Source organism: Chryseobacterium pennipullorum (assembly GCF_003384725.1).
GTDB classification, from domain to species: Bacteria; Bacteroidota; Bacteroidia; order Flavobacteriales; family Weeksellaceae; genus Chryseobacterium; species Chryseobacterium pennipullorum.
Genome location: NZ_QNVV01000003.1, coordinates 1 through 115,343, shown reverse-complemented (window position 1 = coordinate 115,343; position 115,343 = coordinate 1). Strand labels below are relative to the sequence as shown.

The following is a 115,343-nucleotide window of genomic DNA, read 5'->3' as shown; positions in this document are numbered from 1 at the left end:
TCCAAAGAATTTTCCAACCAGATAGGCAAAAGTATCACTACTCCATATCAGAATAAACAGGAAAAGGACCTCCAGAGAGAATGTATCATTATAACTCGAAAACTTCGGCAGGCCTAAGGCAAAACTGAAGGGAAGAGCCACGTAAATAACTGTAAAAATAAGTTTTCCGCTGTCATAATATAATTCGGTGGGATACTTAAACAGTGTCACTACTGCAATCCCGATCAGCGCAAGCGCCAGAATTTCACTCAGCCTGAAGTCAAAAAAGAAATCGTGATGAAAATATCTTTTGGAAAAAATATAAAATATAAAAATAGCCATTGGAAAAACCACCCACTTTTCGTACCCTTTTCCGAATTTCATGATTTTAACAGACTCCCAAGTACCCACTACAAGCAAAAGGCTCATCAACCCGTAATACAGATACTGCTGTTGAATAATCCCCGGAAAAACACTATTGATAAGCTGTGCTCCCAGTGGAGTTGAGCAGAGAATGATAATGGCTACATAGACCAGGCCTGAAATGGTTCTTTGAATGAGGTTTTTGTCCAAAATTTAAAATTTAGAAGTGGGTGCTTAATCTTCAAGCAGCAATAGAAATAGTTTTGTATTGGAATTGGAAGAACTGTCCATTTTAGACTGGCTCCCACTGATGGAAGTTAGGTTCTTGATATTTCCATTTCTTTTTATTTTTCCCATGGCATCATTCAGGTTATTCACAATCTGAGAAACATTGGCAATGATGATGATCTTATCGGGAAGCCTTGAGGAATGGTAATGAAGGATATTATTATGGGAAAGCATAATCCTTCCATCATATGCGATCAAATATTCACAGGTAATGAATGCAGCATCATTGGACGATTGCAATTCTGAAGTATAGGCAGACTTCACAACATTTAAGAAGTTCTGAAGTTCTTTATCCCAACAGAAAAGGTTGCCAATACCTTCTATCTTGATAATCTGATTTAAAGTTTGTAGAGCTTCCGCTTCATCTGCACAATAATTAAAAAATCCCCCTGAATGCGTAAATAATTGCGCAAACTTATAGTCAAGATCCGCATTTTTCAGCGAATCCCCAAGCTTCTCCAGGCTCTGTTTATCCTCTTCTTCAGGCTGGTTGGTAAGTTTGCTTACAATCCTCTTGAATAAATTCAACTTAATCTATTTTTAGTCAACTTTATACAAAAATAGAAAATAAATTACAATAGCGTTCAAAATATCTCTTTAAATATGAAAAAACCTGACAATTTGAGGTTGTCAGGTTTTTTACCGTTTTATTTTTTTGAGGTATTAAAGCTGCGTCGGGCTTTCAGGAGCCTGTATTTCGCTTTCTTCCTCCTTTTCTTTGATCTGGGGAGCTGTTAGTACTTCTGGCAGATCTTTTTCCGGAATAGTATTGGTAACCGGTTTTTCTGTCAATTCAGGATCCCATGCTCTCTTTCCGAAAATATCTTCCAGGTCTTCACGGAAAATAACTTCTTTCTCCAGGAGTTTATTTGCCAAAGCATCCAGTTTGTCCTTATTTTCGTCAAGGATTCTTACCGCTCTTTCGTATTGATTTTCGATGATCGATTTGATCTCGGCATCAATTTTTGTAGCGGTTTCCTCAGAATAAGGTTTTCCAAAATTATACTCAGACTGGCCGGAGCTGTCATAATAAGAGATGTTTCCGATATTCGGGCTCAATCCATAGATGGTAACCATCGCCTGAGCTCTTTTCGTCACATTTTCAAGGTCAGATAAAGCTCCTGTGGAAATATTGTTGAAGATCACCTGTTCTGCTGCTCTTCCTCCCAATGTTGCACACATTTCATCAAGCATCTGCTCTGTAGTGGTAAGCTGTCTTTCTTCAGGAAGATACCATGCTGCTCCTAATGAACGTCCTCTCGGAACAATCGTTACTTTTAAAAGCGGAGAGGCATGTTCTACCAGCCATGAGATGGTAGCGTGTCCTGCTTCATGATATGCCACTCTTCTTTTTTCAGAAGGCTTGATTGCTTTATTTTTCTTTTCAAGACCACCAATGATCCTATCCACCGCATCAAGGAAATCCTGCTTGGTTACGGAAGTATGATTATTTCTTGCTGCAATCAGGGCTGCTTCGTTACACACATTGGCAATATCGGCTCCACTGAATCCGGGAGTTTGTTTTGCCAGGAACTCTCTGTCTACATTGTCATCAAGTTTGATCTTTTTCAAATGTACATCAAAGATCTGTCTTCTTTCGTGTAGCTCAGGAAGATCCACATAAATGGAACGGTCAAAACGTCCTGCTCTCATTAAAGCTTTATCCAGGATATCGGCTCTGTTGGTCGCAGCCATTACAATAACGTTGGTATCGGTTCCGAAACCATCCATCTCGGTAAGAAGCTGATTCAGGGTGTTTTCTCTTTCGTCGTTTCCGCCTGAGAAATTATTTTTTCCTCTTGCACGTCCGATGGCATCAATCTCATCGATAAAGATGATCGCCGGAGATTTCGCTTTTGCCTGGGCAAAAAGGTCTCTTACCCTTGAAGCTCCTACTCCTACAAACATTTCAACAAAGTCAGATCCTGAAAGGGAGAAGAACGGTACTTTAGCTTCGCCGGCAACAGCTTTTGCCAGCAATGTTTTACCGGTTCCCGGAGGGCCTACCAAAAGAACACCTTTAGGAATTTTACCTCCCAGCTTGGTATATTTTTCAGAGTTTTTCAAGAAGTCCACAACTTCCTGAACTTCTTCTTTGGCACCTTCCAGTCCTGCAACATCCTTGAATGTTACCTGAATTCTTTCTTTTTCGTCAAAAAGCTTGGCTTTTGATTTTCCGATAGAGAAAATCTGTCCGCCATGACCTCCGCCACCGCCCATCTTTCTGAAAAGAAGGAAGTAGAATAATCCCAGAATGGCAATCCAGATCAATGCAGACACCAGAATATCCATGAACGGACTTTTGCCTGCTCCATAGTCTTTTGCTGTTTTTATCGCCGGATTATCAGCTTTTATCTGTTCAAATTTCTGAAGGAAAAGTTGAAGGTCTCCATATTTTACAGAATAGTCTGCTTTAGGAGCCATTTCAAATGCAGAAAGAGGGTTGTTTTCTTTGCCAGATTTGGCAACCGTTGCTGATTTTGCTTCTTTTGTCAGGAAAACATCCGCTTTCTCTATGTCTTTGTATATAATTATATTCTGGACTTTCCCCGCCTGCATTTCTCTAAAGAAACCATCTTCATCAATAGATTTTGCAGCGTCACCTCCTAGGAAATTGGAGCCAAAGAATAGCAAAAGAGCTATGATTGCAATAGGAAAGAACCAGTTGAATCCTTTATTATTCATTTATACTTTTTAAAATTTTATTACTCATTTTCAATTTTGGTAATGACAGCGTCACCCCAAAGCTCTTCGATGTCATAGTACTCCCGTACCTGTTTTTGAAATATATGAACCACCACCGAAACATAATCCACCAATACCCACATCGCGTTCTCAGTACCTTCCACATGCCAAGGTCTTTCCTTAAGTTCGTTTCGTACCTTCTTCTCTACGCTTCCTGCCAATGCAGCCACCTGCGTGTTTGAGTTTCCGCTACAGATTACGAACGTTTCTGCTACTGAGTTTTCAATGTTGGAAAGATCGAAGACCATGATATCTTCACCTTTTACATCCTGGATAGCTTCAACGATTTTATCTAATAATTCTTGTTTTTCTGTTGTTTTATTCATTAAAAAAATACTATAATCTGCAAATTTATTGTTTTTTCTTTACTTTAACCTTACTTTTACCCCCTTAATGTCTTAAAGTTTTCTTAAATGAGCCAACTCTTTTACCTGAAAGAATGTTCTTCTACTAATGACGAAATATCAAAGTTTTTACTTTATGAAAATTCAGATTTTATCGGACTTCATACTTTCAACCAGACCAAAGGCCGCGGACAGTATGGAAATGTATGGACTCAGACTGCCGGAAAAAACCTCGCTTATACGCTGGCAGTGAACACTCAAAACATCCTGTGTTCCGACTTTATATTCAATTATTATACCGCAATTATTATCAGGGATTTCCTTGCCAAAATGGCTGATCATGACGTCAAAATCAAGTGGCCTAATGATATTATCCTTAAAGGTAAAAAAATAGTGGGAATATTAATAGAAAAGAAAAAAATTAATCGAAATAATTATTTTATCATTGGTGCCGGCATCAATGTCCTGCAGGACAAATTTGATGAAATTTCCAGTGCCGGATCACTTCTGACCCAGACTGGGAAAGAATTTAGCCTTGAGGACCTTGCTTTTCAGCTTCAGGAATTTCTGACGGAAAAACTAAGGAATATTCCTTCTGAAGAAGAAATCCTGAACGAATTCAATAAAAATCTGTTCCGGAAAGACGAAATATCGGTCTTTGAAATTGACAAAGAGAGACAAAATGGCATTATCCGGAATGCAGACCCCCAGGGAGAACTATGGGTTGAGCTGGAAAGCGGAATGCGATCTTTCTATCATAAACAGATAAAACTTCTTTACTGATTGGCTCTTTTAAGGTAGAGATATAAAGTAAGTGGCAGGAATACCATATTGGGCAGCCACATCGCCACCGCCGGAGACAAGCTTTTGTTTTCAGAAACTACTTTTAGAGCCTCAAAAGAAAATACGAACAGAAACGCCAATGAAATTCCTATCGCGAGATTAATTCCCAACCCTCCTCTTTTCTTTTGTGAAGCCAAAGACAACGCCAAAAAGGTAAGAATTATGATAGAGACAGGCATGGAGGTCCGCTGGTGCAGCTCGTTAAGATAAGAGTTCAGGTTACTGTTTCCTCTTTCCTTCTCCCTCTGAATAAATTTCACAAGCTCGGGTGTAGTTTTATTCTGCCCCAATAGCTCATTCGGGAAAAGTTCTTCCGGAGAATGTCCATAGTTTTTTCTCAGCTCTGTTCCGTTGCCCAGCTTCTCCGAGTTGTCTTTATTGATGGTCTTTTCTGAATAATTATTTAAAACAAACTGTTTTTTAGCGGCATCCCAGAATACTTCAGTGGCTTTGAGCTCAAACAACATTCTGCGGTCTTTATCAAATTTCTGATATACGAAGCTGGATCCTCTTTTCTCTCTTTTGTTCCAGGATTCAACAAAAATATATTCGGTTTTGCTGAGCTGTGAGGAAGCGGGTGCCGTTCCTAAGATCTTTTCTTTATTGGCCGCATTATAGGTATAGGCTTCCAGCTCATTTTTCTTGATATTGGCCCATGGAAGCACCATATGATTGACTGTAAGAGACAATAAAGCAATCAGAATGGAAGTGTAAAGATAGGGCTTTGCAAACCTGTGAAAACTCGCACCACTACTGATAATGGCTACAATTTCCGTATTGTTTGCCATTCTGGAGGTGAAGTAGATTACGGTAATAAATACCAGGATAGACAGGAATGTTACCACAAGATTTATAATCCAGAAAGGATAAAAATGGAGAAGAAAATAAACCAGATCCAGTTTAGGATCAATAGCCTTTGCATTTTCAATTCTCGGGATCTTCTGCTGAACATCTATCACAAGGACTACTATAGACAGCAGTATGAGCATGAAACTGAATGTTCCAAGATATTTTTTGATGATATATCTGTCTACGATCTTAAGCATAGTCTTTTAAAGTCTTTGTCTTAGAACAGGAACTACAGAGTTTTTCCACTCATAAAAATCCCCTGCAAGGATATGTTCTCTTGCTACTTTTACCAGATCAAGGTAAAACGCAAGGTTATGGATAGAAGCAATTTGTTTTGCCAGATATTCTTTAGACACAAACAAGTGACGAAGATACGCCTTTGAATATTCTCTGTCTACGAAACTGGTTCCGAATTCGTCCAGAGGAGAAAAATCGCGCTTCCACTTTTCATTTTTAAGGTTCATTACCCCCTGCCATGTAAAGAGCATGGCATTTCTGGCATTTCTTGTCGGCATTACACAATCCATCATATCGATTCCCAGGCCGATAGATTCAAGGATATTCCACGGAGTTCCTACGCCCATCAGGTATCTTGGTTTCTCTTTGGGAAGAATGTCTGTTACTTCATCTGTGATTCTGTACATTTCTTCTTCCGGCTCTCCTACAGAAAGCCCTCCAATAGCATTTCCTTCAGCTCCTGCTTCAGAAATCACTTCAGCAGAAATTTTTCTCAAATCAGAATAGGTAGATCCCTGAACGATTGGGAAAAGCCTTTGTTTGTGGCCATACAGCTCAGGATTATCATTCGTCCAGTCAATACATCTTTTCAGCCATCGGTGGGTAAGCTCCATCGACAATTTTGCCTGGTTATACTCACACGGATATGGAGTACATTCGTCGAAGGCCATAAAAATATCGGCTCCGATCTGTCTTTGAATTTCCATTGATCTTTCAGGAGAGAACATGTGATAGCTTCCATCAATATGGGATTTAAATCTGGCCCCTTCTTCTGTCATTTTCCTGTTGCTCGCCAATGAAAACACCTGAAAACCACCAGAATCTGTAAGAATAGGAAGATCCCAGTTCATAAATTTATGTAAACCACCCGCATCCTGCATTGTTTCCATACCGGGACGAAGGTACAGGTGATAGGTATTTCCCAGAATGATCTGGGCTTTGATATCTTCTTTTAATTCTCTCTGATGAACCGTTTTTACACTAGCCACCGTTCCCACAGGCATAAAAATAGGAGTCTGAATCTTTCCGTGGTCTGTGGTAATCTCCCCTGCTCTTGCTTTTCCTTCAGAGGTTTTTTCTATATTAAAAAATTTCATCCGTATACTTTTTTAATTCACTGTCGCCAGTGACTTCTTTTATATTGGAATGGAATATATTTCTGCATCATTATCTCACCAAAGGAGCTATGCTTCCATTCTTCTTCAGTTTATCGTTTATATATTTTTCCGCTTTAGGATCTTTTTTTAGCAGTATTTCTTTTGCATCATTGGCAATACCATCCATCTGATCTTTAATTACGTAATATTTAAAGCTATCAACAAAATCTGCTGGCTTCACATTATGGGATTTTAGAATAAACCGGGTACCTGCCTCCATATTTTTGTTCAGATACATATAGGTGGCTTGTTCATTAATCGTAAAATCGGCAATAATCTCAGCCATAACCTCTTTATCAACAAGGTTTTTAGGCTTATCAATAAAGTCACTGCATGAAAACAGACCTGTTAACACGAAAATAAAGACCAGCCTATTCATCCAATGTATAAAGGCCTGATGGAACTTTGCATATAAATGTTCCCCTGTATGAGAAGAATGAGTCATGCTCTGTTTCATAATCTGTTGATAAGGGATTTCCACTTTAAGTTTAAAACACCAAAAACTGCTTCATGAATGATTCCCCCGTTCATTTTACTTTCTCCGAGGATCCTGTTGGTAAATATAATGGGAACTTCTACAATTCTGAAGCCTTTCTTATACGCTCTGAATTTCATTTCAATCTGAAATCCATAGCCTTTCAGTCTCACATTATCCAAGCCAATCTCTTCCAGCACTTTCCTGGAAAAGCAAACAAATCCTGCTGTGGTATCATGAATCGGAAGACCTAAAACAAATCTTACATATTTTGATGCAAAATAGGACAGCAAAACCCTCCCCATTGGCCAGTTGACCACATTCACCCCTTTTGAATAGCGTGAGCCAATTACCATATCGGCATTCATACAGGCCTCGAAAAGTTTAGGAAGATCATTAGGATTATGCGAAAAATCAGCATCCATCTCAAAAATATAATCATACTTATACTCAATGGCCCATTTAAAACCATGGATATAAGCCTTTCCCAGACCGTCTTTCACGTGTCTTACCGACAAATGCAGGTGATGCGGATGCCTTTTCTGCAAGGCTTTTACTATGTTTGCAGTTCCATCCGGAGAAGAATCGTCAACCACTAAAATATGAAAGTCGTCCTCCAATGCAAAAACCGCGGAAATAATATTTTCAATATTTTCCTTTTCGTTATAGGTTGGGATGATGACGAGTTTTTTCATTTCAGTCTGCAAAGATAGTTTATTTAACCTTTTTATTTTATACAAAATAATCTATAATTTTGCAAAAATATTTCTCACAGAATATGCAGACGAAAGATCACTTTTGTCCAGCAGATCTGAATGATATGCAAAAACCAGTGAGAAATATAGATTAGCTATTCCATTCACAGATCATGGGAAAAGAAAATCCGTGCCAGCCTGTGAGATGGTACTGTTAAATTAAAACTAAAAAAAAATTAAAATTTGCCAGGATCACCGAACTTCGTCAATCATGTAAGAATACCTGAGAATAATGACTGGGTAATTTTTATTCTTGTAGGCTGCATCTTTTTATATGTTTTCATGATGAACATTATAGAAAGGGACGCGAGCCTCAGAGATTTTCTACTTCAAAAATATTTTGACGCGAGTAACAACCTTCCCAGCTGGATCATCACCTCCTGCGTGATGACTCTTACTTTGTCAGTTTTACTCTCTCAGTATATTCCTGTGGTTCCGAAATTCGTTGCCGACCTGCAGCTTTTTGGATATCAGTTGAATAAATTCGGGTATACTTTACTGGCTGTTCTGTTTTTTTATATCACGAGATCCGCATTGGGATTTCTGTTTTATCAAAGTATAGGTGATGGAAAAAAATGGACTATTTTTTACTTTACCTCCACAAAATTTTATTTTATTCTGTCATTTTTGCTAATAATTCTTTGTGTAGCCCATTATTACTTCCCCATAGACAGAAATAAAATGTTTTTATATTATTTCCTGTTCTTTTCTTTTGTGTTCATCTTCAAGGTTTTTTTCTATTTATTTCACAAGAACAAGATTCTTCCGGAGAAATGGTATTATAAATTTTTGTATATTTGCACGCTCCAAATCGCACCATTATTACTGCTTTGGAAGTTGTTATTTTTTTAATAAATGTCAATGATGAGAATAAAGTCTATATTGGTTTCTCAACCAGCGCCTAGTGAGTCTTCTCCATATCTGGATATTGCAAAGAAGGAAAAAATAAAGATTGATTTCCGTCCATTTATCCATGTCGAGGGGGTAGATAATAAAGAGCTCAGAACACAGAAAATAGATCTGACTCAGTATACCGGTATTATTTTTACCAGTAAAAATGCTATTGACCATTACTTCAGACTTGCAGAAGAACTGCGATTTGCGGTTCCGGATACCATGAGATATATCTGTCAGTCGGAAGCAATTGCCAACTATCTTCAGAAACATATTGTATACCGAAAAAGAAAAATCAGCTTTGGTGAAAAAAACTTCTCAGACCTGCTTCCTCTTTTCAAAAAGTTTCCTACTGAAAAATATCTGTTGCCCTCCTCAGATGTCTTAAGCCCGGATACTATAAAAACCATGGATTCTGCCAATGTGGAATGGACAAGAGCAATCATGTACCGTACTGTATGCAGTGATCTTACGGATATCAACATCAAAGATTATGACATGCTGATCTTCTTCAGCCCGCAGGGAATCAAATCTTTACAGCAAAATTTCCCGGAATTCAAGCAGGAAGAAACAAAGATCGGCGTTTTCGGAAACACGACTTTAGCCGCTGCAGAAGAAGCAGGATTAAAAGTAGACTTAATGGCGCCTACGAAGGAAACTCCTTCTATGACAATGGCCCTTGAAAAATACATTAAGGCTCTTCATAAATAGCCTTTAATACATCTGTCAAACGCCAGCTTTTCTTTGGAAAAGCTGGCGTTTTTGCATCTATCATAAGCAGCAGCAGACCACATCCTTTTTGCTGGCTCAAAAATAAATTTATTTTTCATTATTCATTTTAATTTATTTAATACATTTATGTGTTATTATTTACACAATGTTAAAAATTTAAAAAAATTATTATGAAAAAACTATTACTATGTTTGTTATTATTAACAATAACATTAATCAACGCCCAAAACGACGAATGTTCCGGAGCTACGTTGTTAACAGTGGGAACAGATTTTACTTCGGGAGCCATTACATCTACCAATGTAGGCGCAACTACCGACGGGAATCCTCCTGCCTGCAATTCAGATGCAGTAGACAATACCTGGTTTAAAGTCGTAGTCCCTGCGAGTGGAAATCTTAAAATAGAAACCCAGGAACTTACAGGTTCTTCTTTTGATGATTCAGTACTTACCGTTTATAGTGGAGCCTGCGGTACATTAACAGAAATCGCCTGTGATGACGATAGCGGACAAGATTTTTTCTCTCTTGTTACCTTAACCGGACAAGCTCCGGGCACTACTTTATACATCAATGTATGGAAATATGATTCTGATACCGATAGCGGTGAATTTCAGATTTCTGCCTATCAATTTCAGCCGCCAACCAATGATAATTGTTCCCAGGCAATACCATTAACGGCAGGAACTACTTTTGATGCTGCTGTTTCTACGTTCAGTAACGAAGGAACTACTATTGACGGAACCCCTCCTTCCTGTCAGGTGGACGCTGCCGATAATGTTTGGTTTACCGTAGTGGTTCCTCCCAGCGGGAACATCAGTATTGAAACCCGTGAAGCATCCAATTCTTCCTTTACAGACTCGGTACTTACTGTCTACAGCGGAACCTGCGGATCCTTAACAGAAATTGAATGTGACGATGATGATGGCGAAGGAAGCTTTTCCCTAATCAATTTAACCGGGCAGACTCCCGGAGCAACTTTGTACATCAGTGTTTGGAAATATGAATCTGACACAGACAACGGAGAATTCCAGATTGCAGCTTATGATGCGGCATTATCCACTCATGAGGTATCCAACAGCACCCAAAAGATTCAGGTATCTCCAAATCCTTTCACGGACGTGCTGAACATTTCCGATGTATCCAAAGTAGAATCAGCTTCTATCACTGACGCTTTGGGCAGAGTGGTTAAAACCATTGAAAAACCATCTTCCTCTCTTCAGTTGGGAGAATTAAAAACAGGCGTATATTTTGTGACCTTAAAAATGAATGACGGGACTGTGAAAACAATAAAAACAGTAAAAAAATAACACGATTATCAATATTAGGTATAAAGGCTATCAAAAATCTGATAGCCTTTCTTATATTTGAACAAGAATTAACATTGAAATAAAATTCCTGTATAAAAACTCTTTTTAAGGAGAAAAATATACTGGGAAGTACAAATAATTAATTAATCTGATGAGAGCTCCACAGGCAAAAAAAATAGAAAAAACACTTGAAAAACACGGTGACAGAAGAGTTGACAATTACTTCTGGCTTAATGAAAGGGAAAATCCTGAAGTCACCCAATATCTTGAAGAAGAAAATGCTTATGAAGAATTCATCATGAAAGATACCCAGGATCTTCAGGAAGAGCTTTTTGAGGAGATGAAGGCCCGCTACAAGAAAGATGACGAATCGCTTCCCTATTTTTTTAATGAATACTGGTATATTGTGCGGTATGAAGAAGGTAAGGAATACCCTATCTTCTGCAGAAAGCATAAGAGTCTGGACAATCCGGAGGAAATTGTACTTGATGTCAATCTATTAGCAGAAGGTGAAAATTTCTTTGAAGTCGGAAGCGTGGCGGTAAGCCCGGGCAATGAGCTGGCCTCTTTTTCTTCAGACAACGTAGGACGGAGAATCTATACTTTAAACTTCAAAAATTTAAAAACAGGAGAGATCCTTCCGGATACGATTCCGAATACTACCGGAAAGGCAGTATGGGCTAATGACAACGAGCACGTTTTTTATATCAGAAAAGATAAAAGTTTACGGGCGTTCCAGGTGTACAGGCACCAGCTGGGCACTGATTCTTCCCAAGATGTTCTGATCTTCCATGAGGAAGACGAAACCTTTGATGTCAATGTATTTAAAACAAAATCTTTACAGTATATTTTCATTGCCAGTTCAAGCACCATTTCTGATGAACACCGGTTCATTCCTTCTGACAATGTATTTGCAGATTGGACGGTTATCCAGCCAAGGATTGATGATCTGGAATATTCTGTAGAACATTATGAAGATGAGTTCTACATTATCACCAATGCCGACGATGCCTTTAATTTTAAAATCGTAAAAACCAAAATCACTCATTGTGGGATGGAAAACTGGGTGGATGTGATTCCGCACCGTGCTGAAGTTTTACTGGAAGGTTTTGAAATTTTCCGGGATTACCTCGTCCTTGAGGAAAGAGAGAAAGGATTGCTGCAGATCAAAATCATTGATGAAAAAACACAGAAATCCTATTATCTCCCGTTTTCCGATCCTACCTACACAGCATATATAGGGATCAACCTCGAATTTGACACCAAAGTTCTTCGCTATGGCTATACTTCTTTGACACAGCCCGGCTCTACGTATGAGCACAATATGGAAGATAAAACAACCGTCCTTTTGAAGCAACAGGAAGTGTTGGGTGGAAATTTTTTCCCTGAAAATTATATTTCTGAAAGAATATGGGCAGATTCAAGGGACGGAAAAACAAAAGTTCCGATTTCACTGGTCTATCATAAAGACACGAAAAAATCTGCGGATACCCCACTTCTCCTATATGGGTACGGAAGTTACGGACACACCGTAGACGCAAGCTTTTCGAATGTAAGGCTTTCTATCCTGGACAGGGGTTTCATTTATGCGATTGCCCATATCCGTGGTGGAGAATATCTGGGAAGAGAATGGTATGAAGATGGAAAAATGTTGTTTAAGAAAAATACATTCTTTGACTTTATTGATGCCGGAAAGTATCTGATACAGGAAAATTACACTTCTTCAAAGCATCTTTATGCTATGGGCGGCAGTGCCGGAGGACTTTTGGTAGGTGCAGTAGTCAATTATGAACCTCAGTTATTCAATGGGATCGTTGCACAGGTTCCTTTCGTAGATGTGGTCACCACCATGCTGGATGACACCATCCCTTTAACAACCGGGGAATACGATGAATGGGGCAATCCAAATGACGAAGAATACTATCATTATATGAAGGCGTACTCTCCCTATGACAACGTAGAGGCGAAAGACTATCCGCATATGCTCATTACTACCGGATTCCATGATTCCCAGGTACAATATTGGGAGCCGGCAAAATGGACTGCCAAATTACGTGAACTAAAAACAGATCAGAATATTCTGGTTTTCAAAACAGATATGAGCTCGGGTCACGGAGGCGCAAGCGGAAGATTTGAATCTTTGAAAGAAGATGCTCTGGAATATGCATTCCTTCTGAAGATTGATGCTGAATCGTAATGACAAAACATCATATAGTAAACTGACACTGAAAAGTTATTAAAAGAATTTCTTCAACAGGAAAAACGATGGAGCATTAGCTTTATTATTTAATTATCATTGACAAAATTATGATCAACGAATCCGAATATTGGAAAAAAATAGAACAGTTTTTTGAAGACAACTTCCAGACTGAAAAGAATCCTCCCATCGAAACCCTTTTATTTTTGATCGGGTTGCAGGAGCTGGGAAGCGGCCAGCAGAAATACACAAAAGAAGACAAGGTCAACCTTATCCATATTGCAGTCTGCAGGCTGCTTGAACCATTTGGATATTACAAATTCACGCATTATGAAGACGGGTGGCCACAATTTGAAAAGCTGGAAGACCTTCCGGAGCTCAGACCGAATGAGCAGTCGCTTCTTATGAAAAAAGCAATTATTCAGTATTTTCAGGAGGAAAAACTGATTTAATCTGAAGCACACTGACCTGGAGGCTGATACCAGCAAATTACATTACGATCAAATAACAAATTATACAGGGACAAATAAAGCTTGTCCCTGTTTTTTATATTCTGAAGAATGCAATGGAAATATAGAGTATCCCTTTAGACGGTCTGTTAATTACCTTTCAAATTATTCGAGCCCTAGATTTCCTTTCATTTGAAATTCCTGAGTTTATACTTTTGAATCAGACAGAAGCTCATCAAGCTGATTCAGTCCCATTTTAAATCCTTCTTCAAATCCCATATCCAACACCTGCTTCATCACTTCCTGTGACGGATAATGGATATTGACGGTAACTTTTGTTCCCTCTTCCACTCCTGTAAAGCCAATCAGCCATTTTGACTGTGGAGCTCCTTCTGCCACATTTCCTTCTTCATCACAAAAAGCACTGGTCCAGTCTATACTTCTGTGCTCCATAATTTCCCCATACTCAGACCGGGAATAACCTGCTTTTTCTCCGTTGGGACCAATCATGGTATACAACCAGAGTCCGCCTTCTTTAAAATTCTGTTTTAAAGTTTCACATCTCCATGGCTTTGGTCCCCACCATTGGTCAAGTAATTCCGCCTGGGTAAAATGGCTCCAGACTTCTGAGACCTCTGCATCATAAACCTTCATCACATAGGCCGTGTTGGCGTCAAAATCTTTGTTGAAAATGATATTAGATTCCATAAGTATTATTTTTAATAAAGTTAACAATTTAATTGCTGACAGGACTTTTCATATGACAAGTAAAGGATAATTCCTAAATAATTGTTAAAAAACACTCTTTTAAGAAAAATAAAACAATTTTCTGGCTCGTTTTTTGTTTATGTAGTCTTAAAACAATTAATTTTAACATTCATTTTTCCAAAACATATATATTTAAGTAATGAATAATAAATTCATCCCAATAATTTCGGTGTTTATGACGATCTCACTGATTGTCTTTGTTACGCTCCAATTTTATTGGCTGAAAGGCTATTATGGCGTCCTGGAACAGGATTTCTCCAACAAAGTCTATGCTGTTTTGGAAAGTACCTCAAAAAGTATTGAAGAAATTGAGGCGGATAAATATCTGAATCAGGATTATAAAAATTTCAGAAAAAATATTCTTGCCAACAACAAACAGCCTTCTCTGACGACCATTCAGCAGGTGGAAGATTCCGGAACCCAGAGACAGATCATCTATTCCAAGAATATTATTGAGAAAACACAGCTTCCGATTTCAAAAAAGGGAGATTCTATAAAGCTCACCACTCTATATACTGATGAAGCCGCTTATAAAATCAAGAGAGACACGACGAACCGTGAGCTTCTTACCGCCGACATCAATCAGGACATTGAAACCGGTGATTACTCGATGAAAGAGTTTGTAAAAGTGTATGGAAATAATCTTCCCATTACCAAAAGAGTAGACTCTAAATCCCTGGATTCTGTGATTGCGAAAGAACTTAAAATAAGGGGAATCACTGCAAAATTCGGATATGGAGTTATTGACCGAAACAACAAGCTTACCAGCATTGCCAATAAGGCCTATAAAGAGAAAAAAGACAGCAATACGTACAGCTATCCACTTTTCACGGATAAGAAAAATACATTGTACAGCCTTGCGCTGGTTTTCCCAAAAAAAGAATATTCTCTGGCAATGAACAACTGGCCGATGCTTTTAGGAACATTTCTTTCTCTCCTCACCATTCTGGGCATTTATATTATCTCTATTAATTATATGATGCGGCAGAAGAAGCTTGCGGAAGTAAAGACGGATTTCATCAACAATATGTCACATGAATTCAAGACACCGCTGGCTACCATTTCTGTAGCCACAGATTCTCTGGCTAATGATAAGATCGCAACCAATCCGGATAAGGTAAAATATTACTCAGAACTGATCAAACAGGAGAACTTACGGATGAAGAAGCAGGTGGAAAACGTACTGAATATGTCTAAGCTTGAAAGAAATGAGGTAGAGCTGTTCCTTAGAGAAACCAATGTAAGGGAGCTCATCAAAAAAACCACAGAATCATTTAATCTTATTGTACAGCAGAGAAACGGATCCCTGACCCAGAAATTCACGGCAACTCATTATACGTTCAAAATCGATGAGTTCCACATTTCCAATATGCTGGTCAACCTGCTGGACAATGCCAATAAATACTCCCCTGAAGCTCCTGAAATTCATGTAGAAACAAGGAATGAAGGTCATTGGTATGTCATTGAGGTATCCGATAAGGGAATGGGAATGGAAACCCAGAACAAAACTAAAATTTTCGAGAAATTCTTCAGAGAAGAGACCGGAAATATCCATAACGTAAAAGGACAGGGACTGGGCCTATCCTATGTAAAAAAGATTGTAGAACTCCACAAAGGACAGATTATTGTAGACTCTAACAAAGGGAATGGAAGTACGTTTACCATAAAACTTCCTATGAGCTGAAAAAAATAATATATGATTGACAATCATGTATTGTATATCAATAGTAAACCAAATATCAAAATATAAGAAGATAGAGTGAGAAAGTTCATTCTAATTGTTAATTATTAATTAGTAAAATTATGAGCAACAGAATATTATTAGTAGAGGACGATCAGAGTTTTGGGGCGGTGCTTAAAGATTATTTAACGATCAATAATTTTGAAGTAACGCTGGCCACTGACGGAGAGCAGGGATTGAAAGAATTTACAGAAAATGAATTCGACATCTGCATATTTGATGTAATGATGCCTAAAAAGGACGGATTTTCACTGGCTGAAGATGTAAAGAAGATTGACAAGAATACACCGATCATCTTCCTTACTGCAAGAAACATGAGAGAAGACATATTGAAAGGATATCAACTGGGCGCTGATGACTACATCACAAAACCTTTTGATACCGAACTTCTTTTATACAAAATCAAAGCTATTCTTCAGAGAAGCTCAACACTGGAAAATGAAGAGCAGGAACAGTTCAAGATCAGTAACATCTTCTTCGACTCTATGCTGAGACAATTAAAAGTAGGTGATAAAGAATACAAACTATCTCCAAAAGAAAACGAACTTCTGAAGCTCCTTTGTATTCACAGAAATGACTTTATGCCAAGAGACCTTGCCCTGAGAAAGATCTGGAAAAAAGAGAACTACTTTACGGCAAGAAGTATGGACGTATATATTGCCAAGCTTCGTAAATTATTAAAAGATGACGAAGGACTGGAGATCATCAACGTTCACGGTGAAGGATTCAGACTTCTGGTAAAAAATTAATCTGAAAACCGGATTATAAATATAAAATTAGCAAAACAATTCAAAATGTTTTGCTAATTTTGTTTCATACCCAAGGATATGAAGAATACATGTATAGGTTTAATGGCTGTATCCCTATTGGCAGCCTCTTGTAAAAAAGACGAAAGAGCCACCTACTTAAAGGAAGAAGCAAATATTCAGCCCGTAACCGCATTGAATGCAACACCAAGGACCTCCCTGATGGACCAGGCAGGAATACAGTCCAATACCAGCCCTGCCCCTATGGCCAGTGCTCCTGGAATGAATCCTCCGCATGGACAGCCGGGACACCGTTGTGATATTCCGGTAGGACAGCCCCTGAACAGCCAGCCTGCTGCAGCTCCGGTTTCACAAAACATCAATGTAGGAGCAAACAATGCAATTCAGATTGATCCAAATGCTGTTTCTCCAGGAAAAATAGCTATTGATAATGCCGGAAAAGAAATTAAAACTGCCCCCGGTATGAACCCTCCTCACGGGCAGCCGGGACACCGTTGTGATATTCCTGTTGGAAAACCACTGAACAGTAAGCCTGCCCCTGCGCCTCAACCGGTTCAGAATACCGTTCAAACCGCTCCTGCCCCATCCCCTGCACAAAACCTTGCCATGGGAGAAAAACCAAAAGTAAATCCTGCTCACGGAGAGCCATGGCACATTTGCTCTGTAAATGTTGGTGATCCTTTACCATAAATTTTGTATTTTTGCAGATATGAAGCTGTTTCACCTATTGGCAATAGTTTTTTGTTTAGGAATTTTCTTAATTCCTAAGGATAGCTTCTACACTCAATCTATGCAGCAAACCTGTTGTAAAGCAGAGTCAGAAAACAGTGACTGCTGTAAGAATCATTCTTCAGAAAAAGACGGCAAAAGCGATGCTTCAACGTCATGCCATGATGACTGCTGCTCGTCATGCGTTGCCTGCTACACTTTTATTGAAACTCCTTTTTCAAAGAATCTGCGTCTGGAACTGTCTTATTATAAAGCCAATAAGAATCCTCAGTTCCAATATTCAGATCCTTATCTTTCAGACCGTTTAAAGGAAATCTGGCAGCCACCTAAGATAAGTTAATTAAACACAGCCTGTTCATTACAGTTGGTAGTGAACCGTTTTTTTAATTAATCTAAACTTTTAAACAAAATGAAATTATATATTTCCAGGTTGATACTTGGTACATTATTCTTATTTACCCAATTTATATCCGCTCAAAGTCTTTCAAAAAATCAGTTCAAGGTAAAGGGGAACTGCGAAATGTGCAAAACAAGAATTGAAGGTGCAGCCAAAAAAGCAGGTGCCAAAAAGGCGGAATACTCTATTGACCTTCAAACATTAACTTTAGAAACCGACCCAGGTTCGGCAGAAGATATTCTGAAAAAGGTAGCGAAAGCAGGACATGACAATGAGAAATTTAGGGCATCCAAAGAAGTTTATGATGGACTTCCGGGATGCTGTCATTATGAAAGAGATCTGCAAGAGACCGTTTCCCAAACCGTAACCCAGGCGCCTTATTCTAAACAGGAAAATGAATATTTTGTAAGGGGAAACTGCGCATCATGCAAAGCAAGAATTGAGAAAGCAGCCAAAGGTGCAGGAGCAGATTTCGCAGAATGGAATGCAGAAAAACAAACCGTTATCCTCCATTTTAACGGATCAAAAACCTCTTCAGATACCATTTTAAAAGCAATTGCTGATGCCGGTCATGACAATGAAAAATACAGAACTCCGGATACTGTTTATAATGGGCTTCCCGCCTGTTGCCTGTATGACAGAGATTTTACTTTTGGTGAACCTAATCCAAAAGTGCATAATGAAGAAGGAGCAAAACACGAAAATCACCAGCAACATGAGACTGCCGCAAATGAAGGACACAGCCAGCATGAAAAAAATATTGAAGGTGTTGTGGTAACCGGATCCAAAGCAGCCACCTCCTTAAATAAAAAAGAAACGGGCCTGGTTTTTAATATTGACAAAAAAGAACTGCTAAAGGCAGCTTGCTGTAATCTATCGGAGAGTTTTGAAACCAATGCTACCGTAGATGTTTCTTTCAGCAATGCCGTTACTGGTACCAAGCAGCTGAAAATGCTGGGGCTGGATCAGAAATATACAAGTCTCACCAAAGAACAATTGCCCGAAATCAGAGGGTTAGCCTCCGCTTACGGATTGAATTTTATTCCCGGAAGATGGATAGAGAGTATCCAGCTGACTAAAGGAGGAAGTACCGTAACGAATGGATACGAAAGCATTACAGGACAGATCAATACCGAACTTTTGAAGAATGCGAAGACTCCTGAAACGTCCTTGAACCTTTTTTCTGATTTTAATGGAAGAGCCGAAGCCAACATCACCAGTGTTTCCCCTATCAATGATAAGTGGTCACAAACATTTTTACTTCATGGAAACGGAACTTTTGGAAATACGGACATGAATCATGACGGCTTTCTTGACCGGCCTAAAGGAACACAGATCAATGCGGCCTACCTTCTTAATTATAACGACCTGGAAAAATCAGGATTCGGGTCTCACTTCGGTATTAATTTTATCCGTGATGAAAGAACAGCAGGGCAAGTAGGTTATGATAAAAGATTAGCCCAGGACGAGCAGTATGCTTACGGAGTGGGAATCGACATTTCAAGATTTCAGGTCTGGAACAAAACCGGATATGTTTTTAAAGGAAAACCATACCAGAGCATTGGATGGATGAACCAGTATGTATATCATCAGCAGGATAGCTTTTTCGGATTGAGAAACTATGCAGGAAAGCAACATACCTATTATTCCAATTTAATTTTTGAAAGTATCATTGGAAATACCAATCACAAGTATAAGGCAGGAGCAAGTTTTCTATATGACGGATATGAAGAAACGTATCTGATAAATGATTTTAAGAGAAACGAAATTGTTCCAGGAATATTTGCAGAATATACACTGACAGGTTTAAAATATACCTTGGTAGCAGGAACAAGGGTAGATTTCCACAATCTGGCAGGAACTCAGCTTACGCCAAGGCTTAATTTTAAATATGATTTCACTCCGCAGACGATCTTAAGACTTTCTGCCGGAAGAGGGTTCAGAACTGCCAATGTTTTTGCTGAAAGCCAGCAGTATTTTGCCTCCAACAGATCGATTAGCATCTTGCCAAACGGAGGAAATATTTATGGCTTAAAACCTGAAATTGCCTGGAACTACGGAGCCAGTTTACAGCAGGAGTTTAAGCTTTTTGGAAGAAAATCCAGCATTATTGCCGACTTCTTCAGAACAGATTTCCAGGATCAGGTTTTGGTAGATCTTGACCGCTCTCCACAGCAACTGACTTTTTATAACCTGGAAGGTAAGTCGTTTGCCAATTCATTCCAGACCCAGTGGGATTTCACACCTTTCAAAAATTTTGATGTACGACTTGCCTATAAATATTATGATGTACAGGCCGATTATATCGGAGGAAGAAGAGAAGTTCCTTTCATGGCCAAGCACAGGGGCTTTGTGAACCTTGCGTATGCAACCCATAAAAATGATAAAGGAAGCTTCTGGAGTTTTGATACCACCTTAAACTGGGTAGGAAAGCAAAGGCTTCCGGATACGGCAAGCAATCCACAGGAATTCCAGCTGCCGGCTTATTCTAATTCTTATGCAGTACTGAATGCTCAGATTTCAAGAAACTTCAATAAAAAAATCAGAGCTTACGTAGGAGGTGAAAACCTTACTTCATACTATCAGAAAAATGCGATTGTAGATTTTAAGAATCCTTTCGGCAATTATTTTGACGGCGGTATGGTGTATGCGCCTATTATGAAAGCCAATTTTTATGTAGGACTTGATGTAACATTTTAAAAGAATTCAATATATATATCAAAAAAACAGCATCAAATTGATGCTGTTTCCTATTTAAACATTCATATTTAGCATTAATAACGATGGGACAGATCCCCAAGATTATTAATACAATTCTTTCTCGATAGGCAGACAAAGTATATTTCCCTTCTTCATCATTCGGAAGTCATCAAAATAAAATCTTACGTCTAACCCTTTAACTTTATGGATAGTTACTTCGTTTTCACGTGAGCAAATGAGATCGAAAAGGCCGTCTTCTATTCTTTGAAGCTCCCAGTTTTGAACTTCACAATCCAGACCAGGCTGTTCCTGTTGATTGACGATAAGGTCCAGAAGCCAGAAGCAGTTTTCATTAACAGCTACATTATTAATTCCTTCTGTGATTTTATAGCCTTCTTTATACTCATATAACGTGTCCGCAAATGTATAAATGTCATAAAGGTCATTTGCAGAGTTTTTAATTTTGTAATGCTTGTTACCAATCATGAGGTTATTGATTTTATAAGTTCTCGTTTAATTATTAATTTTAAATCCAGACATTTTTAACATGGTTATGTTAAATTTGTTTTTTATCTTTGACAAATATAGTCTAAATTTAGACCAATTTAAGAAATTATGGACAAAATTCAAACCATAAAAGAAAGAATTTTCTTTTTTCTTGAAAAAAGAGGGATTAAAAAGGAAACTTTTTATAAAGAAACAGGGATGTCACCCTCCAATTTTAAAGGAGCCGGACTAAAAAGTGACCTAGGAGTAGACAAGCTTGCAAAGATTTTACATGTTTATCCGGAACTCAAGGAAAATGAGAACTTAATATGGTTGGTAACCGGTAATGGTCAGTTGAATCAGAATTTGCATTCTAAAAAGGATCAGCAGGAGTTGAGTCTTCAGCATGAAGAGACCAATGAAAAACTGGGGGATTTGCTGGCCAGTTTATTTGCACAATATAACGCACAGGATAAGGGGATCTTATTTATCCAGAGTCAGATTTCAAGAATTGAAAAAAAATACGATGAGGCTATTCTAAAGCAGAATGCCTATTTGGAAGAAATTCTATCGCTTACGAAAACGGCTGTGAAATAGGACTAATTTCTATTGATAATGATTTTTTCTGAGCCTCCTAAAAACGTCTTGGTGGGAGAAGTTAAGATAAGATATCCGAGATCTTTTGTAAAAAGATCCAAATCTTCCATAGTTCCGATAAACCCTTCATTAATTTTCTTCTTTACCAAATAGATTTTTTTCAGATATTCTTCCTCAGAAATTATTTCATCAGCATAATCTTCCCATAACTTATCCGAAAGGGCAACAAGAATTTTCAGTCTTTCTCTATGATTATTCATTTTCTTTAATTTCATTACGTTTAAAGAGAATCTTAGAGAACCTGTCCAGTGTACTATTATTAAACTGATCGAGTAAATTTAGTTTTCTATAATAGTTATCCAATTTGAAAACCAGAAAAATAATTAATACCAGAATCAATATAATAGCTATATCAGCTATTGCTGATACCTTATTTTCATTTAAAAAAATGAATTTTATATAGGTTACCAGATGAAAGTAACCTGCTACCAAAGCCACATAATAGGTATATCTGTGAGCTCTGAATAAACCGCCTAATGCCAGCAGCAGAAAACATAATGATATGGATAGAAAATAAATAGATGAATCAAGATCTAATCTTCTTTCTCCTGCATTATTATCCAGCTGAACGTTGACATCAATAAAGTATCCTGCTATATTATTCAAAAATGGTAATATAGCAGAAATTAAAACAAATGCCGAAGCAATTATTTCAATAGTAAGTTTATTTCGGCCGATCCGGTTTTGTTGGGTCGATTGTTTCTTGATCGGTGCTGCTTGCTGCGCCTGTGTCTCCTTGCTTATTGTTGGCTTCATCTAAAATAACGGTTTTCTTCAGGGAATCATTAATGGCTCTGGCAGATTCTGATCTTTTCACTCCGAGCTCTACACTCTTATTCTGATCACCTGGCGCAGTAACTTCGTCATTTCTGTCCGAACACGCCGTCACGATCGATAATAGTAAGATTCCTGATAATAATAATCTTGCTTTCATAAATAGTATTTTTTTGACACTTAAAGATAAATATTACCTATACATCACGGTTATAAAAAATAGGGTAATAATTTTCTTTTGTTAAACAATTTATAAAATTAGGAATTTTATCTTATTATTTAGCAACTTCAAATGTAATAAATATTACACTTTTAATAGCACTTTATGATACAAAAGTGATGCAATTAATGAAAATCCCGACTACAAGGAGATTTTCACAATGACAACATAACAAAAAAACACAAAAAAGCGCCATTTTTTTTAAAATTCACATCTCAGTAGTGGTCAATGCATATTTAGCTTCAACATTTCAATGATATCCTCATATTCCTTCTATTTAACTGAAGAACTGATCACTTATTTCTTTAAAAAGGTCTCTCTTATAAACGTTGTGATCATCTCTACCTCGCATCGGCTATAATTTTTTTGAAAAACAATCATCCTATTTAAAAATTTATTATCTTCGTTTTTTATTATATGTATGAACATACTTTCTCAGAATTTCACGATCGACCATAGCAGCAAACTGCCCCTCCACGTACAGGTAGAGGAACTTTTCCGTAAACTTATCAAAATGGAAGTTTATAAAAAAGGCGCTTTACTGCCCAAAGAAGTTGATCTCGCCAACTTGTGGGGGGTCTCCCGGAACACAATCCGCCAGGCGACCAACAAGCTGGAGCACGAAGGACTGATTATCCGTAAAAAAGGAATCGGAACCCGTGTTGCGGAAAAGAAAAGTCTCGTGACGGGCCTGGATCACTGGTACAGCTTCACCAGGGAAATGCAGGAAAAAGGAATCCACGTGGTCAATCAGCTTTTGAAGACCGGCACAGAACAGCCCACGGAAGAGATTTGCCATTTCTTTAACTGTCCTCCGGATAAAAAAATCTTCAAGCTATCTAAATTAAAAGGAGAAGACTCGGGAGACCCTATTGTTTATTTTGAAAGTTATTTTCACCCGAGAATTGATATTGATAAAAATGATGATTTCAATATGCCCCTGTACAGTATGCTGCAAGAGAAACATGGAATCATCGTGCACCGTTCCCGGGAAAACATAAGCGCTTGCCAGGCTGGCAGTGTTATCGGAAAAAAGCTAAAAGTATCTGCTTCTTTTCCTGTACTGAAACGTGAACGTTTTGTATATGATATTAACGGAAAGCCTGTCGAGTATAATATTGGCTATTACCGTTCGGACAAATTTACCTATACCATTGATATCAGTAAGTCTCCGGACCACTGATGTTATTTTTTTATTTCATATTATGTTCAAACATTCTAACATATAAACAAAAAAAATAAAACCCATGTATAACAGGTATTTCCTTCTGCTGATCCTCTTCGTAATGACCGGCAAACTATATGCTCAGAAACAGGTTCCCTATTTTGGAAACATACAGGCGATCAATGGATATGCCCGCGAGATAAGCGGTGAGAATATTGATTATTTTTCTGCATTTCCTGAACATGCTACGCGTGCTCTGCTCACGCGCACTACGGACGGCACTAAAACCATTGAATGGGAAACAGCTCCTGTCCCGCAAAAAAACACGGGTCCCTATGTATATTTTAACTGGCTGGCCTCCCACTCATCCGGAACCAGTGGAGGGATGAGAAGTTTTGACTTGTATATTAATGATCAGAAAACAGTAACACTAACCACCTCCCCGGCCAACCAGCGTCCGAACTGGGTTTTCAAAGCGGCAGACAGTACTGCTTTTGTATTTCAGCAAACAAAGACAGATGGATTAAAAGATTCCTATGGAATTGCTTATCTGCGAGTTCCGGCAAACAAGGTAACACCGGGTAAACCTCTTCGCTTAAAAATTGTGGGGCATGCACAAAACAGCAGAGACTGGATGATGACCTACAAATTTACATTCCAGGAAAAAATAGATGCTCAATCAACTCCTTTTCTCTTGAATGACGGTAAACGTCTTTTGACTTTGACCACCCTGCATTTCGGACCGGAGCAAAAAATAACAGCAAAAGTAGATCATAAGGATACTTTCCTTTTCACCATGCCGGACGGCATCAAAACTTTTGATATTCCGGTTTCACTTTCGCCCGAAGGAGGCAGCGTGGAGCTTGTGGTGACCGCCGGAAAAGAAGAGCTTCTCAGGAAAACCATTCAGGCTAAGGCAATCGTTCCCCGTACCCTGTATTTCATCCATCACTCTCATACCGATGTTGGATATTCACATTTGCAGGCAGAGGTAGAAAAAATTCATACAAAGAATATTTATGATGCCCTTGCCATGATTGAGAAAACAAAAGATCTTCCTGAAGAAGCCCGTTTCAAGTATAATGTGGAAGCACTGTGGGATGTGGAAAACTTTATGAAAAATGCTACTGCTGCTGATAAGATGTCTTTTGTAAAGGCAGTAAACGGAGGAGGAATAGGTCTTTCTGCAATGTATGGTAATATATTAACGGGGCTCAGCCAGCCGGAAGAACTGTTTCATTACACAGATTATGCACAGAAGCTTAAAAAAGAATTGGGTCTGAGTATCAACAGTGCCATGATGTCTGATGTTCCGGGGTTTGCATGGTCCCTGGTTCCGGCTCTGGCCTCATCAGGCGTAAAATATTTTTCAAGTGGTCCCAACTACCTCGGAAAAACCAATCCTTATCTCGGTGACCGTGTTGGAAACTTCGTTAAGAACTGGGGTGATAAACCCGTCTGGTGGCAATCCCCGTCAGGAAAAGAAAAAATATTATTCTGGACTGCCGGAAGGGGCTACTCATCATGGCATGGTGTACACCCCGGAGATGTATTTATAAATGGCCAGAAAAAAATTGCAGAATACCTGGAAGACCTTACCAGCAGCAATTACCCCTACGATATGGTACAATGGCGATACAATATTGTTGCTGATAACGGGCCCATAGATCCAACCATATCGCGATTTGTAGATGAATGGAATAAAAAATATGAATCTCCCAAAATCGTCCTCAGCACGAATGAAAAGATGTTCGAGGTATTTGAAAAAAAATACGGAGATCAGATTCCTGTCGTGAAAGGAGATATCAGTCCTCACTGGGAAGATGGAGCGATGTCCACAGCCAGGGAGGAGGGAGTAAACAGAAACAGCAGTTTGAAATTACAGCAGCTCACTACGCTGTATGCTATGCTGAAACCTGTTCAATATAACCCTCAGCTTTTTTACGAAGCCTGGAGAAACGTTATTTTATTCCACGAGCATACCTGGGGCGCATTCAACAGTATCACCGCACCGGATCTTCCTTTTGTAGCAGATCAGTGGAAAGTAAAAAAACAATTCTCTTCAGATGGCAGCTCAATGGCAGCAGAGCTGGAGGAAAAGCTTCTGCAGCCCCTTAAAGATCCTGCATCGAAAACAATAGCGGTCTTCAATACCTCATCATGGGCGAGAGATGGTATTGTGTCTGTCTCAGGAACCACACAGGGAAATGCAATACAGGACGCTGCCGGTCAAAAACTCCCTCTTCAAAAACTACAGAACGGAACCGTTGTCTTTATTGGTAAAAATATTCCGGCACTGGGGGTGGCGACCTATACCCTGGTTAAAAATAAAAGATCATTCCCATCCCCGTTTTCCATTACAGACAACAGTATTACGAATGGCAAGATTACCGTTGCCTGGGATAAAAAAACAGGCAGTATCACGCATTTTACAGATAAAACAACAACCAATTATGCAGGAAGTTTTAATAATCAGGGATTAAATTCGTACTGGTATGTTCCAGGATCCGATCCCAAAGAAGCAGTGTCCAGCAATGGTGTACAGGTAAAAATACTTGAAGACGGACCTGTACTGGCAAAAATTTCATTAACCTCTGAAGCTCCGGGGACAAAAAAATTAGAAAGAATTATTACCCTTACTGCCGGCAGTGATGAAGTCGCTCTGGAAAATATTGTGGATAAAAAACCGGTCCGTACAAAAGAAGCCGTTCATTTCGGTTTTCCTTTTAACAGCAATTTTAAAAACATTATGGTAGATGCAGGCTATGGCCATATGAAATACCTTAAGGATCAGCTTCCGGGTTCCAATATGGATTACTGGTACAGCCGCCGTTGGGTAGATGCGTCTTCAGAACAAAAAGGAATGCAGTGGATGATGCTGGAGACTCCGCTGATTGAGGCAGCAGAAATGATTGATGAAAGAATGACCATTGATAACAGCCATAAAAGATGGAAAGATAAGGGAACTCCTGGTACCACTCACTGGTTTAGCTACGCTATGAACAATTACTGGCACACCAACTATAAGGCAGATCAGGAAGGACCTGTGCATTATCACTATGTTCTCCGGCCGCATGGCGGGTTTAATTCCGTAGAAAACGAAAAATCAGCGGCGGCATTTACACAGCCTCTTATTGCTATTCCCGCTAAAGAAAAGCTAACCAATACAGGAAGTCTTTTCCATATGGATAATAAAAAAATTGTGGTGACCAGCGTTACTCCACAGGAAGATCAAAGTTTCCTGATCCGGCTCTATAATCCGGATGACAATGAACAAACCTTTTCTTTTGTATGGGAAAAGCTGAATCCTGCAAAGGTTACTATTCTGAAAACCGGTACAACCATGTCACCAAACGAAAAGTTTAGTTTATCCGCGATGGACGTTATAGAAATCAAACTAATTCCCTAAAAAAGAAAGCTTTAGACCTCAACCTCATAGGTTTTTGAAACCGATAAGGTTTGAATACCAGCACTTACTATTTATCAATATTCAAATAAGATCATACCATGTCAAAACCAGTAATTGCCATAGATATGGGCGGAACAAAGATTAAAGCAGGTATTGTTCAGCAAGGTATCATACACTCTTCCCTATCCATTGATGCGGATTCCGGCAACGGGCTCAGACAAAGGCTACCTCACCTGCAGGAAGCCATAGAAAGTCTGCTGAATCAGGAAGGCCTTTCCACCGCTGAAATTGCAGGTCTTGGAATTGCCTCTCCAGGCATTGTTGACAGTATTCAGAAAAAAATACTTTCCATTGATAAGAAATTTGGGGATGCTCCCGGTATTGATCTGGAAGAATGGTGCCTGAAGACCTTCAATATACCCTTCTGCATAGAAAATGATGCCCGTTCTTCCCTATGGGGAGAATGGAAATATGGCAAAGCCAAAAATTATGATAATGCAGCGATTATTACACTTGGAACCGGTGTTGGGAGTGCTGCCATCATCGGAGGAAAGCTATTGAAAGGAAAACATTTTACTGCGGGTATATTAGGGGGACATTCTGTGATCAACTACAATGGCAGGATCTGTAATTGCGGCAACAAAGGCTGTGTAGAAACAGAAGCTTCTACCTGGAACGTTGAGACCATTGCAAAATCGGATATCAATTTTGCAGAAAGCCCTCTGACTCATGCGCCTGTAATTGATTATGAATTAGTCTTCAGACTGGCTGCAGAAGGAGATCAGGTGGCTCTGCGAATTCGTGAGCAGAGTGTAAAGGCCTGGTCCGCCTGTGCCATCAACCTTATCCATGCTTATGATCCCGAAATTTTACTGTTTACCGGAGGAATTATGGCCAGCAGCACTCAAATCATTCCTTTTATCAGACAACACATAGAAAAACACGCCTGGACCCCTTGGGGAACAGTACATATTGAAGAAGGTGTATTTCCCGGCACAGCCGCCTTACTCGGAATCGCCCATCTTACAGAACACTCATAATAAGAAACGAATGAAATCAAATTTTAATAAGTATCCTGTCGTAAACGTTCAAGGTTCTACCTGTACCGTTGATTGGAAAAATATCGCAGAGCAGCTTACCCGTGAAGCCCCCCAAACCATAGCAATTGAATGCTATCCAGGGGTTTTTTTGGAAGAGATTATTACTTCTGCAAAGCTGCTGAATCCTGAACTGATTATCAATACTACAGAAGCAATGAAAACTGAGGATGAAATTGCTGCGATGGTTCAAAAATATGTTACTGATGATCCGGTATTTGGCTATATCTCACCGCTTGAACTTGAAGATTATTTTGATCAGACAAAAATAGCAGCACTTCAGAATATGATAGGAGATCTTAATGGGCGTGCAGTGGTAGTGGGTCCCGGGGCTACTCTTCTTTGCCGCCAGCCTGATCTTTCTGTGTACGCAGATATGCCCAGATGGGAAATACAAATGCGGTACCGTAAAAATACAGCCTGTAACCTGGGAAAAACAAACTACACCGATTCTTTTGCCTATCAATATAAACATGCTTATTTTGTAGACTGGCGCGTTTGTGACCGCTACAAAAAACGAATTTTTGCGGCCTGTCATTTTGTATTGGACACAACCATTCCTCTTCAACCTAAAATGATACGTACTGATGTTTTGTTGGAAGCTTTTGCTAAAACAGTGCAGCAGCCTTTCCGGGTAGTTCCTTTTTTTGATCCGGGTCCTTGGGGTGGGCAATGGCTGAAGGAAGTCTGTGATCTGGACAGAAGCCAGCCTAATTACGCCTGGGGATTTGACTGTGTTCCTGAAGAGAACAGCCTCTTATTTGGCTTTGGAGATGATATTATGGAGGTCCCTTCTATTAACCTTGTATTTTTCCAGCCGGAAGCCCTGCTTGGAAAACAGGTATATGAAGGATTCGGGGATGAATTTCCGATCCGTTTTGATTTTCTGGATACCATGGAGGGCGGTAATCTGAGCTTACAGGTACATCCGCTGAAAGAATATATCAAAGAAAAATTCGGAATGTCCTACACTCAGGATGAAAGTTATTATATGCTGGATGCCAAGGAAGATGCTTTTGTTTATCTTGGCCTGAAAGAAAATACAGATCCGGAACACATGATGAATGATCTTGTCATGGCACAAAAGGAGCATATCCCTTTTGATGCGGAGCAATATGTACAAAAGTGGCCGGTCCGCAAGCATGATCATGTATCTATTCCGGCAGGTACCGTTCACTGTTCAGGAGCTGATTCTGTAGTACTTGAAATCAGCGCCACCCCGTATATTTTCACATTCAAGCTTTGGGATTGGGGAAGAATGGGGCTGGATGGTAAACCGAGACCGATCTCTCTGGAACATGGTCAAAATGTTATTCAGTGGGACCGTACAACTTCATGGACCGAAAAAAACATCCTGAATCTTACAGAACCTATTGCTGAAGGAGACGGCTGGCGAGAGGAACGGACAGGATTGGATGCCCTTTCGTTCATAGAAACCCGAAGACATTGGTTTACAAAAAAGGTGGTTCACCATACAGAAGGTGTCGTGAATGTTGTGAATCTCGTGGAGGGTCGTGAAGTGATTGTAGAAAGCCCGGATCATGATTTTGAACCGTATATCATCCATTATGCAGAAACGTTTATTGTTCCCGCTCATATCGGGACCTATACGATTACTCCTTACGGAGAAAGTGCCGGAAAAGAATGCGCAACCATCAAAGCCAGCATTCGCACAGAGATGATTACCCATAAAGTTTTAAATTAAAGCCTATGTCGTCAACTTCTTATTCCACTCTAATTTATAAATCTACCCTTGTAGCCTCTGTAGGCGGGTTGTTATTTGGTTATGATACCGCAGTAATTTCCGGAGCAATCGGATTTATGAAGGTTTATTATCAGCTTTCTGATGTAATGACGGGTTGGGTGGCTTCGTGTGCCCTTCTTGGGTGCATTGTAGGGGCGATGTATTCCGGCAAGCTTAGTGATCGTGTGGGCCGGAAAAAGGTATTGATGCTTTCTGCTTTTTTGTTTGTCATTTCATCAGCGGGTACAGCTATCGCACCGGATCTTTGGTTTTTTGTCTTATTCCGCATTATCGGAGGAATGGGAATCGGGATTGCCTCGATGCTCTCTCCGATGTATATTTCAGAAATGGCTCCTGCCAGAATAAGAGGACGTTTAATTTCAATTTTTCAATTGGGTATTGTCAGCGGAATTCTGGTTATTTATTTCGTCAATGCCTATATTGCCGGAATTCATAATGAAAACTGGAATATTACTACCGGATGGCGGTGGATGTTTGGATCAGGAGTTATTCCTTCTGTTATTTTTATCCTTTTGCTTCTCACAGTTCCTGAAAGTCCACGCTGGCTGGCATCCCGGAAGAGGAATTCAGAAGCGCTGGCCATTCTGACTAAAATTAATGGTACTGAACGCGCTCTGCAGGAATTGAAATCTATTGATGGCTCTTTACAGGATAAAACACCATTTTCTTTTTCTGATCTCAAGACTCTACAACTCAAACGGGCATTGATTACCGGTATTTTACTGGCTGTTCTTTCCCAGATTACAGGAATAAATGCCATTATGTATTATGCTCCGGAAATTTTTAAATCTACCGGTGTTGGCTCAGATTCTGCTTTTATGCAAACGATTCTGGTGGGTATTATCAATGTCATTTTTACGCTGGTAGCTATCAAATATGTAGATCATTGGGGACGCAAAAAGCTATTATTGCTTGGTACCACCGGTATGGCCATCTGTTTATTTGTTACCGGTCTTGTTTTTTACCAACAGCAGCAAGGATACCTGCTGCTTATCGCTATATTAGGCTATATTGCTTGCTTTGCAATGTCCCTGGGACCACTAACATTCGTCGTGATTGCTGAAATATTCCCAACCAAATCCCGGGCTATGGCCATGTCTGTGGCTACATTTTTTCTGTGGCTGGCGGTATTTGCAGTTTCCCAGACTTTCCCCGTGATGGTCGGATCTTTAGGGAATGCATATACATTCTGGATCTATATGATTATTGCAGTATTCACCTTTATTTTTATCTGGAAAATGATTCCTGAAACCAAGGGGAAAACATTGGAGGAGATAGAAAAAGAATGGACGGATTAAGTTTAGAATTAAAAAATTTTGGAGAACATACTAAGGTTGGGCTAAAGCCAATTGCCTGAGGTGTAATAAGAGAGCGGACTAAAGTCCGCTCCTATTGATATTTTTATTACTTCTTTTTTTTCTCATCGTGATAAAGCTTTAATACTTATTGCAAATCCTCCACCTGAAGCTACTTTTATTTTAAGCTTTTCTTTAGCTGTTATTTTCTGTTTTGAAATCTCATAGCTTTTTGGGTTGTGATTCCAGCTGGCATTTTTACCGTCTTTATAGATCGTGGCTTCAAATTTTTGCCCTTTAGGAAGGAATGATAAGTCTACGGTAGCTTCTCTCGGGTTTTCGTCGGTGATACTTCCCACAAACCATTCGTTTTTATTTTTGGCCTTTCTGGCAATGGTAATATAATCTCCCGGCTCTGCTTCAAGGACGTAAGACGAGTCCCAATCTACAGCAACATCTTTGATAAACTGGAAGGCATCAGGGTATTTTTTGTAGTTTTCGATCAGGTCGGCAGCCATTTGAAGCGGGCTGTACATCGTGATGTAAAGAGCCAGCTGCTTGGTAAGTGTAGTGCTTAGTTTCGCCTTATTGTTCCCATATACAGAAAGATCACCTTCAAATATTCCGGGTGTATAGTCCATAGGCCCCCCGATTAATCGCGTGAATGGGAGAATGGTCGTATGATCCGGCCTGTTTCCGTTAAAGGATTCGAATTCTGTTCCTCTGGCAGATTCCTGCGCGATCCAGTTGGGGTAGGTCCTGTGCAACCCTGTAGGCCGTACGGCCTCATGTGAATTTACCATGATTTGATATTGGGCTGCTGTTTCAGTAACATATCTGTAGTGATTCACCATCCACTGTCCGTCATGATATTCACTTCTTGGTATAATAGGCCCTACATATCCTGTCTTTACGGCATCATATCCATTATCTTTCATAAACCTGAAAGCTTCTTTCAACTGTCGTTCATAATCCACCACTGAAGAAGTGCTTTCATGGTGCATAATAATTTTTACATTTTTGCTTTTTGCATAAGCTTGTAGCTCTTTGACATCAAAATCCGGATAGGCCTTGGTAAAGCTGTAAATATGTTCTTTCCTGTAGGCCTGGTTATCTTCCCAGCCCTCGTTCCATCCTTCAACCAAAACGGCATCAAATCCGTTGGCTGATGCAAAGTCTATGTATTCTTTGACATGTTTGGTATTGGCACCATGTCTTCCGTTTGGCTTTAGCGTTTTAAAATCGGTTTTCCCTATTCTGATGTCCTGATTGTCAGAATATGCCCACGTGGAACCGCCACCTGTGAAATACTCCCACCAGACCCCCACATATTTTGTAGGTTTTATCCATGACGGATCTTTAATGGTATTCGGTTCATTAAGGTTCACAATAAGATTGGAAGATAATATATCTCTTGCATCATCACTGATGATCATTGTACGCCATGGGCTTACCGAACCGGTTTGAACGAAACCTCTGTCATCGTTTTTATCGGGAGTAAGATTAGAAGCAAGAATAAAATTTTTATCATCAAGGTTAAGCGTCATGGCCGGAAAGTTAACCAGAGCTGCTTCGTGGATATTGATATAAACTCCGTCCTGGGATTTCAGCATCAATGGGGTTTGTACAGCTACGCTTTTGCTTGGGGCTTTAGCCGCCAGCGGTTCTTTTCTGACTTCATCAATTAACACCGGAACCTGTGAGAGTGCGGACGTGGTTACCGGAAATTCATTGGTGTCATAATCTGCCGGGATCCAAAATGCCTTATAATCTTTTGCCAGATTAAAAGAAGTAAGTTCGCTGTTGATGGTGAAATGTCTCAGCTCTGGCTGAACAGGAAATTCATAACGGAATCCCAGACCGTCATCAAAAAGTCTGAACCTGATATCCAGTTTCCAACCTGTTTTATCCTGTACCAGATGAACCAGCATCTCTTTGTAATGATCGACGACCTCCTTATTTGGCCCCCATACAGTTTTCCAGGTAGTATTTTCAGAAGTATAGGTGACATTTTCCACTTTAAATCCGGAGAAATAAGAAGTAGAAGGCTTTAAGATAAATCCCAGTTTGCTCTCTTTCAGTATGTCCTTTCCTTTGTATTGCACCGAATAATAGGGGCTTCCTTCCTCTTTGAGGGTAAAGTTAAGCTGCAGTTTACCATTGGGAGACCCAAAGGATTGCGCATGGATACCTACTCCGCATACAACAGAGATACAAACTAATAGTATATTTTTTATCATAATATTCAGCTACTTTATTTATAAAAAAAGAAATTCAGTCCGTCATAGAAAATGATGGCTGAAGCTATACATTCAGGACTCATAAAAGGACAACCCTATAGAAAGTTGTCTGGAGATACTGAAACCGGCAAACGGTAATGGATCATTGATTGTCACATGACATTCCTTCCCCTCAGCTCTGTTGAAGGGAAGAAATGAATGTGTTATTTGTAATTATCTTCCAAAGTCATCCTGTACCCGGACGATATCATCCTCATCCGAAGGGTTGGAAGCATCAGTATGCTGCCAGATTTCAGCGACAATTCCCCAACCATCCAATCCGATCAAACGGTGTCTTTCTCCCTGCTGAAGCTTTACCTGATCTGTGGGATTGTACTCTGCGATCTCCCCTTCTTCGTCTGTAACGCTTCTCTTGATACCTACTGTTCCTTCCACTACCTGCCAGATTTCGGCTCTCCGGTGGTGATACTGCCAGCTCAATCTTGCCTGTGGAGCAACAATAAGAATCTTAGGGCTTAATTTCCCTCCTATTCTTAAGTTTTCCACATCAATCCCGTCAAAATACTGGTTGGCAAAATCCTGTGCCTGAGTTTCATCAATCACAAAAAACCCCCCCCATGGTCTGGTATCATCTTTTGCTGCAATAGTAAACCCCTGTGTTCCCAGCATCTCTTCTACTCTTTCGAATATTTCTTTCTTTTCTGTACTCATACAGTTTGTATTTCTAAGTTTTAAATTATTTTAATTGCTCTTTTGACATGGAATACGGAAAATCTTTTTCCTGCGAACCTCTTTCTTTGTTTGGCTTGCTATCCATCTTAAAATCCAGAACCGCTCCCTTCATCAGTTCCTGGTGACTCACCCAGTTTTTAGTGTAAGGCTGCCGGTTGACGTTCAATGATTTTACATATAGATTTTCTGCATTATTTTCCGGCGCTTTTATTTCAATTTTCTTACCGTTTTCAAGATGAATGGTAGCTTCTTTGAATAATGGTGCGCCCAATACATACTGATCGGTTGCCGGCGTCACCGGATAGAATCCTAACGCTGAAAAAATATACCATGCCGATGTCTGACCGTTATCTTCATCACCACAATAGCCATCTGGTGTTGCCTGATAAAGCTTATTCATCACCTGTCTTACCCAATACTGTGTTTTATAAGGTGACCCTGCATAATTGTATAAATAAATCATATGCTGAATAGGTTGATTACCATGAGCATACTGGCCCATATTCATAATCTGCATTTCCCTGATCTCGTGGATTACGCTGCCGTAGTAGCTGTCATCAAAAACAGGAGGTAGTGAGAATACCTCATCAAGTTTGGCTTCAAATTTCTTTTTACCACCCATCAATGTTGCTAATCCATCAATATCCTGAAAAACAGACCATGTATAATGCCAGCTGTTTCCTTCTGTAAAAGCATCACCCCATTTAAAGGGATTGAAAGGCTTCTGAAAATTTCCATCTTTATTTTTACCACGCATCAACCCCGTTTCTTTATCGAACAGGTTTTTGTAATTATAGGCTCTTTTTTTGTAAATATTGATTTCCGAAGCCGGTTTTCCTAAAGCTTTACCTAATTGGTAAATAGAAAAGTCATCATAGGCATATTCCAGGGTGCGGGCCGCATTTTCATTTATTTTCACATCGTAAGGGACATATCCTAGCGTATTATAATACTGTACACCAGCACGTCCAACCGCTTCAATTGGCCCTTCATTATTGGCACCATGTTTTACCGCCTGCCATAAAGTTTCTACATCGTATCCGCGAAGCCCTTTGATATAAGCATCCGCCACTACGGAAGCAGAATTGTTTCCAATCATAATATCCGAATATCCGGGGCTGCTCCATTCCGGTAAGAAACCTCCTTCTTTATAAGCGTTGGCCAATCCTTCCTGCATCTCTACATTAATCGCAGGATATACCAGGTTCAGGAACGGGTATAAGGCCCTGAAAGTATCCCAGAACCCGGTCCCTGCAAACATTTTACCGTCTTCAATATTCCCGTTATAAGGACTCCAGTGCTTTATTTTATTGTGAGCATCTATCTCATATAATTTCTGTGGAAAGAATAATGTTCTGTATAAAGAAGAATAGAAGGTTCTCATCTGCTGGTCGCTTCCTCCCTTCACCTCGATTTTTCCCAGGGTTTTATTCCATATATTTTTAGCATCGGTCTTTACCTGATCAAAGTTTCTATTGCCAATTTCCCGTTTAAGATTCAGCTCTGCCTGTTCAAAACTGATGAATGAAGAGGCTACTTTTGCGTATACGGCTTCTTTATTTTTCAGCTTAAAACCGACTACGGCACCGGCATGATCGCTGGTAACTTCCAGCGGTCCATTGATCAGCTGATTGTCTTTCCAGGTTCTTGTCAGTTCAAAATCTTTATCAAACTGAATGACAAAATAGTTTTTAAAGTTTTTATATTTCCCGGTCGAATATCGGGTGGTATAGCCCAGAATTTTTCTTTCTCCAGGCAAAACCTTGATGTAGGATCCTTTGTTTAAGGCATCAATTACTATATAGGCACTGTCTGTTTTAGGAAAATCAAATTTAAAAAAAGAGGCTCTTTCCGTAGGAGTAAACTCAGTGGTTACGTTGATATCTGCAAGATAAACACTATAAAAATAAGGGGTTGATACCTCAGCTTTATGGCTGAACCAGCTTGCCCGGTCGTCTTCTTTAAATTTTAATTGACCTACTCCCGGCATGATTGCAAATGCTCCGTAATCATTCATCCAGGGAGAGGGCTGATGGGTCTGCTTAAATCCTTTGATCTTATCTGCATCGTAAGTATACGCCCATCCGTCACCCATCTTACCGGTCTGCGGAGTCCAGATATTCATACCCCATGGAAGCCCGACTGCCGGATAGGTATTTCCATTGGATAAAGAAGGCTTAGACTGTGTGCCCATCAGTGGATTGACATAATCTACCAATGATGTACTCTGGCCAAAGGCGCACGCCTGTACCAAAATAGAAAAAGTAAAAAATAGAGACTTCATTGTTTTCGTTTCGTTCTTTTTAAATTATACAAACTTTTTTAAAGCGTAACTGGCAGCTCCCAAAATGGCAGCATCTTCAAAAATTGCAGAGATTCTAACTGGCAAGTTAATATTATTCTTTTTTAAATTCTGATTAAATCTTTTTTCAAAGTGAGGATAAGCTTTGGCAATATTACCTCCGATAACAAGAACTTCCGGTTCATAATTTTTCACATACTGTATAACGAAACCGGCAAAGGAATCGGCATACTCATCAAAAACTTTGGTCTGTATTTCTTTAGGTTTATCCAGCAGCTCTTTGGTTCCTGAGATCTGCTCACCTGTAAGCTCTTTATAATATTTCACAAACCAGCGTGTTGCCAGATAGTCTTCGCAGATAGAATCTTTGAAGGGAGCATCCCATAAATCTTCATCGGTTGCTAGTTCTCCATTGTAAAAGGTCGTTCCAAGCCCTGTTCCTAAAGTGACTCCAAAAATTTTGGTAAACTCCTGTACACAGCCGCCGAAAACCTCACCTTCCATAAAGGCCGCTGCATCATTCACAAAGTAAATCTGCTCTTTGGAAACGGATAGCCTCTCCGCCAATTCATCCTTTATATTGATATTATAAAGGTCAATGAATTTCCCTTGCTTCATGAGAGCAATTCCGTTATGATAATCGAAAGGTCCCGGCATTGCGATTCCTACCAAAAGGTCTTCTTTAGCCAACCCTTCAGACGCCTTACGAATCGCAGAAACCCATGCCGAAAAGATGTTTTCCCGGGTATCAAAAGAATCTACATGTTCCCGTACATAGGTTGAAGAAATAATTTCACGCTTTTCAGGATCCACCTGAGCCAGTGTAATATGTGAGCCTCCGATATCTATTCCTAGTATATTCTGCATTCTTTAACTTGTTTTTACTTTAAACAGGTAACAGACAGGAGGATATAAATACCCTGCCTGTCTGTTTTAATCTTTTATGACTGTATGATCAGAAGTTTTACTTCACGATAATTTTACCGGAAGACACTACTTCGTTATTTTTTGATATTATTTTATAAAGATAAGTACCCGCTGTTAAATCCTGGGTATTCAATATATTATTATTTGCGTTGATCTTCTGTTTTTTGGATAATTTTCCTGAAACATCAAACAGCGAAATCTCAACGGCAGCATCATTCGTAATTCTAAAATGAATATCACTACCTCTCTTTACCGGATTCGGATAAACAGCAGCCTCTTCGGATCTTTCAATTCCATTTGCTGTTTTTACAGATAAGTTCGCGGGACATCCTACATCTGTTTTCCAGTTGGTATCGGACATGCTGATCAACGTCGCAAAATGAGTATTAGCTGTGGCATCCAAGGCTCCGGCACCGCTTCCTTCATCCATTTTCCAGTTGGCCTCAAGATTGGTAGATCCAGCTGCTACACTGCATCTGTTATCCATGATCTCCTGAGCGGTCAATGCTTTCTTCCAGACTCTGAATTCATCCAGGAAGCCGTTGAGAGTACGCGAGTTGTCATAGTTTCTTGCCATATACAGAATTCCGTTGGCAGTGAAATTACCTGTAGCAGCAGTACTTGCATCAAGGTTACCATTAATATACAGTTTCATATTGGCCCCGTCGTAGGTAGCTGCAACGTGATACCATGTATTTGGATTAAGTCCTGTGTTTCCGTTCAGCTTTACCTGGGATGAGCCAAAGCTCAGGGTAAACTGTAATTTATTATTGGCCAATCCTCCATCACCCAACCTTAGGATTGCCGAATTACTATCACCAACTTCAATTCCGATAATTGAGGAAATATTAGGGAAGGCTGTTTTGAAGGCATTTACTTTTACCCAACCTTCAAACGTAAGGGCATTCCCATTGAGATTAAACTGCCCCGCATTAAGATACTGAGTGCTTCCGTTAAAAGAAAGAGATCTTGCTCCGGGACTCACAACAGGGGCAAAACCACTGTTGAATGCGGATTCTCCGGAATAGGTACTGTTTGTTGATCCGTTACATACTCCCTGTACTTTCCAGACATAATTGGTATTGTGAGTAAGGTTTTGTAAAGTGTAGGTATTGGATGTAATATTAGGAACGTCGGTCCAGGTAGAAGCCGCAGTAGTTTTATACTGCAGGTTATAGGATGCTGCGCTTCCAGACCAGGATACCTTTGCTGTATTTCCAAGGAAGTTTCCGGCAGTAAGACCTGAAGGAGTTGCACATCCGTTTCCTGAATTAAATCTAGGAGCGAAAAGATAAGTACTGGTTAACGTTGAAGAACAGTTGGACTGTATTCTCCAGTCGTAATCTGTATTTAAAGTCAGGTTATTGATGACGATACTGTTTCCTGAGTAGTTGCTGGCAGCGTTGATCCAAGTTGCTGATCCGGCCGGTTTATAATCAATTGTATAAGTTTGGGAAGCGCCTGACGCCCAGTTTAGTTTAGCTGAAGTCCCGGTAAGGTCGCTGACATCAAGACCTAATGGCGGATCACAGGTTTGCCCCTGCGTCCATGAATACAACTGACCTGTAAGCTGTGTATTTTCATTATACAGGATATTGGATCCTGTACTCAGGTAGCTGGCATTATTCGCACCATTGAGATCATACCACATAAAGACACCATAGGCATCGTTTTTCGAATTGGTTGCCAGGGTGGATAGTGTGGAAGTGCTTGTATTATTGATCCAGGTTGCGGCAGCGGAAAGCTTGGTTTTATTTAGCGGCGGTACATTGGGAGCATTGTATGTTCCATACATTGCATTCCAGCTATAATTAATGTAATTTCCTGCCTGGTCACCGTTATAACTCTGTCTCGAAGTCGCAGGACCATAGTAATAAAAGGTAATCAGCTTGTCCGGCATTGCTGCTTTAAGCTCCTGTAAAAGCATTACGAAAGAGCTGTTATTGGGCTGTCCTGTTCCGTTATTTCCGTATCCTGCATACTCATCATCCAAGTCTACCCCATCCAAACCGTAGGTATAAACAGTATGGGCAACCTGCAATGCAAAATCTTTGGCCGCTTCACGGTTCGGAAAATTAGAAATTCCTGCTCCCTGGTGGTTACCCAGAATATCCAGCAGGACTTTCATTCCTTTTTGCTGTAATGGTCTTACATAGGTGTTCACATCGTTCAATACCTTGGTAACATTATTATTGCTGGAAAGGTATGCCCTGCTTTTAGAAACATCATAATTGATGTTGGCTGCAAAGATAATAGCAATATCAAAAAGCTGTTTGTTACTGTTCTGGAGGGTATAAGACCCCGCATTCAGCATGTTGTTGTTGTTCACCTCTACGTAGCATACTCCTACGGGGTCAAGCTGTTGTGCCTTGAGCAGGGAGCCTGACTGCAGCGCGAGCGCCATCAGTGTAATAAAAAAGGATTTTTTTTTCATGGTATAATTATTTTGATGTTTTGATGTTAAAATTTTATATAGCTATCCCCTGATATCATTCCTGTGCAGAAAAATACCTGATGTAAGGGACCATATAAAACCGGCGATTATGTCAGAAGATCAGGGTTCTCGTTAAAGGTTTTCCATAAGAGCTCACCAAATAAGGTATTGGCCCAGGCAAACCATTCTCTGGTAAACTTTTTATCATTGTCCTTATGGAAAGATTCATGCATAAATCCTGTACCTCCATGCGTTTTCTGTAAGGTGTTGATACACCATTTGATCTCACTCTTATCTTTGGATGTAAGTGCCTTCATAATGATGCTCATCGGCCAGATCATATCCAATCCAATGTGTGGTCCTCCAATGCCTTCTGCCAACTTACCTTTGAAAAAGAACGGATTATTTTCTGACCATACAAATTTTCTGGTATTGGCATATACAGGATCATCTGCCTTTACTGCATCCAGGTATGGAAGGCCTAATAAACTTGGGCAGTTTGCATCATCCATCAGATTATAACTTCCAAAGCCATTAACTTCAAAAGCATATATTTTTCCATATTGAGGATGATTGTAAATTCCGTATTCTTTAATGGCTGCATCTACCTCATCGGCAAGACCGGTAAGCTCCTGAGCCAACGTTTTTTCATTTTTGATCTGGGAAACCATTTCTGCCGCCTGTCGTAAACTGACTACTGCGAATAAATTAGACGGGATTAAAAATCCATAAATAGTGGCATCATCACTTGGGCGGAACATAGAGCTGATCAGACCTACAGGTTTTGTAGGATATCCGTACCCACCCATAGGAACTCCATCTGTGGCCCATGCTGTTGTACGTTCGAATTTGTAAGGTCCTAAATCTTTTTTCCGCTGCTGTTCTTTAAAGGTCTGCAGAGTAAGCTTAATGCCCTGCAGCCAGTTCGCATCAAACGGTTTTGTATCTCCGGTTACTTTCCAGAAATGATAAGCCAGACGTATGGGATAGCACAGCGAGTCTATTTCCCATTTTCTTTCATGGGTACCGGGCTTCATATCGGTGTGATCATATTCTTTCCACTTGCTTATTTTTTTATCATCGTTGTAGAAAGCGTTGGCATATGGATCTTTCAGGATGAATGTGGTTTGCTTATGAATAACTCCCGAGATCAGCTTATGAAGTTTTTCATCTTTTTTGGAGAATTGAAGATAAGGAAATACCTGCGCAGAGCTGTCGCGGAGCCACATTGCATCAATATCTCCCGTAATTACGTAAGTATCAGGATTACCGTTATTTTCACTATAAAAAACCGTAGTATCCAATGTATTGGGAAAGCAGTTTTCAAACAGCCAGGACAGTTCTTTGTTTTTAACTTTCTTTTTAAAAGCGGCGATAGCACTTTCTACAGATTCACTGGTAAAATGTCTTTTATCTTTTGGAACACGGACAACAGGAAAATCGTCTATGATCAGGTTTTTTGCAAAAACATTCTGGGTAAACAGCAATCCGGCACCGGCCAATGCGCTTGTTTTAATAAAATTTCTCCTTTCCATTGATACTATTATTTCGTTTTATTTTTATTCTTTTATTTTACAGGCTTACTTCCCATCACGAACCTCAGCTCGCCGCCATTCATAATATCGCTGTGATTCAGCTCCCAGCTTTTGTATTCTTTACCGTTCAGGAACATTTTCTGTACATACATATTTTTATCGGATATCTTATCAGCAATCACCGTGAATGTTTTCCCGTTTTCCAGCTTTAAAGAAGCCTTAGGAAACTGCGGAGCACCGATTGCATACACAGGTTTGCCCGGGGTAACAGGATAAAATCCTAATGAAGAGAAAATATACCATGCTGACATTTGTCCGCAATCTTCATTGTTGACAATTCCGTCAGGTTTTGCAGCATACATATTATCCCGGATATACTTTACCATTTTCTGAGTCTTATGCGGGACCCCTGCATAGTTGTAAAGATAAGGAACGTGATGCCCGGGTTCATCGCCAAATCCTAAAGAACCTATGAATCCTGAAATGTCCACATGCTGTTCACCTTCCATTTTAAGTTCCTCCGTAAAGGTCTTATCCAGTTTTTCTTCAAAACCTTTCTTCCCTCCGTATAGATTCATCATCTCATCAATCTGATGTGGAACAAAGAAATCATACGCCCAGATATTCCCGGAAACCCAATGTGGCTGCAGTTTTTTCCAGTCGTTCAACGGGAAATCTGCTAAGAATTTTCCGTCCTTTTTTCTCGGCCAGAAATGATTATTTTCTTTATTGAAGGTATTGAGGAAGCTCATGGAACGTTTTTTATACACCTCGGCCTCCTCTTTTTTTCCCAGTTTCTCTGCCAGCTGCTGAATACACCAGTCATCATACGCATACTCCAGAGTGGCGGAAACCGAAGCTCCGTTTTCAGATGGTGTATAGCCCAGCCTGATATAGTCATTAAGACCGCCACCGCCGTCACTGCTGCTCATTTTATCTGTAAGAGATGCGTCTTTCATTGCAGCGAATGCTTTTTCGGCATCAATCCCTGGAACGCCTTTGGAAATGGCATCCCAGATCACGGATACACTGTGATAGCCCAACATACAGAAGTTATCGTATCCGCACAGTTCCCAGATCGGCATATGGTCCTTACGGTCTGTATATCTGCTGATCAGGGAATTTGCAAATTCTTTGGTATGTTTCTGATCCATGATCGTCAGCAGTGGATGTGTTGCCCGGAACCCATCCCAATAGGAATAAGTACTGTAGTTGGTAAACCATTTGGTGTTCATATTTTCTTCGGCAGCTACATAATCTCCATTGGTGTCCATATAAAGATTAGGAGCAATGAAAGTATGATACACACCTGTATAGAATATTTTTCTCTGGCTGTCTGTACCTCCGGTCACCTGAAATCTTCCGATAAGATCCCGCCAGCTTTTCTGCACAGTCTCTCTCGCTTGAGCAAAATTGATATTTTTAGCTTCGGTGTCAAAGTTTTCCTGTGCGTTTTCGGTACTTACCGGCGACAGGGAAACTTTTACTTCAATGCTTTCATTGTCTTCTGTTGAGAATCTTACAAAAGCTTTGGCATCCTTGGCAAGGGCAATTTTCTCATCTTTTTTAATTTTTCCTTCAGCATAGACTCCATAGGATTTAAAGGGTTTGGAGAACTCCATCACGAAATACGCAAATCTTTTTCCACCCCAGCCATTGCTGTAGCAATATCCTTTAATTTTATTATTTCCTTCTACACTCACCAGCGTGTGGTAAATATTTCCGAAGATTTTATTAGTAGGATCAATAATGATATTGGCTTCCTCAGTTTTGGGAAATGTATACTTGTGAAAACCTACTCTCGGAGATGCCGTCAATTCCGCTTTAATACCATAGCTGTCAAGCATGACGGAATAATAGCCCGGTGATGCCGTTTCCCTTTCATGACTGAAGGTTGAACGATATCCTGTTTCAGGATTGGCTTCCGTTCCCGGAGTCATTTTCACCCGGCCTACGGTAGGCATTACCAGAATATCCCCGAGATCTGCCCATCCGGTACCGCTAAGATGGTTATGGCTGAATCCCATGATCGTCTTGCTGCTGTAATGGTACCCGGAACACCAATCCCAGTCTCCACTTTTCGTATTCTGATCCGGACTTAGCTGGATCATTCCAAATGGAGTGGTCGCCCCTGGAAATGTATGTCCGTGCCCTCCTGTTCCAATAAAAGGATCTACCCAGGATAGTACATCATTTTTATTTTGCTGGGCATTGGCCATCGAAACCAGAGCGGTAAAAAAACAAATAAGCAATTCTTTCTTCATGATCAAAGGTATCAGGATGTTTTTTAATTTAAAATTGGTTTAAAAATAGGAAATCCATTATAAAGATCCCAACAATAAAGGGATTTAAGTAAATCTTCCTATTTCAGCCACTCTTATTCTTTAGATTGAATTTTTTTTCATAAAATCAATAATTTCTGAAATATATCCAAACGCTATGGCCACCACCGTATCTGCAGCCCCATAGTATACCGTCACTTTATCTTTTTCCGTTAAGGCTGCACAAGGGAAAACCACATTCGGAACGTCTCCTGTCATTTCGTACAATTCGGCCGGAGCCAATAAGTAAGGCTTGGTTCTGTACAATACTTTTGTTGGATCTTCAAGATCAAGCAGCGCTGCTCCCATCGAATACCTGAAGCCTCTGCAGGTATTGATTACCCCATGATAGAACAGCAGCCATCCTTCTTCGGTTTTGATAGGAACAGGCCCTCCACCGATCTTGGTACACTGCCATGCACTGTCTTCGAAAGGAGTTACCTTCATCACACAGCGGTGTTCTCCCCAATATTTCATGTCCGGGCTGTAGCTTATATAAATATCTCCGAAAGGAGTATGTCCGTTATCACTAGGGCGGCTCAGCATCGCATATTTACCGTTGATTTTTTCAGGAAAAAGTACTCCGTTTCTATTGAACGGTAAAAAAGCATTTTCACACTGAAAAAATTCTTTGAAATCAAAAGTATATCCGATTCCGATGGTGGGACCGTTATATCCGTTGCACCAAGTGATCCAGTAACGGTCCTCTATGAAGGTAACCCGGGGATCATATTTATAATCCGATTCGATCATTTCGGTGTTTCCGGCCTTCATTTCTATGGGCTCGTGATTGATCTCCCAGTTGATTCCGTCTTTACTGAAACCTGCAAAAATATTCATCTGTACGGCCTTATTATCACATCGGAACACTCCCGCGAATCCGTCTTCAAATGCCGTTACAGCACTGTTGAATATACTGTTGGAGGTAGGTATTGCATATCTGTCAATGATCGGGTTTTCGGAGAACCTCCACATGATATCATTACAACCTTCCGGGCGATCCTGCCAAGGGATCATTGCTGATTGAGCTTTCATAAAGTATGTTTTACTTTTATTTAATTTGTTACTAATTGATCGATTGTTCTTCTTTATTTTCAAAATAAGGAAACGGGACAAATAACGTTACCAAAAATGCAGGTATGGTTGCAATCAGCACCCAGATAAAAAATATTTTATATCCTACCCAGTCGCTGATCATCCCACTGAACATGCCGGGAATCATGACTCCAAGATTCATAATACCGGTTGCAAATGCATAATGGGCTGTTTTGTGTTTGCCTGGTGCGATCTGCTGCATCATATAAAGCATAAGGCCTACGAAACCAAACCCATAACCAAAGTATTCTACAACAACGGCTACAGCTACAGGCATCAGATCTGCTGGCTGATAGTGGGCTAATAAAGCATAGACCACAAATGGAATATTGAACGCACAACACAGCCATATCAATGAATTTTTCAGTCCGCGGGCCGAAATAAAATACCCTGCCAGTACAGAACCCAGAATAAATGCTGCCGAACCATACGTTCCATAAATAAGGCCTATATCTGATGTTGAAAGCCCCAGACCTCCTGAGGTCCTCGGTGCTTTAAAAAACAAAGGGGCTATTTTAATGGCAAAACCTTCTGCAAAACGATACAGGATAATGAACAATATGCACCAAAGGATTTTCGGTTTGGTAAAGAATGAGGTAATCACTTCCAGCAGTTCTTTCCGTACATTTCTTGCGGTTTTAGCATCCTTACGCTTCTCTTCTGTCTGTTCTTTCGGCAATACCAGATAATGATAAATGGCTAATGCAAAAAACAGCAAGGCATAAATCACCATAATGATCATCCACGCATGGGTAACTCCTTTTGTTTTTTCCAAAACACCGGCTACATACACCAACGCTCCGCTGCTGATAATTTTTGCCAGATTATAGAAAGCCCCCTGCCAACCGATATATTTTGCCTGCTCTTTATTGGTAAGAAGTCCGATATACGTTCCGTCTGCAACCACATCATGGGTAGCCCCACAAAATGCGATCACAGCAAACAATGCAATACTGTATTTGAAAAAATCCGGTAAAGGCAGACTCAGTGCAATTAAGGCAAACAGAATTCCTATGGCAAACTGGGTAACCACCACAAAAAACTTCTTCGTTTTATAGATCTCCAGAAACGGGCTCCAAAGGGGCTTTAATGTCCATGAGAACATAACAAAAGCCGTCCAGAATGTGATCTGCGCATCTGAAACACCCATGTCTTTGTACATGATCCCCGAAACCGCATTAATGGTTACAAAGGGTACCCCCATCGCAAAGTATAGGGTGGATATCCAGAGTATTGGTTGAATCCGACGGGTTCCGGAGTTGTTGTTTCCCATATTTTTAAATAAAGATCTAAAAAAGAGAGCATCTCAAAAAATTCATTCGGGCTAAAACGAAACTATAAATTTGGAGATTGTGGCCTCCTGCCTCAGTGAATAAATCTGTCTTCTGAGATGCCTCTGTATAATAAGCGATGTTGATTATTTATAATTTTTTATCCCACCAAAGCTTAGTCCCTCCGGTATCAGGTCCGTTAAGCATTTGTGAAGCCTGTTGGTAATTATATAATGAAGTTTTTGTGTCATTGGTAAAAGGAATTCTTCTGATCATCGCATCAGTACTAATTAATCCACCGCTATCATTCTGTCTTACTTTAAACAGGACAGGATAACCGGTTCTTCTCTGTTCTGCCCATGCCTCCGGCCCGTTCGGATAAAGGGAAAGCCACTTTTGGGTAATTATCCTTTCCAGTTTCTTTTCTGGAGAATCCGCATTGTTCCATGCAATGGTAATGGTACTTAACTGCGGATCTCCAAGGTTAATATTATTGGCAGCATTCTTAGGATCAATATATGGAGCCTCCGTAGCAGTTGCATCAGCAAGATAGGTTACTACATCAGCGCTTTTACCCCATTCTCCAAAAGACTGCTTTACGCCGTTCTCATAATTGGTTTTAATATCTCCAGCTCCTGCATATCCTCTCAATGCAGCTTCGGCTTTAAGGAACCAACCTTCCGCAGCAGTGAACAATTTCATTTTCCCGTTGGTACCGGAAAAATAATCTCCATTAGCAGATTTTGCCTGGGGCTGAGAGAAGCCTCCATAAGTGGTTTTTCCATTCAATAAATCTATTCCCTGGCGGATCCCAATATATTTACCCTGAACCTGCCCATCAGTAGCCGGAATAGCGTACGCTGAAAGTCTTGGATCATTATATCCGTTCATATAAGCCATTAAAGGGGCTCCAATTAAACAATCTCCCCAGGAGTAAATAATAAAACTCAACTCTGACTGTCCAACACTGATCAGTGCATTATCTGTGTTATCAGTAATCAAACCTGCAGATGACGCAAGAGCTTCTTCAGCATATTGTTTTGACTTTGCAGGATCAGCATAGCTCATTCTCATGGCCAATCTTAGCTTCAGTGAATTGGCAAACTTTGCCCATTGCCCTATATTTCCCCCAAATACCAGATCTGCTTTTTTCAATGCTGCTCTATCACCCTCATTTTGTGTGACAGGCATATTCTGAACTTTTTGCAGATTGATAATCGATGCATCAAGATCCTTGATAAAAAAGTTATAAGCATCCTGCTGAGAATCAAAATCAGTCACTCCATTAGGATTTGGCGTTTCATATTTGCTGTATACTACAGGACCGTGATTGTCCGAAACTCGTGCTGCTGTAAATATTCTCAATATTTTCTTTACGGCAAATGTTGCTGTAAAATCTACATCGGGATAGATATTTTTAGCGGCATCATCAATGATGATAGAATAATTAAAAATATCCTGCTGTCTGGCAATAATTCTGTTGTTCCAGCCATCCATCATAAAGTAGCTCATATTGTTCTTCCCTCCGTTAAACTGGGTTGCCGTACTGAACATTCCACTGAACATATCTGCACTTAAGTTGGGATACAATTGATAATCTGATTGCAAACCTCTTTGCATAGATTTCATAGGGTTTACTACTGCTGCATAATCTGCATAAAAGTTTTCAGGGGTTCCCAGCTTTTCCTGGTTGATTTCATCAAGATCTCCGCATCCTACAGCAGAAAACAATGCTATGGTTCCGAATGCTAATATTTTAATATAATTAAATTTCATTTTCTTTAGATTAGAAGTTAGCCTTTAATGATAGTCCGATTGACCGGGTAACTGGTAGCCCGAATGAATCAACTCCTACTCCACCCGGAGTATTGCCGGATACTTGCTCCGGATCAAACGGTGCTTTTTTATAGAAGAAGAATAAGTTTGTTCCTACCAGACTTACGGTAGCATTTTTCATATACTTTGCATTGATATCAAATGTATATGAAATGGCTGCCTGACGCAGACGAATTGTCGTTGCACTATACATGTATGCTTCATCAATACCGGTTCCGATACCTCCTGCACCCCCTGTTCTCTTATAGTAGGTCTTTGCATCCGTCAAATCCGTATAAGCCTGCCCTGCCAGAGGTGTTCCCGGAGCGTAAACCGCATTGGGTATTGATACCCCACCTGCATCTCTTGCATCAGCGCTTCTCTGGCTTACCCCATATAAATCATTGGCTTTTTCTGTCAAAGACAATACCTGTCCACCAAATTTACCATCAACAAGGAAAGAGATTCCCAGTTTACCAATATTAAATGAGTTACCAAAACCTAATATAAATTTAGGATTGGGATTACCCAAATACCCGGGCACGCCGGTTGTTGCTAATGGTGCTCCGTTTTCATCTACCAAAATACGCCCCTGATCATCTCTTTGAAATTTAACCCCATAAAGGTCTCCAAAAGATCCTCCCAATCTCATTTTTGTAAACTCACCGCCTCCTGTTAAAGAGAAAAGCTGATCTTGCGGAATACTCAATCGTGATGGAAATAATTCTACAATTTTATTTTTATTCGCTGAACCGTTTACCGTAGCATTCCATCCGAAATTTTCACCGTCAAAAACTTTGTACGATAAAGAAGATTCAAAACCTGTATTCCTAATTTTTCCTGCATTAATAAAGTATGATCCTGTCGGAAGTCCTCCCAGATTAGAAGAAATAGTTGTTTCCAGCAACTGATTGGTAGCATTTGAATCGTAATAGGTAAAATCAAAACTTAATTTGTTTTTGAACATTCTCAATTCGGTACCCGCTTCAAAAGTTTTGTTAAGCTCAGGCTTTGGAAATAAATCCTTATAATTAGGATCTGTTACAAATGAGCTCTTCGGATAAACAATAGTACCTGCATCTACTCCATACGAATATGCTTTATAATATTCAACCATCGCATTGGATGTATTTGCAGAAAGCCCCAATCCAACACTCGCATAAGAACCTCTAATTTTCCAGAAATTAATAGCTTCGGGAAGTTTAAATACTGAAGATAATATTGCATTTACCCCTACCGATTCGTAATCAAATCCACTTCTTCCTGTTAAAGACAAAGTAGAGTCCCAATCGTTTCGAAAGGTCATATCTATGTAGAACATATTTTTGTATCCTACAGATGCACTGGCAAATACTGAACGAACCTGTTTCTTTACATTCCAATATATATTGTGATATCCGTCACCTGGACTTCTGTCTACGTTCCACTGCAGATTATTTAAGGTAAACAAATTAGGATAAGCCAAATAAGCATTATCTATCTGTGTTACTTTGTTGTTGGTAGAATTCACACTTCCTCCCACTGTAAAATCTAATGAAATGGACTCACTCAGCTTAGGGCTACCAATTAGTAAAACATCACCATAGGTAGAGGAATTTTCATATACATTCTTTAGAATTCTTCCATTGGCACCCCCTGCTAATAAACTTGGTGCAGAAAATGCAGAAATCTCACGCTGGCTGTCGGAGTTACTCCAGCTATAATTTCCTCTTACCCTTGCCGTTAACCAAGGATTAATCTCATAAGATAAAGTGATGGCACTGTATGCGTTCTTGTTTTTTACCGTTACTGCATTTCTGTTTAAAATCCAATATGGGTTCTGGGTCTCCGGATTTCCTTTGAAAGTTCCATCAGGTTTGATCTCCCACCAAGCCTGAGCAGGTAATAATCTGCTTTTATTCAGGTAAGAATATTGATCCCCTGTGTATCGATCAAAATCTACACCTCTGGGCAGCCAGTATAAACTTACCAATGGGGAGAAAGACGCTCCAGGAGTTTGTCTGTTTTTACTATCCTGTATTGACCCTATAAAGTTCGCGTCTAATGTTAGTTTATCATCTAAAAACTTACTGGAATTCCTGAAGGAAAGATTATACTGATCAAAGTAAGACATGGGAATAACCCCCTTATTGGTGGTATTTCCAATGGAAAAATAATTGGTAGATTTTTCATTTCCTGACTGGAAAGAGAGGCTGTTTACCCATGTTGTTCCGGTTTGCAGAAAATCTTTCAGATAATTCTTGGAAGACCCTTTTGCTCCCCAGCTTTCAATATTATCTCCCGCAACCTGATTCGGTACGGATGGATCATAGGACAAATAGCTATGCTGCAGTTTTGGAAGACTGTATGCACGTTCTACCGTCAAACTGGTACTGTACGAGATAGAGCTTTTCCCTATCTTTCCTTTTCTTGTAGTAATCAATATCGCTCCATTACCTCCGGCAGAACCGTACAATGCAGATGCAGACGCTCCTTTCAGGAAGTTGATGCTCTCGATATCATCCGGGTTGATCGAACTCAGTACATCTCCCGGATCCGGCATATTAGCATACTGGCTTATATCGGTAGATTTTCCGGTTTGATTAATGATGGGAATCCCGTCGATCACATACAACGGCTGACTGTTGGAAACAGACTTGTTCCCTCTCATAATAACCCTTACAGAGCTTCCTACACCATTCGTTCTATTAATTTGCACATTGGAAACTTTTCCGTTGATGGAATTTAAAAGATTGGGAGTTTTCACTTCAGTCAGTTCATCTCCACCAATCTGCTGACTGGAATACGTAAGAGAGCGGGCCTGCCTTTTTATCCCCAAAGAGGTGACTACGACCTCCTGAATATCGGTTGTCTTAGTGGTGTCGGCTGCTTTTTTCTCTTGTGCATGTGCAGAAAAGGCAAAAACTAATAGAACCGGTATAACTGCTTTTCTCATAAGGTTTAGATTAGTTAGATTTAATTGAAAATCAATCACATCACTTTGAATAGTACTTGACAAACCAACACAAAAAGCTTTTAACTTTCAGCAATATTATATGGTTTATGTATCAGATAATTTAAAGTTTCGTTAAGATTTAATTCATATTGACAAATCTAAATTTTGTTAACAGTCAGATATAATACTATTTTATCATAAAACGATGTTATTTTTTCAGTGTTTTTCATTTATAAGATTTAAAATATTAAAAAACAACACCTTACACCCAATACAAACTGATACAAAAAAGAGAATTAAGCATGTTTTGAGACAAAAATAAATCCGGACCTAAGGGCCGGATACTGATGCTTAAAAAAAATTACTATTCGATTTTCTTAACCCCTTTAAACTGCTCTTTAAATTCAGTAGGAGTGGTCTTTTTGATAGATTTGAAAACTTTATTGAAATTGGCAATATTATTAAACCCGGCTTCAAAGGCAATCTCGAAAACAGTAAGATTTTTTTCCATGAGCCAACGGGCAGCATAGCTGATCCTTATTTCATTGAGGTAATTAACAAAAGTTTTTCCCGTTCTTTTCTTGATAAACCTGTTAAACGTCACGTTGCTCATATTGATCAAAGAAGAAACATCGTCCAATGTTATTTTATTCTCAAAATTCTTATGTAAAAAATCATGGACAACCTTCATTTTGTCATTATCTGCAAAGGTTTCAAGCTCTATACTATATGACGATAAAAGAATCTTATTTTCTGCCACCGCCAGTTCATTGAGAATTTTCATTATTTCTATAAAAGACTCAAAACTGTTCATCTTGGACAAATTGAGAAACGAATCTTTTAGTTTTTCAGCAGTTTCTGTAGAAAACAAAATCCCCCTGATAGAATCTTTCATGAGATTATTGATCGGTTTAAGAATATTTTTTTCCATCAGGGACTGATTGAAAAAGTCCTGATTAAACTGGACTGTGATCTCATGCGTCTTTCTGTTCTTACATTTGTGATTGGCCCAGCAATGGGGTAGATTTGGCCCGACGAGGACCAACTCTATATTTCCTATTTCCCCTGTATGGTCTCCTACCATTCTACGATATCCTTTTCCCTTATAGATAAAGTTGATCTCAATCTCCGGATGATAGTGATAAGGAAAATCAAAAGAAGCTTTGATCCTGTCAAATACCAAAAAACTGTCTTCAGGAGATAGCGGAGTTATTTCTCTCAGAATATTTTCTAGTTCGCTCATGCAGGCCGTCGTGAAAAAAGGGTTACAAATAGGTTTCGAAGTACAAATCTTTGTAAAATTGATAAAATAATATCAATGTAAAAATATATTTCTGCTTTTTTTGCAGTGAATGTATTATGGATCTCAGAAGAAATCAGGTATTACTGGAATTAATTTATCTGAAACCATGCTTTTTTGTATCTTTAAACTAAAGTTAAAGTATGCCGCAACAGCTTATTTTTGAGGATCATTATAAAAGACTGGGACTGACAACCATTTCAGAAGAAAACCTGAAAGAGTATGACGGAGACCTTTTCAGATCAGACATTAAAGTTTTTTTCATTCCTCCGGGATACGAGCTTACCATAGATTTTAAGCACTACACCACAAAACAATCATCTTTATTCTTTATTACCAACCAGCACCTGATTATTAAAAAGGGCAAGGAAGAATCTACCCTATTGCATTATAACCGTGATTTTTACTGTATTCAGATTCATGATAAAGAAGTAGCCTGTGATGGCCTCCTTTTTCATAATGTATTTGAAATTCCCTTCGTGGAGCTTAGTGAAACTGAGGCCCTCGTTATCAGAAATATACTGGCTAACATCAGAGAGGAACTTAGTGGTAATGATTCTTCTGCGGAAGAAATGATAAGGACCTATGTGAAACAGGTTATCATCCGGGCAACCCGACAGTGGAAAAGTCAGCATTTACATACTAAAACTATTCAAATTCAGGGAAATGAACTGGATATTTTCAGAGATTTCAGCAGACATCTTGAAATCCACTTCAGGGATAAGCATCATGTTGCAGAATATGCAGAACTGCTTCGTATCTCCCCCAAAACTTTAACGCATAAGTTTAAGGCCCTACATCTGGACTCTCCCAATCAGTTTATTATCAACAGAATCTTACTGGAGGCCAAAAGACTGCTGTTCTATACCGACAAACCCGTGAAAGAAATAGCCTATGATCTTGGATACGAAGATCCCGCTTACTTTAACCGGCTATTCACCAGCAAAACAGGAAGCACCCCTGCTTCTTTCAGGAAAAATTACTCTTCGGGAAAAAAGTACAACATTTAAGTCTTTTTATCTATTGAATCCGGTAAAGCACAAATATATCTTTGTAACATCAAAATCATTCATAGTAAAACAAAAAAACAAACATTATGAGACGTAACGCAACAGCCGTTTGGAACGGCACTATCAAAGAAGGTAAAGGTCACCTGACGACTCAGAGCACCACTTTAAATCAAACACAATACTCATTCAACAGCCGTTTTGCAGACGGTGTAGGAACAAATCCCGAAGAATTGCTGGCAGCAGCACATGCAGGATGCTTCACCATGAAATTAGATGCCGAACTTTCACAGGCAGGTTATAACCCGGAAGAATTGAAAACAACTTCAGTGATTACCCTCGATCCCAATATCGGAAAAATCACCAAGTCTGAATTGACACTAACAGCAAAGGTTCCGGGAATTTCAGAGGAAGAATTTCAGAAATTTGCAAAAATTGCTGAGGAAGGATGCCCGGTAAGTGCTGCCTTCAACTTTGAAATTACATTAAATGCTACACTGGAGCAATAAAAGTTTCTTTATATAAATAATTAAATCTGAGCTCTTGCAGAACTCAGATTTAATTTCAGTATAAAATATACCGATTGGTATATTTTTGTATATTTGTATCATTATTACTTAAATACTCGAAATGTCTAAGGCGGAGAAGACCAAACAACTCATCATTGAAAAAACAGCCACTTTGTTCAATACCAAAGGCTATACTTCTACATCATTATCTGACATTACGGAGATTACCGGTCTTTCGAAAGGGAGTATTTATGGAAATTTTGAAAATAAAGATCAGGTTGCGGTAGAAGCATACAAATACAATGCTGGCTTGCTGGGCAAAATAATGAGCCGCTCTTTTGGAGATCAGCATTTCAGTGCAGTGGATAAGCTTCATGCCTTTGTAGATTTTTACGAAAAAAACTGGCGTTCCGTATTTTCAAATGGGGGCTGTCCCCTGATGAATGCAGCAACAGAAGCTGATGACACCTTACCGGTTTTGAAAAAACAGGTTAAAAATTCTTTTGAATCCTGGATTGCCAAAACTTCAGCAGTTATACAAACAGGGCAGGAAAGTGGAGAGCTTCATCAAAATATCAATGCTGATGAGTATGCATCATTATTTATTATGCTTATTGAAGGAGGTATTCTACTTTCAAAAACTTTGGATGATGAAAAATTTCTTAACCAGGCACTGGATAAAATAAGAAATATGATCGACCATGAATTAACGATTCTTTCCTAAATATATATCATATGGAAACAAAAAAAGTGGCTATTGTAGGATACAGCAGAATCCCATTTGCCAGAATGAATACCGCATACACAGAACAGGGAAACCAGGAACTTTTGCTGGCAGCCCTAAACGGCCTGATAGACCGCCACCAATTGAAAGGTAAACTTCTGGGAGAAGTTGCCGGAGGCGCAGTCATCAAGCATATCTCTGAAAGCAACCTCATCAGGGAAACCGTTATGAATACCTCTCTCGATCAGGCAACGCCGGCCTGTGATCTTCAGCAGGCTTGCGACACAGGTATTGAAGCAGCGGTCTACATTGGAAATAAGATTGCTCTGGGACAGATTGAAAGCGGTATTGCCTGTGGGGTGGAAGCAATGAGCAACATGCCCTTTGAAACCTCCCCTAGATTGAGAAAAGCTTTATTGAAAGCTAACAAAGAAAAATCAGCATTGGGAAAAATAAAGCAATTGCTGGGACCAAAACTTAAAGACTGGATGCCTGTTCCCTATAAAGGACAGGAACCTAAAACCGGCCTCGTGATGGGCGGGCATACAGAAATAACGGCAAAATATTATAAGATCTCCCGTGAAGAGCAGGATACACTGGCATTGAAAAGCCATCAAAATATGGCGAAAGCTTACGATGAAGGCTTTTTTGATGATATGATTACGCCTGCTTTCGGGCTGGAAAAGGATAACAACCTTCGTCGTGATACCAGTCTCGAAAAGCTTTCACAGCTGAAACCTGCTTTTGATAAACAAAACGGAACGCTTACTGCCGGAAACTCTACCCCTTTTACGGATGGTGCTTCAGCTGTTTTATTAGCCAGTGAAGAATGGGCCAGAGCCCATAATCTTCCAGTTCTTGCTTATATTACTTTTTCTGAAGTTGCAGGAATTGAATATGTTGAAAATCAACAAAACCTGCTTCTGGCTCCTGTTTTTGCAGCAGAAAGAATGCTAAAGAAAGCGGGAATGAGCCTTGAAGACTTTGACTATTACGAAATTCATGAAGCTTTTGCAGCGCAGGTTTTAGCTACAATTAAAATCTGGGAAAATGAAGATCTCGCCAAAAGTTTCGGATTGGAAAAAGCCCTGGGCACGATAGACCGCACCAAGCTGAATGTGAAAGGAGGTAGCCTTGCAGCCGCTCATCCTTTTGCAGCAACAGGAGGAAGAATTATTGCAACCTTAGCTAAACTGCTCCATCAAAAGGGCAGCGGCAAAGGTTTTATTTCAATCTGTGCAGCACGGGGCCAGGGAGTCACCATGATTCTTGAGAAATAAGCCATAATGACCTGCATAGGCAATTATTTTCGCTATGCAATAAATAATACATCCAATTATTCGTCTCCTGAGAAAGAAAATTGATAATATTGCATGCTTAATGCAAGTGAAATATAAAAGGAGTACAATGGAGCATAGGTAAACAGGGTTTACCTTATGAAATCTAATCTATTTAAAATTAATAACTAAGTATGAAAAGAGTTGTCATTACAGGATTAGGCGCAGTGACGCCTTTGGGAAATAATGTTGAAGAATTTTGGCAAAACAGTGTTAAAGGAATTAGCGGAGCGGGATTAATCACTCATTTCGATACAGAAAAATTTAAGGTCAATTTTGCCTGTGAGATCAAAGACTTCGATCCAAAAGCCCACCTTAGCCATAACGAAATTAAAAGGAGTGACCTGTTTACCCAATATGCCTTGTATGCCTCTGCAGAAGCCATTCAGGATTCTGGGCTCGAACTGGAAAAAATGGATCCGTTCGATACCGGTGTGATCTGGGGAACAGGGCAAGGCGGAATGTGGACTTTCGAAAGCGAAGTCATGAACTTTGCTGCCGGTGATGGAACACCACGTTTCAATCCTTTTTTTGTTCCTAAGTTCATCGCCAATATGGCTTCGGGAATGATATCCATGAAGTATGGACTGCAGGGAATCAATTATACCACGGTTTCTGCTTGTGCAACAGGAAATACGGCACTGATGGATGCTTTCAATTACATCCGACTGGGAAAAGCCAAAGTCATAGTAAGCGGAGGTTCTGAAGCGGCAATCAGTCCAGCTTCCATCGGAGGTTTTTCAATCATGAAGGCAATGTCTACCAGAAACGATGATTTCGCCACAGCCAGCCGTCCCTATGATGCCGAACGAGATGGTTTTGTGATGGGAGAAGGTGCGGGAGCGCTTATCCTTGAAGAATACGAACATGCCAAAGCAAGAGGAGCAAAAATCTATGCCGAATTAGCAGGTGCAGCGATGACTGCCGATGCTTACCACATGACTGCTCCTCATCCGGAAGGCGCTGGCGCTATCAAAGCCATGCAACTGGCAGTAAAAGAAGCCGGAGCAAATATGGAAGATATCGATTATATTAATCCACATGCTACTTCAACACCATTGGGTGACCTGATTGAACTGAAGGCCATTAACAATGCTTTTAAAGGAAATAAAAATCTGGATATCAGCGCAACTAAATCCATGACGGGACATTTATTGGGTGCAGCGGGTGCCGTTGAAGCCATTCTGTCTATTAAAGCGATTCAAAATGGGATTATTCCACCAACCATTAATCTTCACAGCATTGATAACAATATTCCACAGGATATTAATATTGTTTTTGGAGAAGCAAAAGAGAAAGAAATCAATTTTGCATTGAGTAATGCTTTCGGTTTTGGAGGGCATAATGCCACTGTGGTTTTTAAGAAGTTCAGCTAATCTGAAATAAAAACATCTGTAAATCTCTGTATGATAATCATTCATGCAGAGATTTTTCGTTTTATTGAGAGATACCACAGATTTTTTCTTACTCTCGCAGACTGAGCCGATAATGCAGATTTCATCCTTTACACTCCAACACAAACATTTGCGAAATCTGTGGAATCTGCGGGAAATTATTAAGCTACCCAAGAAAATTATTATATAAGGCACAGACTTTTCTTAATCTCGCTGATTAAGCAGAAATGTAGATTTCATCATTTACCTCCAACACAAACTTCTGCGAAATCTGTGGAATCTGCGGGAGATTATTAAGCTTAATATATTCCGTCATCGGAAATGAAAAAATCATCAGCATCTTCTCCCATCGGGATATAGAGTCTTATCCATTCATTACCCTCTGTTAAATCCCAGCTATGCCCCGCTCCTTCAGTATCTTCTGCCAGAAGAATAATACCCGGTTCAATCACAAATGTCGACCCGTCCGTCACTTTAAATCTAACCTTTCCCTTAATGGTAACCACATATTGCTTTCGTGGTGCAGCATGTGTATTTTTTTCCCATTCTTCCGTTTGGTTGCTGACCCAGAATACGTTAATACCAATATGAGTAAGGGTCGGCATTTTCCCTTTTTCAAAAGCACATGAACCATCAGGATTACTTATTAATCGTATAGCGGGTACAAATCCTGTAGATTCTTTTGATGACATTGTCATATGCTGGTTATTTTTATATTCTAAACTCATAATTCTGATGGTCATTGCTGCCGGGCTTTAAAATCAGCCTACTCGGACAAAAGTATACAAAAGTTCAAAAACGCAGGTCGTCCTTACAATATATTTAAAAATAAAAAAGCAGTCACCGGGACTGCTTTTTCTTATGCTTTTAACCATTCCGAAGAGGAAAGATAGTTCTGATCAGGATAATAAATGAACAGGAGGTTTCTTCCTTTTATGGTATTAATGATTGGTTGCGTAAGTGCTCTCGGCACTGCAGGGCATCCCCAACTTCTTCCGATTCTTTTATGCATCGTTGCAAATTCATCACTTACATAATTAGCGCCATGCATTACAATAGCTCTTCTGTAAGCGGCATCATTAAATCCTTTGTCCATACCCAACAGTTTCAGAGAGTATCCGTTGTCACCCTGGTAGGTTGCATCCGTGATATAAAATCCTAAGCTGCTCTGTAACGAACTTTCCGTGTTAGAAAAATTCGTTGCAAATTCTTCGCCTGTATTCTTTCCGTGTGCCACCAATGAGTTAAACAGAACTTTCTTGTCATCCAGGTCAATTACCCAAAGTCTTTTCATGTTGGAAGACATAGAAAAATCGCAGATGGTTAATAAATGCGAATCCCCGTTAAGCAATCCTGCTTTCTTTAGATTTTCAAACCCTGTCAACGCTTTTGAAAACACTTCATAATTCAATTCATGTCCTGCTTCAAATGCAATTGATTGGTATAATGCTTCTGATGAAGATAAAACGGCTTTAGTCTTCCCAGATTCCGTGTCAGCTACTTTTACAATTTTTGTAGTATTCACATTCTTACTCTTTACCGCCACACCCGGAGAAAGATAGAATGAAGTCGTTACCATGTAAACAAGGCCTAATACGCTATAAAATCCTTTCATTCAATAATATATAATTCCAAATTAGTGGGGCAAAATTATAAAAACATAATTACCAAGGGGTTATAACTCCAAAAAGTTTAACGCTATTTAAGAAACTTTAACGGTACGCTAGCCATCTGCCTGATTATAAACCTTTTCTATTTTTTTCCAATAACTCCTATTTACCCTACTGTATAAAGGGTATACACAATGAACGGCAAGGATATCCAGTTTACTTCTTTTTTCCATCCAGCTCACAATACTTTCAGCCAACCTTTTCTCATTGAATCCCCATTCGCCTGTGGGGTTCAGCAGATTGGAAAAGAGAACAGGAAAAACTTCATCGCGGTCAATCAACTTTATTTTATTAAGATCGAAAGGGCTCTCCAGAAAGATCCTTGCCATATACCTCAAGTCTGACTCCTGAAGTTCAATGTCCAGATACAGTTCTGACAAAGCCACCCAGATCAGTTTTCGCTCTTCCAGATTCTTTTCCGTCATAAAATGTTATTAATGGTCTTATTTTTCTGAATCAGCAACAAACTCCAGGCTTACAGAATTCATGCAATATCTTAAGCCTGTAGGCTTCGGGCCGTCATCGAAAACATGTCCTAGGTGGGAATCACATCTTTTGCACAGTACCTCTACCCTATCCATTCCATAGGATTGGTCTCTTACGTAATAAACACCTTCTTTATCAGCTTCAAAGAAGCTCGGCCAGCCGCAGCTGCTCGCAAATTTTGAGGTAGAACGGAAAAGATGATGACCGCAGACCGCACAGTAATAATCTCCCACCTCATCAAATTCATTATATTTTCCTGTAAAAGCTCTCTCAGTAGCAGCCTCCCGGGCAATAGCATACAGGTCCGGAGCCAGGATTTTTTTCCATTCCTCATTAGCAATATTCAGCTTTGTTGTATCGGTTCTGGAATAATATGGATTGTTTTTTGCTTCTTTATTTTCCATAGAAGAGGTTTTAACGGGTTGATATTTCTGCGTACATGCCTGCAGAAAGGTTAATATGATGATTGAAATTAAAAATTTCATCGCAAGTTTTAATTATTTGTACTTTAACCTTTAAAGTGATACGCTAAGTAAAAAACACTCTGGTTAAAAAAATATACTCATCACTTTAGTTTATGAAAGTCTTTGATTTTTCTAAAACGTATTCAAGAGTATGTTGTAAACACTTTGACAACCAAATTTAGTAAATTTGAGAATATGAATGACGAAGCAAAAAGAAAACAACTCAGAAAATATAAAGCATTCGCCACAGGCCTGTTTGTTCTGATGGCTGTTATTTTTATCATTACCACGATTCTGCAGAAATCTAACAATTCGCATTGGATAGGCTATGTACGGGCTTTTGCTGAAGCAGCTATGGTAGGTGCTCTTGCAGACTGGTTTGCAGTAACTGCATTATTCAGGCATCCGCTTGGACTTCCGATTCCTCATACCAATCTGATTGAAAACAGCAAACAACGACTGGGAGATAACCTCGGAAGTTTTGTGGTAGGCAATTTTCTTTCACCACAAAATATACGCCCTTACATTCAAAAACTGAAGGTGTCTAATTTTGTTGGAGAATGGCTGGGCAAAGAAAAGAGCCAGGAAGTGCTCATGAAAAATCTTTCAGATATCGTACTGGATGTCCTCAACAAGCTCGATGATTCAGCGGTAAGCAGGTTTATCAGCAATAGGGTTTCTGAAATGATCGATGATATCAAACTGAATAAAGTGGTAGGAAACGGAATCAGCTATATTCTGGAGAAGAATGACCATCAGAGAATCGTGACCAACCTTTCTAAGCAGATCAAAGATTATATCATTGAAAACGATGAAATGATCAAAGACCGCGTAAAAAAGGGAAGCTATACATTCATTCCTGCTTTTGTAGATAATAAAATTGCAGATAAAATTGCAGACGGCCTTGCAGAATTCTTCAAGGAGATCGAAGAGGATCCGCAGCATGAAGTACGATCACTGATCACTAATAAAATACATGAGTTTTCTGTTGACCTGAAGGAAGACCCCAAATGGGAAGAGGAGTTTAAAACCATAAAAAACGGACTGCTGAAGAACGACAAGCTGGAAGAATACTCGAATGATATCTGGATGTCTATTAAAAAAACGCTGGTAAAAGAACTGCAGGAGGAGCATTCTGCACTGAAAACCTATCTCTCTAAAAATCTGAACGAATTTGCACAAAATTTAAAAACGGATGAAAACCTTCAGAATAAGATCGACCACTGGGTTCGGGTAACCGCATATAAATATATTCTGAAAAACACCCACCAGTTTGGGAATCTTATCAGTACAACAGTAGGAAACTGGCAGGGTAAGGAACTGAGTGAAAAACTGGAACTGGAAGTGGGAAAAGACCTGCAGTTTATCCGCGTCAACGGGACTCTGGTAGGCGGACTGGTTGGCCTGATCATTTATACCGTTGCTCACTTCTTTATCTGACAAAACTGAATCCCACATAAAAACAACCATGAAAAAAATCTTTATTTTATTATTTTCTTTAAACCTGACCTTTTTCCTCTGCCAGAAAGTAGAGCTGAAAAAAGTAACGGATTCCTCACAGATTTTCAAAGGAAACATTGCCGGAGTATCCATCACCATGCAGCTTGATTATACCGGAATTGTTGACTGCAATCAGTACCAACATTTTGTGGAAGGATGGTATTATTATGACAAATACCAAAAGAAGATTCCCCTAACGGGAGTTTATGACGAGGGTGATCTTTTCCTGTACCATTTTGGAAACAAACAAAAACAGCAGACAAAAGCATTGAAGGAAAAAATAACCTCCCCTAGATCGGTCGAAAAAACCGACAGCATTGCCCGAAAGCTAAATCCAACAGAAATTCTGAATTTTAAAAGAAATGATTCTCATAAGGACATTTCAGGAAATCTATTTCTCGGCAAAACCACTCACGAGGCTACATTATATACAAAAAACAGCATGATCTACCGGTACAACAATTATCTGATTCTTCCCAACCATAAAAAGATCAATACGTTTGACATCATCAACAGAGCGGGAGGAAACAGTCTGATATCTACGGCATCTGATGAATCCGGAAACAGAGTCTTGCTTTATTTTGAGCAGGTTTCCAACTTCAATTATTGTGGGATGTGCGGTGCCAGTGACGGAGAAAAGGGATACCGGGTATTATACTTCACCAAAGACTGGAATTATAAGAGTTACGATCAGTTCCTTACTGAAAGCTGCAGAGAAGGCATCTATGACGGGGTTGTAACCAAATCAAAAGATGCAAAAATTTTAAAATTTGCTATTAAGAAAACATCAACATCTCCGGGATACACCTTCAGTGTAGACCTCAGCAAGGCATCTGTTAAAAAGTCAAAATAAAAGAGAGCCCACTGAACTCTCCTTTTATATTTTATCTGGGCAACCTGCTTGCTCTTTTCAGAATCTCTTTATTGATATCGTTGATCAATTCCGGTCCTTCATATATAAATCCTGTATAGAGCTGCACAAGGCTCGCTCCCGCATCCAGCTTTTCAATGGCATCTTTTGCAGAATGAATACCTCCTACTCCAATGATTGGAAATGCCTTGTTGCTTTTATTAGAAAGATATTTGATCATTTTTGTACTTCTCTCACGAATAGGTTTTCCGCTTAGCCCTCCGTTTCCTATCTGTGCCAATACTTCGGGTGAGGTTTTCAGGCCTTCTCTGTTTACTGATGTATTGGAGACGATAACTCCATCAATTTTTGTTTCTGCAATAAGCGCTACAATTTCATCTAATTGATTGTTATTCAAATCTGGAGCAATTTTCAGCAGTACCGGTTTCTGTACAGATTTTGACTGGTTGATTTTCTTCACTTCCGTAATCAGTTCTCTCAGATATTCTACGTCTTCCAGCTTGGCATGGCTTCCTACATTCGGGCAGCTTACATTCAGTACAAAATAATCTACATGAGGATGAAGACCGTCGAAACAGTCCAGATAATCTTGTGTATAGTTTTCCGGGGTTGTATCTGTATTTTTTCCGATGTTCCCACCGATGATTATTTTTCCTTTATTGGATTTGAGCTTTTCTATGGCAGCTTCCAGCCCATCGTTATTGAACCCCATTCTGTTGATGATCCCGCCATCTTCTAGCAAACGGAACAATCTTTTCTTAGGATTTCCCGCCTGCGCTCTTGGAGTTACCGTACCGATTTCTACAAACCCGAAACCTAAGTCTCCCAGCTCATTGAAAAGGACTGCATTTTTATCAAAACCAGCTGCCAATCCTACAGGATTTTTAAATTTCAATCCGAAAACTTCTCTTTCCAGACGTTTGTCTTCAATAGGTTTTGGGAAAAATAATCTAGTAAGAAATCCAAAATTCTTAAGCATCGAAAAAGTAAAGTGATGTACTTCTTCGGGATCAAATTTGAAAAGAATCGGACGAATGAGTGATTTGTACATTAGAAAAAAGTTTTACAAAAGTAATCATTTTAAAATTAATGGTATTCTCCTGTTTCTCCTTGTCAAGGTTTAAAACCTTGACAAGGAGAAACAGGAGAATAGGAACTCAAATCAAACTTCATAAGATCTCCTACTCTTTTGAAGTCTTCATCTATGGTAGCATTTAGTGTAATTCTTTCGTTGGAAACAGGATGATTAAAAATCAATTGATGGGCGTGCAGCGTCATTTTGTTGATATCAAATGTTTGAAGCCACAATTTATTCTGTTTATTGCAACCGTGTTTTCTGCAACCTAAAATAGGATGCAGAATATGTTTAAAATGCTTTCTCAGCTGATGAAATCTTCCTGTTTCAGGAATTGCCTCTACCAAACAATATCTCGAAGTCTGATGTTTCAAAAAAGGTAAATCTATTTCTGAAGTCTGCAAACGACGATAGTAGGTAACTGCATTTTGCCTGACCTCATTTTCATTAATTAAATCATAATCAATGGTTTCTTCTTCTTTTGCCCAACCACGAAGAATTGCCAGATATTTCTTCTCCACCTCACGTGATGCAAACTGCTCGCTCATGATTCTAAGGGTATCTTTATCTAAAGTAAACAGCAGAACGCCCGAAGTTTTTCGGTCTAACCGGTGTACAGGAAATACTTTTTGTCCGATCTGTTTTTTCAGCTCCTGAATAGCGTAGGTATCGGCTTCTCCCGCATAAAAAGATTTATGAACCAGTAATCCGCTGGGTTTGTTGATGGCAATAATATGCTCGTCACGATAAAGAATCTCTAACATGGTGCAAAAGTAGAGATTTTCTGCTGATTCTTATTTCGGATGGGGAAACCGTACGTCTAATCGAAACCTGCCGGGACTTATACCTTTTGTCAACGCATCATGGCCAATAGCCCTGATTGCAGCGGCATCCTTTTGCAAAGCAAAAGATAGAGCGTAAAGCAGGTTCCCGGCTCCTGATTTACTGCATTATAAAAACTTCCACCTTCACGCTTCCATCTTCCCACATTTTCACTATTTTTGCACATCAGACATAAAAAAATTATGGCAAAGCAAGAAGATGTTTTCAAGAAAGTAATTTCTCACGCTAAAGAATATGGATTTATTTTCCCTTCCAGTGAGATCTATGATGGTTTATCCGCTGTTTATGATTATGGACAGAACGGGGCTGAACTTAAAAATAATATCAAACAATACTGGTGGAAGGCTATGGTACAGCTTAACGAAAATATTGTGGGTATTGATTCAGCAATCCTTATGCACCCAACGACATGGAAGGCATCGGGCCACGTAGACGCTTTCAACGATCCATTGATTGACAATAAAGATTCTAAGAAACGTTTCAGAGCAGACGTTCTGGTGGAAGATTATTGTGCTAAAATTGAAGATAAAGAGAATAAGGAAATCGAAAAAGCAGCGAAGAGATTCGGAGATGCCTTTGATAAAGCTCAATTTGAAGCTACAAATCCAAAAATCCTTGAATACAGAGCAAAAAGAGAGGCGATCCTTTCAAGATTGGCCAAATCTTTGGAAAATGAAGACCTTGCAGATGTAAAGGCCTTGATTGAAGAGCTTGAAATTGCTGATCCTGACACGGGTTCTAAAAACTGGACAGAGGTACGACAGTTCAACTTAATGTTTGGAACCAAGCTTGGGGCTTCTGCAGACAGTGCAATGGACCTTTACTTAAGACCAGAAACAGCTCAGGGTATTTTCGTCAACTACTTAAACGTTCAGAAAACTTCACGTCATAAGCTTCCTTTTGGTATTGCACAAATTGGTAAAGCATTCAGAAATGAAATTGTCGCCAGACAGTTTATCTTCAGAATGCGTGAGTTCGAACAGATGGAAATGCAGTTCTTTGTAGCACCGGGGACAGAGCTTGAATTCTACGAGCAGTGGAAGCAAAAGCGTCTGAACTGGCATTTAGCTTTAGGATTAGGTAATGATAATTACAGATTCCATGATCATGAGAAGCTGGCTCACTACGCCAATGCAGCAGCTGATATCGAGTTTAATTTCCCATTCGGTTTCAAAGAACTGGAAGGAATCCACTCAAGAACTGATTTTGACCTTAAGGCTCACGAAAAATTCTCAGGAAGAAAACTTCAGTTTTTCGATCCTGAAAGAAACGAAAACTATGTTCCTTATGTCGTAGAAACGTCGGTAGGTTTAGACAGATTGTTCCTTTCTATATTTTCACATTGCTTAAAAGACGAAGTATTGGAAGACGGTTCGGAAAGAACAGTTTTATCTTTACCTCCCGCTTTAGCTCCGATTAAAGCGGCTATTCTTCCATTGATGAAGAAAGACGGTTTAGCGGAGTATGCTGAGAATATTTTCAATGATCTTAAATATGACTTCAACCTGTTCTATGAGGAAAAAGATGCCATCGGAAAACGTTACAGAAGACAGGATGCCATCGGTACCCCTTACTGTATCACGGTAGATCACGATTCATTGACGGATCATACGGTAACCATCAGGGATAGAGATACAATGCAGCAGGAAAGAGTTCCTGTTTCAGAGTTGAGAAGAATCATTGATGAGAAGACCAACTTCAGAAATTTACTTTCTAAAATATAACCAGAAGCCCTGATTTTTCAGGGCTTCTTTATTTTTGTAAATATTTTACCGATGTATTGTAGAAATTATTATTTTTAGACGATTTTAAACTAAAAAATAATAACCATGAAGAAATTAATTATTTCATCACTAGCTATGGCAGTGATCGCAAGCTGCAGTTCATCCAATGATGACTCTTCAGACAGCGGGAATAACGACAACACAAATACTCCCTATCTCTTAAAAAAAGTTACAGAAACCACACAGGATGGCCAAATTTATACTCTGGAATTCAAATATAACGGTGATAAACTACTTGAATCTTACAGCAGTAGTGATAATGAAAAAACAGTGTATACTTACAATGGTGACGATATTGTAAAAACTGAGGAATATGAAGGAGCTACCCTGAGACAAACCAGAGAGTTCTCCTACTCCAACGGAAAGGTTTCTGCTGAAAAAGTAACCCGAAAAGATAACGGTACACTGGTTTATACAAAAAACTATCAGTATCTGGGTAACAACCACGTTAAGTTTAATGAATATAAAAGTTCGACGTATAATCCTTCAACAGGAGTTTATTCCAACATTCAATTTGCTGAGGTAGATGCGTATCTGACCGCTAGTGGCAATATAGCCTCTACAAGCTATACGTTTAACGGAACAACATATAACGCAAATAATACCTATGATAATTCTAATCACCCCATGAAAAATGTAAAGGGATACATAAAAATGGATTTGTTTTATCTCGGCGATGGTGAACTGGCGTATAATAACTTACTAAGCCGAAGTGAAAATTACACCGGAACAGTAAGTGGAAACAACAAATCTACGGCTAACCATACCTTTAATAATGCTGCTTATCCTACCAAGACGGTTATGACATATACGAGTTCTTCATTTGGAACCAATACCCATACTTATGCTTATGAATACAACAAGTAATCACATTATCTAAAATACCAAGCCCTAAACTCTGTTTTGGGGCTTTTTTATGTGCTGATGTTCTGTTTATTTTACTATTTTTAAGTTCAGATTATTTACATTTGTCAGAGACCATACACAAAGAGCATGAAAATAGTAAAGTATATGATAGGTGGGGCTGTAGCGGGAGCAGCAGCGGCTTATTTTTTTGGATATGACTATCTCTTCAGCGGTATTTCCAAAACATACCTGAGAGGACGATCCAGCGCCTATATTGATGACGGTGATCTCTTCCCCGGCAACCTGATTGCCACAGAATCTCCTCAGCTTTGGGAAGAAGCCCCACAGTATAACACAAAGCAGTTACCGGATCATGTCTTAGAAAATTTAAAACATTCCAAAACCGCAGCTTTTGTAGTCATCAGAAACGGAAAAATTCTCCACGAACAATATTGGGATGGTTATAATCAGCTTTCCCAGACGAATTCTTTTTCTATGGCAAAGGCTGTGACGGTAATGCTTTTAGGTAAAGCTCTGGAGGAAGGTATGATCCACAGTATTGATCAAAAATTTTCTGATTTTTATCCTGAATTTAAAGAAAAAGAATTCGGAAATAAGGTCACGCTTAAAAATTTAGCACAAATGGAGGCCGGTCTTGACTGGGATGAAAATTACAATAATCCGTTTCTTCCCAATGCCAAAGCTTATTATGGAAAGAGCCTAGTGAAAGCGGTATTTTTAAGAAAATTCAAGGGAGATCCGGGAGTGAAATTTGAATATCAAAGTGGTTCCACCCAACTTCTTGGGTTTGCTTTAAAGAAAGCACTGAATCAGCCTTTAGCCAGTTATTTATCTGAAAAATTCTGGATTCCGCTGGGAATGGAGCAAAATGCCAAATGGAGTACTGATGATTATGGAATGGAAAAGACTTACTGCTGCATCCATTCTAATGCACGAGACTTCGCCAAGCTGGGGCAGCTGTTTCTGAATAACGGAAAAGTAGGTGACCGCCAGATCCTCAATGCTGAATTTATAGAGCAGATGAGAACCCCGACAGAAAAATCCGAAGACATTTACGGAATGGGCCTCTGGATCAACAATGACAATCCTATTAAGCATTATTGTTTTCTGGGATTACAGGGACAGTATATTATCATGATCCCGGAACATCATATGGTGATTGTAAAAACCGGAAGCTATATCAACAATCCTAAAAACGACAGGGGAAGACCAGATCAGGTGAGATTCCTTGTTAATGAAACCGTACAATTATTCCAATAAAAAACTATGGAAAACTACAGCATAAAAGTAGATGAGTATATTGAAAAATCTCCCGATTTTGCCCAGCCGGTATTGACATATCTTCGTGAGGTGATTCATGAGGTTTGTCCTGAAGCGGAGGAAGCCATCAAATGGAAGTTCCCCACTTTCATGTATAAAGGGAAAATATTATGTTCCATGACCTCATTCAAGCAGTATTGCAGTATGGGATTTTGGCTGCATCAGGAAATGAAAACCTTGAAGGAATTAGAAACAACTGCCGAAAAAAGCTCGATGTTCAGCTTAGGGAAAATTACCCGAATGGAAGATCTCCCTTCCAAACCTCAGCTAAAAAAAGCAATTAAAGAAGCCATGGACCTTACGGATATGGGGGTTATCATGAAGAAGGCCGCTCCTTCCAAAACCGAGATGGAGGTTCCTGATTATTTTCAGGCCGCATTGCAAGGTGAGCCAGGAGCTTTAGATGTTTTTCAGAAAGCTTCTCCCTCTTTCCGGAAAGAATACATTACATGGATAACGGAAGCCAAAACAGAAGCCACCCGAAATAAAAGAATGGAACAGGCTTTGGAATGGATCGCAGAAAAAAAAGGAAGAAACTGGAAGTACGAAAAAAAATAAACACAAAACACAATGAAGAAAAAAATTACGTTCTTTTTCTTCCTCATTATTTCAATTTTCACGTTCTCACAAACATTTGATTTTGAGGAACAATATAAATATGCCCGAATTCTTTCTTCTAAAAATCCGGACAGTTCAGAAATTGTATTGAAACATATTATTGATTCTGCCCAGAAGAAAAGCCTTCCGGAATATCTTGCTAAAGCTTATTATTTAAAGTCCTACAACAGCTATCTGAAATCGGATGCCAAAAGCAGTCTGGATTTTGCAGAAAAGGCTTTAAAAATTTCTGCACAAAGCAATTATCCAATAGGAAAAGCGCTTGCTTACAGAATGCAGGGAACACAATATGCTAAACTGGGCCTTCTCAACGAATCTTCCAGAAGCCTTGAAAGAGCTTTATCTGAAGTGAAGAACAATCATACGGATGAGGGACATGAACTGAAAGGGATGATTTATAATTCTTTTTTGATTCTCCTCAATAAAAATGAATATAAAAAGAAAGTATTTTATTCAACAAGTGCAATCCGTGAGTTTCAAAAGATCGAAAACATCTCCAGACGAAATGAGCTGCTTGTCTCGGCTTATACCAATACAGGATACAGCTTATCTGAAGTTGGCAGGTTCACCGAAGCGAAGGTCTATTTTGTAAAGGCTCTTTCTTTAGCCGGTAAGGATAATTATTATCTTACAGCCAATATTCTCAATGACATCGGGTTTTCATTGTTTCAACAAGGCAAACCAGACAGTGCTGTTGTATATTACCAGAAGGCATTAGTCCTGGTTAACCGGTATGGCTTTAACGAGAAAAAGATAGAGGTCACAAAAAATCTTGAGGACGCATATTCTCAGTTGAATGACCTCCCTAATGTTCAGAAATACAACCTCGAAAATCTTAAATTAAAAGACAGTATTGCTTACAACAAAACGATGGCCGTCAACAAAACACTTTCCAACAAAGAAAAGAATTTTGATCGGCAGCTTGTAAAAAGCAGAAACTTTTCAACAGTTTTAGTTGCTGCATGCCTTATTCTCACGCTCGTGTTGAGTGTTGTCGTATTTCATGTAATGAATCTCAGAAAAAAGCACAGAGAAATTGTATCTACGATTTACAAGGAAGGGGTTCCTGTTGCCGGTTATGAGGAAGATCCTGCTGAGAAAGCGCCATTACAAGCTTTGAGCCAACCTTCGGAAATAAAAATTTCCCCTGAAGTAGAGGAAAATATTTTAACCGGCTTGCAGGCATTTGAGAATAATCTGCATTTTAACGACAAGAATGTCTCACGTTATAATCTCGCTTACGCCTTGAATATCAATACAAAATACCTTTCCGCAGTCATTAAAAAACATAAAAATTTCAACTTCAATCAATACATCAATCATCTCCGCATCAACTATATTGTTGACCGGTTAAAAAACGAACCGAAATACCGGAAATACAAAATCAATCACCTTGCTGAGATTACAGGGTATTCATCCCACAGTGCCTTTTCTCTTGAATTCAAAAAGGTGGTAGGCATCCATCCCTCTGCTTTTATCAAAACTCTGGATGACGTAACCTGATTATTGTTCTGCAATGGTAAGATTGTTGTACCCTCCTGTGTTGTTCAAAGAAAAATTGGGCAGGTTTGAGTTATTTAGGTTAAACCAGATATAAGGCATCAGCCGCTGTCCGGATGTCATATAAAATGATGCGGTACAATTGCTTCCTGCATCCATATTTCCTACACTATTGGAAGACATTGTATTCACACACTTCACTGTATTTACAATATTTGCCGGTAACAAACCTGCTGTATTATCATACAACTGCCAGATAGCTTCTATCTGTATTGGGTTCAAAGGATCAGTGGTATAATTGATGGCCAGAGGTGCAAGATCAGTTGTAAAAGTAGCGACATAGACCCCATTTCTCGGAGCGGTAAAAGTTCCTGTAGATGCATTAAAATGGGTTCCGGAGTTGCTTTCAAAGGTCTTTGTCCAATCTACGAGGTAATTGCTGGCCCTGTTCTGGAGCCCTGTAGTCACTGTTGCAGCCGAAGGTACTGCCAGCTTTACATTATTGTTTGTTTTAGCTGCAATCACAATAGCTTTTGTACTTGCAGGCTGCGCCGTCAGTAAAGGTAGCCATTCCTTTCCATTAGAATATTCCACCCCGTTGTTGTAGCGAAGTGCACCTTCATCTGCTGCAGCTGCCGACAGTGAAGAAGCACCCAATCCAATTGCTCCGTTTCCTGAATTCCGGGCATCAACTTTTACAGCCGGATTAAGCATTCCTGCTCCTATTTTGCCTGCGGCAGTGATGATCACATCATTACTTTGCTGAGAGGGAGTAAATGATGCTCCTGTAGACGGATTATCTTTCTGTCCATCAACATGTAAAATACCTTTTGGGTTAGTCGTATTGATTCCAACCTGTGAAAACGCGTAGTGGAAACTTAAAAATACAAGTATAAGTAAACAATTCTTTTTCATCATCAATTTTTTTTATAATCCGAAAATACTTAAAGAGGTAAGGGTTGCATCTGTATCTAACGTTTTTGTACTCCCCAGCTTCTGGTTCAGGCTTACAGTAATATGATCTCCCTGATTTAAATTAAATATTCCTGAGCAGTTTCCGGCAACGCGGTTGTCAATCGTGTTATTTCCCGGATAACTTCCGACACACTTAAACACTTTACTCGTCGAGGAGGATGTGGAGTTGGTCTGGATAAGGGTTTCATACCGGGAATCATTGGCAATACTTCCTGAAGCCAGTGAAACGCTAAAAGAAACGATATACACTCCCGCTTTTGAGGCTGTAAAAATTCCTGTGGAGGCGTTAAAACTACTGTTGACATCTGTTCTTTTTGTCCAGCCCGTAATGGCAGTTTGTACTCCATCCGTGAAGCTCTGAGCTGAAGAATTTTCAGCGTCTACAAAATCATTGGATGTTTTATGTGCCAGGGGGATCCAGGAAGACCCGTTAGAGTAGCTAAGATCCTGTGAACCTGAATTATACCTCAACGCGCCGGCTTTAGCCGCAGCTGCCGTCTGGGAAGTTGCCCCGATGCCTATAGCATTTAAACGCTCTCCAGACCTCAGGTCCAATCTTGTTTTTGGGGTTTTCGTTCCTACTCCCATATTTCCTGAGGAGGTAATGACAACATCATCATAATAACTGGTTGATGTGGATGCTGAAGTATTTTTCATCCCGTCTACATGTAATATTCCTTCGGGAGCGGATGTATTGATACCTACCTGCGCCCTGATCCATAAGCTTCCGCACACGAGTAAGGCCAGTGCTAATTGTTTTTTCATATTCAAAATGTGTTATTGTTCTAAAATTGAAAGATTTACAAAGCCATAATCATTACTCGCAGAAGACGTATCTGTTCGTAAACTCAAATTGCCGTTATAAACAGACTGATAGATCTGCGGCTGGAAAGTATCTCCTTTATTAAGCTGTACTCCTGCGACACATGAGCCCGCAACCTGGGCCTGTTTTGAGATGTTGGAGAAAGATTTTACACATTTTTTTACCGTACTACTTCCGTTCACGATATACCTGGCTTCAGAAAAATAACCGGATACAATGGGAATTCTCACAAAATCATACGTAAAGGAGACCAGATACACACCTGTGCGTGGCGCTGTAAAAACGCCGGTACCGGGATTAAAATTGGCTGTAGGATCGGAAATTTCATTCCAGCCTGAAATTCCTGTAGAAGTACGGTAAGGAATTTTAATGGCAAAGTTGGCGGCCCGGATATTCGCTACAACTACAGCTTTGGTAGGTGAAGAAATAAGATCCTGCCATACGGTTCCATCAGAATACTGCATTTTTCCACCATTCAGCGGATTATACCTTACAGCCCCTCCCCCTGCTACAGGCGCAGTCTGGGAAGTCTCTCCCACGCCAATTGAATTGTCCGTATTATTAGCAGACCTTGCATCGACCTTTACAGCCGGAGCCAGAATACCTATTCCTATTTCTCCCAAAGAAGTAACTACCACATCGTTGGCGGCCTGTGCAGAGGAAGGAGTTCCCGATGCGGGATTATCTCTCGCCCCATCTATATGCAAAAGGGTTTGGGGATTAGAAGTATTGATACCAACCTGCGCCGGTAAGGAATTCATAAAAAGACATCCGGCAATGAATGTCCATTTCCTCAAAATAATTAAGTTCTTCATGTAATTTGTGGTTTTAAAACGAGTACAATTCTCCGTCAAAGATAGATTCAAAAACAGATCCCACACAACAGAGACGCTGCGCCACAAAACATAAAACACTGAAAACGTAGCAAATAAACAATTGTTTTACAATATCAAAATACGGAATTTTAATATTTTTGAAATGTAATTTTAATTTTTTCCGGAAATTTTTAAAATAATAAATCCCTTTTTCTAAATTTTTTTAACATCACGAAACTTGAAATATGCTCCAGGCAGAATATTATTTTTCAGGCAGGCTTCATCAAAAAATGCTATTGAAAATGATGTCTGGGTAAACCAATCTCATGGGCCTGAGGATAAGGTTTCCGAAAAGTCATACTGACATCCTCCTTAATCTGCCTGTGGATATCATATTGCCTTTCTTTATCATAAGCATATCGAGGATCTGGAATCATCGGCATTTTAGCCATTTTATGAATGGTAATGGTTGGAAAGTGAAAATCAACTTCTACGGTTCCCAGCAATAAGTAGCATCCGCCACCCTGAAAATCATATTCCTTCAGGCTATCGGGAAAATGCGCCGTATCAAAATAATCACCATTCACATCAATCCAGGTTCCAAAATACATGGTTCCTTTTTTTGTCGGGACATGCTTTCTTGCAATCAGGTATGCCAACATCTTCACCTGCCTTTTATGATACTGCAACAAATCCTTTACAAAAACAGAACCTCTGTACTTGGTTTGCAACAAATCAAACGGACTGCATGAAACCGGAAAACCAATGAGCTCAATTTCATCGAAAGCATCTTCAAAATGTTCTCTTTTTAAGGGTGGCAATTTGAATTCCTGAACAGGCTCTTCGATTAGCATAAGGCCCCTCTGTTCAGGTTTAAAATTTACCAGCAGCAGCCTGGCTTCCACCAGCAATTCATTTTTGGGCTTACCGGTAAATCGGAATGCTCCGATAAAAATCAGAATCTGTATGGTTTCAATCCCAATGGGAATACGTTTGATAAAATTTTCTAATGATTGGTAGCTTCCATTTCTTTCACGTTCTTCAACGATACCATGAGCGATTCGTGTTTCCAGTCCTTCCAAAAGCATCAGCCCCAGATAAATATCGGTCCCCTTGAGTGTTGTCTGATATTCACTGGCATTAACACATGGAGTCTGAATCTTTCCGCCGGACATTTTTGCTTCGTGAATGTACACTTCGGTGCGGTAAAAGCCCCCCTGATTATTGATCACCGAAACCATAAATTCCAGTGGATAATATACTTTCAGATAAAGGCTTTGGTAGCTTTCCACGGCATACGATGCCGAATGGGCTTTGCAGAAAGAATATCCGGCAAAAGATTCAATTTGCCGGTACGCTTCAGCAGTCAGTTCCAACGAATGACCTTTGTCTCGGCAGGATTTAAAAAAATTCGCTTTTACTTCCTGAAGCTTTTTAATAGAGCGGCCTTTCCCACTCATTGCTCTGCGTAAGATATCACCATCTGCCAAAGTTAATCCTCCAAAATACTGTGCAATCTTAATCACATCCTCCTGGTAGACCATGATCCCATACGTTTCTTTCAGATGCTCTTCAAATACGGAATGGAAGTATTGAAACTGATCCGGATGATTATGCCTGAAGATATATTCCCGCATCATCCCACTCTGTGCCACCCCCGGCCTGATAATAGAGGAAGCAGCAACCAATATTCTGTAATTGTCACATTTCAACCTTCTTAAAAGCCCGCGCATGGCCGGAGATTCTATATAAAAACATCCGATAGTTCTCCCTATCGCTAAATATTCATTGGCTTTTTCTTCATCTTTGGAAATTCCCGTATCCCGGATATCCACATCAATTCCCCTTGTTTTTTTAATGAGATTCACTGTATCATTAATAGTCCCGAGCCCTCTTTGAGACAGAATATCAAGTTTTTCCAGTTTTATATCTTCGGCCACATTCATATCAAACTGAACAATCGGAAATCCTTTAGGCGGCATTTCCAGGGCTGTATAATGGGTGATGGGTTCTTCGGAAATCAGGATTCCACAGGCATGCATGCTTCTTTGATTTGGAAACTTTTCCAATAATTTACCATACTTTTGGACCAGCTGTACCACAGAATTCGGGTCATGGGTTTCCATTGATCTGCTCGTCAGATCATCCAGCTCTTCTTTGGGCAAACCAAATGCTTTTCCCACTTCCCTGAAAATTGATTTGTATTTAAACTCCACATTGGTTCCACAGAAAGCCACATGGTTCTTCCCATACCGGGTAAAGATATACTCCAGGATCGTATCCCTGTTCTGCCAGCTCCAGTCGATATCAAAATCCGGAGGACTTTTCCGGTTAAGATTCAGAAATCTTTCAAAATATAGGTCCAGTTCCAAAGGACAGATATCAGTAATCCCAATACAGTAGCTGACGATGGAATTTGCTCCGCTTCCACGCCCTACATGCATAAACCCCATGCGATTGCTGTACCGTACAATATCCCATGTGATCAGGAAGTAGGAACAAAAGTTAAGGTCATCAATAACCTTCAGTTCTTTATCCACTCTTTCTTTTGCTATTTCGTGGTCTTTTCCATATCGTTTTTTCAACCCCAAATAAGCCAATCTTTTCAAAAGCTTTACATCTGACTCTTTGGATCTGGTATAGCATGGCTTATTCTTTACTTTTTCAAAATCGAATTCAAAATTACAGGCTTTCAGGATGTTTCTGGTATTCTTTACGATCTCAGGATACCTTTGAAAAGCTTTTACAATTTGTTGTTCGGAAATAAAATATTCCGATTTTCGGCAAACTTCTTTTTTTGTCAATTTTGACAGTAAAGTATTGTTATCAATAGCCCGGAGAATTTTGTGCAGTTTATATTCCTCCTCCGTGCTAAAAGTAACAGGATGAAGAACAACCATTTTAGGGATATATTTTTCATATTCAGGACGTATCAGAAAGTTCAATTCATCTATTCTAACTCCTATAAACTCATGATCTTTTAATGCCGGAGGAATATTGCTCATCGGATAGACCACAAACACTTCGTTAAATTCCGGAGCGGTTTCACAAAGTTCTATATCATTACAGTTATGGTCTGTGATGACCTTATTAATTTCACCAATTCCGGAGAATCTTCTGGCAATCCCCACATACAGCAGTTTTCCTTCCTTCCTGACCTCAACTCCGGGAATAGGTTGTATACCTACATTTTCGCATGCTTTTTTAAAATCATAAATTCCGGTTACCGTATTGATATCCGTTAAGACCAATTCTCTGGCTCCCGATTCATGTGCCTGTTTTACCAATCCCTCAATGGATAAAGTCCCGTAGCGCAGGCTATGGAAAGAATGACAATTAATAAACATGTTGAAAAAATTAATTTTATTTTCCGAAGTCAAAACCGGATGCCCGTCCTACCGCATCAGCTCCGAAACGGTTTTTGAGGTAATCCATTGTTTGATATAAGCTCATCTGTTCCTCGGTATCCTCAAATAAATTCATCTGATGATTTCCGTGGACCAATCCCGTAAACCGCAAGCCTACCAGCCGAAGTCTCATTCTTCTTGTATAAACTTTGTTAAAAAGGTCTAATGCAACCCTGGACAAAGTATGATCGGCGGATGTATAGGATACTTTGCACTGCCTAGTTTCCGTATCAAAATTGGCATATCGTATTTTAATAACCACCGTTGAAGTCAGCCATTTTTCCCGTCTCAACTGATACGCCAACTGCTCAGCCATTCCTGAGATCAGTCTTTTTAATTCTATCATATCCATCGTATCAGTAGTAAAAGTCCTCTCGGTGGAGATAGACTTTCTCTCAGAATAAGGGACAACAGGATTTTCATCAATCCCATTGGCCTTTTTCCAAAGCTCTTTCCCGTTGGCTCCGATCATTTGCTGCAGAACCAGTACCGGCATTTCAGATAAAGTATGAATTGTCCTGATGCCAATCCGTGATAACAATTGAAAGGTCTTATCCCCTACCATTGGAATTTTTTTAATGGATAAAGGATTTAAAAACGGCTGAATTTCCAATGCTTTGATCTCCATTCTCCCAACAGGCTTTGCTTCTCCGGTTCCAATTTTGGAAACGGTCTTATTGGTTGACAAAGCGAAGCTGATCGGAAGGCCCGTCTCCTTACTGATGGCCTCTGCAATTTCTTTTGTCCACTGATAGCAGCCAAAAAACTTATCCATTCCGGAGAGGTCCAGATAAAACTCATCAATACTTGCTTTCTCCATCAGAGGAACCTTTTCCTGAATAATTTCTGTGACAGTATGTGATAAGTTCGAATACATTTCGTGATCACCCCGAATTACTTTTGCATCAGGACAAAGTCTCAGCGCCATCCGGATAGGCATTGCTGACCGGACCCCAAATTTTCGTGCTTCATAAGAGCAGGAGGCCACAACACCACGGTCTCCACCTCCTATAATGAGAGGAATACCTTGAAGCTGTGAGTTATTACGCCGCTCACAGGATACAAAAAATGTATCGAGATCCATATGTACAATTGCCCGGTTCACGTTACAAAATTAGTTATGTTTTTAAACAAAATTCGTATTTTTGTTGTTATAATTTGTAACAATGTCAATTTTCTCTGATAACATACGCTTTTTAAGAGGTAAAAAAGAAAAAACTCAACAAGAGTTAGCGAATACGTTAAAGCTTACCCGTTCCAGGTATGTCTCTTATGAAGATGGGAGATCTGAGCCGCCCATTGAAATACTGATCAAAATTTCCAAGTTTTTCAATATCAGTATAGATTTGCTTGTATCTGTTGATATCAGGAAGTATCCCTTAGAGGAAATGCTGAAACTTCCGGATAATAGAATCCTATTACCTGTGGTTGTAGATCAGTTAGGCAACAACAGTATTGAAATCGTCCCTCAAAAAACATCAATGGGATATCTATCCGGCTACAGTGATCCGGAATATATTGAAAGCTTACAAAGAATTTCTTTGCCTTTTCTGACTCATGGAAAATACCGGGCATTCCCAGCCAAAGGAGATTCAATGCCGCCTTTTAAAGACGGCTCTTACATTATCGGGAAATATGTTGAGAATATAGAGGATCTGAAGGCTCATAAAAGCTATGTCTTCGTCACGTTAAATGAAGGTATTTCTTACAAAAGATTCATATCAAGGAACAATGATGTAATACATGTTTCTGCCGACAATTCATTTTACGAATCTTATGATATTCCTTTAGGAGAAATTGTAGAGGTATGGCAATATGCATCAGGGATATTTCCCGAAGATTTCGGGCATGATAATTTCGAAAATTATAATGTAAAAGAAATGTTTTTAGACCTTAAAAAGACCATCGAAAACCTTCAGATTAAAGGGTAAACACGATACATTTTACATTTCCGTATTTTTAATTAAAACACGTCAAGTTCCGTCGCTTTCGCTCTATATTTTTGTTTCACAAAAGAAAAAAAATTATGGATAAAGTAACCTTAGAACGGATTCAGAAACTTCACCCGCTGGTAAGGGAGGAAGTAAAAAAAATCATTAAAGAATGTGATGAATCGCTTACCGGAAGAGCAAAGATACGGATCACCCAAGGCTTAAGATCGTTTGAAGAACAGGAAAAGCTGTATGCCATAGGAAGAATTACCTCAGGTAAAAAAGTGACCAACGCCAAATCCGGACAGAGCATTCATAATTATGGGCTTGCAGTAGATATCTGCCTGATGATAGACGGAAAAACAGCAAGCTGGGACACCGTAAAAGACTGGGATAATGACAAGGTATCCGATTGGTATGAATGTGTGAAAATTTTTGCCCGACACGGCTGGGACTGGGGAGGGAACTGGAAAACCTTTAAAGACCTTCCCCACTTTGAGAAAAAGAATATTCCAACGAAGAAAGGTCTTGTAAAAACTACCTGGAGAACGCTCCAGAAAATGCCCAGAGATAAACAAAATTATATTGTTTTTTAGTTACCATCTGGTTGAGATTAAAAAAAACAAAACAAGCTAACTTACTGGTTTAAAGTTCTCTTTTTTGGTAAAATTAATTAAAAATATTTTTAATACGACAAGTTCTGTCGCTTCCCCGATCTATCTTTGCTTTATAAGAAAAACACCAAAAGCAATCCTTATCATAAGCTGAAACCAATAGACATTTTTCGGAAATCTATTGGTTTTACTTGTCTAAAGTTGCCAGGTGTTTCTTAAAAAAAATGAAAAAACCACATGAAAAAGACAACCATTCTTTCTTTGGACGGGGGTGGAATAAGAGGAATTATCACCTGCATTATTCTACGTTACATAGAAGAACAGCTTCAGTATTATGATAAACCGAGTGCAAGACTCGGGGATTATTTTGATCTGGTAGCGGGAAGCAGCACAGGAGGTCTGATTGCTTCTATTATTCTATGTCCCGATGAAACCCGAAAAGCAAAATATTCTATCCAGAAAGGATTAGAATTATATGCTGAAAAGGGCGGCGACATCTTCCAGGTTTCTTTTTGGGAAAAACTGGTCAATCCATTCGGATTACTGAATGAAAAGTTTTCCCAGGAAGCACTTGAAAAAAATTTGAATGACTTTTTTGGGAATTTAGAATTAAAAGAATTAATAAAACCATGCTTAATAACAAGTTACGACATAGAAAACAGAAGAGCTAAGCTTTTCAATTCGTGGGAAGCCCACCTCAGTACAGATAACTTTTATGTAAAAGATATCTGCAGGGCTACCTCAGCGGCGCCTACTTATTTCAGCCCTGTACAGATCAAATCGATGTATGGACAGATCTTCAGCCTTATCGATGGAGGCATGTTTGCCAATAATCCTGCGCTATGCGCTTACGCTGAAGCCCGTAAAATTCCTTTTGCCGAAGTGTTGAAAAACCATCAGAAGGCCAATCATCCCGGAGTAAATGATATGATCATTATTTCAATAGGAACCGGAATTGAAGCCAGACCCTATTCTTTCAGAAGACTTCAAAAGGCCGGAAAAATAGGCTGGGTAAGCCCTATTGTTGATATTTTGATGTCTGCCAATGCAGAAACAGTAGATTACCAGCTCTGCCAGATGTTTCAGACGTTGGGGTCCAGAAATCAGAAAAATTATTACCGCCTGAACCCTTCATTGAAAAATGCTTCACCGGCAATGGATAATGTAAGAAGGTCCAATATTGAAAACCTGATCCAGGCAGGACTGAGCTATATTGATGATAACAGAGAGACACTTAATCAAATTGTTCAGAAGCTCATCAAAAATAAAATATAAGCTTATAAGCTTATAAATTACCAAAATAAGCTAAAAAGCTTATATCATAAAAATTTGATACGTCACCACGTCATTCGAGCTTTAATTTTGTTTTAACAAAAAGACAAATAAAAAAGAAAAATAATAAAACACGACGAGTTTTGACGCTTCATCAAATTATCTTTGAAACAACAAAATAACCAGGGAAACTACAGCTGAATAAGCTTATTTCTCCATCCAATATCCTTTTAATTGTCAGCAATTAAAATTCAGTGGTACATCACTGAACAGGATAGCTATGATCTCAACGAATATTAGTCTGCTAGCACTACTATATATTTATTAACCTAATTAATAACCTTAAAAATTTTAGAATTATGGCAAATTTAGTCCAAGAATTAAACAGTTTAGATTTCAGTGTATACATCGGAGGCCCAATGCAGGCAGCGATCAAAGCCCAGCATGACGCATCCATGTCACAAGTTAACTTCATTAAAGAAGTCGGTTTCGAAGGAGAGGGAGCTGCTTCAAAGCTTAGATACGTAGATTTTGTGTACAAAAAATCAGTACCCAGTACAGTACAGGGTAATGAAAATCTGGTACAGTCACAAGTTACATTGAGTGTTCCATTGCTTTCAATGCTTACGATTCCGGCTTTAAGAATTGATGAGATGACCATTGACTTTAATGCAAAGCTCAATTCGGTTGAGACTCAGAATATCTCGAGTGAATTCCAGGGAAGCGCTTCTTTAAGTGCCAAGTTTTGGAAAGTGAAGTTTAACGCTTCAGCTTCTTACAAGAAAACCAACTCCAGCACATCAACAACAGAAAAAACATACACCCTGGGTGTTCATGTAAAAGCTGTCAATGATGAGCTGCCTGCAGGCCTTGCAAGGATCATGGATATGTTGGAAGACGCTATTGTTGCAACAGCAGCACCTGCTACTCCTGCTTAATAACTTTTTAGGATGGCTGCCTTGGCAGCCGTCCGTTTTTAACCATTTTCACCTTATTAAAAACTTATTATGCCAAAACTTAAAGAATATCTGGGCGGGATTGTCTCTGAGATCGCTGAAGCCAGAAAAATGACCGATTTACAAACCGTACAGATCGCACGGGAATATGCAAAGAATGATCTGCTGAAACATTTTTCCATTCCCAGAATGAAAGTAGGAACAGTAGACCTTACCATTCCGTTTGCTACAGCAGGCAATACGCCCAAACTTCCATTCAGGGATTTTACATATGATGAAATCATCAAAACAGCAGGTACAGATTATAATTCTTCAGACACCAAGAACGATCAGAGTTTAAAAGCTTTTCTGGCAAACCAGGAAAACAATTACAATGAGATCATCACAAAGATCAAAGAAGAAAATAAGCCGTCACTTACGGATGAACAGATACAATATTTTGACCCTATTCCTAAATACACCCTGGAATTTTGCAGAACACTTCCCAACTTCGCGTGGAAAAATACTGATCCAGAAGTTTTTTTGCAGCGCGTATTCAACAGAATTACTCAGGAAGCCAGAAGAGTGATTGAAAAAACGGAGGATCATGAGATTATTGTTGAAGCAAGCCAACTGATGGAACTGGATGTGAAATGCCTGATCTTTGCCAAGATGTCTGTGAGTGAAGCAGGAATGGAATGGTCAAGATACGAAGATATCAACGGAAATATTGTAGAAACCTTAATCCCTGAATAAAACCATGAAAAAGTCACAATTTATCTTAGTTTCCCATTTGAAGGAGCAATTGCTGGGATTCCCGGCAATTGTTTCATCTTTAGAAAAAAAAGATCCGTTTTTTATCGAGAAAATGATATCATGGCTAAAGGCAGTAGAAGATATTCTTTCTACCCACAGCATCAGTGAAGTTTCAGAGATCGCAGGATTCAGAAGTAAAATTCTGGCAGGGAAAATAAGTGATGACCGGGGCATCCATACAAAGAAAAATCAACTTAAAATTACAGCTGCTCTTCTCTATGAAGCACAAAACTGTGTCCTGAACGTACTTCTCCCCCATGAAAACAAGATGAACGAATGCAGGGAGATCACAAAACAATTATTAGCTTTGACGGCCCAGTCAAAAACCCAGGTCTATCATGCGGATATAAAATTTGAAGATTTTGTTCAGAAAATATGGTGGTATATCCTTTCTGACAATGACCTGCGAATCGGTGGCATAAAGCTCAAATCCATGCTTTCGGAAATGGATATCATCATGCTCATTGCGGATGAAATTGATATTCAGGATTTTTCATAAATACTAAAAATAACTCAAATTTTTTTTTGAGTTATTTTTTTTGCGTCAAGTTTTGACGCTTGCCCCAGCTATCTTTGAAATATAAACAAAGACACAAAAATCATCCTTAGTACTATTAAAAAAACACCTTTGAATTCAACATACATCAATGCTGAACAGCCAGAAATATCTCAAAAAAATCACCAACACCTAATGACACAAAATATGGAAACACCTCATCACAATACAGACATTATCTTCGATGAAGACCTCTACACCGTAGAATGGAGCGACATCGAAAATGCAGAGATCGACTATGAGAACTATCTCAATGACATTGAAAGCTTCTTCCGGGAAGATTTCGAAGAAGACATCCTTGAAGAGGAAGCTTTCTAAATAAAATACTAAACACGACAAGTTCTGACGCTGTCCGACATTACCTTTGACATCTCTTTAATACTCACACAAAGTCTCATTAACATTTCAAATCCTTTGAATTCACCATTCACAAAAATGGCGGACAGCCAGAACTATGTTTAATACCAATGTATTCAAATCACAACAAACCATATAATCTCCTTAAAAAAGGCAGAGAAGCTGCCTGATAAAAGCTTCAACTCTTCACTTATTTATTAACCAAACCATAATCATTTATGAAAACAAAACAAGATTTAAAAAAATATTTCGAAAACGGAGATATCCCCATACAGGAGGAATTCTGGGAGTGGCAGGAATCTTACTGGCACAAAGAGGAAAAAATCCCATTAGAACAATTAGCGTATGATTTTTCTCAAAAAGCAGACCTTGTAGGAGGGGTCGTTCCTGCATCTCAGCTTCCAAGCTATGTAGATGATGTCTTAGAATTTGATTCCCTTTCCAATTTACCTCAACTAGGAGAATCCGGGAAAATTTATATTACAAAGGACACTAACAAGCTCTACCGGTGGACAGGCGCAAGATATATTGACATTACGCAAGGAGAACTTGCAACGCTACAATCTGTTACGGATAGGGGAAATGAAACTACAAGACCGATCAAAGTACAGGGAGTACCCTATGGCGGATCTTCTGATCTAAGCAATATTATGATTGGCCAGGAAACCAATAATATGGCGAGTCAGGCAAATTATACCATCTCAATTGGTAAAGGGACCAACCCTCTTGGTAACGATCACGTTGTCATTGGCCATAACTCTTCAGTGACTGATGATGGCAGCCAGGGAAATACGGTTGTTGGTAACTTCAGCCTGGAAGACGGCCTATATTCAAGTGAGAATACGGTTGTAGGCTATGCCAGTTTTGGTAATGCCAAAAGTGCCCAGAGGAATACCGTACTGGGAGCTTTTGCCGGCAACGGAGGTGGAGATGGAAAATACCAGAATATTCTAATCGGCAGCAGAGCCGGGGTCAATCTGGGAACTGACTCAAAAAACAACGTGATTATCGGATGTAACTCTGATTTTGGTAGCAATCAGCTACAAAACAGCCTGTATATCAACAATCTCAGCTCGCGTGGGCCTGTAGCATTCTCAGATGCCTTGATCTCCGGGAATTTTGAAGACAAATATATCAACCTGAATGGTAAATTTTCAATCACTCCGGATCAGATTCCAAGTGCAGATGCAGGTTATACTAAAAATATCGTTGCCAGGCCAGATGGGACATTTGGCTGGGAAGACAGAGCCGCTTCCGAATATATTCCATTAGCCGGCACCGCATCTGCGAAGCCCGTAACAGGAGATATTGTCATTAAAGATCCAAATAACAATAGTTTTACCAGGCTTTCCAAAGGAACTGTTTTCTGCTCCGATCATACAAAAAACGGAACGCTTATGGGGAATTCTGCACTTACATTCCTTGAACAGTTCGAGGGTCCGGTGGCTGAGATTACCAAAAAAGGAATTATTACAGCAGAACCTTCTTATCTCATTACCTGTGGGGGAACCAATGTAAGGGGCCTTTCAGGAGCATCAGACTATACGTACAACGTAAAGGATCTTGATTACATCCAAAAGAAATATGCAGACCAACAACATTCCTATACCAAGGAAGAAGTAAAGACCGGTGGATTATGGATTGACAATAAGCCCATCTACAGGAAAACAGCTGTTTTCTCTCAGATTCCGGATGAAGGCATCATTCGAATAGACAAAATCTTCGAAGACATGGAAATGATCGTTTCCAATCAGATGTTTACCGAATGGTATGATATGAAAGCGGATTTTGCAGGCAATCAAATAAGAGGCGAAGCTTTTATCTCACTCCAAAAAGAGTTTGTGCAGTTTCAGCTTAAAAATAATTCAAATTACAATTATTCTGCAATCGACTCCTTTACACTAACTCTGGAATACACCAAGAAAGGAGATCAACCTCTCTACTAGTAATAATCAACAAAACAACAGCAAATATTAAAATGGCAACAAACGAAACAAATAATAATGCGCCACAAACCTTATTCAGATTTGTGAGCTTAAGAAATCCTGAATTGACTGAAACGAAAAAAATTAATCTCGGCTTCATTCACAGACCCGCACAATTGACAGGTTCTTTTGATTCAGCGATCAACCCGGCAAGCACTGCTTTGGAAAAATTCAGGGCATTGGAAAATGCAGCCAAGACATTCAATACAACAGGCTATCAAAGCGAAATTGAGATTGAAGGCGGATCTCTTTCCGAAGCTCTTAAAATAGGAAGGAAAATTGCAAAAAAAGAAGTCCTTACAGCACTAGATGAGATTACAGCCAAAAACTTATACAACAGCAGTGCAATTCAAAGCAAGCTAGCCCAGGTTTGGGATAACCTCATCTATCAGACGGTTACCCAAAATAACTTTTACATCAAAGAAGCTTTAGTTCATATTTTAAGAGCCATTCACTTTGGGTATGTTTGTGACTTACCTTCCACTCCCGAATTAGTAAAAATCAATGGTGAAGATCTGAAGGCAAAAGCCCTGGAAGCCAGAGTAGTGCTTCCAATGAAGTTATTTGGAGACGGATACGAAGGAGAAAGTACAGGTTCTGTTTCTAATGGAAACGCCTTCCAGGTAAATGTTTCTAAAATTGGAGAAGGAGTGATCAACGGAACGTCTCTTTCCATTGCAACCCAACAACAATTAAAAGCTGAGGGAGAGAGAATTTCGGAATTGTCCCATCTTACCTTTGAAAAAGACAGTCTCGTTCAACTACGAGCTGAATTGGAAGCAGCCCAAAAGACATTCAATACTTTACGAGCAAAAGCATATGATGCCGCTTACAAGCAGTACATCAGCATGTACCAGGCTGATATTGAGAAATACGACAATATGTACGAAAGCATTCAGTCACAGATTGCAAATGGTGGCTTAACGCAGGAACAAATTGATGCTCTGTATGCTTCACTGGATCTGTTAAAAGTTCTGGCATTTAAGTTCGAATATAAAAATGAAATTAACTTTGAAGATCTGAAAGAAAGGCTTTCATTAGATTCTTTTAAACTGTTTGTCAATGTTTTCACAAAAGTAACCAGTGAGGAGAAGCCTGAAAACGGATTGGATTTTTCAACGGTCACCGTATTAAGTGAAAGAAAACTGCAATTGGGAAAAATCGAAGTTTCCATTACTGATGAGTTTGATACATTTCCTGAAATTTTTGAAAAACTGGATGAAGAAACCACCTCAAAAGTTCAGACTTTATTTCAGAAATCACCGGCTCCCGAGCAGACGTATGCAAGTATAGGAGGAGTATTGATTCCTGTCATGAATTCTTACAGTGCTGCCTCGCGTATTGTTCCGAGATCGTATTATTTAAGAACTTCATACGAGCCCGTTTCTTCAAGAATGCCTGCAACGGCAACGTTCTATTACCAGGCCGAAAGTAATGCCTGGGGAGCAGCTTCTGTAACCGTGAAGGCCAGCACTGATTTCGGACTTTATGAAGAAAGTTTTTCTAATATTGAAGTGATCGATAACAAGGTGGCACTGCCTCTCTTCTTAATCGATAAGTTTGGTAAGTTTATCCGCTCCCTTGATATAAAAATTTATTTCAATAACGGAAAAGAAGCTTCTTTACAGCTTTCCGCGATAGAGCTTAACAAGGCTTTTACAGGGATTCTTTATACTGAGGAAACAAAAGATGAAACTGAAAACCCTTCTGAAGGCAGTAGTGATTACAAACCGGGAACCTTCATTCCAAAACACTTTGGGGTAAAGAGATTAGGTATCGCAGATTACCTAAAAGTTGTTCAGACAACCCACGCCTATGTTCCGGGAGAGGTCACTCACATCGAAAACATTATGGCAAAAGAGTTTAAGCAAAAATCAACGCGCAGACTGAGAAGAAGTGAAATACAAACCACGACCTCCAAGTCTACAGAGCGAGAAACTCTAAGCGATACAACCACCACAACCAGAAATGATATGCAGTCTGAAGTGGCTAATGTTATCCAACAGGATATCAATACTGAAGCACACTTCAGGTATGGAGGAATGGGTAAATCTTTTGAAGTGGGCGGAAGCTTTGCAGCCAGAAACTCAAAAGAAAACAGCACAAGACAGGCTATTTCAAAATCTCAGGAAATCACTGAAAAAGCTACAGAAAGACTCCTTACTAAAGTAGCGGAAGAGAGAATTGAAAAAATCCTTGAGGAATTTGAGGAAAACAATGCCCATGGTTTTGATAACAGAAATGGTGATAAACATGTAGTGGGTGTTTACAGATGGGTTGACAAGAAAATGAAAAACCAGATCTTCAACTATGGTAAGCGTACAATGTTTGAGTTCATGGTTCCCGAACCGGCAAGACTTCATAACCTGGCCGCTGCTTCATCAAAATCTGATCAGTTAATTCCTCCGTTAGACCCAAGAACAGTTACTGATAAATGGAAAATGGAAAGTGCCCAGAAAGCAACCAAAGATCAGATTGAATATTGGGCCAATCACTATAGTGTAAAACTTACCGAGCAGCCAAAATCCCCTATTAACCTTATTTTAGGGAAACAATGGGAAAAAGTGGATGGCAACGGAGAGTTCAGGCACAGACAAATTGATATTCCTGATAATTATGAAGCCAGCGCCGTAAAAATGTTCTACGGTTTTGAAAGAAACTCAAAGGGCAAAAGTGTATTACATGTAAATAATTTTGCCGGAACCATGATTCCATTGGAAAACTGGGGAAAATCCATTGATAGTACAGCGTATTTTACTCCACAGAATGTAACCGGTTCCTATGATTTTGTATACAGATGTGAAAATATTGATTCTGTCAATATCGCATTCGAAATCACCTGTAAACTTTCTTCCGCTTATATGACATCATGGTTCTTAGAAAACTTTACTGCCATCATCAAAGCTTACGATGAGGCATATGCCATCTTTGCAGAGAAAAAGGCTGAAATAGAGAAAAAAGCGAAGGAAGAAGAAGAGCAGAATAAAGAAAAACTCAGCACAAGCAACTTCTACCGAAGTATGGAATCTGTCATTCTGAAACATAACTGTATTGCTTACTTACTACAGGATTATGGTTCGCTTGGAAAAGATTTCACCAATGGAGCAGAAAAAATGCAGGATTTCAGTATTGTATTAAGTGATGACCTGGAACAATATACCGCCTTGGCAAAATTCATGGAACAAGCATTTGAATGGAGCATTATGGATTACACTTTCTACCCTTACTATTGGGGAGATAAGGCGAAATGGCAGCAAATGTATCTGTCTCAAAATACAGATCCTCTATTCAGAAACTTCCTCCAGGCAGGAATGGCCAGAATCATTGTCACTGTAAAGCCAGGGTTTGAAGACGCCGTACAATTCTTTATGTCTACCGGAAAAATCTGGAGCGGAGGTGAAGTACCAGTAATCGGAGATCCGATGTATCTGAGTATTGTTGATGAATTACGCGAACCGGTAGGTATACAACAAGGAAAACCATGGATCACTACTCTTCCAACGTCATTAAACATGTTGCAGGAAGGTTCTGCCGGGCTCCGTACCCTTAATGCACTTCCATTTACTAAAGAAAACCCGGAAGAGTTTGAAGTTCCTTCAGATGTGGTGACCAACGACACCGATTTTGTAAAGAACGACAACCTCCTTGGAGTTCAGACACCAGGTTCCTCTTCTGAAAAAGTAATTTCCGGAGACTGGAAATAAACGATCAATCATAACTAACAAAAAATATACACAATATGTCCAATATAGGAAAAATCATCAGAGTAAATGCATTACCTCCCGAAGGAGAAAGAGAGAAGAATGTTATTTACCAGGTAGCTGCACTTGGTGCAGCTACTTACAAAGACTATGCTATTGATGAAAGCGGAGATATGAAAACTCCGACAATAGGTCTTCAACAGGAAGATTTGCAGGATAACCTCATCAATATTTCAGACCCTGATTTGTTGACCGCAGGAATCACCACTCAAAAAGAGTATAACTCCCACACCATAGAAAAGCTGGGAAATAAAGTAGACCAGCCTTCTAAAGACGGAAACGTTCAGGATTATCCAAAAATTCTGGGGATGGACGATAACGGAAACACAGCAAAATTACCCACCGGAGATTTAGGAAAAAACATTGCCAATTCTTCTCTCACTTCTGCTGCTGGCGCCGGACTGACGCTAGGATCCAACTGGACCCTCAACACTTCCGGATTACCGTATTCCATTACAGGATTGTCAGATGTCTCCAACGATGCTTTATTTAATACATTCCTGTCTCAAAATGCTGCAGGCCGTATTGGAAAAACCAATGGAAAGCAGCCTTTTCTAAGCCTTCCCTCTACGCTCTCCGAAGCTGAAAAAACAGCATGGAAAACAGCAATGAATGGAGGATGGACCACTGCGACTATGAGCGTTGCTATTATTACTCCACCTGTTGTGGATAAGCAGGACAAAAATTATTGGATCAGCCTCCGGGGAGCTAATCTTAATATGCCTCCGACCTCATTCTCTGTTGAAATCATGGCTAATGATGGTACTACCATTATTGCAACTGTACCCAATTCTCAGGTCCAGCTGTACACCAATGGCTTAGATTTAACGTTTTACTATAATTATAAAAACCTGCCTACCGGGCAGTATAAAATAAGACTATGGAACGGTTCTGCCTATTATGTTACAAGCTTAACCATTTCTGTTGTTGAAAACCTTCAGATTGTTGACTTTTCAGCATTAACATGGTCCAAGAAAATTTATAATGACGCTCAAAATGCTGATACCTTTGGAAATGGCGGTTCTGCAATCTATCAAAGCAATGCCAATGTCAAGACTTACAGTACCGACGATCCAACCATTGTTGGGGCTTTAAAGTCATCAAAAATAAACAATGCAGGAGAAAATTTCTATTTAGAATTCTCTGTCAATTTCCAACATGCTGCCAATTTAACGTCAAAGACACAATATATAGGATTAATGAATACCGCTTCCAATATTGACTTGTTGGACCAGACTGTTACAAGAATAAAAGCGGTTGGTATCATCGGAAGCTCAACCGGATACAGAACGTATTATCTAAATAATGCGGTAGTAGGCAGTGCTCCTGCAAATAGCGGGTCGGGTGCTAATGAAACCATGAATGTAGTTATCATAAAAAATGGCTCATCGATAACCGTTGCAGTAACGGTTCGGGGGACAACATCTTTGTCAGTTATCTCCGTACCCGATATTGAATACAGTTTAAATATGGCTGTCAACAACATGGGTGGACCGGCTACCACATCATTAAACATCACGAATTTATATAAATTCTAAAAGTGTTATGATGACTATTCACGATGAAACCATCACCGAGGATAAAATAAAAATCTCAAGCTATAAATACATGCTCTGGCTTCATCACAGGTAAAAGAATAGTCAACAGAGGGCAGAGCATAAAAAACTCTGCCTTTTTTAATCTTTAAAATTATTATCAATGGAAAACACAGACTATAAAGATATTTTTGATATTGGGAATGAAGCCTTATCTATGGATAATCAATTATCTTTTCCTTCATTTCCATCGTTTAAGGCCGCTTTTACAATTGGTGAGAATATAAGAGGAATGAGTAATGTGAACCCGCTGGCCACTGTAAAGCTTTTTAATCAGACTCCTGATGATCTTTTAACAAAATACTTTCCAGATGGCAGCACTCCTGTTGAAGGCACCTTTACCTACATTCCCGATAACAGAAGTGATTTAACTTCAGTAATCAAAACTACAGTTAAAGACTTTTATTATTACAGTGTAGTAGATGTGAAAAACTTTGCTTTTAAAGTCATTATCTTTTCTTCTACAGAGGCAACCAAGCTTAAAGAATGTTTTGAAGTATCAAGTCCTCAAGGCAGAGAAATATTAATTTTCGTAGAAGATAATTCTTCAGACAATGTCAGCGGAACCTACGGAGCTATAAAGATTTCTGATGAGGTATTAACTTTTTTGAATTCAAAGAAAAGACTTGCCTATGATGTTTACGATAATACCGAAATTTATAAAGAAATAAAGGCTGTTGTTCCTGAATTAACAGATGATCAGATAAAAGGGCTTCTACAGAAAGGGTATATCGAAGACACCCGAATTGATATTGCTAAAACATACTTCAATGTAGCTTCTTTCTTTTCCAGTGGGATTTCTCTGCTCCACCCTGCTCTTGGGATTCTCACCAATAATGCTGTGAGAACGGCAACAAGTTCTGTTCTTGAAAAAATTATAGAAACCATTGAAAAAGCAAGGCTTGGAGAAAACAGGTGGCAACCTAGACCACCAAGACTTGAAAATGGAGCATTTGATGAAAGTTATAAATATGACCCCCTTATTTCCTCTGGAAATAGCAATTCCGGAACAGTAAACTTTACTGAGATAAACCGATATTTAAAGACAATGCTTACAGAGCAAAACGATTTTGTAAGATCATTGTTGAATATCAAAAAAGATTTTAAGCCTAACAGCCAGCCTAAAGGTTTGCTAGAGATTTTGTATAAATCCTACTTAGATGCTTATTACATCATGCATAATGTAGCCTCGAATCTGGAAATTCTGAAATACGGAACAAAAGTATACAACGCTTTACTTTGCGGTATATGGAATGGTCTTATTGATGCGGTATCCGGGATATTTGCAATGGTCAAAATGATGTATGATGGAATCACATTAGGGAAGGACTTTGCCCAAAATATTGAAAAATATCTTCCTACACTTTTAGAACAGTTTGACGAAGCAATACAGGCTATTAAAAGTATTGATTTTACAGAAACCGCTAAATATATTTATGGAAAGTTAATAGAGATAAAACTTACTTTTGATCCTGTAGCTTGTGCTTATTTCATAGGATATGCTTATGGTTTTATTATATCTTTAATCATTGAAATTGTTGTCGGAATTCTGGTAAGTGGGGGTACATTAAGCATAGCAGCGATTATCAATGCTTTAGCAGAAACTATTTTGGGAATCTTTCGCCTTACATGGGGAGCGTTAAAAGGTGTAGCCAAAGCATTTAGATCTTTTACTCGATTCGTTGTAAAAAGTATTAATGATCTTATTAAAGGTTTTCAGGAGTTAATAACTTGGTTAAAGAAAGGATGGAGTGAACTAAAGAAAATTATTGATGAAGGATTCGATCTATCCACCAAAAAACATTGGATGTCACCTGGTTATTTCAAATTTGGGGAAGATCCTGCTACATTTAGGAACTTTATTCGATTGAGAGAAAGAGGTGATGATGGTTATTATAATATATTATGTCATGGTTCAGAAAAAAATGTTATTATTGATGGTAGGATCCTAAAACCTCAAGAACTCGCGAACTTAATTGTCGAGCAAGGATATGAAAAAGGAGAACCAATTAGACTTATAGCATGCAAAACTGGTTCTAAGCAAAATGGTTTTGCTAAAAAATTGGCAGAAATACTAGATGTTGAAGTAATTGCTCCTACTGAAAAAATTGCAATTGATGATCTTGGGCAATTCATCCACGATAAAAAAGGAAAATTTGTAAAATTTGTAAAAGATTAAACTATGAAATATTTTGGATTTATAAAAGAACATGATGATTACAGTATTTCAAAAAGTATTCAAGAATTGGTTTCTAACAATAGCACTATAGATAGTAATAAGGATAGAGTTTTAGATTATTTACAAAAGGGGATTATGGTGATTCCTCTTATGGGATTTGTCGAAAATGCAAAAGATCCTTTATTTGGAACAGATAATTACGATGATGAAAGTTTTGTAGCCTATAACGCAATATATACGGACGGAGTATGGTTATGGCCTCAATATATCCTTGAATATATAAAGAAATATCCCAATATAAAGCTTGATCCAGAATTTGTAAAACATGCTGTAAACAACAAAAAAAACATTCATATTACTGAAGAAGAATCTTTAAAAATCGAAAAGAATTTTTTTCAGGAGTTTTGGAAATAGCAAATGACTGCATTTTAAATGTAAGGTTATGATAAACAAAGAAAAAGCATTTGAAATCGTCAAACAATATTTACAGGACCGAAAAAGAGAATATGTTTTTATTGTTGAAAAAGATAAGTGCTTTTTACCACAACCCCTCATGGTTATGCTGAAGAATGGGAAGAAGAATCATAAGTCACTTCAGATCTACAAGATTATATTAATTTTCAATCTTGTTTCTTCATAAAAAATTAAAACACGACACGTTTTGTCGCATTAAGCCCATATATTTGTGGTACAACATTTTACCATGAAGAAAGATTTTTATCTGACAAGATATGCCTTAATAATTAAAAGATTAGAAAGTTCTCCAGCTACCTATTCCCAGCTGGAGGACTATCTTTTAAACTCTTTTGAATTCCAGGATGCAGGAATCAAAAGCTACTCGATCCGTACCCTGCAGCGGGATATCCGTGAGATTTCCGATCTTTTCAATCTTTCTATTCACAACAAGAAAAAAGGTGATAACCGCTATTATATTGAGAGCCGCCCGATCATGGAGGTAGACGAATACAATCAGAAGCTGCTGGAATCTTTCCAGGTAAGCAATGCCTTAAATCTACATCCTGATTTTTCAGATTTCATCTTTTTTGAAAGCCGCAAGCCAACCGGTGTGGAACATTTTTATGATCTCTTCTTCGCCATCCGTAATAAAAGGGTGGTCAGTTTCGAACATTACAATTATAAAAACAAGCTGATGACCTCCCGTAAGGTCCATCCTTTAGCCTTAAAAGAATCCAAAGACAGATGGTATCTTATCGCCATAGACACGAAGGATAAAGTTTTAAAATCATTCGGGCTTGACAGGATTAACTATCTTGATGTGGCTAAAAATCAGTTCAGAGAAAAATACAGATACAACTTCAGGGAACACTTTAAAAATGCTTTCGGAGTAATGAACCTCACGGAGCAGAAACCTCAGAATATTGTATTAAAGTGCAGCCGCCATCAGGGAGAATATATCAGAAGTTTTCCGCTGCATCAGTCACAGAAGGAGACCAAAGAAACGCCCGAAGAAATCTATTTTGAGTTCTTCCTGCATCCTACTTACGACTTTATGCAGGAAATTCTCTCGTACGGAAAGGAAGTAACCGTTTTAGAACCGAAAGGTTTAGTTGATGATATCCGTACCCATTTGCAGGAGTCTCTGAACCGGTATTTAGAAAGCTAAACAGCAATTACCGGATATCATTTTTTTTGAGTACATTTACATAAATATACCCTATTGAAAGTTTTATTTATTTGCATTTGCTGTATTATTTCTTCCTTTTGCTTTTCCCAGCAGAAAGAGGAATTCAGAGTGGTAAAAAATTATTATAACCAACACAGAAGCATGCTGAATAAGGAATTCAAGAAAAAATTCGATGCTGAATCCAATACCTTTAAAAAAGCGAGCATCAAAGGAGACTTCCTTTTTTTCATGAAGAAAATGGACAGTATCGAAAACACGGCGCTGATCGGTGCCTTATTAAGGGTAAGAAACCTGGAAGACCTCCACACGATAAAGAATCTGAAAGGAACATCTCTTGAAAAAAATTCAGACGTAGAGAAAATTGCTGATTATCCTGGTGGAATTAATTCTCTGAGACAAGAAGTTGCAGATCTTCTGTATGTAGATGGTGTCAATTCTGTCACCCCAACCGTAAAGACTGATGTTGCATTTATTGTGGAAAAAGATGGAAGCATCAGTAATGTGCATGCGCAGGGTGATAATTTTACCTTCAACAGGCAGGCTGAAATTGCGTTGTATTCCCTAACAGAAAAATTTTCTCCGGCAACGATTAAAGGAGATCCGGCTGCCTACCGTTTCAGAATTCCTTTAACTCTTACACTGGCCAAATAAAATATCCGGACAATCTCCATATCCTTTATTTAAACTTTGACTACATGTTTACAGACGAATATTATATGAAAATGGCCCTGCAGGAAGCAGAAGCCGCTTTAGAAAAAGATGAGGTTCCCATCGGATGCATTGTAGTATCCAATAACCGTATTATTGCCAGGGCCCACAACCTGACGGAAACGCTCAATGATGTAACCGCCCATGCAGAAATGCAGGCGATAACCTCTGCTGCGAACTTTCTTGGAGGTAAATATTTAAAGGATTGTACACTGTATGTAACGATGGAGCCTTGCGTCATGTGTTCCGGAGCTCTCGCCTGGTCTCAAATCTCGAAAGTAGTTATCGGAGCAAGAGATGAGCATAGAGGTTTTATCAATAAACACCTTTCTCTACATCCTAAAACTGAGGTTGTAACCGGCATCATGGAAGCTGAATGCTCTTCTATTGTTAAGGATTTCTTTAAAAGTAAAAGATAATGTTATTTCACATGCTCTCATGTGAGAGAGGTTTATTATTATTTAAAACCGGTACTAATTTTTGTCATTGAAGATTGAATACATCACCAGATCAAAATATACTCCGCCTTTTTTTGTTTCCTGTTTTAAAAGTGCTTCTTTTTCCATTCCTATTTTTTCCATAATTTTCCCTGAGGCCGGGTTATGGGGAATATGGGTGGCAAAAATCTTATTGAATCCCAGTGTCTTAAATCCGAAATCTACCACCGCTTTTGCAGCTTCCGTTACATAGCCTTTGTTCCAGTAAGGTATTCCTATCCAGTAGCCCAATTCCGCCTTGTCGTCATCCCTGTCATGAAGTCCGATAGCCCCAATGATTTCTCCGTTCTTATTGCGGATTGCAAAGGTGTATCCGGTATTTTCAGCAAAGGCTTCTTTAGATATTTTGAGCCAGAATTCAGCATCATTCTCTGTATAAGGATAAGGGATATTGGAAGTAAGATCTGAAAATATTCTATGCTGAAGAAACTCAACAATAGGAGGAATATCTTTCTCTTCCAGCTGTGAAAGGATAAGTCTTTCTGTTTCAATGATTGGAAACTCTTTCATGATATTAAATTAGTGTTGAGGTTCTGTTTACTAAGTCTTTACAGATCTTTTCCCAAAAAATAAAGTCCCTTCAGCGTATGCAGTCTGTCCATGACATGGATTTTATCCGTCAAAGGCTTATAAACATGCGAAACGCCGCCAGTGGCGACTACAAAGCAGTCGTCATTAACCTCATCATTAATACGCGTCACAAATCCTTCTACCATACCCAGAAAACCATATACCATTCCGCTCTGCATGCAGGTTACGGTATCCAGTCCTAGTACTGATTTTGGCTTCTTCAGTTCAATTTCAGGAAGCTGTGCAGTTTGGCTGATCAGGGAATTCAGGGATGTTACAATTCCCGGAGCAATAATTACCCCTAATGTTTCTCCTGTCTCTGTCACACAGCTTGCGGTAAGGGCTGTACCGAAATCGATAACGATCTTTTTTCGGTTAGGATACAGATTATGGGCAGCAACAAGGTTAGCATAAATATCTGTTCCCATCTGTTTGGATTTTGCCTGAACGCCTGAAGGAGTCGCCCTGTCTACAATAACAGGAGTAACTCCATGGATCTTTCTGATCCCTGAACTCATTACTTTGGTCAACTGGGGAACTACCGAACCAATAATGACTTTGTCTATTTCCTTTGGCTCAATTTTATAGGTCTGATACAGCATCAGCATCTGTACATACAGCTCATCTGCCGTCCTGTATGGCTTGGTATTGATCACCCACGAAATATCACAATTATCTCCATTAAAGAGACCAAACCGGATATTACTGTTCCCTACGTTTATTACAATTGAATTCATTTATATTTAACAGGCTTAGATTTGAAAAATTGGAATCCCAAATTTATAAAAAAATAAAAGGAGTACTTCTAAATACTCCTTTTATCTCTTATGTTGGTCTTTTTTTATTTTACTTCTACAAAATTGTCTGCCATGTTGACGTCTGCAATTCTCTGGCTGAAATCGATTCCCAGCACGGACAATTGAGATTTCGTATAAGGAATGGTAAGCGTATATTCTTTCTGTGTCCACGGCCAGTACGGCATCGTCTTAAATTCACCATAGGCATCCTTTTCTTTCCATGCATGAGTCATGTTCAGTGGAATCTGATAGGTCACAATTTTCTTATCGGCAGTCATCACACTGAAATCAATTGGCATCGGTACCTGGCCATTGTTGACCAAAGTAACAGTTGTAGATTTCGCATCGTATTTTACATCCTTGATTGCATAATCAATTGTTTTAGTCGTATTGATCCAATAATGGTGGAACCATTTCAGATCCATCCCCGAAACCTTCTGGGCAATATGAAGAAAATCCCTGTCTGAAGGGTGCTTCATACTCCACTGATCATAATACTGCTTTAATGTTTCAGCAAGATTCTGCTCCCCCATAATGTACCCCAGCTGTACCAGATACAATTCTCCTTTTACATAAGATGCATATGTATAAGCTGTTCCGTTGTCATGATGATCACCCAACCAAACCGCCGGTTCTTCAATTCCTTTTTTCACGAAGTTTCTGTAGGCATCTAACCTTTCAACAAAAGGATTGGGAAGCTTTTCCGGGAACATCTGGTGCATGGTGTATCCTTCTGCATAGCTTGTAAACCCTTCATCCATCCATGGACGTACAGATTCATTCGTCGCAAGCATCTGCTGATACCAGGAGTGAGATCCCTCATGAGCCATCAGTCCCATCAATCCCTGAATGTCACTGGCCTCGCCAAGAATCATGGTACACATTCCATATTCCATACCGCCGTCACCGCCCTGGATAAATGCATACGTAGGATATACATATTTTCCGAAGTGGCTATTCATAATCTGGAAATATTTTGTGATATAAGGTTGAGCCTGGCTCCAAACTTTGGTTTTATCATTTTTCTGATAAACCAGGTATACCTTGGGCCCATCAGGAACATTAAAACTTTCTACAGAATAGTCTCTGTCTGCACTCCATGCAAAATCAAGAATATTTTTTGCAGTCCATTTCCAGGTCGCTTTCTTATCTTTTTCTGCCTTCACTTTGGCATTGGCATCATATCCTTTTACATCAGCAGGGTTTTCCAGGATACCTCCTGCTCCTACGACATAGTCTTTATTGATTTTTATGGTTACATCAAAATCTGAGAACGGCGCATGGAATTCTCTTCCCATATAATCGAACGTGGCCCAACCATCATAGTCATATTCTGCAATTTTTGGGTACCACTGAGTCATGGTCATATCCACGCCCTCCCTGTTATTTCTTCCACTTCTTCTGATCTGCTGAGGAATTACCGCATCCCAGTCCATCGTAAATGTCGTTTTGGAATTTGGTTTTAAAGGTTCAACCAGATAAACTTTCATGATAGTCTCCTGAACTTCAAACTTCAGGTCTTTTCCATTTTGTCTGATCCAGTGAATATTCTGAGCCCCTTCCTGATCCTTAGGAATAGATCCCAGTCTGGAAATTCCTTCTTTCTGCAACCGTGAGTCACCATTTTTTCCCTGCGAAGCCACTCTCTGATCCATCATAGAGTTAGGTTTAAAGGCATTCCAGTACAAGTGGAAATAAACCACATTCAGCTCATCCGGTGAATTATTGGTATATTCTAAAGTCTGCTTACCCTGGTAAGTAAATTTTTCAGCATTGACGTCAATGTCCATCTTATACTTTGCAGCTTGCTGATAATAAGCTCCTTGCTGAGCCTGAAATTGTGAAATGATAAACGCAAAAATGATTGCAGCCGATTTTCTCATTTAAAATTTTATTTTTTTAAAGGTAGGTAATTTAAACAAAACCCTCAAACAGGAGTTATCCGAAGGTTTTTGAGCCTTGATCCTTGTCAAGGTTCTAAACCTTGACAAGGATCAGCAAGGCTCAAAGGCTAGTTCTTAGCAGCCGATTCTTTCTTTCCGCTTTTTAGGATTTTTTCCAGGATTCTTAAAGTAATCAGATAGGTTGGTTTTACACCGGTAAGCCCCAATCCTCCTGAAGACAGAGTACTTCCTGTCTCTAAAGGATTATCTGATGCATAGTACGCATAGCATACAAACAGATCCGGTGAAATATGATGTCTGATTTTAGATGCTACCTGAATTGCTTTCTGATAATGTGCCCCTTCCATTTCCAGACCAATGGCCTTCCATGAAGTATTCATAAAGTACGAAAGAATATCTCTGTTTTGAAGTGATGTTCCAAGTACAGTGATCATAGGCCCTTCAAAGGCTTTTAACTCATCATCGTTAAAGTCATCAAGTTTCAATGCATTTTCAAATGGATAATTATCAGCAGTTCCTTCAAAAATATGGGATGTAGGAATCATAATATCTCCTTTCTCACCGGTAAGAATACCAGCTTTTCCCATAATAGAAACGGATTTCACCTTCATCATATAAACCTCTCCTTTGTGCTCGAATGGTCTTAAAAGCTCATCCATTACTTCAAAAGCCTGTTCCCCAAAGGCATAGTCAAAAACCATAACTACATCGTCTCCCGAAAATTTAATATCGGCAAATGGAGTATTTTTAAGGTCTGTTTTGCTGAGGTCAATGATCTGAACATCAATATTACTTCCGCTTTTATCAGCAATATGAATCATTCCTTCATCCAAGGCGTACTTCAGCACTTTATCCCGAAGTTCCTTTTTATTTGAGATGTCTTCATACAGTTTATAGTCTACTTCATGATGCTGTTTCTTTTTCAGTGCATGATTGGCATACAATACATTTTTCACCGAGTGCATGTTGGCAGAAATAATATGCAGCGGACGCATATGAAGATTATTTTCAAATAAAATTTCCTTCACCTTATTGGCCCATTTCTCACCAAAATAATGGTGTCCTACTCTTTCTTTTAATATTGCACTGAAATGAATTTCTCTCTCTCTTGCTCCTTTTGCATCTTCAAGACTTACCTTTCCTAAGTTATAGATGATTTTAAATAAGCGGTCCGGATTACTGTCATCCCCAAAAGTATTATAGGCTCTCAGCGTTTCATCAAAAGTTCTTCCTATTAAAGAAGAAAGGTGAATAAGGGCCACCTCTTTTTCTCTTCTGCTGTATTTTTTATCCCCTTTTACAACGTCTTCAATAATTTTAAAGGCACGGGTAGGTTTCCAGTTTTCATCCTGGATAAACGCCAGATTACGGATTTTATCCGCTTCAATAAATAAAAAGGTAAGGTGGGTAAGAATGTCATAAATTTCGGAACGGCCCAAAAGAACCTCGATATTCATCTGGTGCTCGTCTATTCTGTAACAGTTTCTTCTTCTTTTCTTTGGAACAATCGGTTCGAAACTTCCTTTATCAAACCCCTCATCTGAAGTCAGATGGATAAAAGCACACTCCTCAATCCCTTCCGGAAGTCTGTCTAAAACATACATCAACCCATCCAGTTCCAATTTGTTCGGAATATTCATGGTGCCATAAATTTCCGGATTGATGGTTTTCAACAAACTTCTGATACTTTCCCCTGAAACACCTCCCGGCTTGAAAAATCCTCTATAAAATAAATGTCTCATAGAAATATATAATCTTTCAATAGCCTCGGTTGTTTCTCTTGCTCTAGAATTTGTCATAAAATAAATTTCATACAAATATACAAAATCTCTGCCCAAATTATTTTAACTATCTTTTAATAAGTTGTTTAAAACTAATGAACAGATGAGGCTTCCGGATCATACCCAACACAGTAAATCGATCACTATTTTGGAATACATTTTAAATCATATATATTTACATCTGCATGACACATTGAGATTACATCTTTTTTATGATCTGGAAGGTTTATTCTCAATTTATTTTCTGAACAGACCTCCAATTTGGTTTTAGATTTCTGTACTGTACAGGGTTCAAGGGCACCAAACTTTTACATTATAAAACCAAAAGCCCCCTATCAAAAATAAACTATTGTTTAATTTTTAGTTAAAATTTAAATGACCCCTAAAATTTTTAGGGGTAAAATGATTTCAATTCATTTTTTTTGTAAATTTGCCCCATAAAAAATCACCCAATATGTCAACCTTAAGATTCAAAGCATTAGAAACCCTTCCATTTAAGGACTTCAGAAAAGATAATTCTGTTGAGATCCCTGCGAAATTGTCAGAACTGTTCTGTACAAATGTTTTCTCAGAAGAAACCATGAGAGAATACTTAACAAAAGAAGCATTCAGCTCTATCATGGACGCGATCAAAAAAGGAACGAAGATTCAGAGACATATCGCAGATCAGGTAGCTGTAGCAATGAAAGATTGGGCCATGAGCAAAGGAGTAACACACTACACGCACTGGTTTCAGCCTTTAACAGGTACGACTGCAGAAAAGCACGACTCTTTCTTTACTCCAATTGAAGGAGGAAGAGCTATCGAAAGATTCAGCGGAAACATGCTGATCCAGCAGGAGCCGGATGCATCATCATTTCCGAACGGAGGAATCAGAAATACTTTTGAAGCCAGAGGTTATACGGCATGGGACCCAACTTCCCCCGCATTCATCATGGGAACTACCTTATGTATTCCATCCATTTTCATTTCTTACACAGGAGAGACCCTGGATTATAAGGCTCCCCTTTTAAGAGCATTGAATGCTGTAGACGAAGCTGCAACGAGTGTGATGCAGTATTTTGATAAAAACGTAACAAAAGTAACGCCTACTTTAGGTTGGGAACAGGAATATTTCCTTGTTGACTCCGCATTATACCAATCCCGTCCGGATCTTGTTTTAACCGGAAAAACATTACTAGGTCATTCTCCGGCAAAAGGGCAACAGCTGGACGATCACTACTTCGGTTCTATTCCTACAAGAGTAATGAACTTCATGAAGGAACTGGAAATCGAATGTATGAAGCTGGGAATTCCTGCAACAACAAGACATAATGAAGTTGCTCCTAACCAGTTTGAGCTTGCTCCAATGTTTGAAGAAGTAAACGTTGCAGTAGACCACAACTCGTTGTTAATGGATATCATGGCAAGAGTAGCTCACAAGCACCACTTCCACATTCTATTCCACGAAAAGCCTTTCGCTGGTGTAAACGGAAGCGGAAAACACAACAACTGGTCTTTAGCTACAGATACCGGAGAAAACTTGCTAAGTCCTGGAAAAAACCCAAAGAAAAACTTACAATTCTTAACATTCTTTGTCAATACCATTAAAGCAGTTCACGAATATGCAGACCTTTTGAGAGCAAGCATCGCTTCTGCAAGCAACGACCACAGACTTGGTGCCAACGAAGCACCACCGGCTATTATTTCCGTATTTATCGGAAGCCAGCTGTTCAGCGTATTGGAAGAGCTTGAAAAAGTAACGAGCGGGAAGCTTTCTCCGGAAGAGAAAACAGAATTAAAATTAAATGTTGTTGGAAAAATCCCTGAAATTTTATTGGATAATACTGATAGAAACAGAACTTCTCCATTCGCATTTACAGGAAATAAATTTGAGATCAGAGCGGTAGGATCTTCTGCAAACTGTGCTGAATCAATGACAGTAATGAATACCATTGCCGCTAAGCAGTTAAATGATTTCAAAAAAGAAGTGGACACCCTTATCGAAGGAGGTTTAAAGAAAGATGAGGCGATCTTTAACGTTCTTAGAGAATACATCAAACAGTCTAAAAGCATCATGTTCGAAGGGGACGGATATTCTGACGACTGGGCAAAAGAAGCTAAGAAAAGAGGCCTTAATAACCTGAAGACCACTCCGGAAGCCCTTAAGCAGGAAATGGACAAAAAATTCCTTGACCTTTACGAAGAAATGGGAATTTTCAATCACAGAGAAGTAGAGGCAAGAAACGAAATCAAACTTGAAAAGTACTCAACGGTTATCGATATCGAGTCAAGAGTACTGGGTGACATCGCCAGAAACCACATCATCCCTTCTGCTTTGAACTATCAAAACAGATTAATTGAAAACGTAAAAGGCCTTAAAGAGATCTTTGGAGATAAAGAATTCAAGCCATTGGCAAAAGAGCAGATGAGCTTGATTACAAGCATTTCTGAAAATGTTTCTAAAATTAAGCTGGGTGTTGAAGATCTTCTTAAAGCCAGAGAAGCAGCTAAAAGCATATCAGACAGCCAAAAGCAGGCGGAAGCCTACTGTAACAAAGTAAAACCATTATTTGACGGAATCAGGGAAGCTTCTGATGCGCTTGAGATGATGGTGGACGATGAGCTTTGGCCGATGACAAAATACAGAGAAATGCTATTTACAAAATAATCTCTGTAAGTTCCATATTAGTTTAAATTCCCTGGTTTTCCGGGGAATTTTTTTGTTTTATTAACATTCTGAAAATTGGAGTTTTAAATCGCAAAACACGATATATAGAAGAATATCGATAGCGTTTGTTAAAGAATCTTAATAAAAAAAACCGCAGGCTTACCAAAAACAGGCAGTTGCGGTTTATTTTTCTTTAACATATGTAAATAATATGTTAAATAGTGTTAAAATAAGATCCTGATAATTATCATTACAAGGGTCTTTTGGTCGGAATCTCTACTTTTGTAATGCTTTTGAAAATAAATATTCCTTTTTAACACGGATAATCAAATATATATGAAGAAAAGAGTTTTGTTTTATTTAGTTGCTCTAGTTACTACAGTTTCATTGCAATCGTGTGCTACTAATTATGTAGTTTCAAAACCAGCAACTTACACAAAAGAATACAAAACAGATGCCAAACTAGCTTCTATCGACAGTAAAAAGATTGAGCAGGATAAACAAAAACTGATCAATTCTTTTCTTGCTGAAAAGGCAGCATCTATAGCAAATGCTAAAAAAGCTATTAAGAATTCTGAGATTGCCAAAGCAATCAAATACAATAAAACCATCGATAACATCCTTACGGAAGCAGAAACATACCTTGGAACACCTTACAGATACGGAGGAACTACAAGAAGAGGTATTGATTGTTCAGCTTTCGTTCTTTCTGTTTTCGGAGCGGCAGCAGGCCTTACCTTACCAAGAGTAGCAGCGTCTCAGGCTCAGGAAGGGGAAAGAATTGAAAAAGGAGACCTACAGAAAGGGGATTTGATTTTCTTTTCTCACGGAAGAAGAATTTCTCACGTAGGTATTGTAGAAAGCGTTACTGAAGAAGGTGAAATCAAATTCATCCACGCAGCAACATCAAAAGGAGTAATGGTATCTTCTCTTAATGACTCTTACTGGGGTCCTAAGTTTAGATTCGCCAAGAGAGTGATCAACCAGGATGGAGAAGCTTACAACAACCTCGCCGCTATCACTCCAGCTACACCAGCAAATTTTTAATTTTATAAATAATTGATTTAAATAATGAAGCCATCAAAATTTGATGGCTTTTTTATTGTTCTTTACTTTCTAATTAAGTTGAGTTCAAAGCCAATAGATATATTTACACCAAAGAGGGCTGAAGCCGCTGGTATTGATTCTTGTCAGAACCTAGCTGTTTTTGTCTATTTCGATGTCCAGCTTATACAGAAGTCCATAAACTTCTGAAAGCGAAAATTTAGTCTTTTTAAGCCTGTTTAAGGCTGGATCTATCGAATAGTTAACCGAAGTTCGAAAATCCGTCTTTTCAAGGTTTGTATTATCGAAAACAGCGCCCGACAGATTGCAGTTATTAAACACAGCATTAGAAAGGTCACATTCTGCAAAATCAACTTCAATTAGCTTCGAATTTTCAAAAACGGTTTTCTTTATGGATGTTTGATAGAAAACAGAATTATCAAGCGAACAGCCATCAAACCTGAAAGACAGACCAAATGCATTACAATCGTTAAACTGTAGCCCAAGCATTTTACATTCCAGGAAAACGGCATCCCTAAAAGCCGCTGAAGTCAGCTTTGTCATGCTGAGGTTACATCCTGTAAACTCACAGTCTGTAAAACTACAACCGGAGAGGTTTGCATACTCAAAGCTGCAATTCTTAAAAACACAGTTCTCATACTCTCCTTTTTCAAGCGGAAATTGTACAAAATCTGTATTCTCAAAATTCTGATCTAAAACATACACGTCTTTCATAAAATGTAATATTTAATGGGTATCGCAATATGGTCTGCAGATTTTGCAGATCTAAAAAGTAAGGCAAATCGTTGGAAACGGCTATACCAAGCTGTTTTTATCCGAATAGTTAAGCTTAAAGAAAATAAAAGTCATCATCGAAAAGGCCAGCAATGAGCTGCCTCCGTAACTGAAATACGGCAGGGGAATCCCAACGGTCGGAAAAAGCCCCATAACCATTCCCAAATTGATCGAAAAGTGCATCAGGAGAATGGAAGCAAAGCAATAGCCAAATACGCGGTTAAAAGTCGATTTCTGTTTCTCGGCGAGATAATAGATCCGACCGATATAGACCATATAACACAGGACAAGAACCGCACTTCCAACAAATCCCCATTCTTCCCCTACCGTACAAAAGATGTAGTCGGTTTCCTGTTCCGGAACGAATTTCCCTTGCGTAACAGATCCCTCGCGGTATCCTTTTCCAAGCAGCCCTCCCGAACCAATCGCTGTTTTTGAGTATAATAAATTGTATCCTGAAGTATCTCTGAATGCCTTTTCACCTTTATAAAGAACCTCGATCCTTTCTCTCTGGTGCTTCGGAAGTTTTTCTAAAATATAAGGCGAACCAAAAGCCAGACCACACAATAAAAGAATAGAGCCCGCAATCCCGGAAATGGAAATAACATCCCAGGACATTCTATGATAATTCATCGCAATCAGTATTCCCGCAATCACCACAATAACTATTGCAACGTAGACAGGCGGAACAGCAAGTGCGATGAGAAAAACTCCTGCAAAGATAAATCCAACACCAAACAAAAGGCCACTAAGCCCTTCTCTGTATAAGGCGATAAAAAAGGCAATAAATACGAGCATAGAGCCTACATCCGGAATAGCGAGAACTACCGCTGCGGGCACTCCTACAATAGCAAGAGTAGTCCATAGCGATTTCCTGTTTTTGAGATTAAAATCCGGTCCGGAAACATAATTGGCAAGCATCAGAGCGGTTCCGATTTTCGCAAATTCAACTGGCTGCATCGTAAAACTACCAAACTTATACCAGTTCTTCTGCCCCAGAATTTCTTTTCCAAAAGGGAAAAGACCGATCAGCAGGAGGACACCTCCTATATAAATGATCCCAGCCATATTTTCAAAGAACTTACTTCTGCTGAAGAAAATTATAATCCCTACAAACACAGAAAGGCAGAAGAAAATCAACTGCTTTTCGCCTAGTTTCTGGTCAACACTGTAAATATTGGCAATCGCAAAAATGCAAAGCAGGAAATACAGCCCCAGGCCCAATTTATCTATTCCTTCTGTCCATTTCATTGCTTCGCAGATTTAGTGTTTTTGGTTTCTTCGTCTATCTTTTTCTGTAGCTTTGCTTTCTGCTGTTTGATAAATTCTAAACTATCCTGTATTTTTTTTCGCTTAATAGAATCCGGTTTAGGATCTACATACAGGCCTTTTCGTTTAAGGTCAGCAATCCACTGTCTTTTATATTCAGGCATAAAGCTGGCTCCGGTCATCTTTTTATACAGATGTTCTCTCTTCAAATCTCCGGTAATATACTTCTCTGCAATTACCGTACATGCCGGTCCTGCCCATGTGGCTCCAAATCCTGCATGTTCCATGACCGCAACCACCACAATTTTAGGTTTTTCGGCAGGAGCAATAAGCACGAATATGGAATTATCTTTTCCTTGCGGAACCTGAGCGGTCCCCGTTTTCGCAAGCTGTGTAAAATCACTTGACTTCAAACTACGCCCGGTACCTCTCAGAACAACAGCCTCCATTCCTTTCAATACAGGATCAAAGTGCTTAGGGTCCACAAGTGTTTTATGTTTTACTTTAAATCTTTTATCAGGATTTGGCTTACCGTCAATAGCTTTTACAATGTGAGGAGTATAATACCATCCTTTATTGGCAATTGCGGCCACAGAGTTAGCCATTTGCAAAGGAGTAAGCATGACGTCTCCCTGACCCATCCCATTAAATACTGCACCAGTAGCTAAAGGATCCCAGGTTTTGGTTTCTTTGCCTCCATTAATCCTTTTCATCCTTTTTTCATAAAACTCTCCGCTTGGGATTCTTCCTTTTGATCCTGAAGCCAGGTCATTATTTAAGAACTCTCCAACACCAAAGCTGTTCATGATTTCTTTCCATTCATCAACCCCTTTGGAAGGATTACCAGGATATTTATTCATGATCGCCAGATACGCATATGAAAAATAACAGTTACTTGAAACCTGAATAGAAGGAATCAGAGGGTCTGCTCCTCCGTGTCCCTTAATTCTCAATCCCCTATAATTGAATCCGCCGCCACATGGGAAAACAGTCTTTTCATCCATCACCCCCATTTGCATTCCTGCCAGAGCGGTCAATAGCTTAAATGTTGATCCCGGAGGATAGGCAGCCTGAACAGAACGATCGAAAGTCGGTTTATTCTCGTAGAGGGTATCTTTTGATAAGGCATACAGATTTTTGGACTTGGAGGGTCCCGTAAACAGATTCGGGTCGATATCCGGTCCTGAAGCTAAGGTAAGGATTTCGCCGTTGTTCGGGTCAATAGCCACGATCGCCCCATGCTTATTGACGAGCATTTCCTCGGCTATTCTCTGGAGGTCATAATCGATGGTCAGTGTGATATCCTTTCCAGTAACAACATCCTTATCCAAAGCCCCGTTTTTATAGGAGCCAATATTTCGGAGTCTGATATCTTTCTGGATGTACTTCATCCCTTTGACCCCACGAAGTTCTTTTTCATAAGATTTTTCCACCCCTTTCTTTCCGATAAAATCTCCGGGAAGGTAATAGGTTGAATCTTTTTTAATTTCAGCGTCATTCACCTCATTGGTATATCCTAGAAGGTTTCCTGAAGTAGAAACTTCGTATTGTCTCTGAGGACGCTGTACAATATTAAAAGCAGGATATTTAAAAATTATTTCCTGCACCCTTGCAATATCTTCTCTGCTGAGGTCTTTCAGGAAAGTCATGGGAGTCAGCTTAGAATAGTACTTTTCTTTTTTAATAAGGTTGATTCTGTTGATAAAATCTCCCTTATTTATTTTCATCAGACTGCAGAATCCAAGGGTATCAAAATCCGGTTTCATCAGTGCCTGGGTAAAAGAGATCTCGTAAGCAGGCTGATTTCCAACCATAATCTTTCCGTTACGATCAAAAATAACCCCACGCTGTGGAATAACATATTCTATTTTGATTGAAGTATTGGCCGCATTCAAAGCATAACGATCCGTAAATAACTGCAAATAAGCAAGCCTCGCGACAAAAATTAGTGCGATTGTGACAAGAATGGAAAAAATTTTTAAATAACGTGTGTTCAAACTTTTTGTTTGATTTTAAATATTAATGCGTAAATAACGATAAATATAAATGAAATTACACTGGTCACCAACACATTAAATAATATTTCAAAAAACCTGCTAAACTTAAAGAACTCAATATACTGTACGATAAGCTGATGCAGGAAGATACTTGAAAATAAAAACAGCAAAAACTGCGCCCATTGAAGGGACTGAAAAGAGAAAAAGTCTGTGGACGTATCGGTAGACGTCCGGAATATAATAGTTCTGAAGTAAGCGATCAGGGTCGTCGCAAACGCGTTGATTCCCCATGAATAATGGAATCCGTCAATAGCCAACCCAATTAAAAAGCTTAATGCCAGAAATTGAAATTTATTTCTGAAGAAAGGATAAAACATGACAAACACAGGATACAATACCGGAGTATACTTCCCGAAAATGACAATCCTGTTCAGCACCACAATCTGTAGTGCGACAAGAAAGAGCATAATCAATATGTCAGTAAATAAAGTCCTGCTAATCATTTTCTTTTTTTATTACAGCCTGCATCGTATCCTGAATCTTTTGCACTTCTGCTTTTTTGAGATTCTTCACTACGAATACTTTATTCAACGCTCCCATCTTTTCACTCAGTTCCACGGAAATATCCCAGAAGCCGGTTTTATTATCCACTGAGTATCCTGCGATGGTACCGATCATTACTCCTTTTGGGAAAATTGCTGATTTACCATCTGTAACGACAGAATCTCCAATTTTCAACGCCACATATTTTGGAATATCCGCAAGGTGCATTACCCTCGAATTATCTCCATTCCATGTTAAGGTTCCAAAATATCCTGAATTTTTTAGGGCGGCATTGATTCTAATCCTGTTGACACTCAGTACAGACTGCACCAAAGCATAACTGTCAGTAGAATTGATAACAATCCCAGCGATTCCTTTAGGTGCCATCACTCCCATCTGTGGGAAAACACCATCTCTGCGGCCACGGTTGATTGTAAAGTAATTATTTCTCCTGTTGATACTGTTAAAAACAATTTCTCCATCAACAAAAGTATAGATCTGGCCACCGCCTATTGTATCATGAACTCTTTTAAAAACAGGATTTTGCGCCCCTTCTTTCCCATAAAGCTGCGTCATAAGAGCTTTATTCTGAACAACAAGATCTTCATTGATCTGTTTAAGCTTCAGATAGGAAACTCCTTCATCAATATATCCCGATACCCACGAATTAAGCGCAGCAGTCTGCCCCGCAATCCAGGATCTCTGCATGGCATTTCTGGAGAATATCAAAACCAGAGCAATAATTTGCAGGAATATAAAGAAGACGAAAAGAGTGTTCTTCGAAAATAATCTCAGCAAAAATCCCATTCAGATATATAGTTCGTAAAAAGTTAAAATTATTTAATTAAGAAATTGAATTTATCCATATTCTTAAGGGCAATACCGGTTCCACGTACAACAGCTCTCAACGGATCTTCAGCGACAAATACCGGAAGACCTGTTTTTTTGTGAATTCTGTCCGCGAGACCTCTCAACAATGCCCCACCTCCTGCAAGATAAATACCTGTTTTGTAAATATCAGCTGCCAATTCCGGCGGAGTAAGAGAAAGAGTTTCCATTACAGCATCTTCAATTCTGATGATTGATTTATCCAATGCACGGGCAATTTCTTTGTACCCAACCATAATTTCCTTAGGTTTACCGGTAATAAGGTCTCTACCCTGTACCGGGATATCCTCGATATCCACATCAAGGTCTTCTACTGCAGAACCAACTTCTATTTTGATTCTCTCAGCTGTTCTTTCCCCGATATAAAGGTTATGGTGAGTTCTTAAGTAATAAGCAATATCATTGGTAAATACATCGCCTGCAATCTTTACAGATTTATCACACACGATCCCTCCTAAAGCCACTACAGCAATTTCTGTAGTACCTCCACCTATGTCGATAATCATGTTACCTTCAGGTTTCTGTACATCGATCCCAACCCCAATTGCTGCTGCCATTGGCTCATAGATCAATCTCACTTCTTTTGCATTTACTTTTTGAGCGGAGTCTCTTACGGCTCTTTTTTCAACTTCAGTAATACCAGAAGGGATACAGATTACAATTCTCAGGGCAGGCTGGATGAATTTACCTTTGATTCCGGGAATCTTTTTGATAAATTCTTTGATCATGTGTTCAGAAGCATGGAAATCAGCAATAACCCCATCTTTCAGCGGGCGGATCGTCTTGATATCCTCATGAGTTTTACCTTGCATATGCTTAGCCTGTTCACCTACAGCAATGGGCTTACCCGTAGACCGTTCAATTGCAACAATTGACGGTTGATCAATAACAATCTTATTATTATGGATGATAAGGGTATTAGCCGTTCCCAGGTCTATCGCAATTTCTTGCGTAAACATATCAAATAAACTCATATTTTTCTTCTGATTTTAAGTTTACAAAGATATAAATTTAACACTACTAAAGAAATTTCATACCAACTTAATTTGGTTAAAATTTTATTAAAATTTATAATTCTTTATTAACTTTTAGTCTAGTGATTTACAGAGTTTGAGTTCAACTAAAATTAACCAGGAAAATAACAGGACAAACCGGTTCAATTGTGAAAGACCGAAAAGACTGGCTATGATATCGTTGCACCACGATCTTTTCAGCAAAAATTATTTCAAAACGATCGCCCGTCAAAATGTTAAAACATTGAAAACTCACAGACTCTCTACAGCTTCAATCCCCGCATTATTTGAAGTCTGTTTATAGTTTTTTACGATAATTATCATATATACTTTCAGCGGTTGGTTAATTAAAAAAAGCGTAAATTTGCGACTGCTTATGTTACAGTATTCCAACATTCATCAAACTTCAAATTTTGCTGTGCTTTCCATCAGCTACGAAAAGGCCGATGTTGAAACTAGGGGAAAATTTGCATTCTTTGACGAAAACATCAAAAACTTTGTTTCCAGGGTTCACGAAGAAGATCTTGGAGATGCATTTGTGGTCTCTACATGTAACAGGACCGAAATTTATACAACTTCTTCCAATTATCTTCTGATCGCTGAAGAATATTGCAAAACCATTGGAGTACATCTTACAGACTTTCTTCAGTTTGCCAATATTCTTACCAAAGAGGAGGCTCTCATACATCTTTTCAGAGTGGCAGCCGGTCTCGAAAGCCAAATTATTGGAGATTTTGAAATCATCGGACAGATCAAAAAAGCATACAGCCGCTTTAAAAAAGAAAGACAAAATTCCAATCCTTATCTGGAAAGAGCGATCAATGCTGCCATACAGATTTCAAAAAGGATAAAGAATGAAACCGGTATTTCTAATGGTGCAGCCTCTGTTTCTTATGCCGCGGTTCATTATATTTTAAACAGCCAGAAGAGAATTGCTGAAAAGAACATTCTTCTTTTAGGCGTTGGTGAAATCGGGCAGAATACGGTTGAAAATCTGGTAAAACATGTTTATCAGCCAAAGATTAAAATTGCGAACCGGACTCAGGAAAAAGCAGAAAAGATTTCCCAGAAGTACAATATTCCCCATGTTGACTATTCCGATTTTGATCAGGAACTAAAAAACACAGACATCCTTATTGTGGCAACGGGAGCAAAACACCCTATTGTTAATCAGTCACATTTTCCGAACGGAAAAGAGACCCTGGTCATCGATCTTTCTATTCCCCATAACGTAGAGAAGAATGTTACCGAGAACGAAAATGTAACATTGATTGATGTGGATGAGCTTTCAAAGCAGATTCAAGAGACTATTCAACAACGTGAAAAAGAAATTCCAAAAGCTGAAAAGATCATTAAAGAGCTGATGAAGGACTTTATTGAATGGGAGAAAAAGAGAAAGCTGGCCCCCAATATTCATCATTTCAAAGCGGTATTAAAGAATATGGAACGCAATGAGATGCATAATTTTTATAGAAAAAATAAATACATAAACATCACGGACATGGAGCTTTCTGATAAAATGATCCAGAAAATCACCAACCGTTTTGCAAAATATATCATCGATAATCCTTTAAAAGCCGAAGAAATTAGTAAATTAATGCACGAAATATTAGTTGAACAACCAAACAACGAATTCAATGAAAAGCATTAGAATCGGAACAAGAAATTCCGCACTTGCACTTTGGCAGGCAAGAGAGGTTGCGAGGCACCTTCAAAACAACAATTACTTAACAGAGATTGTTCCTATCGTTTCTTCTGGCGATAAAAATCTTAATCAGCCTCTATATTCCCTTGGTATTACAGGTGTTTTTACCAGAGACCTTGATGTGGCCTTACTGAATGACGAGATTGATATTGCGGTACATTCCTTAAAGGACGTACCCACCCAATTGCCTCAGAACGTAGAAATGATCGCTTATCTTGAGCGAGATTACCCACAGGATATTCTCATCAGAAAAGAATCTGCAAGGAATAAAGAGTTCCATGAACTGAAACTGGCTACCAGTAGCCTGAGAAGAAGAGCATTCTGGCTGAGACATTATCCAAATGCGGAATTTTCAGATATCCGCGGAAATATTCAAACCCGTCTTCAAAAGCTTGAGGATGGAGACTTTGATGCTACAATCCTATCTCTGGCCGGAATCAAAAGGATGAAAATGGAGATCGATTACGAGATGCTTCCATTAATGATTTCAGCACCGTCACAAGGCGTAATCGCGGTGGCCGGTCATTCGGACAAATCTGAGATCAATGAGATCCTCCGCAGCATCAACCATGCACCTACCCAGATCTGTGTGGAAATGGAAAGAAATTTTCTAAGCACTTTAGAAGGCGGCTGTACAGCACCTATCGGCGCGTTTGCCGAAATATTTGATGACCAGATTCGTTTCACAGCAGCACTTTGTTCCCTGGATGGTAAAAACTGCATAGCTGTAGATGAAAACTTCAAATATGACCCCGCAGAAAATTTTGGAGAAAGGTATGCGAAAGTGGTTCTTGAAAACGGTGGAAAAGAACTGATGGCAGAAATCAAAAGCCAGATTTAATCCGATCAGGGATTATTAAATTCATACGCTTTTCTTTTTCAGTTTTATAATAAGGACATGAAAATCTTATTTACCAAAAATATAGACCCAGCCATTATATCCAAAGAATTAGGAGAAGATATCCCGGTTGACTGTATTGAAGTAATCAAGACCCAGCCTATCATGGTTCACCCATTTGATCTTAAAAATCATTCGCTTATATTTACCAGCGTCAATGGAGTGTATTCGTTTTTTAAAAACAGATTCATGCCCAACGAGGACTTTACAGCCAAAAACTACAATAAGATCTATTGTGTAGGTGAAAAGACTAAAAAAGCATTAAGAAAATACGGATTTGGAACCTTCAAAGTTTTGAAAAACGCAGAGGTGCTATCCAGATTCATCATTGGAAACTGCCAGCACGAACAATTTCTGCATTTCTGCGGCAATCTGGCAATTAACGTTCTGGACAAAGACCTTCCGTTACAAAACATCAGGTATAAAAAAATTACGATCTATAATACGGAGGAAATCAATCCTTTAATAAATGAAAAATATCATGCCGCGGTATTTTTTAGTCCGAGTGGAGTTCGTAGTTTTGCAAAGCGAAATTCTCTGGAAAACATGAAGCTGTTTTCTATTGGGGAAACCACTTCCGGAGAACTGAAAAATTATACCCAAGAAAAAATTTTCACCTCTGAAGAAAATACACTTACCTCTATTTTTGATCTGATCAGAAGAGAAGTCTGTATTCTTTAGAAGATGATTACCGTGTTTGGCGGTACATTAGTTTTAAATAGATTATGATTAAAAACGACCTATATTTAAAAGCACTTCGCGGAGAAACCGTGGAAAGACCTCCTGTCTGGATGATGAGGCAGGCTGGAAGATATCTGCCGGAATTCATTGCGCTGAGAGATCAATATGATTTTTTTACAAGATGCCAGACCCCTGAGCTTGCTGCTGAGATCACATTACAACCTATCCGCAGATTTCCTTTGGATGCTGCAATTTTGTTTTCTGATATTTTGGTAGTTCCGCAGGCAATGGGAATTGATTTCAAAATGAAGGAATCTGTTGGACCATGGCTGGATACCCCGATCAGAACAATGGAACAGGTTCAGAATATTGAAACTCCGGATGCGAACGAAACTTTAGGATACGTTTTTGATGCGATTGAACTTACTCTGCAAAAACTGGACAATGCAGTTCCATTGATTGGTTTTGCCGGATCTCCTTGGACTATTCTTTGTTATTGTGTGGAAGGAAAAGGAAGTAAAGCTTTCGATATTGCGAAGTCTTTCTGTTTCCAACAACCTGAAGCAGCTCATTTATTGCTTCAAAAAATCACAGACACCACCATTGCTTATTTAAAAAGAAAAGTGGAAAAGGGAGTTTCTGCAGTACAGATTTTCGACTCATGGGGGGGAATGCTCTCTCCTACGGATTATCAGGAATTCTCATGGCAGTATATCAATCAGATCGTTGAAGCATTAAGTCCGCTTACCCATGTGGTGGTATTCGGAAAAGGATGTTGGTTCGCTCTTGAAGACATGACCATGTCTAAAGCTTCTGCACTTGGTGTTGACTGGACTATTAAACCGGAATTTGCCAGAACATTAACGAATCACACGATGACTTTACAGGGCAACTTCGATCCAGCAAGGCTTCACTCCACTCCCGAGACGATCAAAAGGATGGTGAACGAAATGATTAACCGTTTTGGTAAAGATCGGTATATCGCCAATTTGGGGCACGGAATCCTGCCCAATGTCCCTGTTGAAAATGCTGAAGCATTCATCAGAGCAGTGGTCGACTGGAAACCAACCTTGTAATTACAATTATTTTTCAAGAACAATAAATAACCTTATAGATAACCTCTATAAGGTTTTTAATATATTATCCACTGTGATCTATTGAAAATGGAGATTTAAAGAAGTTCCCACAGATCACACCAATACCACAGATAAAAACTCATCCGGATCCGGCCAATTTTACATAATCATCCGCGCAATCTGCGGGATCTGTGGGAAATAAATATAAACAGCATTCTAATTGTATCGAAGATAAAATCCTTACACTCCAACGGTTTATAACAACCCCTGAAACGTGGATACATAGAAGTTCCCACAGATCACCTTTAGATTTGCAAAAGGATTTAGTTATAAATTAGATAATAATTAAATTCTGAAGAACCAGAGAAAATAAAGTGAACTAAACAGATGGATAGAAACGA

Annotated in this window: 98 protein-coding genes (1 of these 98 running past the window's edge); 51 read left to right on the top strand and 47 right to left on the bottom strand. The window is 39.2% G+C overall.

Annotated features, from left to right (window positions below; genetic code table 11):
• The 4 genes from DRF67_RS04970 to rsfS form a co-directional block, all read right to left on the bottom strand.
• Positions 1–552, bottom strand: partial view of a phosphatidate cytidylyltransferase gene (locus DRF67_RS04970; protein ID WP_115927230.1) — the 5' portion only. It extends 321 nt beyond the left edge of the window; the window shows 552 of its 873 coding nt (coding positions 1–552); its start codon is at positions 550–552; its stop codon lies beyond the left edge, outside the window.
• Positions 553–576: 24 nt separating this feature from the next.
• Positions 577–1,158 carry an LUD domain-containing protein gene (locus DRF67_RS04965; protein WP_165851745.1) on the bottom strand — a complete coding sequence of 194 codons (582 nt, stop codon included), beginning with the start codon at positions 1,156–1,158 and terminating at the stop codon, positions 577–579.
• Between the two features lie 135 nt (positions 1,159–1,293).
• Complete coding sequence (gene ftsH / locus DRF67_RS04960; protein ID WP_115927228.1) at positions 1,294–3,315, bottom strand: ATP-dependent zinc metalloprotease FtsH; 2,022 nt, start codon at positions 3,313–3,315, stop codon at positions 1,294–1,296.
• Between the two features lie 20 nt (positions 3,316–3,335).
• Positions 3,336–3,701, bottom strand: coding sequence for a ribosome silencing factor (gene rsfS / locus DRF67_RS04955; protein WP_050021622.1), 366 nt, complete (start codon positions 3,699–3,701; stop codon positions 3,336–3,338).
• An 87-nt stretch (positions 3,702–3,788) separates the two neighbouring features.
• Here rsfS and DRF67_RS04950 point away from each other — a divergent pair, with 87 nt between their 5' ends.
• Positions 3,789–4,502 (top strand): biotin--[acetyl-CoA-carboxylase] ligase, encoded by a 714-nt coding sequence (locus tag DRF67_RS04950; RefSeq protein ID WP_115927227.1) that lies wholly within the window; start codon positions 3,789–3,791, stop codon positions 4,500–4,502.
• Here the strand turns inward: DRF67_RS04950 and DRF67_RS04945 are convergent.
• From DRF67_RS04945 to DRF67_RS04930, 4 genes are all read right to left on the bottom strand, one after another.
• The gene (locus tag DRF67_RS04945) at positions 4,496–5,608 is read right to left on the bottom strand and encodes an LptF/LptG family permease (RefSeq protein ID WP_115927226.1); all 1,113 of its coding nucleotides are present in this window, start codon (positions 5,606–5,608) and stop codon (positions 4,496–4,498) included. The genes DRF67_RS04950 and DRF67_RS04945 overlap by 7 nt on opposite strands.
• 6 nt (positions 5,609–5,614) lie before the next feature.
• A complete protein-coding gene (tgt, locus tag DRF67_RS04940) occupies positions 5,615–6,745 on the bottom strand; it encodes a tRNA guanosine(34) transglycosylase Tgt (protein ID WP_115927225.1) in 1,131 nt (376 codons plus the stop codon).
• Between the two features lie 70 nt (positions 6,746–6,815).
• The gene (locus DRF67_RS04935; RefSeq protein ID WP_228435737.1) at positions 6,816–7,262 is read right to left on the bottom strand and encodes a DUF4296 domain-containing protein; all 447 of its coding nucleotides are present in this window, start codon (positions 7,260–7,262) and stop codon (positions 6,816–6,818) included.
• On the bottom strand, positions 7,259–7,975 hold the full coding sequence (locus DRF67_RS04930; RefSeq protein WP_115927224.1) for a polyprenol monophosphomannose synthase: 717 nt from the start codon (positions 7,973–7,975) through the stop codon (positions 7,259–7,261). The genes DRF67_RS04935 and DRF67_RS04930 overlap by 4 nt, the downstream gene beginning before the upstream one ends.
• Before the next feature lie 243 nt (positions 7,976–8,218).
• Between DRF67_RS04930 and DRF67_RS04925 the strand changes: the two genes are divergently transcribed.
• The 5 genes from DRF67_RS04925 to DRF67_RS04905 all read left to right on the top strand — a co-directional run bounded on the left by DRF67_RS04925 (position 8,219) and on the right by DRF67_RS04905 (position 13,617).
• Positions 8,219–8,887 (top strand): DUF4271 domain-containing protein, encoded by a 669-nt coding sequence (locus tag DRF67_RS04925; protein WP_115927223.1) that lies wholly within the window; start codon positions 8,219–8,221, stop codon positions 8,885–8,887.
• Positions 8,888–8,899: 12 nt separating this feature from the next.
• Positions 8,900–9,640 (top strand): uroporphyrinogen-III synthase, encoded by a 741-nt coding sequence (locus tag DRF67_RS04920; RefSeq protein ID WP_115927222.1) that lies wholly within the window; start codon positions 8,900–8,902, stop codon positions 9,638–9,640.
• A gap of 191 nt (positions 9,641–9,831) precedes the next feature.
• The gene (locus DRF67_RS04915) at positions 9,832–10,968 is read left to right on the top strand and encodes a T9SS type A sorting domain-containing protein (RefSeq protein ID WP_115927221.1); all 1,137 of its coding nucleotides are present in this window, start codon (positions 9,832–9,834) and stop codon (positions 10,966–10,968) included.
• 151 nt (positions 10,969–11,119) lie between these two features.
• A complete protein-coding gene (locus DRF67_RS04910; RefSeq protein ID WP_115927220.1) occupies positions 11,120–13,165 on the top strand; it encodes a S9 family peptidase in 2,046 nt (681 codons plus the stop codon).
• Between the two features lie 110 nt (positions 13,166–13,275).
• Entirely contained in the window at positions 13,276–13,617 is a 342-nt protein-coding gene (locus DRF67_RS04905) for a hypothetical protein (RefSeq protein WP_115927219.1), read from the top strand.
• A gap of 204 nt (positions 13,618–13,821) precedes the next feature.
• On the opposite strand, the gene DRF67_RS04900 is transcribed toward DRF67_RS04905, so the two are convergent.
• Entirely contained in the window at positions 13,822–14,322 is a 501-nt protein-coding gene (locus tag DRF67_RS04900; RefSeq protein WP_115927218.1) for an SRPBCC family protein, read from the bottom strand.
• A 199-nt stretch (positions 14,323–14,521) separates the two neighbouring features.
• Here DRF67_RS04900 and DRF67_RS04895 point away from each other — a divergent pair, with 199 nt between their 5' ends.
• The 5 genes from DRF67_RS04895 to DRF67_RS04875 all read left to right on the top strand — a co-directional run bounded on the left by DRF67_RS04895 (position 14,522) and on the right by DRF67_RS04875 (position 20,716).
• Complete coding sequence (locus DRF67_RS04895; protein WP_115927217.1) at positions 14,522–16,066, top strand: sensor histidine kinase; 1,545 nt, start codon at positions 14,522–14,524, stop codon at positions 16,064–16,066.
• 119 nt (positions 16,067–16,185) lie between these two features.
• The gene (locus DRF67_RS04890) at positions 16,186–16,872 is read left to right on the top strand and encodes a response regulator transcription factor (protein ID WP_002982671.1); all 687 of its coding nucleotides are present in this window, start codon (positions 16,186–16,188) and stop codon (positions 16,870–16,872) included.
• A 78-nt stretch (positions 16,873–16,950) separates the two neighbouring features.
• Positions 16,951–17,580: a hypothetical protein gene (locus DRF67_RS04885; protein WP_115927216.1), complete on the top strand. Its 630-nt coding sequence runs from the start codon at positions 16,951–16,953 to the stop codon at positions 17,578–17,580.
• A 100-nt stretch (positions 17,581–17,680) separates the two neighbouring features.
• Positions 17,681–17,959 carry a hypothetical protein gene (locus DRF67_RS04880; RefSeq protein WP_228435736.1) on the top strand — a complete coding sequence of 93 codons (279 nt, stop codon included), beginning with the start codon at positions 17,681–17,683 and terminating at the stop codon, positions 17,957–17,959.
• Between the two features lie 69 nt (positions 17,960–18,028).
• Positions 18,029–20,716: a TonB-dependent receptor domain-containing protein gene (locus tag DRF67_RS04875; RefSeq protein WP_115927215.1), complete on the top strand. Its 2,688-nt coding sequence runs from the start codon at positions 18,029–18,031 to the stop codon at positions 20,714–20,716.
• 105 nt (positions 20,717–20,821) lie between these two features.
• On the opposite strand, the gene DRF67_RS04870 is transcribed toward DRF67_RS04875, so the two are convergent.
• On the bottom strand, positions 20,822–21,202 hold the full coding sequence (locus DRF67_RS04870; protein WP_115927214.1) for a DUF6876 family protein: 381 nt from the start codon (positions 21,200–21,202) through the stop codon (positions 20,822–20,824).
• A gap of 129 nt (positions 21,203–21,331) precedes the next feature.
• On the opposite strand from DRF67_RS04870, the gene DRF67_RS04865 reads away from it, so the two are divergent.
• Positions 21,332–21,799: a hypothetical protein gene (locus tag DRF67_RS04865; RefSeq protein ID WP_115927213.1), complete on the top strand. Its 468-nt coding sequence runs from the start codon at positions 21,332–21,334 to the stop codon at positions 21,797–21,799.
• 2 nt (positions 21,800–21,801) lie between these two features.
• On the opposite strand, the gene DRF67_RS04860 is transcribed toward DRF67_RS04865, so the two are convergent.
• Genes DRF67_RS04860 through DRF67_RS04850 form a run of 3 tightly spaced genes read right to left on the bottom strand, consistent with a single transcriptional unit; the run spans position 21,802 to position 22,793 of the window.
• A complete protein-coding gene (locus DRF67_RS04860) occupies positions 21,802–22,059 on the bottom strand; it encodes a hypothetical protein (RefSeq protein WP_123912708.1) in 258 nt (85 codons plus the stop codon).
• Positions 22,052–22,465, bottom strand: coding sequence for a hypothetical protein (locus tag DRF67_RS04855; RefSeq protein WP_115927211.1), 414 nt, complete (start codon positions 22,463–22,465; stop codon positions 22,052–22,054). The genes DRF67_RS04860 and DRF67_RS04855 overlap by 8 nt, the downstream gene beginning before the upstream one ends.
• Positions 22,466–22,523: 58 nt before the next feature.
• Positions 22,524–22,793: a hypothetical protein gene (locus DRF67_RS04850; protein ID WP_115927210.1), complete on the bottom strand. Its 270-nt coding sequence runs from the start codon at positions 22,791–22,793 to the stop codon at positions 22,524–22,526.
• Between the two features lie 481 nt (positions 22,794–23,274).
• Between DRF67_RS04850 and DRF67_RS04845 the strand changes: the two genes are divergently transcribed.
• From DRF67_RS04845 to DRF67_RS04825, 5 genes are all read left to right on the top strand, one after another.
• Complete coding sequence (locus tag DRF67_RS04845; protein ID WP_115927209.1) at positions 23,275–24,036, top strand: GntR family transcriptional regulator; 762 nt, start codon at positions 23,275–23,277, stop codon at positions 24,034–24,036.
• Between the two features lie 64 nt (positions 24,037–24,100).
• Complete coding sequence (locus DRF67_RS04840) at positions 24,101–27,427, top strand: glycoside hydrolase family 38 C-terminal domain-containing protein (protein WP_228435735.1); 3,327 nt, start codon at positions 24,101–24,103, stop codon at positions 27,425–27,427.
• Positions 27,428–27,525: 98 nt separating this feature from the next.
• Complete coding sequence (locus DRF67_RS04835) at positions 27,526–28,467, top strand: ROK family protein (protein ID WP_115927207.1); 942 nt, start codon at positions 27,526–27,528, stop codon at positions 28,465–28,467.
• A gap of 10 nt (positions 28,468–28,477) precedes the next feature.
• Positions 28,478–30,229, top strand: coding sequence for a class I mannose-6-phosphate isomerase (locus tag DRF67_RS04830; protein WP_115927206.1), 1,752 nt, complete (start codon positions 28,478–28,480; stop codon positions 30,227–30,229).
• 5 nt (positions 30,230–30,234) lie between these two features.
• The gene (locus tag DRF67_RS04825) at positions 30,235–31,587 is read left to right on the top strand and encodes a sugar porter family MFS transporter (protein WP_115927205.1); all 1,353 of its coding nucleotides are present in this window, start codon (positions 30,235–30,237) and stop codon (positions 31,585–31,587) included.
• A gap of 122 nt (positions 31,588–31,709) precedes the next feature.
• On the opposite strand, the gene DRF67_RS04820 is transcribed toward DRF67_RS04825, so the two are convergent.
• The 12 genes from DRF67_RS04820 to DRF67_RS04765 form a co-directional block, all read right to left on the bottom strand.
• Positions 31,710–33,824, bottom strand: coding sequence for a glycoside hydrolase family 97 protein (locus DRF67_RS04820; protein WP_115927204.1), 2,115 nt, complete (start codon positions 33,822–33,824; stop codon positions 31,710–31,712).
• Between the two features lie 213 nt (positions 33,825–34,037).
• Positions 34,038–34,535 (bottom strand): cupin domain-containing protein, encoded by a 498-nt coding sequence (locus DRF67_RS04815; protein ID WP_115927203.1) that lies wholly within the window; start codon positions 34,533–34,535, stop codon positions 34,038–34,040.
• Between the two features lie 25 nt (positions 34,536–34,560).
• Positions 34,561–36,840, bottom strand: a complete 2,280-nt coding sequence (locus DRF67_RS04810; protein ID WP_115927202.1) for a GH92 family glycosyl hydrolase — start codon at positions 36,838–36,840, stop codon at positions 34,561–34,563.
• Between the two features lie 24 nt (positions 36,841–36,864).
• Positions 36,865–37,725 carry an ROK family protein gene (locus tag DRF67_RS04805; protein ID WP_115927201.1) on the bottom strand — a complete coding sequence of 287 codons (861 nt, stop codon included), beginning with the start codon at positions 37,723–37,725 and terminating at the stop codon, positions 36,865–36,867.
• Positions 37,726–37,822: 97 nt separating this feature from the next.
• On the bottom strand, positions 37,823–40,219 hold the full coding sequence (locus tag DRF67_RS04800) for an endo-beta-N-acetylglucosaminidase H (RefSeq protein ID WP_115927200.1): 2,397 nt from the start codon (positions 40,217–40,219) through the stop codon (positions 37,823–37,825).
• Between the two features lie 107 nt (positions 40,220–40,326).
• Positions 40,327–41,754: a glycoside hydrolase family 125 protein gene (locus DRF67_RS04795; protein ID WP_115927199.1), complete on the bottom strand. Its 1,428-nt coding sequence runs from the start codon at positions 41,752–41,754 to the stop codon at positions 40,327–40,329.
• Between the two features lie 32 nt (positions 41,755–41,786).
• Entirely contained in the window at positions 41,787–44,018 is a 2,232-nt protein-coding gene (locus DRF67_RS04790; protein ID WP_115927198.1) for a GH92 family glycosyl hydrolase, read from the bottom strand.
• 120 nt (positions 44,019–44,138) lie between these two features.
• Positions 44,139–45,110, bottom strand: a complete 972-nt coding sequence (locus DRF67_RS04785) for a glycoside hydrolase family 130 protein (RefSeq protein ID WP_115927197.1) — start codon at positions 45,108–45,110, stop codon at positions 44,139–44,141.
• A gap of 31 nt (positions 45,111–45,141) precedes the next feature.
• The gene (locus DRF67_RS04780) at positions 45,142–46,443 is read right to left on the bottom strand and encodes an MFS transporter (RefSeq protein WP_115927196.1); all 1,302 of its coding nucleotides are present in this window, start codon (positions 46,441–46,443) and stop codon (positions 45,142–45,144) included.
• 148 nt (positions 46,444–46,591) lie between these two features.
• A complete protein-coding gene (locus tag DRF67_RS04775) occupies positions 46,592–48,217 on the bottom strand; it encodes a SusD/RagB family nutrient-binding outer membrane lipoprotein (RefSeq protein WP_115927195.1) in 1,626 nt (541 codons plus the stop codon).
• Between the two features lie 10 nt (positions 48,218–48,227).
• Positions 48,228–51,191 carry a SusC/RagA family TonB-linked outer membrane protein gene (locus DRF67_RS04770; RefSeq protein WP_115927194.1) on the bottom strand — a complete coding sequence of 988 codons (2,964 nt, stop codon included), beginning with the start codon at positions 51,189–51,191 and terminating at the stop codon, positions 48,228–48,230.
• 364 nt (positions 51,192–51,555) lie between these two features.
• A complete protein-coding gene (locus tag DRF67_RS04765; RefSeq protein ID WP_115927193.1) occupies positions 51,556–52,434 on the bottom strand; it encodes an AraC family transcriptional regulator in 879 nt (292 codons plus the stop codon).
• Positions 52,435–52,634: 200 nt separating this feature from the next.
• Here DRF67_RS04765 and DRF67_RS04760 point away from each other — a divergent pair, with 200 nt between their 5' ends.
• From DRF67_RS04760 to fabF, 5 genes are all read left to right on the top strand, one after another.
• On the top strand, positions 52,635–53,501 hold the full coding sequence (locus DRF67_RS04760; protein ID WP_115927192.1) for a helix-turn-helix domain-containing protein: 867 nt from the start codon (positions 52,635–52,637) through the stop codon (positions 53,499–53,501).
• An 86-nt stretch (positions 53,502–53,587) separates the two neighbouring features.
• Complete coding sequence (locus DRF67_RS04755) at positions 53,588–54,007, top strand: OsmC family protein (protein ID WP_077413428.1); 420 nt, start codon at positions 53,588–53,590, stop codon at positions 54,005–54,007.
• Positions 54,008–54,128: 121 nt separating this feature from the next.
• Complete coding sequence (locus DRF67_RS04750) at positions 54,129–54,731, top strand: TetR/AcrR family transcriptional regulator (protein WP_115927191.1); 603 nt, start codon at positions 54,129–54,131, stop codon at positions 54,729–54,731.
• An 11-nt stretch (positions 54,732–54,742) separates the two neighbouring features.
• A complete protein-coding gene (locus tag DRF67_RS04745) occupies positions 54,743–56,011 on the top strand; it encodes an acetyl-CoA C-acetyltransferase (RefSeq protein WP_115927190.1) in 1,269 nt (422 codons plus the stop codon).
• Positions 56,012–56,202: 191 nt separating this feature from the next.
• The gene (gene fabF, locus DRF67_RS04740; protein WP_115927189.1) at positions 56,203–57,444 is read left to right on the top strand and encodes a beta-ketoacyl-ACP synthase II; all 1,242 of its coding nucleotides are present in this window, start codon (positions 56,203–56,205) and stop codon (positions 57,442–57,444) included.
• Between the two features lie 317 nt (positions 57,445–57,761).
• Here the strand turns inward: fabF and DRF67_RS04735 are convergent, their stop codons facing one another.
• The 4 genes from DRF67_RS04735 to msrB all read right to left on the bottom strand — a co-directional run bounded on the left by DRF67_RS04735 (position 57,762) and on the right by msrB (position 60,022).
• Positions 57,762–58,205, bottom strand: coding sequence for a cupin domain-containing protein (locus DRF67_RS04735; protein ID WP_228435734.1), 444 nt, complete (start codon positions 58,203–58,205; stop codon positions 57,762–57,764).
• Positions 58,206–58,321: 116 nt separating this feature from the next.
• Positions 58,322–59,077 carry a murein L,D-transpeptidase catalytic domain family protein gene (locus tag DRF67_RS04730; RefSeq protein WP_115927188.1) on the bottom strand — a complete coding sequence of 252 codons (756 nt, stop codon included), beginning with the start codon at positions 59,075–59,077 and terminating at the stop codon, positions 58,322–58,324.
• Positions 59,078–59,185: 108 nt separating this feature from the next.
• Complete coding sequence (locus DRF67_RS04725) at positions 59,186–59,557, bottom strand: DUF7079 family protein (protein ID WP_115927187.1); 372 nt, start codon at positions 59,555–59,557, stop codon at positions 59,186–59,188.
• Positions 59,558–59,575: 18 nt separating this feature from the next.
• Positions 59,576–60,022 carry a peptide-methionine (R)-S-oxide reductase MsrB gene (gene msrB, locus DRF67_RS04720; RefSeq protein WP_394337862.1) on the bottom strand — a complete coding sequence of 149 codons (447 nt, stop codon included), beginning with the start codon at positions 60,020–60,022 and terminating at the stop codon, positions 59,576–59,578.
• Between the two features lie 255 nt (positions 60,023–60,277).
• On the opposite strand from msrB, the gene DRF67_RS04715 reads away from it, so the two are divergent.
• Entirely contained in the window at positions 60,278–61,522 is a 1,245-nt protein-coding gene (locus tag DRF67_RS04715; protein ID WP_115927185.1) for a DUF445 domain-containing protein, read from the top strand.
• Positions 61,523–61,550: 28 nt separating this feature from the next.
• Positions 61,551–62,435 (top strand): hypothetical protein, encoded by an 885-nt coding sequence (locus DRF67_RS04710; RefSeq protein WP_115927184.1) that lies wholly within the window; start codon positions 61,551–61,553, stop codon positions 62,433–62,435.
• A gap of 31 nt (positions 62,436–62,466) precedes the next feature.
• Here the strand turns inward: DRF67_RS04710 and DRF67_RS04705 are convergent, their stop codons facing one another.
• The 3 genes from DRF67_RS04705 to DRF67_RS21465 all read right to left on the bottom strand — a co-directional run bounded on the left by DRF67_RS04705 (position 62,467) and on the right by DRF67_RS21465 (position 64,537).
• Positions 62,467–63,504, bottom strand: coding sequence for a quinone-dependent dihydroorotate dehydrogenase (locus tag DRF67_RS04705; RefSeq protein ID WP_115927183.1), 1,038 nt, complete (start codon positions 63,502–63,504; stop codon positions 62,467–62,469).
• A 62-nt stretch (positions 63,505–63,566) separates the two neighbouring features.
• Positions 63,567–64,292, bottom strand: a complete 726-nt coding sequence (locus DRF67_RS04700; protein ID WP_115927182.1) for a pseudouridine synthase — start codon at positions 64,290–64,292, stop codon at positions 63,567–63,569.
• An 89-nt stretch (positions 64,293–64,381) separates the two neighbouring features.
• The gene (locus tag DRF67_RS21465; protein WP_165851744.1) at positions 64,382–64,537 is read right to left on the bottom strand and encodes a hypothetical protein; all 156 of its coding nucleotides are present in this window, start codon (positions 64,535–64,537) and stop codon (positions 64,382–64,384) included.
• Between the two features lie 16 nt (positions 64,538–64,553).
• Here DRF67_RS21465 and DRF67_RS04695 point away from each other — a divergent pair, with 16 nt between their 5' ends.
• The 5 genes from DRF67_RS04695 (at position 64,554) to DRF67_RS04675 (ending at position 70,463) form a co-directional block, all read left to right on the top strand.
• Entirely contained in the window at positions 64,554–66,095 is a 1,542-nt protein-coding gene (locus DRF67_RS04695; RefSeq protein ID WP_115927181.1) for a glycine--tRNA ligase, read from the top strand.
• 105 nt (positions 66,096–66,200) lie between these two features.
• A complete protein-coding gene (locus DRF67_RS04690) occupies positions 66,201–67,022 on the top strand; it encodes a hypothetical protein (RefSeq protein ID WP_115927180.1) in 822 nt (273 codons plus the stop codon).
• Positions 67,023–67,148: 126 nt separating this feature from the next.
• Positions 67,149–68,282, top strand: a complete 1,134-nt coding sequence (locus DRF67_RS04685) for a serine hydrolase domain-containing protein (protein WP_115927179.1) — start codon at positions 67,149–67,151, stop codon at positions 68,280–68,282.
• Positions 68,283–68,288: 6 nt separating this feature from the next.
• A complete protein-coding gene (locus DRF67_RS04680; RefSeq protein WP_115927178.1) occupies positions 68,289–68,900 on the top strand; it encodes a YdeI/OmpD-associated family protein in 612 nt (203 codons plus the stop codon).
• 12 nt (positions 68,901–68,912) lie between these two features.
• The gene (locus DRF67_RS04675; protein ID WP_115927177.1) at positions 68,913–70,463 is read left to right on the top strand and encodes a tetratricopeptide repeat protein; all 1,551 of its coding nucleotides are present in this window, start codon (positions 68,913–68,915) and stop codon (positions 70,461–70,463) included.
• Here DRF67_RS04675 and DRF67_RS04670 read toward each other — a convergent pair whose 3' ends face one another.
• From DRF67_RS04670 to dinB, 5 genes are all read right to left on the bottom strand, one after another.
• On the bottom strand, positions 70,464–71,378 hold the full coding sequence (locus DRF67_RS04670) for a hypothetical protein (RefSeq protein ID WP_115927176.1): 915 nt from the start codon (positions 71,376–71,378) through the stop codon (positions 70,464–70,466).
• A 9-nt stretch (positions 71,379–71,387) separates the two neighbouring features.
• Positions 71,388–72,200 (bottom strand): hypothetical protein, encoded by an 813-nt coding sequence (locus DRF67_RS04665; RefSeq protein WP_115927175.1) that lies wholly within the window; start codon positions 72,198–72,200, stop codon positions 71,388–71,390.
• A gap of 12 nt (positions 72,201–72,212) precedes the next feature.
• Positions 72,213–73,073, bottom strand: coding sequence for a complement C1q domain-containing protein (locus DRF67_RS04660; protein ID WP_115927174.1), 861 nt, complete (start codon positions 73,071–73,073; stop codon positions 72,213–72,215).
• Between the two features lie 293 nt (positions 73,074–73,366).
• On the bottom strand, positions 73,367–76,420 hold the full coding sequence (locus DRF67_RS04655; protein WP_115927173.1) for a DNA polymerase III subunit alpha: 3,054 nt from the start codon (positions 76,418–76,420) through the stop codon (positions 73,367–73,369).
• Positions 76,421–76,436: 16 nt separating this feature from the next.
• Positions 76,437–77,585 carry a DNA polymerase IV gene (dinB, locus tag DRF67_RS04650; protein ID WP_115927172.1) on the bottom strand — a complete coding sequence of 383 codons (1,149 nt, stop codon included), beginning with the start codon at positions 77,583–77,585 and terminating at the stop codon, positions 76,437–76,439.
• Between the two features lie 61 nt (positions 77,586–77,646).
• On the opposite strand from dinB, the gene DRF67_RS04645 reads away from it, so the two are divergent.
• The 16 genes from DRF67_RS04645 (at position 77,647) to DRF67_RS04570 (ending at position 95,253) form a co-directional block, all read left to right on the top strand.
• Complete coding sequence (locus DRF67_RS04645; protein WP_115927171.1) at positions 77,647–78,411, top strand: LexA family transcriptional regulator; 765 nt, start codon at positions 77,647–77,649, stop codon at positions 78,409–78,411.
• A gap of 95 nt (positions 78,412–78,506) precedes the next feature.
• The gene (locus DRF67_RS04640) at positions 78,507–79,007 is read left to right on the top strand and encodes a M15 family metallopeptidase (RefSeq protein WP_115927170.1); all 501 of its coding nucleotides are present in this window, start codon (positions 78,507–78,509) and stop codon (positions 79,005–79,007) included.
• 255 nt (positions 79,008–79,262) lie between these two features.
• Positions 79,263–80,300: a patatin-like phospholipase family protein gene (locus DRF67_RS04635; RefSeq protein WP_115927169.1), complete on the top strand. Its 1,038-nt coding sequence runs from the start codon at positions 79,263–79,265 to the stop codon at positions 80,298–80,300.
• Between the two features lie 356 nt (positions 80,301–80,656).
• Entirely contained in the window at positions 80,657–81,235 is a 579-nt protein-coding gene (locus DRF67_RS04630) for a DUF2589 domain-containing protein (protein WP_115927168.1), read from the top strand.
• A 69-nt stretch (positions 81,236–81,304) separates the two neighbouring features.
• Positions 81,305–81,988, top strand: a complete 684-nt coding sequence (locus tag DRF67_RS04625; RefSeq protein WP_115927167.1) for a hypothetical protein — start codon at positions 81,305–81,307, stop codon at positions 81,986–81,988.
• Positions 81,989–81,992: 4 nt separating this feature from the next.
• The gene (locus DRF67_RS04620) at positions 81,993–82,547 is read left to right on the top strand and encodes a hypothetical protein (protein WP_115927165.1); all 555 of its coding nucleotides are present in this window, start codon (positions 81,993–81,995) and stop codon (positions 82,545–82,547) included.
• A gap of 204 nt (positions 82,548–82,751) precedes the next feature.
• Positions 82,752–82,922: a hypothetical protein gene (locus DRF67_RS21460; protein WP_165851743.1), complete on the top strand. Its 171-nt coding sequence runs from the start codon at positions 82,752–82,754 to the stop codon at positions 82,920–82,922.
• 257 nt (positions 82,923–83,179) lie between these two features.
• On the top strand, positions 83,180–84,907 hold the full coding sequence (locus DRF67_RS04610) for a hypothetical protein (RefSeq protein WP_115927161.1): 1,728 nt from the start codon (positions 83,180–83,182) through the stop codon (positions 84,905–84,907).
• 32 nt (positions 84,908–84,939) lie between these two features.
• Positions 84,940–88,650 (top strand): hypothetical protein, encoded by a 3,711-nt coding sequence (locus DRF67_RS21765; protein WP_228435733.1) that lies wholly within the window; start codon positions 84,940–84,942, stop codon positions 88,648–88,650.
• Positions 88,651–88,685: 35 nt separating this feature from the next.
• Positions 88,686–90,245 carry a hypothetical protein gene (locus DRF67_RS04600; RefSeq protein ID WP_115927159.1) on the top strand — a complete coding sequence of 520 codons (1,560 nt, stop codon included), beginning with the start codon at positions 88,686–88,688 and terminating at the stop codon, positions 90,243–90,245.
• 160 nt (positions 90,246–90,405) lie between these two features.
• On the top strand, positions 90,406–92,481 hold the full coding sequence (locus tag DRF67_RS04595; protein WP_115927156.1) for a hypothetical protein: 2,076 nt from the start codon (positions 90,406–90,408) through the stop codon (positions 92,479–92,481).
• 3 nt (positions 92,482–92,484) lie between these two features.
• A complete protein-coding gene (locus DRF67_RS04590) occupies positions 92,485–92,895 on the top strand; it encodes a hypothetical protein (protein ID WP_115927153.1) in 411 nt (136 codons plus the stop codon).
• 28 nt (positions 92,896–92,923) lie between these two features.
• Positions 92,924–93,121, top strand: coding sequence for a hypothetical protein (locus DRF67_RS04585; protein ID WP_115927151.1), 198 nt, complete (start codon positions 92,924–92,926; stop codon positions 93,119–93,121).
• A gap of 63 nt (positions 93,122–93,184) precedes the next feature.
• The gene (locus tag DRF67_RS04580) at positions 93,185–94,105 is read left to right on the top strand and encodes a helix-turn-helix transcriptional regulator (RefSeq protein ID WP_115927149.1); all 921 of its coding nucleotides are present in this window, start codon (positions 93,185–93,187) and stop codon (positions 94,103–94,105) included.
• A 162-nt stretch (positions 94,106–94,267) separates the two neighbouring features.
• Positions 94,268–94,777, top strand: coding sequence for an energy transducer TonB (locus DRF67_RS04575; RefSeq protein ID WP_115927459.1), 510 nt, complete (start codon positions 94,268–94,270; stop codon positions 94,775–94,777).
• 44 nt (positions 94,778–94,821) lie between these two features.
• The gene (locus DRF67_RS04570) at positions 94,822–95,253 is read left to right on the top strand and encodes a nucleoside deaminase (protein WP_115927147.1); all 432 of its coding nucleotides are present in this window, start codon (positions 94,822–94,824) and stop codon (positions 95,251–95,253) included.
• Between the two features lie 54 nt (positions 95,254–95,307).
• On the opposite strand, the gene DRF67_RS04565 is transcribed toward DRF67_RS04570, so the two are convergent.
• From DRF67_RS04565 to DRF67_RS04550, 4 genes are all read right to left on the bottom strand, one after another.
• Complete coding sequence (locus DRF67_RS04565; protein WP_115927145.1) at positions 95,308–95,841, bottom strand: GNAT family N-acetyltransferase; 534 nt, start codon at positions 95,839–95,841, stop codon at positions 95,308–95,310.
• A 38-nt stretch (positions 95,842–95,879) separates the two neighbouring features.
• Entirely contained in the window at positions 95,880–96,638 is a 759-nt protein-coding gene (locus DRF67_RS04560) for a type III pantothenate kinase (protein ID WP_115927143.1), read from the bottom strand.
• Between the two features lie 104 nt (positions 96,639–96,742).
• Positions 96,743–98,581, bottom strand: a complete 1,839-nt coding sequence (locus DRF67_RS04555; RefSeq protein WP_115927141.1) for a M1 family metallopeptidase — start codon at positions 98,579–98,581, stop codon at positions 96,743–96,745.
• Positions 98,582–98,709: 128 nt separating this feature from the next.
• Positions 98,710–100,401 carry a DUF6909 family protein gene (locus tag DRF67_RS04550; protein ID WP_115927139.1) on the bottom strand — a complete coding sequence of 564 codons (1,692 nt, stop codon included), beginning with the start codon at positions 100,399–100,401 and terminating at the stop codon, positions 98,710–98,712.
• Between the two features lie 436 nt (positions 100,402–100,837).
• On the opposite strand from DRF67_RS04550, the gene DRF67_RS04545 reads away from it, so the two are divergent.
• Together DRF67_RS04545 and DRF67_RS04540 are read left to right on the top strand one after the other, a co-directional pair.
• On the top strand, positions 100,838–103,033 hold the full coding sequence (locus DRF67_RS04545; RefSeq protein WP_115927137.1) for a glutamine synthetase III family protein: 2,196 nt from the start codon (positions 100,838–100,840) through the stop codon (positions 103,031–103,033).
• 336 nt (positions 103,034–103,369) lie between these two features.
• Positions 103,370–104,080 (top strand): C40 family peptidase, encoded by a 711-nt coding sequence (locus DRF67_RS04540; RefSeq protein WP_115927135.1) that lies wholly within the window; start codon positions 103,370–103,372, stop codon positions 104,078–104,080.
• 150 nt (positions 104,081–104,230) lie between these two features.
• On the opposite strand, the gene DRF67_RS04535 is transcribed toward DRF67_RS04540, so the two are convergent.
• The 6 genes from DRF67_RS04535 to DRF67_RS04510 form a co-directional block, all read right to left on the bottom strand.
• On the bottom strand, positions 104,231–104,812 hold the full coding sequence (locus DRF67_RS04535) for a pentapeptide repeat-containing protein (RefSeq protein WP_115927133.1): 582 nt from the start codon (positions 104,810–104,812) through the stop codon (positions 104,231–104,233).
• An 81-nt stretch (positions 104,813–104,893) separates the two neighbouring features.
• Positions 104,894–106,123: a rod shape-determining protein RodA gene (gene rodA / locus DRF67_RS04530; RefSeq protein ID WP_115927131.1), complete on the bottom strand. Its 1,230-nt coding sequence runs from the start codon at positions 106,121–106,123 to the stop codon at positions 104,894–104,896.
• Positions 106,120–108,138, bottom strand: coding sequence for a peptidoglycan D,D-transpeptidase FtsI family protein (locus tag DRF67_RS04525; protein ID WP_115927129.1), 2,019 nt, complete (start codon positions 108,136–108,138; stop codon positions 106,120–106,122). Before DRF67_RS04525 ends, rodA begins: the two co-directional genes overlap by 4 nt.
• The gene (locus DRF67_RS04520; RefSeq protein WP_115927127.1) at positions 108,135–108,641 is read right to left on the bottom strand and encodes a rod shape-determining protein MreD; all 507 of its coding nucleotides are present in this window, start codon (positions 108,639–108,641) and stop codon (positions 108,135–108,137) included. Before DRF67_RS04520 ends, DRF67_RS04525 begins: the two co-directional genes overlap by 4 nt.
• Positions 108,634–109,488, bottom strand: coding sequence for a rod shape-determining protein MreC (mreC, locus tag DRF67_RS04515; RefSeq protein ID WP_115927125.1), 855 nt, complete (start codon positions 109,486–109,488; stop codon positions 108,634–108,636). The genes DRF67_RS04520 and mreC overlap by 8 nt, the downstream gene beginning before the upstream one ends.
• A gap of 29 nt (positions 109,489–109,517) precedes the next feature.
• Positions 109,518–110,543 (bottom strand): rod shape-determining protein, encoded by a 1,026-nt coding sequence (locus tag DRF67_RS04510; protein WP_045491741.1) that lies wholly within the window; start codon positions 110,541–110,543, stop codon positions 109,518–109,520.
• Between the two features lie 415 nt (positions 110,544–110,958).
• Between DRF67_RS04510 and hemA the strand changes: the two genes are divergently transcribed.
• From hemA to hemE, 4 genes are read left to right on the top strand one after another with little or no spacing between them, the layout of a single operon-like run.
• Complete coding sequence (hemA, locus tag DRF67_RS04505) at positions 110,959–112,233, top strand: glutamyl-tRNA reductase (protein WP_115927123.1); 1,275 nt, start codon at positions 110,959–110,961, stop codon at positions 112,231–112,233.
• Complete coding sequence (gene hemC / locus DRF67_RS04500) at positions 112,220–113,128, top strand: hydroxymethylbilane synthase (protein WP_115927121.1); 909 nt, start codon at positions 112,220–112,222, stop codon at positions 113,126–113,128. The genes hemA and hemC overlap by 14 nt, the downstream gene beginning before the upstream one ends.
• A gap of 57 nt (positions 113,129–113,185) precedes the next feature.
• Entirely contained in the window at positions 113,186–113,866 is a 681-nt protein-coding gene (locus DRF67_RS04495) for a uroporphyrinogen-III synthase (RefSeq protein WP_115927119.1), read from the top strand.
• A gap of 44 nt (positions 113,867–113,910) precedes the next feature.
• Positions 113,911–114,942: a uroporphyrinogen decarboxylase gene (gene hemE / locus DRF67_RS04490; RefSeq protein WP_115927117.1), complete on the top strand. Its 1,032-nt coding sequence runs from the start codon at positions 113,911–113,913 to the stop codon at positions 114,940–114,942.
• Positions 114,943–115,343: the final 401 nt, after the last annotated feature.

Bases quoted from the DNA above. Each gene is read 5' to 3' on its own strand.
- DRF67_RS04750 (WP_115927191.1), top strand. From the start codon at position 54,129: ATGTCTAAGGCGGAGAAGACCAAACAACTCATCATTGAAAAAACAGCC.
- DRF67_RS04895 (WP_115927217.1), top strand. From the start codon at position 14,522: ATGAATAATAAATTCATCCCAATAATTTCGGTGTTTATGACGATCTCA.
- DRF67_RS04785 (WP_115927197.1), bottom strand. From the start codon at position 45,110: ATGAAAGCTCAATCAGCAATGATCCCTTGGCAGGATCGCCCGGAAGGT.
- DRF67_RS04790 (WP_115927198.1), bottom strand. From the start codon at position 44,018: ATGAAGAAAGAATTGCTTATTTGTTTTTTTACCGCTCTGGTTTCGATG.
- DRF67_RS04775 (WP_115927195.1), bottom strand. From the start codon at position 48,217: ATGAAATTTAATTATATTAAAATATTAGCATTCGGAACCATAGCATTG.
- DRF67_RS21465 (WP_165851744.1), bottom strand. From the start codon at position 64,537: ATGTGCAAAAATAGTGAAAATGTGGGAAGATGGAAGCGTGAAGGTGGA.
- DRF67_RS04950 (WP_115927227.1), top strand. From the start codon at position 3,789: ATGAGCCAACTCTTTTACCTGAAAGAATGTTCTTCTACTAATGACGAA.
- DRF67_RS04635 (WP_115927169.1), top strand. From the start codon at position 79,263: ATGAAAAAGACAACCATTCTTTCTTTGGACGGGGGTGGAATAAGAGGA.
- DRF67_RS04705 (WP_115927183.1), bottom strand. From the start codon at position 63,504: ATGTACAAATCACTCATTCGTCCGATTCTTTTCAAATTTGATCCCGAA.
- DRF67_RS04825 (WP_115927205.1), top strand. From the start codon at position 30,235: ATGTCGTCAACTTCTTATTCCACTCTAATTTATAAATCTACCCTTGTA.
- DRF67_RS04675 (WP_115927177.1), top strand. From the start codon at position 68,913: ATGAAGAAAAAAATTACGTTCTTTTTCTTCCTCATTATTTCAATTTTC.
- hemE (WP_115927117.1), top strand. From the start codon at position 113,911: ATGATTAAAAACGACCTATATTTAAAAGCACTTCGCGGAGAAACCGTG.
- DRF67_RS04700 (WP_115927182.1), bottom strand. From the start codon at position 64,292: ATGTTAGAGATTCTTTATCGTGACGAGCATATTATTGCCATCAACAAA.
- DRF67_RS04575 (WP_115927459.1), top strand. From the start codon at position 94,268: ATGCTGAATAAGGAATTCAAGAAAAAATTCGATGCTGAATCCAATACC.
- DRF67_RS04730 (WP_115927188.1), bottom strand. From the start codon at position 59,077: ATGAAAGGATTTTATAGCGTATTAGGCCTTGTTTACATGGTAACGACT.
- DRF67_RS04800 (WP_115927200.1), bottom strand. From the start codon at position 40,219: ATGAAAAAAAAATCCTTTTTTATTACACTGATGGCGCTCGCGCTGCAG.
- DRF67_RS04535 (WP_115927133.1), bottom strand. From the start codon at position 104,812: ATGAAAGACGTGTATGTTTTAGATCAGAATTTTGAGAATACAGATTTT.
- DRF67_RS04860 (WP_123912708.1), bottom strand. From the start codon at position 22,059: ATGAATAATCATAGAGAAAGACTGAAAATTCTTGTTGCCCTTTCGGAT.
- DRF67_RS04580 (WP_115927149.1), top strand. From the start codon at position 93,185: ATGAAGAAAGATTTTTATCTGACAAGATATGCCTTAATAATTAAAAGA.
- DRF67_RS04865 (WP_115927213.1), top strand. From the start codon at position 21,332: ATGGACAAAATTCAAACCATAAAAGAAAGAATTTTCTTTTTTCTTGAA.
- DRF67_RS04660 (WP_115927174.1), bottom strand. From the start codon at position 73,073: ATGAAGAACTTAATTATTTTGAGGAAATGGACATTCATTGCCGGATGT.
- DRF67_RS04900 (WP_115927218.1), bottom strand. From the start codon at position 14,322: ATGGAATCTAATATCATTTTCAACAAAGATTTTGACGCCAACACGGCC.
- DRF67_RS04725 (WP_115927187.1), bottom strand. From the start codon at position 59,557: ATGACGGAAAAGAATCTGGAAGAGCGAAAACTGATCTGGGTGGCTTTG.
- DRF67_RS04630 (WP_115927168.1), top strand. From the start codon at position 80,657: ATGGCAAATTTAGTCCAAGAATTAAACAGTTTAGATTTCAGTGTATAC.
- DRF67_RS04600 (WP_115927159.1), top strand. From the start codon at position 88,686: ATGTCCAATATAGGAAAAATCATCAGAGTAAATGCATTACCTCCCGAA.
- DRF67_RS04840 (WP_228435735.1), top strand. From the start codon at position 24,101: ATGTATAACAGGTATTTCCTTCTGCTGATCCTCTTCGTAATGACCGGC.
- DRF67_RS04810 (WP_115927202.1), bottom strand. From the start codon at position 36,840: ATGAAGTCTCTATTTTTTACTTTTTCTATTTTGGTACAGGCGTGCGCC.
- DRF67_RS04715 (WP_115927185.1), top strand. From the start codon at position 60,278: ATGAATGACGAAGCAAAAAGAAAACAACTCAGAAAATATAAAGCATTC.
- DRF67_RS04830 (WP_115927206.1), top strand. From the start codon at position 28,478: ATGAAATCAAATTTTAATAAGTATCCTGTCGTAAACGTTCAAGGTTCT.
- hemA (WP_115927123.1), top strand. From the start codon at position 110,959: ATGTTACAGTATTCCAACATTCATCAAACTTCAAATTTTGCTGTGCTT.
- ftsH (WP_115927228.1), bottom strand. From the start codon at position 3,315: ATGAATAATAAAGGATTCAACTGGTTCTTTCCTATTGCAATCATAGCT.
- DRF67_RS04550 (WP_115927139.1), bottom strand. From the start codon at position 100,401: ATGACAAATTCTAGAGCAAGAGAAACAACCGAGGCTATTGAAAGATTA.
- DRF67_RS04850 (WP_115927210.1), bottom strand. From the start codon at position 22,793: ATGAAAGCAAGATTATTATTATCAGGAATCTTACTATTATCGATCGTG.
- DRF67_RS04665 (WP_115927175.1), bottom strand. From the start codon at position 72,200: ATGAAAAAACAATTAGCACTGGCCTTACTCGTGTGCGGAAGCTTATGG.
- DRF67_RS04820 (WP_115927204.1), bottom strand. From the start codon at position 33,824: ATGATAAAAAATATACTATTAGTTTGTATCTCTGTTGTATGCGGAGTA.
- DRF67_RS04585 (WP_115927151.1), top strand. From the start codon at position 92,924: ATGATAAACAAAGAAAAAGCATTTGAAATCGTCAAACAATATTTACAG.
- DRF67_RS04555 (WP_115927141.1), bottom strand. From the start codon at position 98,581: ATGAGAAAATCGGCTGCAATCATTTTTGCGTTTATCATTTCACAATTT.
- DRF67_RS04875 (WP_115927215.1), top strand. From the start codon at position 18,029: ATGAAATTATATATTTCCAGGTTGATACTTGGTACATTATTCTTATTT.
- DRF67_RS04520 (WP_115927127.1), bottom strand. From the start codon at position 108,641: ATGATTAGCAGGACTTTATTTACTGACATATTGATTATGCTCTTTCTT.
- DRF67_RS04835 (WP_115927207.1), top strand. From the start codon at position 27,526: ATGTCAAAACCAGTAATTGCCATAGATATGGGCGGAACAAAGATTAAA.
- DRF67_RS04640 (WP_115927170.1), top strand. From the start codon at position 78,507: ATGGATAAAGTAACCTTAGAACGGATTCAGAAACTTCACCCGCTGGTA.
- DRF67_RS04745 (WP_115927190.1), top strand. From the start codon at position 54,743: ATGGAAACAAAAAAAGTGGCTATTGTAGGATACAGCAGAATCCCATTT.
- DRF67_RS04845 (WP_115927209.1), top strand. From the start codon at position 23,275: ATGAACATACTTTCTCAGAATTTCACGATCGACCATAGCAGCAAACTG.
- DRF67_RS04690 (WP_115927180.1), top strand. From the start codon at position 66,201: ATGAAGAAATTAATTATTTCATCACTAGCTATGGCAGTGATCGCAAGC.
- DRF67_RS04545 (WP_115927137.1), top strand. From the start codon at position 100,838: ATGTCAACCTTAAGATTCAAAGCATTAGAAACCCTTCCATTTAAGGAC.
- DRF67_RS04560 (WP_115927143.1), bottom strand. From the start codon at position 96,638: ATGAATTCAATTGTAATAAACGTAGGGAACAGTAATATCCGGTTTGGT.
- DRF67_RS04805 (WP_115927201.1), bottom strand. From the start codon at position 37,725: ATGCAGAATATACTAGGAATAGATATCGGAGGCTCACATATTACACTG.
- DRF67_RS04670 (WP_115927176.1), bottom strand. From the start codon at position 71,378: ATGATGAAAAAGAATTGTTTACTTATACTTGTATTTTTAAGTTTCCAC.
- DRF67_RS04765 (WP_115927193.1), bottom strand. From the start codon at position 52,434: ATGAGCGAACTAGAAAATATTCTGAGAGAAATAACTCCGCTATCTCCT.
- DRF67_RS04935 (WP_228435737.1), bottom strand. From the start codon at position 7,262: ATGAAACAGAGCATGACTCATTCTTCTCATACAGGGGAACATTTATAT.
- rodA (WP_115927131.1), bottom strand. From the start codon at position 106,123: ATGAAATGGACAGAAGGAATAGATAAATTGGGCCTGGGGCTGTATTTC.
- DRF67_RS04620 (WP_115927165.1), top strand. From the start codon at position 81,993: ATGAAAAAGTCACAATTTATCTTAGTTTCCCATTTGAAGGAGCAATTG.
- DRF67_RS04890 (WP_002982671.1), top strand. From the start codon at position 16,186: ATGAGCAACAGAATATTATTAGTAGAGGACGATCAGAGTTTTGGGGCG.
- DRF67_RS04920 (WP_115927222.1), top strand. From the start codon at position 8,900: ATGAGAATAAAGTCTATATTGGTTTCTCAACCAGCGCCTAGTGAGTCT.
- DRF67_RS04930 (WP_115927224.1), bottom strand. From the start codon at position 7,975: ATGAAAAAACTCGTCATCATCCCAACCTATAACGAAAAGGAAAATATT.
- DRF67_RS04570 (WP_115927147.1), top strand. From the start codon at position 94,822: ATGTTTACAGACGAATATTATATGAAAATGGCCCTGCAGGAAGCAGAA.
- DRF67_RS04815 (WP_115927203.1), bottom strand. From the start codon at position 34,535: ATGAGTACAGAAAAGAAAGAAATATTCGAAAGAGTAGAAGAGATGCTG.
- DRF67_RS04905 (WP_115927219.1), top strand. From the start codon at position 13,276: ATGATCAACGAATCCGAATATTGGAAAAAAATAGAACAGTTTTTTGAA.
- DRF67_RS04540 (WP_115927135.1), top strand. From the start codon at position 103,370: ATGAAGAAAAGAGTTTTGTTTTATTTAGTTGCTCTAGTTACTACAGTT.
- DRF67_RS04880 (WP_228435736.1), top strand. From the start codon at position 17,681: ATGCAGCAAACCTGTTGTAAAGCAGAGTCAGAAAACAGTGACTGCTGT.
- DRF67_RS04655 (WP_115927173.1), bottom strand. From the start codon at position 76,420: ATGTTTATTAATTGTCATTCTTTCCATAGCCTGCGCTACGGGACTTTA.
- DRF67_RS04870 (WP_115927214.1), bottom strand. From the start codon at position 21,202: ATGATTGGTAACAAGCATTACAAAATTAAAAACTCTGCAAATGACCTT.
- rsfS (WP_050021622.1), bottom strand. From the start codon at position 3,701: ATGAATAAAACAACAGAAAAACAAGAATTATTAGATAAAATCGTTGAA.
- DRF67_RS04945 (WP_115927226.1), bottom strand. From the start codon at position 5,608: ATGCTTAAGATCGTAGACAGATATATCATCAAAAAATATCTTGGAACA.
- DRF67_RS04770 (WP_115927194.1), bottom strand. From the start codon at position 51,191: ATGAGAAAAGCAGTTATACCGGTTCTATTAGTTTTTGCCTTTTCTGCA.
- DRF67_RS04735 (WP_228435734.1), bottom strand. From the start codon at position 58,205: ATGACCATCAGAATTATGAGTTTAGAATATAAAAATAACCAGCATATG.
- DRF67_RS04710 (WP_115927184.1), top strand. From the start codon at position 61,551: ATGAAAAAAATCTTTATTTTATTATTTTCTTTAAACCTGACCTTTTTC.
- DRF67_RS21460 (WP_165851743.1), top strand. From the start codon at position 82,752: ATGGAAACACCTCATCACAATACAGACATTATCTTCGATGAAGACCTC.
- fabF (WP_115927189.1), top strand. From the start codon at position 56,203: ATGAAAAGAGTTGTCATTACAGGATTAGGCGCAGTGACGCCTTTGGGA.
- DRF67_RS21765 (WP_228435733.1), top strand. From the start codon at position 84,940: ATGGCAACAAACGAAACAAATAATAATGCGCCACAAACCTTATTCAGA.
- DRF67_RS04565 (WP_115927145.1), bottom strand. From the start codon at position 95,841: ATGAAAGAGTTTCCAATCATTGAAACAGAAAGACTTATCCTTTCACAG.
- DRF67_RS04780 (WP_115927196.1), bottom strand. From the start codon at position 46,443: ATGGGAAACAACAACTCCGGAACCCGTCGGATTCAACCAATACTCTGG.
- msrB (WP_394337862.1), bottom strand. From the start codon at position 60,022: ATGGAAAATAAAGAAGCAAAAAACAATCCATATTATTCCAGAACCGAT.
- DRF67_RS04625 (WP_115927167.1), top strand. From the start codon at position 81,305: ATGCCAAAACTTAAAGAATATCTGGGCGGGATTGTCTCTGAGATCGCT.
- DRF67_RS04610 (WP_115927161.1), top strand. From the start codon at position 83,180: ATGAAAACAAAACAAGATTTAAAAAAATATTTCGAAAACGGAGATATC.
- DRF67_RS04695 (WP_115927181.1), top strand. From the start codon at position 64,554: ATGGCAAAGCAAGAAGATGTTTTCAAGAAAGTAATTTCTCACGCTAAA.
- DRF67_RS04885 (WP_115927216.1), top strand. From the start codon at position 16,951: ATGAAGAATACATGTATAGGTTTAATGGCTGTATCCCTATTGGCAGCC.
- DRF67_RS04645 (WP_115927171.1), top strand. From the start codon at position 77,647: ATGTCAATTTTCTCTGATAACATACGCTTTTTAAGAGGTAAAAAAGAA.
- DRF67_RS04795 (WP_115927199.1), bottom strand. From the start codon at position 41,754: ATGGAAAGGAGAAATTTTATTAAAACAAGCGCATTGGCCGGTGCCGGA.
- DRF67_RS04590 (WP_115927153.1), top strand. From the start codon at position 92,485: ATGAAATATTTTGGATTTATAAAAGAACATGATGATTACAGTATTTCA.
- DRF67_RS04915 (WP_115927221.1), top strand. From the start codon at position 9,832: ATGAAAAAACTATTACTATGTTTGTTATTATTAACAATAACATTAATC.
- DRF67_RS04755 (WP_077413428.1), top strand. From the start codon at position 53,588: ATGAGACGTAACGCAACAGCCGTTTGGAACGGCACTATCAAAGAAGGT.
- DRF67_RS04495 (WP_115927119.1), top strand. From the start codon at position 113,186: ATGAAAATCTTATTTACCAAAAATATAGACCCAGCCATTATATCCAAA.
- DRF67_RS04910 (WP_115927220.1), top strand. From the start codon at position 11,120: ATGAGAGCTCCACAGGCAAAAAAAATAGAAAAAACACTTGAAAAACAC.
- DRF67_RS04595 (WP_115927156.1), top strand. From the start codon at position 90,406: ATGGAAAACACAGACTATAAAGATATTTTTGATATTGGGAATGAAGCC.
- DRF67_RS04760 (WP_115927192.1), top strand. From the start codon at position 52,635: ATGCCGCAACAGCTTATTTTTGAGGATCATTATAAAAGACTGGGACTG.
- DRF67_RS04685 (WP_115927179.1), top strand. From the start codon at position 67,149: ATGAAAATAGTAAAGTATATGATAGGTGGGGCTGTAGCGGGAGCAGCA.
- tgt (WP_115927225.1), bottom strand. From the start codon at position 6,745: ATGAAATTTTTTAATATAGAAAAAACCTCTGAAGGAAAAGCAAGAGCA.
- hemC (WP_115927121.1), top strand. From the start codon at position 112,220: ATGAAAAGCATTAGAATCGGAACAAGAAATTCCGCACTTGCACTTTGG.
- DRF67_RS04510 (WP_045491741.1), bottom strand. From the start codon at position 110,543: ATGAGTTTATTTGATATGTTTACGCAAGAAATTGCGATAGACCTGGGA.
- DRF67_RS04680 (WP_115927178.1), top strand. From the start codon at position 68,289: ATGGAAAACTACAGCATAAAAGTAGATGAGTATATTGAAAAATCTCCC.
- mreC (WP_115927125.1), bottom strand. From the start codon at position 109,488: ATGGGATTTTTGCTGAGATTATTTTCGAAGAACACTCTTTTCGTCTTC.